Here is a 115,343-nt window from a genome sequence, read left to right as displayed (position 1 = left end):
TGCGATCGTGGTGATCGGGACGTCCCTGTCGGCCGCCCTGGAGGCCCGGCGTCGGCTCGCCGTGATCACCGTCGCCGGCGCCAGCATGGAACCGGCCTACCGCAGCGGCGACCGGGTGCTGGTGCGGCGACTCGGCCGGCGCGAGCCGGCCGGTTCGGTCACCGGTCGGGTCGTGGTCGCCACGTGGCGACCACCCTCGGGTGCGCCACCGGGAGAGCCCGCGGCGCCGCACACGCGGCCCGACGGGCGAGCCTGCGCGGCGCCCGATGCCCGCGGCCGGATGATCAAACGTGTCGTGGCCGGCCCCGGCGATCCGGTTCCCCGGGGCCTGGACCCGGCCCTCGCCGCCGAGGCCGGCCGACCCGTGCCGCCGCAACGGTTCGTCCTCCTGGGCGACAACGCCGCGTACAGCCACGACTCCCGCCACATCGGCTACCTCGAACGCGCCGACATCCTCGGGGTCGTGATCCGCGGGCTTCGACCCCGCCGCCGAACCGGCCCCGGCGGGCGGCCGGGGCCGGAAGTGCCGCCCGGGCCGTCGGTTCAGGCGGGCGGGCTCAGGATCCGTCGGGACGCAGGGCGCCGTGGGTGACCATGTCGATGGCGGCGTCGACATCCGGGGTCAGCCAGCGGTCGTCGCCGAGGGCGGGGACCCGTTCGCGGAGTCGGTGGTGGAGCGCGTCGGTGGCCTTGGCCAGGGGCAGGTCGCCCATGGTGGGTCGGGCGAGGTCGATGCCCTGGGCGGCGAGCAGGAATTGCACCGCGAGCACGATCTCGGCGCGGGAGAGGTTGTCGTCGAGGTTGCGCACCGAGGCCATGGCCATCGTGTTGTGGTCCTCCTGCCCGAACTTCTCCGGGCGCGAGAGCACTCCGGCCGGCATGGCGCGGGTCTGCATCTCGGGGATCAGGGCCGCTCCCACGGTCTGTACCTGCACCAAGCCGGAGTTGAGGCCGACCGGCGGGCCGGCGAGGTTGTCGGGGAGCCCGTAGCTCCACTTGGAGGCGATCAGGCGACCGGACAACTCGTGGGAGAGTACGGCGACATCGGTGATCTGGGCGTTGAGGGTGTCGATCGCGTGCCCGATCTGGGCGCCGTCCCAGTTGCCACCCATCACGAACTCCCAGGTGTGATCCGGGCGTTCGAACAGGAGTGGGTTGGACGTCGAGGCGTTGGCCTCGCGGGTGATGATGGTCTGGGCCTCGTCCAGTGTCTGGCGGGCGGTCGCGGTGATGTGCGGGGCGGCGCGGACCGAGACCGCGTCCTGCACGCGGGGGGACTTCTCGCCGTACCTCTCCCGGCCCTGTTCGGTCATCCACGCGCTGTCCCCGGTCAGTTCGCGCAGCCGGGCGGCCTCGTGCTCCTCGGCCGGGATGCGGCGTTCGGCGTGGGTGCGCTCGTCCAGCGAACCGGCCTCGGCGCGAGTGGCCTCCAGGAACAGGGCGAATGCGCCGCGGAATTGGTCCAGGAACCGTTCGGCCCGGTCGGCCGACGCCGTGTAGCGGGCCGTCAGCACACCGCTGCCGCTGATCAGCGGCAGCGTCTCGCCCGCCTCCAAGGGGAACTCGACCGGCAGACCGGCCTGGCGCAGGATCTCGGCCGCCCCGCGTGTGGGCCCCTCGCGCAGCCGGGCCGTGCCCGCGTCGCCGGTGAGCACGAGCCCCGCGGCGGCCATCGGCTGAAGGTCCCCGGTGCCCAGGGATCCGATCGAGGGCATCACCGGGGTCACGCCCGCGTTGACCAGCGCCAGCATGCGTTCGACCATCTCGGGCCGCACCCCCATCCGGGCCCGGGCCATCGCGTTCGCCCGCAGCACCAGGGCCAACCGGGCGACGCCGGGCGGGAGTTCCTCGCCGGTGCCGGCCGCGTGCGAGCGCAGCACCCGGCGTTGGAAGTCGCGCTGCTCGGCGTCGGTGAGGGGGCGGTCCTTGAGCGGACCCAGCGCCTGGTTCCAGCCGTACACGCGTTGGCCGCGGCTCAGCGCGAGCAACCCACCCTCGCGAGCCGCGCGCATGCGGTCGGCGGCGGCCGGCGCCAGTTGCACCGGTCCGGCGTTGCCGTGCAGCACCGCCCGCATCTGGGCCACGGTCAGGTGGTTCCCGTCGAGGGTGATTCCGGCCGCCTTCTTGCCGCCCGTGGGTGCGACCGCTTGCGCGGCGTGCCGGGGTGCGGGGCCGGCCGAGCCGGTCACCAGGGCCGAGGACACGGCGACGGCCAGGACGACTCCGGTCAAACGCCGGCGCCGCGCGGGGCCCGAGCGCCGGCGGGAGGCCGCCGCGTCGGGCCGGGATGCCGCACGGCGGAGAGAGAGGAAGACATTCACGTCATGGCCATCGACCGATCACCGGGATACTTGAATAGTCGGATGAACAGTGACATTCGAGACCGATCGCATCGCATGGGCCCGGCCGTCCGGGGTGGGTACGGACGGCCGAGGACGTCGGGCGGCGGCGCCGCCCGACATCCCGGTCGACTCAGCGGTGGGTGAACGACGGCGAGCGCTTCTCGGTGAACGCCGCCATGCCCTCCTTCTGGTCCGCCGTGGCGAACGTGGCGTGGAACAGCCGACGTTCGAAGCGCACGCCCTCGGCCAACGTGGTCTCGAAGGCGCGGTTGACGCTCTCCTTGGCCATCATCGCGATCGGGGCCGACATGCCCGCGATGGTCGCGGCCGTGGCCAGCGCCTCGGTGCGGAGGTCGGCGGCGGGGACGACGCGCGAGACCAGGCCGGCGCGTTCGGCCTCGTCCGCGTTCATCGTGCGACCGGTCAGACACAGGTCCATCGCCTTGGCCTTGCCGATCGCGCGGGTCAGCCGTTGTGAGCCGCCGATGCCCGGGATGACGCCGAGCTTGATCTCGGGCTGGCCGAAGACGGCGGTGTCGGCGGCGAGGAGGATGTCGCACAACATGGCGAGTTCGCAGCCGCCGCCGAGCGCGTAGCCGGAGACCGCGGCGATGGTGGGCTTGCGGACGTCGCCGAGTCGATCCCACGCGGAGAACCAGTCGGAGAGGTAGACGTCCATGTAGTCGTTGGGCTGCATCTCTTTGATGTCCGCGCCGGCGGCGAAGGCCTTCGCGGACCCGGTGATCACCAGAGCGCCGATGTCCGGGTCGCGGTCGAGCGTGGTCGCGGCGTCGACGACCTCGGCCATCACCTGCAGGTTGAGGGCGTTGAGCGCCTTGGGACGGTTGAGCGTGATCAGCGCGGTGCGATCGTGACGCTCGACCAGGATGGTCTCGTACTCGGTCATGCCGGGTGGTTCCCTTCGCCGGTGGCGGTGGCGGCTGCGGTGTGGTCCCTGATGGTGTGGATGACGGCGGAGAAGTCGCGCTCGGCGCCGCCGTTCTCGGCGAACGCCGCGTACATCTCGGCCGCGTGCAGGCCCAGTTCGGCGGACACGCCGCCCGCGCGGATCGCGTTGGCGGCCAGCCGCAGGTCCTTGGCCATCAGGGCTCCGGCGAAGCCGGGTCGGTAGTCGTGGTTGGCGGGACTGGCCGGTACCGGTCCCGGCACCGGGCAGTTCGTGGTCAGCGCCCAACACTGTCCGGAGGCGGCCGAGGCGACGTCGAACAACGCCTGGTGGGACAGGCCGAGGTGCTCGCCCAGCACGAACGCCTCGCTCACCGCGATCATCGTGGCGCCCAGGATCATGTTGTTGCAGATCTTCGCGGCCTGTCCGGCCCCGGGCGGACCGCAGTGCACGACGCGGCGCCCCATCGCGGTCAGCACCGGCTCGATCGCGGCGAAGTCCGCGTCGTCGGCGCCGACCATGAAGGTGAGCGTGCCGGCGACCGCGCCGACCACTCCGCCGGACACCGGCGCGTCCAGGGCGCGGCGCCCGGACGCGCGTACCGCCTCGTGCGCGGCGTGTGCGTCGGCGACGTCGATCGTCGAGCAGTCGACGAACACCGCGCCGGCGGGTGCGGCGGCCAGGAGGCCCTCCGGGCCCCGGTAGCAGTCCAGGACGTGTGCCCCGCCGGGCAACATGGTGATCACCACGTCCGCACCGGCGACGGCCTGCGCGGGCGACCCGGCGATCCGCACACCGCCGTCCCGGGCCTGCTCCAGGGCCTGTGGGGCCAGGTCGAATCCGGTGACGACGTGTCCGGCCGCGACCAGGTTGGCGGCCATCGGGCCGCCCATGTTGCCCAGCCCGACGAAGGCGATGGTGTCGGTCATCGGCCGGCCTCCGAGGTCGCGGACGCGAGTTGCAGGCTCGACGCACCCTCGGCCGGCGCCCGGAAGAAGCGGGCGACGTCCTCGGGCCGCACGGCCTCCAGCGTCGCGGGCGACCAGCGTGGCGCACGGTCCTTGTCGATCACCTGGGCGCGGATGCCCTCGACCAGGTCGGGCGCGCTCAGCGCCGCGCTCGACACCCGGTATTCCTGCTCCAACACGGCCTCCAGGGAGCCGAGTTCGCGAGCCCGGCGCAGGCTCGCCAGGGTCACCTTGAGCGCGGTGGGCGACTTGGCGCGGATCTGCTCGGCGGCCTGCTTCGCCGCCGGTTCCCCGCTGTCCTGGAGGCGATCGAGAATCTCCTCGACGGTGTCGCACGCGTAGCAGGAGTCGATCCAGGAGCGGCGCTCGGCGAGTTCGCCGGCCGGAGCCGGCTCGGTGAACCGCGCGACGACCTCCGCCGGGTCGCGCGTGGCCAGCGCCCCGATCACCGCGTCGAGCCGATGCGAGGGCACGAAGTGGTCGGCCAGGCCGCAGGCGATGGCGTCGCCGGCGCCGATCGCGGAGCTGGTCAGTGCCAGGTGCGTGCCCGACTCGCCCGGAGCCCGGGCGAGCAGGTGGGTGCCGCCGACGTCGGGAACGAACCCGATTCCGGTCTCCGGCATGGCGACCGTCGAGCGCTCGGTGACGATGCGCAGCGCGCCGTGCGCGGAGATGCCGACCCCGCCGCCCATCACGATGCCGTCCATGACGGCGATGTACGTCTTGGGGTAGCGGGCGATGCGGGCGTTGAGCCGGTACTCGTCGCGCCAGAAGTCCAGGCTCGCGGTGCCGCCGGCGACGGCGTCGGCGTGGATGGCACGGATGTCGCCGCCCGCACACAGGCCGCGCTCGCCCGCGCCGGTGATCACCACCAGCCGTACGCCGTCGTCGTGTTCCCACGCGGTGAGCGCGGCGTCGATCCGCCGAACCATGTCGTGGGTGAGCGCGTTGAGCGCCCTGGGCCGGTTCAGCACGATCCGGCCCATGGCCGCCTGCCGGTGGGTCTGTACCGGGTCCTGCTCGGTGGTGGGGGTCATCGGGCCGCTCCGATCAGTCCGCGCGCGACGATCACGCGCATGATCTCGTTGGTTCCTTCGAGAATGCGGTGCACCCGCAGGTCGCGCACGATCTTCTCGATGCCGTAGTCGGCGAGATAGCCGTACCCGCCGTGCAGTTGCAACGCGCGATCGGCCACCGAGAAGGCGGTGTCGGTGGCGAACCGCTTGGCCATCGCGGACAGTTGCGCCGCCCTGGGATCACCCTCGTCGAGCGAGGAGGCCGCGTGCCACACCAGCGTGCGGGCCGCTTCGAGTTCCGTTGCCATGTCCGCGAGTTGGAAGCGCAGGGCCTGCGCGTCGATGAGCCGCGAGCCGAACGCCGCACGGTCGGTGAGATGGCGCACGGAGGCGTCCAGTGCGGCCTGCGCGCCGCCCAGCGAGCATGCGGCGATGCCGATCCGGCCGCCGTCGAGGGCGCCCATCGCGATCCTGAACCCGTCGCCCTCGGCGCCGAGTCGGTGCGTCGCGGGCACCCGCACGCCGTCCAGGACCACCTGGCGGGTGGGCTGCGCGTGCCAGCCCATCTTGCGCTCGTTCGGCCCGAAGGACAGCCCGGCGCTGTCGTCCTCCACGACGAACGCGGAGATCCCGTCGGCGCCGTCCGCTCCGGTGCGCGCCATCACCACGTACACCGCGGAGGATCCGGCGCCGGAGATGAACTGCTTGACGCCGTGTAGGAGATAGTCGTCGCCGTCGCGGGTCGCGCGGGTGGTCAGCGCGGCGGCGTCCGAGCCGGCTCCCGGCTCGGTCAGGCAGTAGCTGGCCAGATCGTGCATCGAGCACAGACCCGGGAGCCAGCGTGCGCGCTGCGCCGGCGTGCCGTGCCGGTCGATCATCGAGGCGACCATGTTGTGGATGGAGTAGTAGGCGGCGATGGTCGGGCAACCACCGGCCAGCGCCTCGTAGATCAGTGCGGAGTCGAGTCGATTCAGCCCCGAACCGCCCCGATCCTCGCCGACGGTGATGCCGCCGAGGCCGAGATCGGCGCCCTTGCGCAGGACGTCGACGGGGAAGTGGCCGGTGCGGTCCCATTCGATCGCGTGCGGGGAGAGGTGTTCGCGGGCGAAGTCCCGGGTGGTCTCGACGATCGCGAGCTGGTCGTCGGTGAGTGCGGTCATCGGGTCAGTCCATCGTGGGGATGTCGAAGTTCGCGCTCTCGCGCGCGGTGGACGGCCAGCGCGACGTGATGGTCTTGGTCCGGGTGTAGAAGCGGATCGAGTCGGGACCGTGCTGGTTCAGGTCGCCGAATCCGGATCGCTTCCAGCCGCCGAAGGTGTGGTAGGCCACCGGCACCGGGATGGGCACGTTGACGCCGACCATGCCGGTGTTCACCCGGCGGCCGAAGTCGCGGGCGGTGTCGCCGTCCCGGGTGAAGATCGCCACGCCGTTGCCGTACTCGTGCTCGCTGGCCAGGCGCAGCGCGTCCTCGTAGGAGGCCGCGCGGACCACGGACAACACCGGGCCGAAGATCTCCTCCCGATACACCCGCATCGAGGGCGTCACGTGGTCGAACAGCGACGCGCCGACGAAGTAGCCGTCCTCGTGGCCGGGGACGTGCACGTCGCGGCCGTCGACGAGCAGCTCGGCGCCTTCGGCGACGCCGATGTCCAGGTAGCCGTGCACCCGTTCGAGTGCGTCCCGGCCGACCAGCGGGCCGAAGTCGGCGTCCGGGTCGTGGGAGGGGCCCACCCGCAGGGTGGCGATGCGCGCGACGAGCTTGTCCACCAGCGCGTCGGCGGTCTCGGCGCCGACGGGAACCGCCACCGAGATGGCCATGCAGCGCTCGCCGGCGGAGCCGTATCCGGCGCCGATCAGCGCCTCGACGACCTGGTCGAGGTCCGCGTCCGGCATCACGATCAGGTGGTTCTTGGCGCCGCCGAAGCACTGGGCGCGCTTGCCGTTCGCGGTGGCCGAGGTGTACACGTACTCGGCGATCGCGGTCGAGCCGACGAAGCCCAGGGCCTGCACGCGCGGGTCCTCCAGGAGCGTGTCCACGCTCTCCTTGCCGCCGTGGACCACGTTCAGCACGCCGGGCGGCAGTCCGGCCTCGAGGAAGAGTTCGGCCAGGCGCAGCGGCACCGAGGGGTCGCGCTCCGAGGGCTTGAGCACGAACGCGTTGCCGCATGCGATGGCCGGGGCGATCTTCCACAGCGGGATCATCGCGGGGAAGTTGAACGGGGTGATGCCGGCGACCACGCCGAGCGGCTGGCGCAGCGAGTGCACGTCGATGCCGGTGCCCGCGTTGTCGGTGAACTCGCCCTTGAGCAGGTGCGGAATACCGATGGCGAACTCCACGACCTCCAGGCCGCGTTGCAGGTCGCCGTGGGCGTCGGCGATGGTCTTGCCGTGCTCGGCCGACAACAGTCGGGCCAGCGACTCGCGTTCGGGTTCGATCAGTTGCAGGAAGCGGGCCAGGACCCGGGCGCGCCGCTGCGGGTTCCAGTCGGCCCAGGCGGGCTGGGCCCGCTCGGCGTCGTCGATCGCGGCCAGGGTGTCGGCGCGATCCGCGAGCGGAACGCGTGCCTGTACCCGCCCGGTGTTGGGGTCGTACACGTCGCCGAACGCGCCGGATGCGCCGAGGACGTGCTTGCCGCCGATGAAGTGGGAAAGCTCGCGGATCATGAACGACCTGTCTCTCGTCAGGTGCGATCCGGAGGCGGGGCATGGCCCGACCACGCAACGTCGGCGCGGGTGCGCGTGGTTGCCCGGGCGGGTCGACGTCGAAGTGGTCAGGAGAACCTGGGGAGTTCGACGTTCGCAGGATCATCCGGGGCGGGTGCGCAGGCCGGTGTCATGCGTGTTTGCTCCATCCTCGTGGACAACACGGATATACCCGCGGCCGGTATCCTGACTTCCGGATCTACGCACGATGCCCGCCTTCCCGGCCTTCGCCAGTGGCTTGGTGCTGCGGCAGCGCACTCCCCGGTCACAGTGGCGGGACCATGTCGGATTCGCACCGACTTCCCTGCACCGCGGACCTTGTTGTTGAAGACGATATAGTCGGACGTCCTAGTAAGTCCAGCCGGCCCGGTCCCGGTGACCGCGGCCGGCCGGGTGCCTCAGGGGACGGGCGGTGGCTTCCGGGCGTCGGGAAGGTTGGGTCCTGCGGGCGTCCCGGCGTTGTGCCGGCGTTCGGCGACGAGTCCGGTGACGAATTCCGTGGTGACCCGAATCCACACCGTTTCCGCGTCGTCGCCGTCGATTTCGGGGAGCAGGCGATCCAGGTGCGCCACGGCGGAGGCATCGCGGACCCGGGAGGCGTGGCCCGTCACCGTACTCGTCCAGCCGGTTTGTGCGGTGCGGTCGATGCGGTCGGCCTGGAACGCGACCACGGCGTCGAGTGCGGCCTTCGCGAGGGGCGAGTCGGTCGGAGCCCGAAACACCACGCACTCCCGGTCGAGGGCGAACGCCACCAGGTGCACGGCCGGAAGGGCGCCCTCGCTCACCACGACGCGGCCCAACCCCGCGCCCGCCATCAGGGCCAACGCCTCCTGGCGCCCGAGGGGGCGTTTCATCACGGCGTGTTCGCTCATGTCTCAACCCTCGAATCCCGCGCGGGCGCCGACACGGGGTCGAACGGCTCGTGCCGGTCGATTCCCGCATGTCGCGCCGGGCCCGACGCCCCGCGCGCTCGACCGCGCGTCCGCTCTCCCGGACCCTGACCTCAGCCTTCCGCGCGCCCGACGCCCACACCAGGGCCGACCGGCCCGGTCCCGCGGGCCCAACGGCCGGTTGCCGCCGGGACCGGGCCGACCTCGTGGGACGGGAACCTTGCGAACGCACGGAGGCGACGGCGAGTTCGCCCCGGGCGAGCCAGGAACGACGGGGCGCTGCGCGACCGGACGCAGCCCGGGGCAACCCGGCGCAGCGCGGACGCGGGCCTGAGCCCGGCCGCTTCCCCGGGCGATGGGTACGGCGGCCGGGCCGATCATGGGTGCGCACGGAGCGACGTCGATCGGGTTCGACCCCGTGGCTACGAGAGCCTGCCCGCTGCGCCGGCCCGCACGCCCGACTCTGCTCCTCGTTCGCAACGTCGGGCAGAGCCGTTCGGCCCGGTCGGTTTCGGCGAAGGTCCCTTCGTGTGCGCGCGACCGGGAGGGGACACCCCCGAGACGGAAACGGATGGGCGCACGAACGGTGCCTTGGCCACCGACGGAACCGGGCTCGGATCAGCGTTTGACATCGGCAAGTTGCTGCACGTGCGTTGCATGTGGTCGAGGGGTCTCCTACGCTCCAATCGGCTGCATGGGGACGTCGAACACAGGAGCGCGCGGCGGACCGCCGACCGGCTCGCCGTGAGGTCCGAGGGCGTACGTTCCCACGAGGACGCGCCCCGCTCGTGCCTCCGCACTCCGTCCGCGGCGTGCGTCGCGGGCCGAGTGGTCGGGCACGGATGCACACGCGACACCGGGCATCGGTGCGTCGTCGTCGGGTGTGGCCGCCCACGATGTGATCCGCGGGACGGGAGCAGGTGTGGGGCGGAAGCGAATCACCGCGGTTGCCCACCCTGCCGCGCCGCCGGCCCGATCCCGCCCGCCCATCCGGCCGCCGTGCGGCGACCGGACGCCTGCCAGGAATCCGAGGCACCGATGACCGACCTCGCATCGCTGCACGCCCACTACGCCGCGACCCCCGACGGCCGCCCCAGCCGCTACCAGGCATGGGAAGTCGGCCGCGCCGTGGGCGACTCGATCACCCCGGCCACCTGCGACCCCGAGTACCGGACCTGGATGGTCGCCCATCTGGCACGCCTGCTGGACCGAGGACGCCCCGACTCCGCGCTGCTGAGCCTGGGCTGCGGCAATGCGATGGTCGAGGCCGAGCTGGTGCGCGCGGGCCACCGGGTGCTCGCCGTGGACGCCCTGCCCGAGGCCGTCGACCTCGCCCACCGCAAAGGCGTGGACGCCGTCTGCGCGGACGTCCTGGTCTGGACGCCGCCGACCCGCGCCTGGACCGTCGTCTACGCCGACGGCCTGGCCGGCGACCTGCACCGGTACACCCGGGGTCTGGGCCCGGCCCTGGAACGCTTCCACACCTGGTCGCAGCCCGGCATCGGCAGCCTGGTCCTGTCCGACGACCCGCTGCACGTCGATCCCGACGTCCGGACCGACCCGGACGTTCCCGGCTTCTCCTGGCTGTGCGCCCTCGCCCTGGCCGACGAAGCCGAAGAGGCCGGCTTCCGGGACGCGACGACCGCGACGATCACCTACCGAGGCCCCCTGCCCGGCCCCCGCGACCGCGCGGTCGTCACGGCCCTCCACTGAGACGCGCCGGGAGTGGGCAGTGCGGGCCGGCCCGGTGCGGAGGAGCAGGCATTCCGGGTCGGCGCGCTCGTGGTGCGCGTCGCCGGTGTGCGGTGCCGGCACCGCCGGCGCGTTACCGCGTCATCGCCGCCCGGTAGGGCCGGAAGGACGCGCGCAGTTCCTCGGCGTACGACTCGGGCTCCTCGAACGCCGCGAAGTGCCCGCCGCGTGCGGGCTCGGTCACCCGCACGAGGTTCGTCGTACAGCGTCGCGCGCAACCGGGCCCGAAGGTCCTCGAGATCCGCGGCCGCGGTCCGGGACGTGAACGGTTCGGGGGCGAGGCAGAGCATCCGACATGCCACGCATGCCAGGCGCTGCCCGGTGGATCTTGGTGGGGCCGCGCCGCCGGGCATCCGCCCTTCGGGCTCCTCGCTGCGCGCGTCTCGCCGGCTGCGAACACGCCCACCGGTGGCGCAACACCGGTCCGGGGCCGAATCGGCCCGGTATCTGTGAGGTCCCTTGCTCCCGAACGAAACGGACCCCTCGTGCGAACCCGACTGCCGCACCGGCTCCCGATCCCCGAACGACGTCCACGCCGCGCCGGGGCGGCCCGAAGGCGTGCCCGCGTCGCCGCGGTGGCGGTGGCGGCGCTGCTGAGCGTGACGGCCGCCGCACCGCCGTCGGGCACCTCGGTGCGATCCGATGCCCCGGCCGGATCCGCGCAGCAGGTGCCGTCGTTCGTCAAGACGCTGACCCCCGAACTCGTCGCCATGATGCAGCGGCTGCGCGTCCCCGGCGCGATCGTGTCCATCCGTACCCCGGAGTGGGGCACCTGGACCACGACCCTGGGCACGGGCGACCTCGCCGACGGCACACCCATGCGTACCGCGGACCACATGCGGGTCGGCAGCATCACGAAGACCTTCACCGGGACGATCATCCTGCAACTCGTCCAGGCGGGACGGTTGTCGCTGGAGGACCCGGTGGCCGCGTTCCGGTCGGACGTACCCGACGGGGAACACATCACCATCCGCCAACTGCTCCAGATGACCAGCGGTCTGTACAACTACACCGAGGACCCCGACTTCAACCGCACTCTGGACGAACAGCCGCAGACCCCGTGGACTCCGGACGAGCTGCTTGCCATCGCGTTCCGGCATCCGTCGTACTTCCCGCCCGGCGGGGGATTCCACTACTCCAACACCAACACCGTGCTGCTCGGCCTGATCGCCGAGAAGCTCACCGGCCAACCGCTCGCCGAGCTGTTCCGACAGCACATCTTCCGCCCGCTCGGCATGTCCGAGAGCAGCCTGCCGAACGACTCCCGCCTGCCGCTCCCGCACGCCCACGGTTACGAGTTCATCGGGAATGTGGAGAGCCTGACCGCGCCGGTACTGACCGGCAAGGAAGCGGCCTGGGCGGATTGGTCGGCCGGCAATCCCAAGGACGTCACCGACGCGAACCCCTCGTGGGCCTGGGCGGCCGGCGCCGCGGTCTCCACCGTCGACGACCTGCTGCGCTGGGCCCCGGCGTTGGCCACCGGCACCCTGCTCAGCCCCGAGATCCAGCGCGAGCGGCTGAAGTTCGTGCCCGCGTCGGACCAACCCGGGGCGCCCACGTACGGCCTCGCCATCGCGGACTTCGCCGGCTTCCTCGGCCATGACGGCCAACTGCCCGGCTACAACAGCTTCGTAGGGTACAACCCGCAGTCCTGCGCAACCGTCGTGGTCCTGGTCAACCTCAACCAGTCGCCCGACGGCAACGCCCCGGCCAACGAACTCACCAAACTCATCCTGACGAAGGTCTTCCCCGGGTCGCCCTCGTAGCCTGCGCCCACGTGCCGCAGCCGATGGCCCGCGGCGGAGCCCGGCGGACTCCGCCGCGGGCCCGGGGCCGAACCCCCGGGGCCGAACCCGCGGGGCCGAACCCGCGGGGCCGAACCCCCGGGGCCGAACCCCCGGGGCCGAACCCCCGAAGCCCGAATCCCCGGGTCCGAAACCCCGGGGGAGCGGCGACTACCGTGCTCGTACGCACGTGCGCAGTGCGCGAGTCACCCGGGATGGGCGTTCAACGCGTGCTCGCCGGTGCGGAGTTCGCCGTCCGCGCCGAGCAGCGTGGCGCGCGTGGTCGGCGCCGCGGCGCGCCAGGTGGGGCGCAGGCCGAGGAGGAAGGCGTGTCGGTAGGCGGAGGCGATCGCCGCCGCACCCGCCTCGTCCAGTACCTCCGTGTCCATCAGGTCGAACGTCACCTCGACGACGTCGTCGGGCAGGGCGTTGATCCGCGCCACCAGATCCTTGCGCAGCCGGTGCGCGACGGACGCGTCCACGGTCCTCGGTACCACCACCCGCGCACGGCCCTGCTCCACCAGACACTCGCAGTCCCAGGTGTCGGCCACTGTCTCCCCCATCCCACGTCGAAGAACACGCCCGCAGGGGCGGGGCGTTCCGCTTCTTCGAGTCCACCGCACGCCGGGAGTCCCCGCACGGTCCGATACGCAAACGAGACGAAATCGAGGGCGTCACCGGGCCCGGCGGCGACCGGCCGGCCCACACCGGCACCTCCGACGGCCGCCGAAGCGTAGCCGGAGGCGGAGCACAGCGCCACGCGGATCGATCACGAATCCCGCTCCCGGGGTGTGAAGTCGGTCCCTGAAGCGGCCGAGTGCACACCGAGCGGTCGAATGGGGGCTCAGCCGTCACCCCGCGTCGTCACCCGGCGTCGTCCGCCGGCCACTCGTCGCCGCCCTCCCAGGCCACCCGGTCCCGATCGGTCGGGTCGAGGCCGAGCCGGGCGGCCAGATCGTCCAGCTCCCGGCGGCTGTGCAGTTGTCGGTAGGTGCCGTCGGCGAGCATCACCAGCCGGTACTCGTCACCCGGGCGATACGCCTCGACCACGAGGTCGAAACGGCCGTGCGCCTTGTCGCTCATGGTTTCCACGGTCGCGCACCCGGACCCGATCGGCCACCCCCGCCGGAGCCGCTCCGGCAGGTCCCGGGCGGCCCGTTCGCATCCTCCGCAGGGCCCGCCGGAGGGGGTCGATCGCCGCACACGCGACGCCCGGTGCCGCGCCAGCGGACGCGTGATGCCGGCCCCGATGCCATCCTGAGGAGAGTGCTCCTCGGGCGACACCGGAACACGTTCGAGCGGTGGAGGTGGCCGGGATGGGCGGAGCGGGACGAGTTGCACGACTGGTCTGCGGCCGGCGCGCCAAGTGGATCATTCTCGTGATCTGGATTCTGGTACTGGTCGTGGCCGGGCCGGCGGCGAGCAAGCTGATGGACGCGGAGAAGAACGACGCCTCCGCGTGGTTGCCCGGCAACGCCGAGTCGACCAAGGTCGTCGACCAGTCGAAGGCATTCCTGCCGCAAAACGTCACCGCGGTCGTGGTGTTCGCCCGCGCATCCGGTCTGACCCCGGCCGACGAGGCGACGATCGCCGCCGATGCCGCCCGGATGCGCACCCTCACCGACCACGGGATCGTCGGCGCCCAGGTACAGGGCCCCATCCCCGACCGCGCCGCCGCCCCGCGTGCCGCGCTGGTCCTGGTACCGATCACCTTCGGCGACAACGGCTGGAACAGCATCGCCAAGGCCGTGGACGACATCCGCGCGATCCTGGACGCCGATCCCGACACCGGGCCGGAATCCCACATCACCGGGCCGGGCGGCGTCGCCGCCGACAGCAGCGACGCGTTCGAGGGCATCGACGGAACCCTGCTGTTCGCGGCCCTGGGCGTGGTCGTGGTGATCCTGCTGTTCACCTATCGCAGCCCGACGCTGCTCCTGGTCCCGGTGTTCTGCGTGGTCGGCGCCCTGTTGGCCGCCCAGGCGGTGATCTACGTACTGGCCCGGCACGCGTCCCTGGTGGTCAACGCGCAGAGCGCGGGCATCCTGACCGTCCTGGTGTTCGGCGCCGGCACCGACTACGCGCTGCTGCTCGTCGCCCGCTACCGGGAGGAACTGCGTCGACACGAGGACCGACACGAGGCGATGGCACTGGCCCTGCACCGTGCCGGCCCCGCGGTGATCGCCAGTGCCTCCACCGTGATCATCGGCATGCTGTGCCTGCTCGCCGCCGAGATGAATTCCACCAACGGCCTCGGACCGGTCGCCGCCATCGGTGTCGCGGTGGCTCTGCTCGCGATGCTGACCCTGTTCCCGGCGGTACTGCTCATCGTCGGGCGGTGGATCTTCTGGCCCGTCATCCCGCACCTGGGCTCGCCCGAGCCGACCGAGACCGGCCTGTGGGCCCGGATCGGCCGGCGCATCGCCCGCCGACCGCGCGCCGTGTGGATCGGGACCTCGGCGATCCTGGCCGCGCTCTCCCTGGGCATGCTGGCCCTGAACTCCACCGGCCTCACCACCGCCGAGAGCTTCACCGACAAGCCGGACTCGGTGGTCGGCCAGGAGGTCCAGGCCCGCTACTTCCCGGCAGGAACCGGGCAACCACTCCAGGTGATCGCCGACGCCCGTTCGGTGGACGCGGTCCGCACATCGCTGGCGGGCGTGCCCGGGGTGGTCCCCGACAGCGTGCTGGTCCCGCCGGGGGTGCCGGCGGAGCGCGACGGGCGGTCGTACCTGGAGGCGACCCTGGTCGATCCGGCCGACAGCAGCGCGGCCCGGAACACCGTCGACGACGCCCGCTCCGCCGTGCACGCGGTGCCGCAGGCGGACGCGCTCGTGGGCGGCGGAACCGCGGCCCAGTTGGACAGCAACCGGGCCTCGGAACGCGACGAGAAGCTGCTGATCCCGGTCATCCTCGTGGTCGTGTTGATCATCCTGGGGCTGCTCCTGCGCGCCCTGGTCGCCCCGGTCGTGCTGATCGCCACCGTGGTGTTGTCCTTCACCGCGGCACTGGGCATCAGCGCGCTGGCGTTTCGGCACGTGTTCGACTTCGCCGCCGAGGACACCTCGTTCCCGCTGCTCGTCTTCGTCTTCCTGGTCGCCCTGGGCATCGACTACAACATCTTCCTGACCACCCGGGTGCGCGAGGAGAGCATCCGCGGCGACACTCGCACCGGTGCGCTGACCGGGCTCGCCGCGACCGGCGGCGTGATCACCTCGGCCGGGCTGGTCCTGGCCGGCACCTTCGCGGCCCTGGCCACCCTGCCGATCGTCGGATTCGCCGAAATCGGCTTCGCGGTGGCGCTCGGTGTGCTGCTGGACACCATGGTGGTGCGCTCGGTGGTCGTCACCGCCCTCATCCTCGACCTGCGCGAGCGGATGTGGTGGCCGAGCGCCCTGTGGCGCAGGGGCGCCCGGGCCGCGGACGCGCCGCCGAGTCACCGACGCAGCTGAGGATGTACGCCGGGCCGAGGTACGCGCCGGGCCTGCGGGTGGTCGGCGGCCCCGGGCCCGCCGACCACCCGGGGCTCACGCGGCGAAGCCGCCGTCCACGGCGACCGACGCGCCGGTGATGTACCGGCCGCCGTCACCCGCCAGGTGCGCCACGGTCGCGGCGATCTCCCACGGTTGCCCGTAGCGCCCGAGCGCCGTAAAACCCCGCTGCATCTCGGCCGAGGCTCCGTCGGCGGGGTTCATGTCGGTGTCGATCGGACCGGGGTGCACGATGTTGGCCGTGATGCCCCGCGGGCCCAACTCCCGGGCCAGCGACGTGGTCAGGCCGATCAGCGCGGTCTTGCTCATCGCGTACAGGGAGCCTCCGCCGACCGCGGCCCGCTCGGCCATGCAGCTGCCGATGTTGACGATCCGCCCGCCCTCGCCCATGTGCCGGGCGGCGGCCTGTGCCGCGACGAACGGTGCCCGCACGTTGATGCTCAGCACCCGGTCGACGTCGTCCAACGACAGGTCCTCGACCGCGCCGAGCACGCCGATCCCCGCATTGTTGACCAGGATGTCCAGCCGCCCGAACTCCGCCGCGGCCCGATCCACCGCATCGCGCACCGCGCGCGGGTCCGCGCTGTCGGCCTGCACCGCCAGGCCCCGCCGGCCCAGCGCCTCGATCCGCTCGACCACATCCGCCGCGCCCTCGGCCCCGTCCCGATAGGTCACCGCGACATCGGCCCCGTCCTCGGCCAACCGCAGCGCCACGGCCTCCCCGATGCCCCGGCTGCCACCGGTCACGAAAGCCACCTTGCCATGCAATACCGCAGTCATGTTCGCTCGTTCTCTCGATCGGATGTGCGACGGGATCGATGCTCCCGCGCCTCCGACAGGAAGTCCGGCGGCAATCGGACGTCGCGTTCACGCGGCCCGCGGGCGGCATCGGGACCGGCCCGCGGTGCGGGTCAGCGCAGGACGGCCGCCACCAGGTCGGTACCCATTGCCGTCAGGTCGGGCAGGTCGAGGGTGTATCGGATGTAGCGACCATGCCGCCGGGTCGTGAGCAGGCCCGCGCGGCGCAGCACGGCGAGGTGGCGGGAAACCTCCGGAGCCGACAACCCCCAGGCGTGGGCCGGTTCACCGGTGGTGTGCGGGCCGCGGGCCAGGGTGCGCAGCAGTCGCAGCCGTACCGGATGCGCGAGTGCCCAGGGCCCGTTCGCGCGCGGTGGCGTCGGTGGGCGGGGAGGGCGCGGCGAGGCGGTCTCGGCTGCCGCCGCACGTGGTGACCAGGGTGGCGGCCACATACGTTTCGTCGTCGATCCGGTCCACGTCGTCCAGTTCCTCGGCGAGGGTCGGCCGGGGCCACCGCCCGTCCGGCGCCGGCGTCGATCGACGACACCCGTCGACCGACACACCCGGCCCGACGGCAACCCGGCTTCCGCCCGTGGGCGGTAGACCGGACGGGGCACACCGCGGTGGCGGGTGGCCCGGGCGGGTATCGGCTCGCGGCCCGGTCGTGTGGGTGGACCGGCCGCCCCAGGAATCGACCCGCCGAGGAGCAAACCCATGGACCATCCCACCCGGCGCGGCGTGTTGACCGCCGCTGCCGCCACCGCCGTGGCACTGGCCACCGGCGCGCCTTCCGCGTCCGCCGTACGGCCGCTGCGACGGGGCCCGTCCGACGCCGGCCGGTATCCCGACGTGCTGACCGGGCATGCCGACACGCTGTGCCCCGAAGGTGCCACCTGGGACCCCGAGCGTTGCCGGTTCCTGGTCGGCTCGCTGCGCCACGGCACCGTCGTGGTCGTGCGGCCGGACGGCGGTACCGAGGTTCTGGTGGACGACCCGGACGTGCTCGTGTCGGTGGCCGGCCTGCACACCGACGCGCGCCGGGACCGGGTCCTGGTGACCGGTTCCGACCTCGGCGTGGGCGTGCGTTCCTCGCCCGCGACCCAGGGTCTGGCGGCCGGCCTCGGCGCCTACCATTCGGCCACCGGGAAGCGCCTGTTCCACGCGGACCTGGCGGCGGCGGCCGGCGACGGGAGCCCGCACTTCGTCAACGACGTGGCCGTGGACCGGCACGGGACGGCGTATGTCACGGACTCCTTCGCGCCGATCGTCTACCGCGTGGCGGTGGACGGCTCGGCCTCGGTGCTGGTCCGGGACGACCGACTGGCCGCACCGCCGGGGGGCTTCGGCCTGAACGGCATCGTCTGGCAGCAGGGTCCGGCGGGTGGACACCTGCTGATCGGCAAGTCGGACGACGGCACGTTGTGGCGCGTGCCGATCGCCGACCCCACGGCCGTTCGTCGGGTCCCGGTGACCGGAGCCGAGGAGGTGTTCGTCGGCCTCGACGGCCTGCTCGCCCGACCCGACGGCACGCTCCTGGGCGTCCGCAACCGCCTCGGCGGTGTCGGGCCCATCGACGCGCGGATCGAACTGCGCTCGCGGGACGGATGGCAGACCGCCGACCTGATCGCCGTACACCCCTCGCCCGATCCGGTTCCCACCGCTCTCACCCCGGGGCCCGACGACAGCGTGTACCAACTCTCCGGCCGGGTCGACCTCCTCCTCGCCGGTACCCCGAGCGACACCTTCGTCCTGCGCAGGATCTGAACCGAACGCCGGGCGCGCTCTCGCACATCGGCGATGCGTGGACTCCGGTGTGGTGGAGGCGGGTTCGTGCCGCCCACCGCGCCGGACGTCCCGGCGTCGGGCACCGGCCTGGCGCTCGTGGGGCCTCGCGCTCGTGGGGCTCACGTATCCGTTCGTCGAGGGTCGAGCGGGCCGGGGAGGCAGGCCCGGTCGCCGAGGAGACCGCCGGGGGCACCGCCACCGTACTCAGTCGATACGAACGTTCGTCGGTCAACGGACAGGGGCCGTTGCGTGCCCGGGGCGCCCCGGGTGCGGCGGGGCGTGACCCCGTTCGGTCCGGAATCGTGTGGATGGCTGGGCCAAGTGGTAGATACTGGGCAAATCGTCCTCGGTGTCCGGAGGGATCGAAGGGTGACGGAAGACGGTCACGGCGGGTCCGACCTCGAGCTGCCCGCGGAGTGGACGGGACCCCTGGTGCACGCCGTCTTCGACCAGAGTGCGATGGTCCTCGCGGCCGTCGACCCCGACCTTCGGATCATCGCCACCAACGCGACCGCCGAACATTTCCCGCGCACCCCGATGAGCCGAGGGGACGACATGCGGGCCGCCCTCGCCACCCTCGGCCTCGACCAGCTGGTGCCCGCCCTCGAAGCGGCGCTGTCCCCCGCGGGCCCGCTTCTGCGCAGATGGCAACCGCTCCCCGCGCGCGCCGCGAACGACGACCTCCCCCTGCACCTGGGCGTCGGCATCCTGCGCGTCGAGCGCACGCCGGGCCGCACCCTCGGCCTGCTCGTGACGATGAACGACACGACCGAGCTGGCGCGCGCCGAATCCCGCTTCGACGTGGTCCGCGAGGCCGCCGAGAGCATCGGCGCATCCCTGGACGTCGCCGAGACCGCCCGACAACTCGCCGACCTGGTCGTGCCGCGCCTGGCGGACCTGGCCGCCGTACACCTCGCCGAGTCGGTCCTGGCCGGCGAGGAGCCCGCGGTCGACCCGGCGACCGGCTACACGCCCGAGGTCCGCGCCGGGGTGGCCCAAACGGGCGAGGCATGGCCCGCGGCACTGGTCCAGGTCGGCGAACGCCTGCCCGTCCCGCCCGACATGCCGGAGATCCGGGCCATGGAGAGCGGCGCCACCCTGCTGATCCCGCACCTGGCCGTGCTCCCGGCCGACGCCGTGGGTGTCGTGCCCGACAACGCCCACAGTCTGCTGGCCGTACCGCTGTTCGCCCGCGGCCACGTGCTCGGCAGCGTGCAACTGTGGCGCACCGACCGCCGGGAACCCTTCGACGAGGGCGATGCCCGCCTGCTGGAGGAGATCGCCTCGCGCGCCGCGCTGAGCGTGGACAACGCACGTCGCTACACCCGCGAACGCAACGTCGCGCTCGCCCTGCAACGCAGCCTCCTGCCCGAGGAGGGCACCGACGAACCGGCCGCCGAGACGTTCGCGGCCTACCTGCCCACCTCCTCCTCGGCCGGGATCGGCGGCGACTGGTACGACATGATCCCGCTGTCCTCGCTGCGCCTGGCCTTCGTGCTCGGCGACGTGGCCGGGCACGGCCTCCAGGCCAGCGCGACGATGGGCCGCCTGCGTACCGCCGTTCAGGCGCTCGCCGACATGGACCTGCCCCCGGACGAACTGCTGACCCACGTGGACGACCTGGTCCAGCGTTTCCCGAGCCGGTCCGGCAGCGCCGCCGAGGTGGCCGGCGCCACGTGCCTGTACGTGGAATACGACCCCGTGACCGGCCGGTGCCGGATGGCCTCGGCCGGACATCCGCCGCCGGTGGTCCTGGGACCCGACGGGCGCGCCCGCTTCGTGGAGTTGGAGGCCGGCCCACCGCTGGGGGTCGGCGGCATGCCGTTCGAGATCGCCGAGATCGACCTGGCCCCGGGCAGCGTGCTGATCCTCTACAGCGACGGCCTGGTCTCCGGACCCGACCACGACCTCGCCGCGGGCATGCGCTGCCTTCGGGAGCGCATCGAACGCAGCGGCCTCGGCCATCGGGACCCGGGCGACGTCGGGCGGGAACTGCTCGACGCCGGGGCGGCCGGATCGCGCGACGACGACGCCACCCTGCTGCTGGCCCGGGTGCGCAAGCTGCCCGACCGGGACAGCGTGTTCTGGGAGTTGCCCGCCGACCCGGAGCACGTGGCGCGGGCCCGCGAGCTCACGACCGCGCAACTCGCCGCCTGGGACCTGGACCACCTCGTGTTCACCACCGAATTGGTCGTCAGCGAACTGGTCACCAACGCCATCCGCTACGGCGAACACGGCCCGATCACGCTGGGGCTCGTCCGCGGCCGGGACGTACTGATCTGCGAGGTCTCCGACCCCAGCAACACCCAACCGCGCCTGCGCCGCGCCCGCTCCACCGACGAGGGCGGGCGCGGTCTGTTCCTGGTCGCGCAACTCACCAGCCGCTGGGGGAGCCGCTACCAGCGGAGCGGTAAGACGATCTGGGCCGAGCAGGAGACCGCGCCGGCCGCGGACGTATGGGACCTGGGCTGACGCCGGTTCGCCCATCGTCGCTCGGGCCTTCGTGGGCCGCACCCGGCTCGTTGCACGAACACCGACCCCGGCCCGACGAGTCGCCGGGCCGGGGTCCTCGGTCGGCCTTCGGTGACCCGCCGGACACGGCCTAGGCGGAAGGTGTCGGGACGGCCGGGCGGACGGGGTGCTTGCTCATGACGGACACCCGGTTGAAGGCGTTCATGGTGATCGCGACCCAGATCACCGCGGAGATCTCGTCGTCGGACAGCACGGTCCGCGCCGCGGCGTAGGCGCTCTCCTGGGCGCCGGCGTCCGCGGGATGCGTGGTGGCCTCGGCCAGGGCCAGTGCGGCCCGTTCCCGGGAGCTGAACAGTGCGGTGTCGCGCCAGGCGGGCAGCACCGCCAGCCGTTGGGTCGTCTCGCCCGCGCGCAGGGCCGTTCGGGTGTGCAGGTCGAGGCAGAACGCGCAGGCGTTGAGCTGGGACACGCGGATGTTGATCAGCTCCACGAGCGGCCGGTCCAGGCCCGCCTCGGCGGCGACCTCCCGAACGGCCTCGGCGGTCGCGGCCAATGCCTTGTACGCCCGCGGGCTTCGCTTGTCGACGTACACCCGTCCGCCGGTGGTCGCCACTGCCACTGCCGCTTCCGTCACGTGCACTCCCTCATCGCGCGATCTCTCGTCGCTCGTCCTATCATCGATCCGGGATTTGTTGAAATTGGAACTTTATGGCGGGGAAAGGAAATGCGGATGACGGGTCAGGCCGTGGAACCCACCGTTCGAAACGTTGCCGACAGGCATCGCTACGAGATTCGGATCGACGGCGCGTTCGCCGGTCTCACGATGTACCGCGACCGGGGCGAGCAGCGCGTTTTCTACCACACCAAAATCGACGACGCCTTCTCCGGACGGGGCCTGGCCTCCGTACTGGTGCGGGAGGCGCTGAACGACGTGCGCGCCGCAGGAAAGCGGATCGTGCCGGTCTGCCCGTACGTCAAGCAATTCCTGGGCAAGCACGAGGAGTTCGCGGACATCACCGACCCGGTCACCCCGGAGATCCTGCAATGGCTCGACGAGGCAGCCAAGCAGGAGGCTGCCGGATAGCGGATGCGGAGCGGACTGCGGCGGATGCGGAGCGGACTGCCGCGGATGCGAACCAGGCTGCGGCGGATGCGGACCGGGGCTGCTCGGCGCTACTCGAGCGCTACTCGGGTGCCACGTCGGCGCTACTTCGGCGCGCGGGTGGGGCGGGACTCCTTCTTGCGCTCGACGGGCCGGCCGCCCGTGGACCTGGTGATGTCGGCGGTGGCGGCCAGGAGCCGCTTGCCGGCGCGGGCGATCTCGGCGCCGCGCAGCGGTTTGGCCATCAGCAGGGAGAGCACGACCGAGGTGCGTCCGTCGGCGTCGAACGCGGGGGCGGAGATCGTGTTCACGCTGTAGCGGGTGCGGTCGTCGAGACGTTCCGGCAGCGAGTCGATGTGGCTGAGCTCGGTGTAGAGCAGGGTGACCGCCTCCTGCTGGGACGCGGAGAGGTCCTCGCGCATCAGCCCGTACAGCGCCTCGCGCAGCCGCATCGACGCCGTGCTCTCGCGATGCACGTCGTAGCCGCGCCGGCGGATGGTCTCCAGCTCGCCGATCAGTCGATTGCGGAACTCCTCGTCGGCGCGCGGTGCACGATCGAGCCAGGCTCGGATCTCGTCCTCGCCCGACCAGGCGACCTGCACCGCGCCGTACGGCGGCACCAGGGGGATGCGCAGGCCGCTCCCGAAGGCGTCGCCGGGGGATCGTGGCCCGGCCGCGTCCACGACCGTGATCGTCTTGCCGTCGTGCACCGCGGCGGTACACGGTACGCCGAACTCCTCGGCCAGGGAGACCAGATGGTGCTGCGCGGCCCGCGCGGCCGGGAACGAGCGCTCGGCGGAGTGGCCGACCGCGATCAGCGCGGGCCCCAGCGAGTACCCGGTCGGCGTGTGCAACAGGTAGTGCGCGTCGGCCAGTCGGCGCACCACCGCATGGCAGGTCGCCTTGCTGATCCCGCTGTACCGGATGATCTCGGTGAGCGTGAACTCGCGGCCGGGATGGGCCGAGAGCAGGTCGAGCACGGCGATCACCCGGTCGGTGGGCGGCGACGCGGATCGATCGCCCGAGTCGGCGGGGGCGTGCCCGGGCGGGAGGGGCGGCTGGGGCATGGTCACGTGGCGCTCCACCAGAGGCTGAGTGCGGTGCGGCCGAGGAAGTCGTCGCGATCCGCGGGGGAGAGTCGGCGTGCGGCCCGCCGGCCCAGGGCGACCATAGCCGGATACGGCGAGCCGGCGGTCTGCGGGTGGTCCGACCCCCACACCATCCGGTCCGCGCCGAATGTCTGCGCGAGCCGGTCCACCAGGTCGGCCGGGTCGCCCTGGGCGGCCGCGAGGTTCAGCACGTGCGTGGAGACCTTGACCCGCATCGCCGGGAGGGCGGCCAGGTCGAACAGCGGAGCCGCCGCGGCGAACGGGGTGCCGCCCGTCAGGTCCACGAAGCCGCAGTGGTCGAGGGCCACCGCGACGTCCGGGTGCCGGGCGACGACCGTGCCCAGCCGGGGCAGTGCGTCGGGGAACAGCACCGGGACCACGGTCAGTCCGAGCTCGCCGGCCAGTGCCCACACCTCGTCCGCGCGCCCGTCCTCCAGCCAGCTCGGCCGGTGTCCGTGTGCGCCGAACGTCCGGACCCCGCACAGGAGTTCGCCCGCCCGGCGGGCGAGGGCGGCGAGGGCGCCGGCGGGGTCGGCGGAGTCCATGTCCACCGCGCCGACCAGGGCGAATCGGTCCCGGTCGGCCCGCACGACGTCGATCGCGTACGAGCAGTCGTAGCCGTAGGCGCCCACCGCCTGTACCACCACCGCGCGGTGCACCCCGCCCGCGCGCATCGCGGCGGCCAGTTCGCGGGCGCCGACGTCGTCCGCGTGGAACCAGGGGCTGCCGACCCCGGAAGGCGCGAGCGGAAAGCGCTCACGGTCCGCCGACGCTACGTGCACGTGGGCGTCGACCACCAGGGGTGTCCGGATAGTCGGATCAGCAGGTCGCATAGTCGAATCCTAGGAGTCCGGGCCCGCCCGGGACAATGTGGCACCGCCTGAAGACGCACGATCGGTTCGAATACTCGTACTTCATTGATGGCTATTTCGAACACGGCTAAGGTGAGGCGCGCCGTCGACCACGGCGAACAGCAGGAGAAGGAGAGCATGATGCCGCCGACCCCCGAGGACATCACCCGTGCCCTGGAGCCGCTGTCCACGGTGCTCGCCGCCGACGACTTCCGCCTGGAGGTGAGCTGCACCGGCGCCCACGACGTCACGCTTACCGTCACGGCCGGCCCCACGGCGTGCCCGACCTGCCTGGTGCCCAAGCACATCACCCGGCGGATGGCCGAACAACACCTGAACGCACTCGCCCGCGCGCAATGGCTCGTCGAGATCGCCTATCCGAGCGACGCGGGTGGGTGACCGGGGGCGACGACGCGGTGCGGTCGCGGCTCGGTTGTGTTCGGTTGTGCTCGCGCTTGCCTGTGCTCGGCTGTGGTGGGTCGGGCGGGGTCGAATGGGTCGGGCGAGGACGGTTCCGGCGGGGGCCGCGTGCGGCGCTCTCCGCAGTCGGGGTCGGGCGCGCGGGGCGGGTGTGCGGCCGCGTGGGGTGTCGCCGCTACGTGCGAGGGCTGCCTTGCCGGTCGGGGCCTGTGTTTGGGCTGTGCTTGCGTTTGCCGGTGCTTGGCGGCGGGTGGTGGGCGACGCGGAGTGGGTGTGGATTCGGGCGAGGACGGTTCGGGCGGGGGCCGCGTGTGGCGCTCTCCGCAGTCGGGTCGGGGTGCGCAGGGCGGGTGTGCGGTCGCGTGGGGTGTCGCCGCCACGTGCGAGGAGCTGCCTTGCTGGTCGGGGCCCTGGGCTCGGCTGTGCTCGTGCTCGCTCGCTAGGCGGTGCGGGGCCGTGCTCGGCCGGGGTCGGTCAGGCGAGGTCGAGTGGGTCGGTGAGGATTCGGGCGAGGACGGTTCCGGCGGCGCCGCGTACGGCGCTCTCCGCCGCCAGGGTCGAGGCGCGCAGGGCGGGGGTGCGGCCGCGTAGCGTGCCGCCTCCGGGCGCGAGGGCCGCCTCGATCGGCGGGATGAGCCACGGCGCGAGGCGGGCGTGCAGGCCGCCGAGCACGATCGTGTCCGGGTCCAGGAGGTTCACGGCCCCGACCAGGGCGACGGCCAGCCCGCGTCCGGCGGCACCCACCGCGAGCACGGCTTCGTGGTCGTGGTCGTGCAGACGCCGGATCAACTCGGCGAGTCGGGTTTCGGACCGATCGCTCGCAGCGGATACGCCCGCCGCCCCCAGCACCGCGTCGAGGCCGGCGACCCGTTCCAGGCAGCCGGTCCCGCCGCAGCGGCACGCGGGTCCGTCGGGGTCGACCACGACGTGGCCAAGTTCGCCGGCCGCGCCGTGGGCGCCGCGGAAGAGTTCGCCGTCGACCACGATGCCGGCGCCGATGCCGGTCTCGCCGGAGAGGTACAGATAGCTGCCGGCGCCGCGCCCCGCGCCGTACCAGAGTTCGCCCAGCGCGCCGAGGTTCGCCTCGTTGTCCACCGTGACGCCGAGCGCCTGGGCAGGGAGCGCGTCGGTGAGCAGCGCTGCGGCGGGTACGGCCTCCCAACCGAGGTTGGGCGCGTTGACCCGGTCCTCGACGATGACGCCGGGCAGGGCGACGGCCGTTCCGACCACGTCGAGACCGGCGGTGGCGGCCCGGTCGGTGATCCGGCGGGCCAACGCAGCCAGGGCGGCGACGGTTTCGTGCGGTTCGCGGCCCCGGTTGTCGCAGACGAGGCTCTCGCGCACACGCACCGCGCCGGTGGGGTCGAGCACGCAGGCCGCCAGGTAGTGCCCGTTGACCTCCAGGCCCAGGCCCGCGACCGGTCCCGGGGCGAGCGACAGCGGCGCCCCCGGGCGCCCACGGGTGCCTTCGCGCACCGGCAGCGCACCGGTGACCAGGCGCAGTTCCTCCAGCGTGGCCACCTGCGCGGTCACGGTGGTCTTGGTCAGCCCGGTCAACTCGGCGAGCCGGGCACGAGTGACCGGCTGATGCCGAGCGATCTCGCCGAGGACCAACACAAGATTGCGCTCACGCATGGTGCCAACGCGCGTCGGCCGAAACGGCGTACTCATGCCGACAATCCTCGCACCGCCCCTGCCCCCGCCGACCCCACCCACCTCGCCGCATCCGCCCCACCCAGCAGCCGGCCATCCTCGCCGCACTCGGCCCGCACGCACCGCACCCGCCGAACACCTCCCGCGCCGATCGCCCGACATACCAACCCGGCCGAATCCGCCGCGCAGCGTCCCGCCCCGCTCGCCGCGCCGCGTCCCGCCCCGCTCGCCGCGCCGCGTCCCGCCCCGCCCCGCTCGCCGCGCCGCGTCCCGCCCCGCTCGCCGCGCCGCGTCCCGCCCCGCTCGCCGCGCCGCGTCCCGCCCCGCCCCGCTCGCCGCGCAGCGTCCCGCCCCGCTCGCCGCGCAGCGTCCCGCCCCGCTCGCCGCGCCACGTCCCGCCCCGCTCGCCGCGCCGTGTTGTGCCCCATGCAGGCGGTTGGGCGGGTGGGGGTGGTTGACAGGGTGGGGTGGGTGGGGTTTGGTGTGAGAGTTTAGTCCAGTGGGTAGACTTATTTGGGTGGAGGGACTTTGAGCGTCTCGGTGCCGCGGCCGGGGGATCGATTCAGTTTCGGGTTGTGGACGGTCGGGTGGCAGGCGCGTGATCCGTTCGGCGATGCCACTCGGGTGCCTGTCGAGCCGGTCGAGGTCGTGCATCGGCTGGCCGAATTGGGGGCGTATGGGGTGACGTTCCACGACGACGATCTGGTCCCGTTCGGCGCCGACGAGCACGTCCGGGACAAGCGGATCGCCGCTTTTCGTGCCGCGTTGGATGCCACCGGCCTCGTGGTGCCGATGGCGACCACGAACCTGTTCACGCATCCGGTGTTCAAGGATGGTGCGTTCACCGCGAACGACCGCTCGGTACGCCGGTTCGCGCTGCGCAAGGTGATGCGCAACCTCGACCTGGCCGCGGAACTCGGCGCGCGCACCTACGTGTTCTGGGGCGGACGCGAGGGCAGCGAGTCCGACGCCGGCACCGACGTACGCGCCGCACTCGACCGCTACAAGGAGGCCGTCGACATCCTGTGCGGCTACGTCCGCGACCGCGGTTACGACCTGCGGTTCGCGCTGGAACCCAAGCCCAACGAGCCGCGTGGCGACATCTTCCTGCCCACGGTCGGCCATGCCCTCGCCTTCATCGAACGCCTGGAACACCCGGACATGGTGGGCGTGAATCCCGAGGTCGGCCACGAACAGATGGCCGGGCTGAACGTGGTGCACGGCGTGGCGCAGGCGCTGTGGGCCGGCAAGCTGTTCCACATCGATCTCAACGGCCAGCACGGACCCAAGTACGACCAGGACCTGGTCTTCGGCCACGGCGACCTCAAGAGCGCCTTCTTCCTCGTCGACCTCCTCGAACACGGCGGCTACGACGGCCCGCGCCACTTCGACTACAAGCCGCTGCGCACCGAGGACGCCGACGGCGTCTGGGCCTCGGCCGCGGCCAACATGCGCACGTACCTGCTGCTGCGCGAGCGCGCCCGCGCCTTCCGGGCGGACCCCGAGGTCCGCGAGGCCATGGCCGCCGCGGGCCTGGATCGGCTCGCGGTGCCCACGCTCGCCGCCGGCGAGACCTACGCGGATCTGGCCGGCGACGACTTCGACCCGGCCGCGGCGGCCGAACGCGGCCTGGGTTACGAGCGGTTGGACCAACTGGCCGTCGAGCACATCCTCGGAGCCCGCTGACATGCCCGCCGCCCGCACCCTCGTCGCCGGCGTCGACTCCTCCACCCAGTCCTGCAAAGTCGTCGTCTGCGACGCGGACACCGGCACGGTGGTGCGGCACGGCCGCGCCCCGCACCCGGACGGCACCGAGGTGCCCCCGCAGGCGTGGTGGCAGGCGCTCGGTCGCGCGATCGAGGACGCGGGCGGCCTGACCGACGTCGCCGCCGTGGGCATCGCCGGCCAACAACACGGCCTGGTCTGCCTGGACGAGGACGGCGAGGTGGTTCGCGACGCACTGCTGTGGAACGACACCCGCTCCGCGCCCGCCGCCGCCGACCTGGTGCGTGAACTCGGCGGCCCGAAAGCCTGGGCCGACGCCGTCGGCAGCGTCCCGGTCGCCTCGTTCACCGTGACCAAACTGCGCTGGCTCGCCGAACACGAACCCGCCCACGCGGCCCGCGTGGCCGCGGTCTGCCTGCCCCACGACTACCTCACCTGGCGGCTGACCGGCAGTCGCGACCTCGCCGACCTGGTCACCGACCGAGGCGACGCGTCGGGCACCGGCTACTGGTCGCCCGCGACCGGCGCCTACCGCGAGGACCTGCTGCGCCTGGCCTTCGGTCGCACACCCGTGCTGCCCCGGGTACTGGGACCCCGCGCCCCGGCCGGACACACCGACCGCGGCACGCCGGTCTCCGTCGGGACCGGCGACAACATGGCCGCCGCCCTGGGCCTGGGCGCGGCGGGCACGGACATCGTCGTGTCCCTGGGCACCTCCGGCACCGCGTACGCCCGCACCACCCGGGCCACCGCCGACCCGACCGGCGCCGTCGCCGGCTTCGCCGACGCCACCGGAGCGTTCCTGCCGCTGGTGTGCACCCTCAACGCGGCCCGGGTGCTCGACGCCGCCGCGCACATGCTCGGCGTGGACCACGCCCGGCTCGCCCGACTCGCCGTGTCCGCCCCGCCCGGCGCCGACGGCCTGGTGCTCGTGCCGTACCTGGACGGCGAACGCACCCCCAACCTCCCCGACGCCACCGGCGCCGTGCACGGCCTCACCGTGCGTACCGCCACCCCGGCGCACCTGGCCCGGGCCGCGGTGGAAGGCATGTTGTGCGGACTGGCGGACGCCCTCGACGCGCTGGCCGTCGCCGGCGTCGCCGGTGAGCGGGTCGTGCTCACCGGCGGTGCCGCCCGGTCCGCGGCCGTCGCCGAGATCGCCCCCGCGCTGTTCGAACGCCCGGTCGTGCTGCCCGAGGCCGCCGAGTACGTCGCCCTCGGCGCGGCTCGCCAGGCCGCCTGGGCCCTGGCCGGAGACGGCGCCCTCCCGCCGACCTGGCACCGACCGCACACCGTGCTGACCCCGGACCGCTCCGACGCCGCCGTCCGCGAACGCTACGCGGCGGCCCGCGGGCGTCACCTCGACCGGACCGAAAGTCGGCCGGGGTCGGGCGCGTTCACTTCCGCCGCGCCGCGCTGATTTCGGTCACGTGCGGTTGCGGCCGAGGAAGTCGCGGATGTGGGCGGCGATTTCGGGACCGTGGGTTTCCAGGGCGAAGTGGCCCGCGTCGAGCAGGTGGATCTCCGCGTCCGGCAGGTCGCGGGCATAGGCACGGGCACCTTCGGCGCCGAAGATCTCGTCGTTGGCTCCCCAGGTGATCAGCGTCGGGGGTCGGTGCGTGCGGAAGTACTCCTGGAACGTCGGGTAGCCGTCCAGGTTGAACTGGTAGTCCCAGAACAGTTGCAGCTGGATCTCCTTGTTGCCCGGCCGATCCAGGTAGGCCTGATCGAGGTTCCAGGCGTCCGGGTCGATGCGGTCGAGCCGGTCGGAGGGGACGCCGTGGGTGTGTTGCCACCTGGTGGCGTCGGCTTCCAACAGTTTGCGGACGTCGGATTCGTGGCCGGCGCGGTCCTTGGCGTGGGCGAACAGGACGTCCCAGAAGGGCGTGAAGCCCTCCAGGTAGGCATTGCCGCTCTGGCTGATGATCGCCGTGACGCGCTGGGGGTACGCGGAGGCGATGCGCAGGCCGATGGGGGCGCCGTAGTCGTGGATGTAGAGCGCGAAGCGGTCGAGTCCGAGTCGGTCGAGCAGGGCCAGGGTGACGTCGGTCAGTGCGTCGAAGCTGTACGCGAAGTCGTCGACGGACGGCATCGCGGATCGGCCGAAACCGATGTGGTCGGGTGCCACGAGGTGGAAGTCGTCGGCGAGTTCGCGGATCAGGTCGCGGAACATCGCGGAACTGGAGGGGAATCCGTGCAGCAACACGATGGTCGGGGCCGCCGGGTTCCCGGCTTCGCGGTAGAAGACGGGCAGACCGTTGATCTCGACGGTGTGGCTGCGCACGACGCGGGCGTCGGCGGTGGTGGTGGACTCGGTGGCGGCAGTGGCAGTGGCAGTGGTGGCGATGGGGTTCATGGCAGTGCTCCGATGTCGATGTGTCGTGGGGCGGGTCCGGTCGTCGGCATGACACCCGGCCCGCTTTTTCTAATGCGGAGGTGACTGCATGAACATTAGAGGCGAACTGCCTAATGAGTCAAGATGAGTTGAAGCATTAGAAACTTCGGGCGGGTGGGTGTGCGCTACTGCCCGCTCGGATGCTGCTTTGTCGGCGCGTCGAGGTGGGCGCTCGGCTCGGTCGGCTCAGCCTTTGCCCTCGCCGGCGGGTCCGGTGGTCGGCAGCGGCTGCTCCGCCCAGATGACCTTGCCCTCCGGGAGGTAGCGGGTGCCCCACCGCGCGGCCACCTGGGCGACCAGGAACAACCCTCGGCCTCCCTCATCCGTCGTCGCCGCGTAGCGCATGTGCGGTGCGGTACTGCCGCCGTCGGTGACCTCGCAGATCAGGCTGCGGTCGCGCAGCAGCCGTACCCTGATCGGCTCGGTGCCGTAGCGAATGGCGTTGGTGACCAACTCGCTGAGGATGAGTTCGGTCCCGAACGACAGGTCCTCCAGCTGCCATTCGTCCAGTTTCGCGGACACCGCGTCGCGCATCCCGGAGACGGCGGCCGGATCCGCGGGCACGTCCCAGTCGGCCACCCGGTCGGGCCCCAGGACGCGGGTGCGGGCGATCAGCAACGCCACGTCGTCCTTGGGGCGCGAGGGCAGGAGCGCCTCCAGGACGGCCAGACAACTCTCCTCCGGCGACCGGCCGGCGTGCGCCAGGGCCCGGCGCAGCAGGTCCATCCCGACGTCGAAGTCCCGGGTGCGGTCCTCGATCAGGCCGTCGGTGTAGAGCACGAGCGAACTGCCCTCGGCCACCTCGAATTCGGCGGTCTCGAACGGCATGCCGCCCAGTCCCAACGGCGGCCCGGCCGGCAGGTCGGGAAACTCCACGCGGCCGTCGGGGTCGACCAACGCCGGCAGCGGGTGTCCGGCCCTGGCCATGGTGCAGCGTCGGGACACCGGGTCGTAGATCGCGTACAGGCAGGTGGCACCGATGATGCCGGAGCCGACCGCGGAATCGGTCTCGTCCTGGTCGATCCTGGCGACCAGGTCGTCCACGTGATCCAGGAGTTCGTCGGGGGGCAGGTCGAGCGTGGCGAAGTTGTGCACGGCGGTGCGCAGCCGTCCCATGGTCGCGGCGGCGTGCAGACCGTGGCCGACGACGTCGCCGACGACCAGCGCCACCCGGCACCCGGAGAGCGGGATCACGTCGAACCAGTCGCCGCTGACCCCCGATTGTGCGGGCAGGTAGCGGTGCGCGACCTCCAGGGCGCTCTGCTCGGGCAGGGCGCGCGGCAGCAGGCTGCGTTGCAGGGCCACCGCGAGGGTGTGTTCGCGGGTGTAGCGGCGAGCGTTGTCGATGCTCACGCCGGCGCGGGCGACCAGTTCCTCGGCCAGGGACAGGTCCTCCTCGTCGAACGGCTCGGGCCGCTCCAGGCGCCAGAAGTTGGCCACGCCCAGCACGGCGCCCCGGGCCTGGACCGGGACCGTGATCAGCGAATGGATGCCGTACGCGACGATCTCGGCCGCTCGTTCCGGATCCTGCGCATGCCATCCGGTCGCGGTGGACAGGTCGGCGACGATCTCGGGTCGGCCGCTGCCGAGTCCGCGCGCCTGCGGGGTCGAGGAGACGAAGTCGATGAGCATGCCGCGCGGGTACAGGGGGTGGTCGTCGCGGATGCCGCGGACGGCGATCCGGCGCATCCTGGCGTCGTTTCCGGTGGGCTCGCCGCCCGCCAGGACCGGGTCGGCGACGTCGATGGTGGCGAAGTCGGCGAACCGGGGGACCGCGATCTCGGCGAGTTCCTCGACCGTGCGCACCACGTCGAGGGTGGTGCCGATGGATCCGCCGGCGTCGTACAGCAGCCTGAGTCGCCTGCCCGCCGTCTCGACCTTGCCGGCGAGGGCCGTCAGCTCCGTGGAGTCGCGGATGGTGGCGACCGTGCTCCTGGGGCCGCCGTGACGGTCCGTGGGCCGCTGGTTGACCGCCAGCAACCGGCCTCCGGCGAGGTGTACCTCGTCGGTGACCAGGCGACCGGAGGCCAACAGTTGCGCCATGCCCGGGTCGAGGTCGGGCAGGTCGGTGATCCGCCGGCCCTCGGCGCCGGGTGGCAGGTCGAGCAGCCGGGCGGCCTCGTCGTTGGCCAGCAACAGGCGGGTGTCCCCGCCGACGATGAGCACACCTTCGCGGACGGCGTGCAGCACCGAGTCGTGGTGCTCGTACATGCGGGTCATCTCGGCGGGGTCCAGGCCGTGGGTCTGGCGCCGCAACCGCCGGGTCACCAGCGCGGTTCCACCGGTGGCCACCGCGAGGCCGGCCGCGGCGGTGCCGAGGATGATCGGCAGCTGCCGGTCGAGCACGCCGTTCACGTTCTCGACCCTGAGGCCGGCGATGACCACGCCGTGCACGGTACCGGCGGCATCCATCACCGGCGCGACCGCCTGTTCCTCGTGGCCGAGCGGGCCGTGGACGCTCTCCACGAGGGTGCGGCCGGCCAGCGCCGGTTCGATGGTGGCGACGACGCGCTGCCCGATCAGTTCCGGTCTGGGGTGGGTGTAGCGGATGCCCTGGGTGTCGGTGACGACGATGAAGTCGACGTCGGCGTCCCGGCGGGCGGCCTCGGTCAGCGGTTGCAGCACGCTGCTGGGGTCGGGGGACTCCAGCGCGGCCACGAGGCCGGGGGAGTGCGCGAAGGCCTGGGCGACGGAGATCGCTCGCTGCCGGGCTTCCTGGTCGTTGTCGTACCGGGACTGGAGCACGAGTGCGAGCACCGCGCCGGCCACGAGCAGGAGCACGACGGCCACCTGCAATACGAAAACCTGCCCGGCGACGCTTCTCGGGCGCCGGTCGGACGGCGACTGAACCGATGCGCCCCGGAATCGGCCGAAACTGTCGGCCATGTCTATCGTTCTACCCCGCTCGGCCGACTCTGACCAAAGGGGACACTCGGGTGGGGCAGCCGGCGACGGCGACACGGTCGGCAACGGGGCGGTCGGCGGCGGCGACGGCCACGGTGACGCGGTCGGCGGGGTGGTGGGCGCGAGCCGCCGGGCGCGCGGCAGGATCTTCCCGACGCGGCCGGCGCGCGTCCGCGGCCGAAGCGGCGTCCGCGGCCATGCGCACGCCCGGCCGTTCCGGCCCGGGTGAGCCGAGCGCGGGTGAGCCGGGCGCGGGCGGCGCGCCGGACCTCCGTGCGACCTCCACGTGACGCGTCACCGTACGGCGACCGCGGCCCGGTCGCGGATGCGGCGGCCACTCCGGAGGTCTGGTGGACGCTGCCCGACGGCGGCACCGCCCCCGCGGCGCGAGACCCGCCTGCACGCATCACCCATGGTGGAGTACTCAGGACCGATGGTGGTGACCCGGCGCGTTCCACGGGTTGCAGGCGATCCTGTCCGCGGGACCAGGCTCGCCGACCGGCCGCATGAACCGGACTCCCGAGCCGGCCGCACGAACCAGGCTCACGAACCAGGCTCACGAACCAGGCTTGTGAGCCGGCCCCACGAGGCGTCGCGGCCCGCTCCCGTCGCACCCGCGACCAAACCCGGCTGCGACGCCTCAGGGTGCGTCCCGTCGGTCGCGATCAGGCCGGCGGCGAGCCGGGGGGCTGTGCTGTGGTCAGGGCGGCGCTTACCGCGTCGTCGGAGAGGGCCGCGACCTGGAGGTGGATGCGGGCGATGTGCTCCAGGCGGCCGGGGGTTTGCTCGTGCGTGCGCAGGTGGGTGGCCAGGGAAGCGACGGTGCGGGAGGTGAAGAGGCCGCGCACGGTCGCGGTGTCGGGGCCGAGGGTTTCGCGGAGTCGGCCGACGATGGCCGTGGCCAGGATCGAGTCGCCGCCGAGGACGAAGAAGTCGTCGTCCCGGCCGAGTTCGCGGGTGCCGGCGGGCAGCGCCTCCTGCCAGATCGACGCGATCAGGCGTTCTAGGTCGGTGCGCGGCGGCTCGGGCGGGGGTCCGGCGGGGCCGCGTGCCCATAGGAGCGCCAGCGCGCGGCGGTCGATCTTGCCGTTGGCGGTCAGCGGGAGTTCGTCGACCAGGGCGATGTGCTCGGGGATCATGTGGGCCGGCAGCGACTTCTCGGCCGCGTCGCGCAGGCGGTGGATGCTCACGTCCGGTTCCGCGGCGACGGCTGCGACCAAGGCGCCCTCGTGCACGCCGGCCACCGCGCGCCGGACCCCGGCCACGCCCGCGAGGGCGGCCTCGATCTCGCCGGGTTCGATCCGGAACCCTCGCAGTTTGACCTGGTGGTCGGCGCGGCCGAGGAACTCCAGGATGCCGTCGGGCAGTCGCCGGGCCAGGTCGCCCGTGCGGTACCAGCGGCGGCCCGCGACCTCGCGGAAGCGGTCCGCGGTGCGTGCGGGGTCGCCGCGGTAGCCGGCGGCCACGCCCTCGCCGCCGATCCACAGTTCGCCCGGCACCAGGTCGGGGCTGTCCCGGCCGACCGCGTCCACGACCCGGCAGCGGACGTTGCGCAGCGGGGTGCCGTAGGGGATCGCCTGCCAATGGGAGGGGAGTTCGGTGCCGGCGGGCACCTCGTACACGGTGGAGTGGATGGCCGTCTCGGTGGTGCCGCCGAGGGCGACGAAGCGGCAGCCGGGGGCCTGCGCGTGTAGCCGCCCCGGGAGGTCGATGGTGACCCAGTCCCCGCCGAGCAGCACGACGCGCAGCCCGGTGCCCAGGCCCGCCGAGCCGGCCGCGGCGCCGGCGGTGAGCAGCATGTCGAGCAGGGCCGGCACGCAGTTGACGACGGTGACGTGCCGCTCGCGTACCAGGTCGACCCAGCGGTCGGCCTCGCGGCGGTCCTCGTCGGCGGGCAGGACCACCGCGCCGCCGATCGAGAGCAGGCCGAAGACGTCGAACACCGACAGGTCGAAGTCGAGCGCGGACAGGCCCAGTGCGCGATCGTCCGGGCCGAGCGCGAACCGGTCGACGAGGTCGTCGATGGTGTTCATCGCGGCGCGGTGCGGGACTTCGACGCCCTTGGGCTCGCCGGTGGAGCCGGACGTGAAGAGCACGTAGGCGATGCTCTCCTCGTCGACGGGCACCGGAACGAGGTCTTCGGCGGGGTGGGCGAGGGCTTCGGTGAGCGCGAGGGTGGCGGCGAGCGGCGAGTCGCCGGTGGCGCCGTCGGCGTCCAGGGCCAGGCGGGCCCGGGCGGTGCGGTGGATGCGTTCGCGGCGTGCGGGTGGTTGTTCGACGCCGATGGGGACGTACGCGGCGCCGGCCGCGAGTACGCCCAGAGCGGCCACGATCTGATCCGGCCCCTTGGGCAGGGTGATCGCGACGGTGTCGCCGGGCGCGATGCCCCGCGTGCGCAGGGCGGCGGCCACGCGCCGTGCGCGGTCGGCGAGTTCGCCGTAGGTCAGGGTGCCGCCGTCGGTGTCCGCGAGGCCCCAGACGAGGGCGGGTGCGTGCGGTCGGGTGGCGGCGTGGGCGAAGAAGCCGTAGTGCAGGGTGCGGTGCGAGCGCGGGCCGTCGGTGGCGTTGACCCGATCGAGGACGGCCCGCTGGGCGGCGGGCAGCAGTTCGTGGATCGGCTCGCGCCAGTCGGCCTGCGCCGTGCCCAGGCGGGTGAGCAACTCGCGGTAGGCGGCGAACATCGCGTCCGCGACCCCGTCGGGGAAGGCGTCCTCGCGCACGTCCCAATTGATCAGCAGGCCGCCGCGCACCTCGGTGATCTGGGCGTCGAGCAGCACCTGCGGTCCCTGCGAGACGATCCAGGACGGTTCGCCGAACAGGCGGCGCACGTCGGGGTCGAAGAGTTCGCCCAGGCCCAGGGCGCTGGTGTACACGATCGGCGCGAGCACCTGTTCGCCGCGGGCGCGGGCGAGGTCGCGCAGCACGTGCAGGCCCGAGTGGTCGGCGTGCGCCGCGTCGCGATGCATGCGCAGCTGGAGCGCACGGGCGTGGTCGAGGAAGGAGCGCCGCTCGGACATGTCCACGTCCAGGAGCACGGAACCGGTGAAGTCGCCGACCAGACGCGGTACGTCCGGGTGCAGGTCCTCGCGGTCGAACAGCGGTACGTTCAGCAGGAATCGTGGGGTGGCGCTCCAGCCGGCCAGGACGGTGGCGAACGCGGTCGCGAAGGCCATCGCGGGGGTGATCCCGTGCGCGTGCGCGCGCGCCGACCAGTGGCCGCGCTCCTCGGGGCCCAGCCACATGTGGCGCCGGGTCACCCGGGTCAGGTCGGCCGGTAGCGGGCTGCGCAGCGGGAGTTCGGGTGCGCCGGGCAGGTCGGGCAGGCGCTCGGTCCAGTACGCGGCGGCGCGCTCGGCGGCGGCACGGCGCAGCGGGGGCCGGGCCGCGAGGTAGCCGCGGTAGTCGTAGCCCAGTTCGGCCGGCGGGTGTTCGGGGTGTGCGTACAGGTGGGCCAGGTCGGCGAGCAGCACCCGGTAGCTGAGCGCGTCGGCGGCGACCATGTCCACGTCCAGGTGCAGCCGGCTGCGGCCACCGGGCAGCAGGGTCACGCGCAGGTCGATGACGTGGCCGGATTCGATGTCGAGCATCTGGTGCGAGCATTCGTCGCGGATGCGGTCGAGGCGGTCCGCGACGGTGTCGGGGTCCGCGTCGCGCAGGTCCAGCACCCGCAGCGGCTCGCCGGGCGCGGTGGGCAGGATTTCCTGGCGGCCGTCGTCGGTGATGCGTACGCGCAGCATGGGGTGGCGGGCGATCAGGGTGCGTGCGGCGGCGTGCAGGCGGGCCGGGTCCACCGCGCCGCCGGGTTCGCTGTCGAACTCGGTGTACAGGTGCGCGGCCACGCCGCCCAGGGTCTGTGCCTCGGAGCGGCCGATCCAGTAGGCGTGTTGCATCAGTGCGAGCGGGAACGTCCGGGATTCCGGGGCGGGTTCGCTCACCGGTTCGGCTGCGGGTGCGGGGTGCGGTACGGGCGGCGGCGGTGCGGTGTCGCCGTCCAGGAGGGCGATCCACGCCGCCAGGGTCGGGACGGTGGCCAGGTCTGCGAAGGTGACTCGGGCACCACTGCGGCGCCAGCCGCCGGCCAGGCGCATCAGCCGCAGCGAGTCGAGTCCGAGCGCGATCAGGTCGTCCTCGTCGTGCAGGGACTCCGGTGCCACTTCGAGCAGTTGCGCCACGTCGCGTCGTACGTCCTCGACGGTCAGCCGCACGCTGTTCTCCTTCGATCGCGAAAGGGTCCGCGGGACGCGAGTGGGCGGTCGCCCGGGCGACTCGTTCTTGACACTCGCCTCCGGCGTCACAAATATAGGGTAGGCAAACCTAAGTCAGGCAAGGCTTTTCGACTGTTCGAGAACGCGCGGCTCCCCGGAGTCGGCGCCGAAGGGGCCGGACTTGACGAGTGCGAACCCGGCCGACGAACGCCGCCGAGAGCTGATCCGGCGACTGCTGGCCGAAGCGGGCGTGCAACCGGACGCCCCTGCCGAGAGCATCCGCCCCCGCGACCGGAGCACCCCCACACCCCTGTCCGCCGTGCAGCACAGCCTGTGGCTGCACCAGCAGGCCAACCCGGACAGCACGTCCTACAACGGCTGCCTGCTCATCCGCATCCACGGCCCGCTCGACGTCGGCGCACTGCGCGTGGCCACCCGCGAACTCCTGTGCGCCCACGAGATCCTGCGCACCACCTACCACGCCGACCCCACCGGCGTGCCGTACCAGACGATCGCCGACCCGCCCGACAACCCGCTGCCGGTCCGCGACCTGACCCGACTGCCGGCGGACGCCCGGGACACCGAGGCCGAGCGCATCGCTCGGCGCCTGGCGGCCCGCCCGTTCGACCTCGCCCGCGAACGCTCCGTGCGCTACGAACTCCTCGTCCTCGGGCCCGCGGACCACGCCCTCGTGCAGGTCGTGCATCACATCGCGTGGGACGGCGGAACGTGGGGCGTGCTCGCGCGCGACCTCGCCGCGTGCTACCGCCGCGCCGCCGGCCCGGACGGCACCCGCACCGCGCCCGCGCCCGCCGTGCAGTACGCCGACATCGCCGCATGGGCGCACGGCAGGCCCCCCGACGAGGCCGGCACGAAGTTCTGGCGGACCCGGCTGACTCCGCCGCCGCTCCCGCCCGACCTGCCCGCCGACGGTCCCAGAGCACCGGCCCCGGACGAACGCGGCGGCCGGTGCACCCGCCGACTGTCGCCGGAAATGCCCGCGCGCATCCGCGAGTTCGCCGCCGAGTGCGGCGTCACCGCGTTCACCGTCGTGCTCACCGCGTTCGCGGAACTGCTCCGCCGCCACACCGGGGCCACCGACCTGCCGATCGGCACGCTCGTGATGGACCGCTCCGACCCGCACGCCGCCGAACTGATCGGCAACTTCGGCAACACCGTCGTGCTGCGCGCCGATCTCTCCGACCACACCCGGCAACTGACCTTCCGTCAGGCCACCGTGCGGCTCGGTGACGTGTGCACCGACGCATTCGAGCACCGGAACGTGCCGTTCGACCGGGTCCTGGACGAGGTCCGACCACCGCGCAGGCCCGGCCGACCACCGCTGTTCGACGTGATGTTCGGCCTGCTCACCCGCGACCTCGGCGACCTCGACCTGCCCGGCCTGGACACCTCCTGGCGCCACGTGCACAACGGCACCACCCAGTTCGACCTGGCCCTGGAAGGCTTCCTGCGGGACGAGGACCTGCTCGTGGAGGCGACCTACCGCACACCCCTGTTCGAGCCCGACACGATCGAACGCCTGCTGGCCCACCTGGAAACCCTGCTCACCGCCGCACTCGCCCGGCCCGACACACCCCTGGCCCTGCTCGACGCGACCCCGCCGGACCAGGCGCCCGAGCAACCCGCCGACGGGATCGAGGACTTCCCCGCCGGAGGCGTCGCCGAACTCGTACAGGCCGTCATCCGCGAGCACCCCCATGCCCCGGCCGTCCGTGCCGGTGACACCGCCTGGACCTACGCCGATCTGGACGCCCGCGCCGAGCACATCGCCGCCGCCCTCACCCGCGTCCTGCACCAACGCGGCAGCGGCGGCGAACCCGTCGTCGCGCTGGCCCTGCCGCGCACCGCCGACCTGGTCGCGAGCCTGCTCGCCATCCTGCGCATCGGCGCCGCCTACCTGCCGCTCGACCGCACCCACCCGCCCGAGCGCATCGCCGCCATGCTCGCCGACGCCGCGCCCGACCTCCTGCTCTGCGGCGTCGACTACACCCCGCCCACCGACAGCACCCCCGTACTGCGCCTCGACGACCTCCCGGCCGCATTCGCCGACGCCGCCCCGGCTCGCCCGCCGATACACCCGCAGACGCCCGCCTACGTCGTCTTCACGTCCGGCTCCACCGGCCGCCCCAAGGCCGTCGTCGGCACCCAACGCGCCCTGACCAACCGCCTGCGCTGGGGCCGTACCGCGCTGCCGACCGGGCCCGGCGCGAGCCGCGTGCGCCTGGCCAAGAGCGCGCTCGCCTTCATCGACGGCAGCACCGAACTCCTGGGCGCCCTCGTCGCCGGGGACACCCTCGTCCTGGCCGACGACGCCACCGCCCGCGACGCGCTGCGCCTGACCGAACTCGCCGACCGCAGCGGCGCCGGCGTACTCACCGTCGTCCCCAGCCTGCTGGAGACCCTCCTCGACACCGCCCCGCCCGGCGCCCTGGCAAGCGTGCACACCTGGATCTGCTCCGGCGAACCCCTGCCCAGGGCCCTGGCCGACGCCGTCACCGCCCGCCGACCGCACACCACCGTGGTCAACCTGTACGGCTGCTCCGAAGCCGCCGGCGACAGCCTCGCGCACATCCACACCCCGAGCAGCCCCACCGCGTCACCGACCGTGCCGATCGGCCGGCCGATCGCCCGCACCCGCGCCCGCGTCCTGGACGCCGCGCTGCGCCCCGTGCCCATCGGCGTCCCGGGCGAGCTCTACCTCGCCGGCGACGGCCTGGCCCGCGGCTACCTCGGCCGACCCGCCGCCACCGCCGAACGCTTCGTCGCGGACCCGTACGGACCGCCGGGCTCCCGGCTCTACCGCACCGGCGACCTGGCGCGCCGACGAGCGAACGGCGAACTGGAGTTCCTGGGCCGCGCGGACCACCAGATCAAGATCCGCGGCGTGCGGATCGAACCCGGCGAGATCGAAGCCTGCCTCCTGCGGCACGCGGGGATCGCCCGCGCGCTCGTGGTCGCGATCCGCTCCGGCACCGCCCTGGGCGCCTACCTCGTCCCCACCCCGGGCACCCGCATCGACATCGACGCGGTGCGTGCCGACCTCGCCCGCACCCTGCCCGCAGCCCTGCTGCCCGACGCGTACGTCGTGCTGGACGCGTTCCCGCTCAACCCCAACGGCAAGCTCGACCGCAGCGCGCTGCCCGCCCCGCAGACGCCCATCGCGCCCAAGCGCACGCCGGCCGACGAGCGCGAACGCGAACTGTGCACGATCTTCGCCGAATTCCTCGATCTGACAGCGGACGACATCGGCCCGGACGACGACTTCTTCGCCCTCGGCGGCCATTCGCTGCTCGCGGCGCGGCTGGCGAACCGGCTGCGCCGCACCTTCGCGGTCGAACTCGCCGTGCCCGACGTGTTCCACGCACCCACACCCGCCGCACTGGCCCGCCTGGTGGACACGACCGAACCGGTGCGCCCCCGCGTGCGCGAGATCGCGGTACCGCGCCCGGCACCCGCGTCCTTCGCGCAGATCGGCCTGTGGTTCGAGGAACAGGTGCGCGGACCGTCCGCGGCCTACAACCTGCCGCTGGGCATGCGGCTGCGCGGCCGGCTCGACCCGCAGGCGCTCCGCGCGGCACTGCACGACGTGGTCGCGCGCCACGAGAGCCTGCGCACGCTGCTGGTGCCCGGCGCGGACGGTACACCCGTGCGCGAGGTGCTCACGCCCGAGGCCGCGCACGCCAGGATGCACTGCGCCGTCGTGGCGGCACACACCCGATCGCCCGAGCGGGTCCGTGCCGAGGTGGCCGCCCTCGCGGAGCGGCCCTTCGACATCGGCGTCGATCCACCCTTCCGGGCCGCGCTGTTCGTCGGCGCGCCCGACGAGGAGAGTGTCCTGGCCCTGGTGTTGCACCACAGCGCGGCCGACCGCTGGTCGTTCGGACCGCTGCTGGCCGACCTCTCCGCCGCCTACGTCGCGCGCTCGGCCGGGACGGAGCCGCCGCCGCGTCCCGAACCGGTCACCGGACACGGCGCGTACGCGGCCTGGCAGCGCGCGATCCTGGGCACGCGGGACACGCCCACCGATCTGACCCGCCGCCAACTCGACCACTGGGCAGCAGCGTTGCGCGACGCGCCGGAGGAACTGGCGCTGCCCGCCGACCGCTCGCGACCCGCCGAGCGCGGCCACCGCGGCGCGAGCGCCGAACACACCCTGCCCGCCGACCTCGCCGACGCCCTGCGCGACCTCGCGCACGCCACCGGCACGAGCGTGTTCACCACGCTGCACGCTGCCGTCGTCGCCCTCCTGCACCACCTCGGCGCGGGCGAGGACATCCTGCTCGGCGCACCCGTCGCCGGCCGCACCGACGAGGATCTCGACGGCGTGGTCGGCCTGTTCGTCAACACCGTCGTGCTGCGCACGCACGTCGGCGGCGACCCGACCTTCGCCGAACTGCTCGACCGCACCCGAAACGCCGACCTGGCCGCCTTCGCGCACGCCGACGTGCCCTTCGACTGGGTCGTGGACCGACTGCGGCCCACCCGCACCCTGTCCCGACACCCGCTGATCCAGGCCACCCTGACCCATCACCGCGCCGAGGAGATCGACCTCGCGCTGCCCGACACGCACGCCGAACCCTTCGCACCGAGCACGGGCGCGGCGATGTTCGATCTCGACCTGCGGTTCGTGGAATCGGCCGGCGACGAGATCCGGATCCACGCCGGCTACGCATGCGACCTGTTCGAACACGCCACGGTCGTCGCGCTTTTGCAGCGGCTGCACCGATTGCTCGCGCACGTGCTCGCCGACCCGCACACGCCGTTGAGCGGCCTGGACCTGCTCACCGACGCCGAACGCCGGCTGCTCGTGCACGAGGTCAACGCCACCGCACACGAGGTGCCCACCACCACCGTGATCGAACGCTTCACCTCCCGGGCCCACCGCACCCCGCACGCACCGGCCCTGATCGCCGCCGACGGCACGATGACCACGTACGGCCGGCTGGCCGCCCGCGTCGAGGCGAACGCCCGGCGGCTGATCGGCGCCGGTGCCGGTCCCGACACCCTGGTCGCCGTCGCGCTGCCGCGCTCGCCCGACCTGGTGGTCGCCCTCCTGGCGGTGCTCGCGAGCGGCGCGGCCTACGTACCGCTCGACGCCGACGACCCGCCCGCACGCCTGGCCGAGACGATCGCCGACGCCCGGCCCACACTCGTGCTCACCGACACCGCGCATGCGCAACGACCCTGGGGACGGCCGGTCGTCGTGATCGGCGACGCCCCGCCCGGATCCGACGCGGCCGAGCGCCCGATGCCGCCGCCGCAGGCCGCGCACCCCGCGTACGTGCTGTACACCTCCGGCTCGACCGGCCGGCCCAAGGGCGTGCTCGTCTCCCACGGTGCGTTGGCGAACCAACTGGCCTGGGTGCAGGGCGAGTACGAGCTCACCGCCGCCGACCGCGTGCTGCACAAGGCGCCGATCGGGTTCGACGTGTCGTTGTGGGAGCTGTTCTGGCCGCTGTGCGAGGGCGCCACCGTCGTCCTGGCCGCACCCGACGGACACCGCGACCCGGCCCACCTCGCCACACTCGTGCACACCCACGCGGTCACCGTGGCGCACTTCGTCCCGCCGATGCTGGACGCGGTGCTCGACGCCGTCGAAGCCGCGTCCGCCCCGCGCATCACGTCGTTGCGACTGCTCCTGTGCGGCGGCGAGGCGCTGCCGCCGGCCACCGCCCGCCGCAGCGCCCGGGTGCTCGGCCGGACGCCGCACAACACCTACGGGCCGACCGAGGCCACCATCACCGCCACCGCGTGGAACCCCGCAGGCGCCCTCGACGTGGACGCCGTGCCGATCGGACGGCCGGTGTGGAACACCGGTGCCCTCGTCCTCGACGCCCGGCTGCGCCCCACCCCGATCGCACTGCCGGGCGAGCTCTACCTGACCGGCGCGCAACTCGCCGAGGGATACCTGCACCGCCCCGGACTGACCGCCGAACGCTTCGTCGCCGACCCGTACGGACCCGCCGGCAGCCGGATGTATCGCACCGGAGACCTGGTGCGCCGGCGCGCCGACGGCACGCTCGTCCACCTCGGCCGGACCGACCACCAGGTCAAACTGCGCGGCGTGCGCATCGAGTCGGGCGAGATCGAGGCGCACCTGACCGCTCGGGCCGATCTGGCCGCTGCCGTGGTCGGCGCCCGTCCCGGGCCGACCGGTGCGCCGATCCTGGTCGCCCACGTGGTGCCCGCGGCGGCGGCCGAGGTGGATCCCGAGGCGCTGCGCGGCGAACTGGCCGATCGTCTGCCCGAGCACCTGGTCCCGGCCGCGATCGTGGTCCTGCCCGCGCTGCCGCTGCTGCCCAACGGCAAACTCGACCGCGCCGCGCTGCCCGACCCCGACATCGCATCGCACACCCCGGACACCGCGCCGAGCGACGGCGCACAGGCCGAACTCGCCCGGATCTTCGCCGAGGTGCTGCGGGTGGAGCGGGTCGGCATGCGGGACGGGTTCTTCGCGCTGGGCGGCGACAGCATCGGGGCCACGCTCGTGGCCGGCAAGGCCCGATCGATCGGGCTGCGGTTCACCGTCAAGGACGTCTTCCGACACCAGAGTGTGAGCGCGCTCGCCCGCGTCGCCCGACGCGAGGAGCCGCAGGCGGCGCCCCCCGCGCCGGTGGTGCTCGCCGATCCGCCGCTGTCGCACGTGTTCCGCGACGGCGGGACCGGGCCGAACGGCCACCACGTGTGCGCGGTCCGCCCGGTCCCGGCCGGCCGGGACCGCCTCCTGACCGAGACCGTCGCCGAACTCGGGCGCCGATACCCGGCGTTGCGGTTGCGAATCGAGACGGTCGGCAAGCGGCTGTGGCGCACCACCTCGGTCGCCGAGGCGAACCCGAGGGTGCGCGTCGCGGCCGGCACGCCGGAGGGTACGGCCGAGGAACTCGGGCGGGCCATGGCCGGGTTGGACGTCACCGGCGGACCGACCCTGGCGGTGACCCTGACGCCCGGGCGGCTGCTGGTGGTGGCGCACGCGCTCGTGTTGGACGCTGCGGCGGTCCAACGGGTCGCGGACGAACTGGCCGCCGCGCTGGGGCAGGAGCGACCGTGGACACCGGACCCGCCCGCCGAGGTGTCCGACCCGGAGCGGGTCGAGGCCGCACCGGTCGATGCGGACGAGACGACGTGGGCCGAGGAACTGCGCGACGCGGTGCCGGCCCCGGCGGTACGCGGCACGGCTTCGGGCCGCACGCTGTTCCTGGCGACCGTCCTCGCCACCGGACCCGGCCACGGCAACGGCGAGGCCGGTGCCTCGATCGAGGCCGTCCGAGCCGCCGCCGGCGAGGCGTTCCTGGCCGCCCTGCACGCACGCACCCCCGACGTCGACCGGCTGCTGATCGACCGGATCGTGGACCCACATCGGCACCGCGCGCCCGAATCGGCACCCCCGGTGGGCTCGTTCGCCTACGCCTACCCGCTCGCCGTCACCCGGGGAGGACCCGCGCCGGACCTGGCCGCCGCCGACCTGCGCGGCGCCGGCTACACCCGGGTGCGCTACGCGAGCCGATCCGGCGCCCGGGTGCTGGGCCGGGTCGCCCGCGCGGAGATCGTGCTGCGGGACGCGCCCGGCCACGGGTGGGCCGACGACGTGCCCTCGGCGGTGAGTACGCGCTGGCCCCTGGACGCGGCGATCGCCGTGGCGGCAGGGGAGCACGGCCCCCGATGCCGGCTCACCCTGTGCGCCGGACCGACCGTCGACGCGGACGACGCCCGCCGCCTGCTCGCCACCTGGGCCGCGGCGACGCGCGCCCGCATCCCGGGCGCGAGGACCAGCACCGTCAGCGAGACGACCACACCGAACACGGATCCGGGGCGGACGACGTGAGCGACCTCAACCCTTCGAACGACCACCCGACCCCCACCCCCGTAGGACTGTGGCGGCGCGAGGCGTTCGAGCACGCGCCGCCCACCGTGCGTGCGATGGTCGCCCCGCCCGAGGTCACCGCCGACATGGCACACCTGCGTGCGACCGAGGTACTGGCCCGACATTCCTGCCTGCGCACCGACGAGCCCACGGCGTGGTGCGGCACCTTCACCGTCGGTGCGGATGCCCGGCGCTCCACCGCCCGAGTGGCCCGCGTGGCCGCGACACCCGCCACCGCGTGGGTGGATCGCGGCCCGACCCGGCCGGGACTCCTGGTCGTCGCACTGCCCGGAGGCATCGCCGACGGAACCTCGTGGCGCATCCTCGCCGACGAACTGCGTGCGGGACTGCGCGGCGCACCGATGGGACCCGAGCCGGCGACCACCGCGGACTACGCCGCCGCCGTCGCCCTGGACGCCGCCGACCCGCACCTGCTCGACCGCGCCACCCGCTGGTTCACCCTGATGGACCGGGTGGACGAGCTGGACGCATCCGCGCCGTGGGCCTCCGGCGAACCCGGCATCCCCGACACGCCTCCGGTCGCCGTCGCCGAAATCCTCGAACTCCCCACCGACGCGGCCGCGTTGACCTCGCACACGCCACTGCGCACGATCCTGGCCGCGACCGCGGCCGAGGTGCTGGGGGAACTCGCCCCCGGACCGCTGTACCTGGACGTCGCGGAGGACGACCGCGACCGACACGGCGGGCGCTTCGCGCACACCGTCGGCGACCTGCGACGCGTCTTCCCCGCGCTGCTGGAAGCCGGGCCGGGGGACCCCGACGCGCTGCCCGCCGACCCGCGCAGCGCGGCCGACTTCGGCATCGCGCTCTACCTCGCGGAGCAGACCTCGGGCGCCCTCGCCGACGCGCCCGAGGCCGGCGTCCTCCTGGCCTACGGACACACCGACCTCGGCGACGACCCCCTGCTCGCGCACGACCGCGACAGCGACGGGCATTCCTTCTCGCGCTATCCGCTGCGCCTGGACCTGTGGGTCGACCACTCGCCCACCGGGGCCGGGCGACGAATCGCGCTGCGGGTGGTCGCCGACCCCAAGACGCTGCCCGAACTCGACGTCGCGGCCCTGCTCCGGGCTTGGCGGGCCGCCCTGCTCCCGGCCCTTCGCGACGTCGTCCCGCCCCCGAGCGAGGTGCACGCCCACGGCGACGAGGCCGCGCTCGACCGCGCGATCGGCGGCGCGGGCGTGGCCGAGGTGTTGCCGCTGTCCCCGTTGCAGGAGGGCCTGCTCTTCCACCTCATGCTCGACGGCGCGGCCCGCGACATCTACGTACAGCAGGCCGTGCTGTTCCTGGCCGGCCCCGTGCACATCGACCGGCTCGCGGAAGCGGCGCGCCGGGTTTTGGAGAAGTACCCGAACCTGCGCGCCGGCTTCGTCGGCACCGAGGACGGACCCGTGCAGGTGGTGCCGGAACGCTTCACCGTGCCGTTCGCCTACGCCGACCTCACCGGAGCCGGAGAAGGGGGCCGCGACGGTGAAGCCGCCGACGTCGAGGCCGCGTTCGAGGCGTTCGCCGACGCCCAACGTGCGATCCCGTTCGACCCGGCCCGCCCGCCGCTGATCCGCTTCGCCCTGGCCCGCACCTCCGCGGACGGCCACCGACTCCTGCTCACCTCACAGGTGGCCCTGCTCGACGGCTGGTCCGGCGGGCTCGCGCTGACCTCGCTCCTGGAGTTCTACACCGACACCGAGGCCGAAGCCGCGCGACCCACCACCCCGTTCCGGGACTTCCTGCGCTGGTTGGGCACCCGCGACCACGACGCCGCCCGCGACGCGTGGTCCGCCTACCTGGGCGACGTCACCGAACCCACTCTCCTGGCCGGCCCGCGCCCGCCCGGCGACGACGCCACCCCGGCCTCGGCCGGGGAGATCCACCGCGAGGTGCCCGCCGCCCTCGCCGCCCGCCTGGCGGCCCGTGCCCGCGAGGCAGGCGTCACCGTCGGCACGCTCTACGAAAGCGCCTGGGGCCTGCTGCTGGGCCGGCTCACCGGACGCGACGACACCGTCTTCGGCGCACTCGTCTCCGGCCGGCACCCCGACGTCGAGGGCATCGAGACGACGGTCGGCGTGCTGTTCAACACGGTCCCGGTACGCGTGCGCCTCGCGCCGCACGAGCCGATCGCCGACCTGTGGCGGCGCACCCAGGACGACAAGACGGACCTGCACGACCATCCGTACCTGGGCCTGAGCGAACTCCAGGCGATGGTGGGCGCCGGCCCGCTCTTCGACACCTTCTTCGTGTTCCAGAACCTGCCCCTGCCGGACAAGAACCGCGGGTTCGGCCCCGACGCGGCCCTGCGCGTGCTCGGCCACGGGGTCCGCGACGCCACCCACTACCCGGTGTCCGTGGTGATCACCCCCGGCGAGGTGACCCGGCTGCGCGCGATGTACCACGACGACGCCTTCGGCCGGGCCGAGGTCGAAGTGCTCACCGAACGCTACCTGCGGATCCTGGAAGCCTTCGCCGACGACCCCACCCGCGCCTGCGCCCGCATCGACGTACTCGCGCCGGCCGAACGCCACCGGGTGGTCGACACCTGGAACAGCACGAGCCACCCGGTACCGGAACTGACCGTGGCCGATCTGCTGGAGGAGCGGGCGGCGTTGGTTCCGGATGTGGTCGCGGTGGTGCAGGATCCGGATGGTGCGGCGCCGTTGGTGTGGACGTATCGGGAGTTGAACGAGCGGTCGAACCGGATCGCCCGGTTGTTGCGGGTGCGTGGGGCGGGTCCGGAGCGGGTGGTGGGTCTGGCGTTGCCGCGCACCGCGGACATGGTGGCCGCCCTGTTCGCCGTGCTCAAGACCGGCGCCGCCTACCTGCCCATCGAACGCGACCTGCCCGCGGACCGCACGGCCTGGATGCTCGACGACACCGCACCGGTGTGCGTCCTGACCGCCGGCGCCACGGTCGGCGGTAACGCCGTCGATCTCGACGGTGCGTCGGTGCGGGTGGAGTTGGCGTGCCTGTCGGGTGCGGACTTGACGGACGCGGAGCGGCCGGATTTCGTGCGGGGGGATGCGCGGCGTCTTGAGCATCCGGCGTATGTGATCTATACGTCGGGTTCGACGGGGCGGCCCAAGGGTGTGGTGACGCCCTATCGGGGGCTGACGAATATGCAGGTGAATCACCGTCGGGAGATCTTCGATCCGGTGGTGGCCGCGGCGGGGCGGCGGTTGCGGGTGGCGCATACGGTGTCGTTCGCGTTCGACATGTCGTGGGAGGAGTTGTTGTGGCTGGTCGAGGGGCACGAAGTGCACGTGTGCGACGAGGAGTTGCGCCGTGACGCGCATGCGCTGACCCGATACGTGGACCGCCACCGGATCGACGTCGTCAACGTCACCCCCACCTACGCCCAGCACCTCCTGGAGGAAGGTCTCCTCGACTCGGATCCCCCCGCCGGACGCCACCGACCCGCGCTCGTCCTGCTCGGCGGCGAGGCCGTCTCCGACGGCGTCTGGGCCGCGCTGCGCGACACCGAGGGTGTGTTGGGCTACAACCTGTACGGGCCCACCGAATACACCATCAACACCCTCGGCGCGGGCACCGAGGACAGCGCCACACCCGCGATCGGCCGGCCGATCCTCAACACCGCCACCCACATCCTCGACGCCAACCTGCAACCGGTGCTGGTGGGTGTGCCCGGCGAGCTGTACATCACCGGCATCGGGCTCGCCCGCGGCTACCTCAACGGCCCCGGACAAACCGCGGCCCGCTTCGTCGCCAACCCGTTCGGGCCGCCCGGCTCCCGGCTCTACCGCACCGGCGACCTGGCCCGGCGCCGCCCGGACGGCATCATCGACTACCTCGGCCGCACCGACGACCAGATCAAGATCCGCGGCCACCGGATCGAACCCGGGGAAATCCAAAGCGTGTTGGACGCCCACCCGCAGGTGGCCCGCAGCGCGGTCGTACCCACCACCGGCCCGGACGGCGCCGTACAGCTCACCGCCTACCTCGTCCCCGAGACCGCCGGCACCGGCGATGCCCACGCCGACGCCGAACACCTCGCCCAGTGGCGGCAGATCTACGCCGACGAATACACCGCCATCGACACGGCCGTGTTCACCGAGGACTTCGCCGGCTGGGACAGCAGCTACGACGGCGCACCGATCCCGCTCGCGGACATGCGCGAATGGCGGGCCGAGACCGTACGCCGCATCACCGAACTGCGCCCGTCCCGAATCCTGGAGATCGGTGTCGGCACCGGGTTGCTCTTGGGCGAACTGGCCCGCGCGAGCGAGAGCTACTGGGCCACCGACTTCGCCGCACCGGTCGTCGACAAGCTGCGCGCGGACCTGGCCCGCGACCCCGAACTCGCCGCCAAGGTCGAACTGCGCACCGCCCCGGCACACGAACTCGGCGACCTGCCCGAGGCGTTCTTCGACACGGTCGTGATCAACTCGGTCGCCCAGTACTTCCCCAGCCTGGACTACCTCACCGACGTCCTGCGCCGAGCCCTCGACCTGGTCCGCCCCGGCGGAGCGGTCTTCCTCGGCGACATCCGCAACCTACGACTCGCCCGCACCTTCCACAGCGCGATCCGACTCGGCCAGGCGACCCCGGACACCGACGACGCCACCGTGCGCGCCGCGATCGAACGTGCCGTCCTGTTGGAGAAGGAACTCCTGGTCGACCCGGACTACTTCGCCGGTCTGACCGACCTGCTGCCCGACCTCGCCGGCGTCGACCTGCGGATCAAACGCGGACACCTGCACAACGAACTGACCCGACACCGCTACGACGCCGTCCTGCGCCGCGCCGGCGGCGCCCGCGCCACGGACCTCACCGACGTACCGATCCTGGCGTGGAACGCCGGCACCGGAACCGACCCGATCGTGCGCCGACTGACCACGGATCGCCCCGAGGCGCTGCGCCTGCGCGGCGTGCCCAACGCCCGCCTCGCCGGCGAACTCGCCGCCGAGCGCGTCCTGGCGAACGGCGGCAGCACAGCCGAAGCCCGGTTGGCCCGCACCGAGGCCGAGCAGGCCGGCGACGCGGCGGTCGAACCCGAGGCGCTGCACACGCTCGGCGCCGAACTCGGCTACACCGTCGCCGCGACCTGGTCGGCCGGCGGCCCCGCCGCCTTCGACGCCGTGTTCACCGCCGGCGACGCGGCCGAGCACGGCGTGCTGGGGACGTACATGCCCACCGGAGCCGGTCGCGCCGACCCCTCCGGCTACGCCAACCACCCGGCCGCCGCGCGCGAGGCGGGCACCCTCGTCCCCAGACTCCGCGCCTACCTGCGCGAACGGCTGCCCGAATACATGGTGCCCGCGGGATTCGTCCCGCTCGACCGCCTCCCGCTCACCGTCAACGGCAAACTCGACCGCCGCGCACTGCCCGCGCCCGATGCCGGCGCCGGCCGCACGACCACCCGCCCACCGGCCGGCGCCGCCGAACTCGCGCTGAGCGCCCTGTTCGCCGACGTGCTCGGCGTCGCCGACATCGGCGCCGAGGACAACTTCTTCGACCTCGGCGGCCACTCCCTGCTCGCCGCCAGACTCGCCGCCAAGGCCCGCGGCGCGCTCGGCGTCGAGATCGCCATCCGCGACGTCTTCACCGCCCCCACCACCGCCGCACTGGCCGCACTGCTCGCCGAACGCGCCGGAACACACGCACCCGACGCCGAGCCGCTGCGCCCGGCCGTCACGCGCCGAGAGCGTCCCGACCGGGTGCCGCTGTCGTTCGCCCAGCGGCGGCTGTGGCTGCTCGGCCAGTTCGAGACGGCGAGCGCGGCCTACCACGAACCGATCGCGGTCCGGCTGCGCGGAAACCTGGACCGGGAAGCTCTCCGCGCGGCCGTACAGGATGTGACCGACCGCCACGAGACGCTGCGCACGGTGTGCGTCGCGGCGCAGGGGGAGTTCGAGAGCGGCACGGACGTGTACCAGCACATCCTGGAGCCGGAACGCGCCCGGGCCGCCGTCGAGTTCGTCGACCTTGCCGCCGAGCCGGTGGGGCGGGCTGAGGAGAGCCTGGCCGGGCTCGTCGCCGAGGCCACCCGACGCCCGTTCGACCTGGCCACGGAACTGCCGCTGCGGACCACGGTCTTCCGGGTCGGCCCCGACGAACACGTGCTGCTCGCGGTGTTCCACCACATCGCGATCGACGAATGGTCCATCCGGCCGTTCGCACAGGACCTCGCCGCGGCCTACACCGCACGCGCCGCCGGACACGCGCCCGCGTGGGAGCCGCTGCCGCTGCAATACGCCGACTACACCCTGTGGCAGCGCGACCTGCTCGGCGACCCGGCCGACCCCGCCGGCCGCTATGCCCGTCAACTCGCCTACTGGAAAACGGCCCTGGCCGGGCTGCCGGAGGAACCGGGGCTGCCCACCGACCGCCCGCGCCCCACGGTGGCCGGCTACCGCGGCGGCACCGTCGAGCGGCTGATCCCGGCCGAACTCGCGAACCGGGTGCGCGCCGTCGCCTCGGCTGCCGGCGCGAGTGCGTTCATGCTCTATCAGGCGGCGGTCGCGGCCCTGCTGCACCGGCTCGGCGCGGGCACGGACATCGCGCTGGGCAGCCCGGTGGCCGGACGCGACGACGAGGCATTGGGCGAGCTGATCGGATTCTTCGTCAACACCGTGGTGATCCGCGCGGACGTGACCGGAAACCCGACCTTCGCGGAACTGCTGGCCCGGGTGCGGGACACCGACCTCGACGCCTTCGCCCACCAGGACCTGCCGTTCGAGCGACTCGTGGAGGAGCTCAACCCGGCCCGCTCGCTCGGCCGCAACCCGCTGTTCCAGGTGATGGTCGGCTACCAGAACCAGGGCGTGGGCGAGCTCCGTTTCGGCGACATCACACCGGTCGGCGCACGATTCACTCCGCCGACCGCCAAGTTCGACCTCGACTTCGTCTTCCGCGAGACCGATCTCGCGGCCGTGCCCGACGGCGCGGTCGAGTTGGGCATCGAGTATGCGGCGGACCTGTTCGACCACGGCACCGCCGAGGACTTCGCCGAGCGCCTGGTGCGCCTGCTCGCCGCCGTCACCGACGACCCGCACCGCCGCGTGGGCGCCTACGAGCTGCTGTCGGCGGCGGAGCGCTCGCGCATCGTGCACGAGTGGAACGCGACCGAACTGCCCATTCCCGACGCCACCGTGGCCGATCTACTGGAGGAGCGGGCGGCGTTGGTTCCGGATGTGGTCGCGGTGGTGCAGGATCCGGATGGTGCGGCGCCGTTGGTGTGGACGTATCGGGAGTTGAACGAGCGGTCGAACCGCATTGCCCGGTTGTTGCGGGTGCGTGGGGCGGGTCCGGAGCGGGTGGTGGGTCTGGCGTTGCCGCGCACCGCGGACATGGTGGCCGCCCTGTTCGCCGTGCTCAAGACCGGCGCCGCCTATCTGCCGCTGGAGCGCGATCTGCCGCACGAGCGCATCGCGTGGATGGTCGAGGAGACCCGGCCGGTCTGCGTGCTGACCGCCGGTGCCGACACCGTGCCCGGTAACGCCGTCGATCTTGACGATGCGTCGGTGCGGGCGGAGTTGGCGGGCCTGTCGGGTGCGGACCTGACGGACGCGGAGCGTCCGGATTTCGTGCGGGGGGATGCGCGGCGCTTGGAGCATCCGGCGTATGTGATCTATACGTCGGGTTCGACGGGGCGGCCCAAGGGTGTGGTGACGCCCTATCGGGGGCTGACGAATATGCAGGTGAATCACCGTCGGGAGATCTTCGATCCGGTGGTGGCCGCGGCGGGGCGGCGGTTGCGGGTGGCGCATACGGTGTCGTTCGCGTTCGACATGTCGTGGGAGGAGTTGTTGTGGCTGGTCGAGGGGCACGAAGTGCACGTGTGCGACGAGGAGTTGCGCCGTGACGCGCATGCGCTGACCCGATACGTGGACCGCCACCGGATCGACGTCGTCAACGTCACCCCCACCTACGCGCAACACCTGCTCGACCTCGGCCTGGTCGACGGCGACCCGGCGCAGGGCCGGCATCGGCCGTGTCTGGTGCTGCTCGGCGGCGAGGCGGTGTCGGACGCGGTGTGGAACCGGTTGCGGGACACCGAGGGTGTGTTGGGCTACAACCTGTACGGGCCCACCGAATACACCATCAACACCCTCGGCGCGGGCACCGAGGACAGCGCCACCCCGGCGATCGGCCGGCCGATCCTCAACACCGCCACCCACATCCTCGACGCCAACCTGCAACCGGTGCCGGTGGGTGTGCCGGGGGAGTTGTACGTCACCGGGATCGGCCTCGCCCGCGGCTACCTCGACAGCCCGGCGCCGACCGCGGCGCGGTTCGTCGCCAACCCGTTCGGGCCGCCCGGTTCCCGGCTCTACCGCACCGGCGACCTGGCTCGGCGCCGCCCGGACGGCATCATCGACTACCTCGGCCGCACCGACGACCAGATCAAGATCCGCGGCCACCGGATCGAACCGGCCGAGATCCAGGGTGTGTTGGATGCGCACCCCGACGTACTGCGGTCCGCGGTCGTGCCGAGCGCGGACGGGTCGCGGTTGACCGCCTACGTGGTCGGCGGAGCCCAACCGCAGGCGCTGCGCACGTGGGCCGCGGCCCGGCTGCCGGACTACATGGTGCCGAGCGCGTTCGTGCCGCTGGAGGTGCTGCCGCTGACCGTCAACGGAAAACTGGATCGGGCCGCGCTGCCCGAGCCGGACTTCGCCGCCGCGGTCACCGACCGAGGCCCCCGGGACACGGTCGAGGCCGTGCTGTGCCGGGTCTTCGCCGAGGTGCTGGGTCTGCCCCGGGTGGGCATCGACGACAACTTCTTCACCCTCGGCGGACATTCGCTGCTCGCGGTCCGCCTGGTCGGCGCGATCCGGGCCGCCGACCCGGTACGCGACGCCGACACCGTCACCGTCGCCGCGGTGCTGACCGCGCCGACGGTCGCCGACCTCGCGGAGCGGCTGCGCGCCGGCGGCGACGCGGACGACCCGACCGCGCCTGTCGCAATGCTGCGTGCCGGCGGCGAACTCCCTCCGCTGTTCTGCGTGCACGCCGGCTTCGGGTTCGCCTGGCCCTACACGACACTGCTTTCGCACGTGGAGGCCGAGCGGCCGATGTACGGCCTCCAGTCCGCGATGTTGTCCGGCGCCCCGGCGCCGGCCCGCTTCGAGGACGTGGTCGCCGAGCACCTGCGCAGCATGCGCACGGTTCGGCCGCACGGCCCCTACTCGCTCCTGGGTTGGTCCTTCGGTGGCGAACTCGCGTACGCGCTGGCCGCCGAGTTGCAGCGCGCGGGCGAGCCGGTGGACCTGCTGGTGCTGATCGACGCGGAGCCGCCCGTGCCGCGATCGAGCGCCGACGCGGCTGCTGCGGGCAACGGGTTCGGCGAGGAGGCCGCGCGGGCGCAGCTGTCGCGGGCGACCCCGGGCGGGGTGGACCCGGCCGGCGCGCTGGGCGAGGAGTTGGTGGCGGCACTGCTGCGCACGCGGGTCGCCTACGAACACCTCGTGCCCGCCGACCCCTACCCGGCCTTTCGCGGCGACGTGTTGTGCGTGGCCGCGCGCGAGAACGCCGAGCGCACCGGCCGCCGGGCCTGGGCGGCGCACGTTCTCGGCGTGGTCGACGAGCACGTCGTCGACCACGCGCACGACGATCTGCTGACCTCGGCCGCGGTGGACCAGTGGGGTCCGCACGTACGCCGACGGTTGGACGCAGCACACCGAGAGAGGCTCTGATCCATCATGCGAACATTCGCAGCGCCGGCCTTCGCCCGCCGGCACACCGCCCGCCGCCCCGGCCCCGGCCGGTTCGCCGCGGCCGGGATAGCCGTGGCCCTCGTGTTGGGCCTGGCGGCCTGTGGCGACGGCGACGACAAGAAGGACTCCTCCGGCAGCGGTCCCGCCCCGGCGCCGGCCTCTCCCGGGGCGGGCGGAGCGGCGCCGACGTACCCGATCACCATCACGCACAAGCTTGGCACGACCACGATCAAGAAGGCGCCGAAGCGCATCGTCGCGCTGGGCGAGGGCGATCAGGACGCCGCGCTCGCGCTCGCGACCAAGCTGGCCGGCATGGTCGAGACGACCCCGCCGGACGGGGTGGCTCCGTGGGCCAAGCCCAAGCTGGGCGGGGACAAGCCGCAGATCATCACGATGGGCGAGAACGGCGCGCCGCTGGAGAAGGTGCTTGCGCTCCAACCCGATCTGATCCTGGCGAACACCGACTACTGGGTCGAGCAGGAGTACGACAAGCTCAGCAAGATCGCGCCGACCACGGCGTTCGAGACCGGTCCCTCGCAGGACAGTTGGCAGCAGGTGACCCGGCAGGTGGGCAAGGCGCTGGGCAAGTCCACCGAGGCCGAGAAACTGGTGATCGACCTGGAGGCCAAGGTCGCCGGGGTGGCCAAGCGCCATCCGGCGATCGCCGGCAAGTCGTTCGCGCTGACCAATGCGCAGAACGCGGGCACGGTAGCGGTGCTCAAGGATCGCTCCGACACGTCGGTGAAGCTGCTCGCCGGGTTCGGGATGACCTTCCCGGACAACCTCGCGGGACTGCCGGGAGCAGGATTCGCGGCCGAGTTGAGCATGGAGCGGCTGGACGTGCTCGAAGTGGGCGTGTTGCTGAGCAACTACAACGGCGACGACGTGCTGCGCAAGGCGATCGAGGGCAATCCGCAGTTCGCGAAACTGAACGTGGTCAAGCGCGGCTCGTACGTGCCGCTGGACTCCAACGACTTCTGGGCCCTGCGCGCACCCACCCCGCTGGCGGTGGAGTACGTGGTCGACAAGATCATGCCGCGAGTGGATGTCGCGGCGCAGGCCGCGAAGAGCTGAGCGCGGCGGACGTACCCGCGGATGGGGGTGCCGTCACCGGTCGGTGTGCGGCAGGCGGACGACGGCCGTTCCGCGGTCGAGATCCACGGTCGTGCGGTTCGGGAGCGCCCCGTCGTCGGGCCGAGTGATCGCCGGTAGTCGCGCGATGTGCCTGGGGGCCTCAACCACGCTGCGGCGCAACGGAGTTGGGGCCCCCACGCCGAGATGTCGGTCGGGTCGGAGCACGGCGATGGTGGTGCCGGCGATTCGGCCCGGCATGCCGGTGCCGGCACGCCGAGCCACGGCACCGGACGACGCGACCTCATCCACCAAGATCCACCGGACACGGCCCAACCGCTCGGCAGCGTGCGCAACACCGGTGCTCTTCGCTCAGTTCTCGGTGGCGGCGACGAGGGACCGCGGTCGCATGTCGGTCCAATGGTTCTCGATGTGTTCCAGGCATTGCGCTCGGGACGCGGGACCGTGCTCGGTGCGCCAGCCGTCGGGCGGGTCGAGGAACGCGGGCCACAGCGAGTACTGGCCCTCGTCGTTGAGCAGGGCCAGGAACGTCCCGGAGTCGTCGTCGAAGGGGTTCGTCACGGCGGATCAGCCTTTCGTGGTCGTCGTGTTCGTCGTCGGCGGGCCGGCGGGGGAGTCGGTGGGGGATCGGTCGGCGGTGGGGACCGGGTCGGGCGCCCCCGGCGTCCCGGCCGGGACGGCTGTCGGTGTCTCGTCCGCGATCGGCGCGGACGTCGGTCCGGTGGCGCGCAGGGCGGGCAGCGCGCCGGCGACCGCGAGGACCGCGGCGACACACGCGACGCCGCCCGCCACGAGGGTGGTGCCCGGGCCGAGCAGTCGGGCGACGCCGCCGGAGAGCGCGTTGCCGGTGGCCGGGCCCGCGGTGGCCTGGGCCAGCCACAGGCTGCCCACCCGGCCCTGGAGCCGGTCGGGCGTGTGCTGCTGGAGGAGTGCGCGGCGCAGGATCTCGGAGATCGTGTCGGCGCCGCCCGCGAGGGCCAGCAGGAGCAGGCCGAGCCACAGGTGCCGGCTCAGGCCGAACGCGGCGATCGCCGCGCCCCAGAGCGCGGCCACCACGATCAGGGTCACCCCGGGGCGCCGGACCCGTCCGATCCAGCCGCTCGCCAGCGCGCCCAGGAAGGCGCCCACGGCGGGGGCGGTGTAGAGCAGGCCGACTGCGGTGGGCCCGCCGTCGAACACCTCGTTGCCCATCTCCGGGAACAGCGCGTACGGCATCGCGAGGACGACGGCGGCCAGGTCGACGAACATGAGTCCGCGGATGACCCGGTTCGCGCGTACGTGCCGCAGGCCGTCCAGGATGGCCCGCACCGGGTGTCGGGCGGCGGCGTGATCGGTGTCGGCGTCCTCCTCGTCGGGCCGGGGGCGCAGGTGCGGCAGCCGCCACAGCAGGGCCGCGCCGAGCAGGAATCCGGCCGCGTCGATCAGGTAGCACACCGCGACACCCGGGCCGGCGGCGATCAGGCCCGCCAGGCTGGGACCCACCATCGCGCCGAACTGGGTGGTCAGGGTGAGCAACGCCCCTGCCGCGGCCAGGTGTTCGCGTCCGGCGAGGGCGGGGGTGACGGCCATCAGTGCGGGCGCGCCCAGGCCGCCGGCGATGCCTGCGGCGATGGCGGCGAGGTAGACGAACCACAGTTGCGGCTCGGGGGCGAGGGCGTTGCCGGCCAGGGCCAGGACCACGACGGCGGAGCCGGCCCGGGTGGCGAGGATCAGTCGGCGCCGGTCGGTGCGGTCGGCCAGGACGCCGCCCGCCAGCAGGCCCACGCACAGGCTGACGCCGATCACGAGGTTGACCAGCCCCACGTGCAGCGAGGAGTTGCCGAGGTCGTACACCTGGATGCTCGCGGCGACCGAGGTCAACGCGGTGCCGAGCATGGACAGGGCGGTCGCGGTGAACAGCAGTCGGAAGTCGCGGTTGGCCCGCAGCGGTGTGACGTCCACCGCGATCTCGCCCAGACGCACGGATCAGCCCTGTCGGGAGGAGGTCACCGGGCCGGGCGTGGTGGAGGTCCCCGTCATGGCTCGGGGCGCGGTATCGGCCTCGGGGGTGGGGTCCGGGCCGGTGTGGTCGTTGATCGAGGCGAGGATCTCGCCGGCGCGGACCGCGATGTTGGACAGGAGCGTGGAACCGAGGCCATGGGTGTGCTCGGTCCCGCCTTGCAGGTAGATCCCGGCGTCGAGCGGGGGTTCGGTGACCACCCGGTAGTCGCGGCCCAGCCGGGGGCGCCCGTACTCGTCGCGTGCGCAGGCGTCGGCGGTGTCGCCCAGGAGCGCGAGCCCGTCGCCCGGGCGGTAGCCGGTCGCGTACACGACCACGTCGGCGCGCAGCGTCTCGGTCTTGCCGGTGGGCAGGAACTCGACGTCCACGTGGGCGGCTTCGGGATCCTCGCGGACCTCGACGACCCGGGTGGCGTGGCGGATGTGCAGGCGCTGCCGGCCCTGGACGCGCTCCTCGTACACGCGCCGGTACAACTCCTCGATCAGATCGCCGTCCACCACCGAGTAGTTCGTGTTGCGGTGGTATTCCGTCAGTCGGCGTTTGACCTGTTCGGGCGCCTCGAAGTAGTGGTCCACGGCCCCGGGATCGAAGATGCGGTTGGCGAACGGGCTGTCGTCGGCGGGGGAGTAGCCGTAGCGGCTGAAGACGGCGTGCACCTGCGCGTCGGGGAAGCGCCGGTGGAGGTAGTCCGCGGTCTCGGCGGCGCTTTGGCCGGCCCCGACCACCACCGCGGTACGCACGTCGGCCGGGTCGAGGGCGGCGACGTTGGGCACGAGGCGGGAGTTGTGCCACACCCGAGCGGTGACGCGGACGCCATCGGGCAGGTGCGGGGTCAGGCCCGGGGCGAGGACGACGTTGCGGGCGCGGTGTACGACGGGGTCGTTCGCGACGGCGACGTCGAAGGCGGTGATCCTGCCGTCGGTGACGACGGGTTCGATCGCGAGGACCTCGGCGCCGTAGCGCACCTGGTGGGCCACCCGGGCCGCGGCCCATTCGAGGTAGCCGTGGAACTCGGCCCGGAGCGGGAAGAACACCTTGTGGTTGACGAAGTCGACCAGGCGGTCGATCGAGTGCAGGTAGGCGACGAAGCTGAAGTCGCTGGTCGGATTGCGCATCGTGGCCAGGTCCTTGAGGAACGAGACCTGCATCGTCGCGCCGTCGACGAGCATGCCGCGGTGCCAGCCGAAGGCCGGCTGTTTCTCCAGGAACAGGGCGTCCATCCGGTGGTCCGGGGCGGCGAGTGCGTTGTGCTCCTCGATCGCGACGGCGAGCGCCAGGTTCGAAGGCCCGAATCCGACCCCCACGAGGTCGTGAACGGTCTTTCCGTCGTGCCGAGATGAGGTCAATGCACGCGTCCCTTCCGGGGGGTGGCCTCGAAGGGCACACAGAGCACTTACGGCCTTCCGTAGGCGAGGCTAACCTAACTCCGTCGGGTGTGACCAGAGGTCGGAGCCGGTGTTCCGGCTTCCCCGACCTGCCCGGGTGCCGAATCGCGGAGGCTGCGGGGTCCGACCGGGTCGAGGGTGAACTCCTGCTGCCGGACCGCGCTTTGGGGTGCGGTCCCCGACACGGGCGGGCTCGCGGCCTGCGTTCGGCGCGGCTCCCGGGCTCGGTTCCGCCGGACACGCCCTAGCGACGGCCGCCGAGAGGGATGACCAAGGGGGTTCCGGCGATGGGGCATTCGATCACTGCGGCGCGCAGGTCGAAGACCTCCCGTACCAGGTCGGGGGTGACGACCTCGGCGGGTGGTCCGGCGGCGACCACGCGGCCGTCGCGCATGGCGATCAGGTGGTCGGCGTACCGGCACGCGTGGTTGAGCTCGTGGATGACCATCACCACCGTGCGACCCTCGGCCCGCCCCAGCTCGGCCACCAGTTCCAACACATCGACCTGGTAGGCCAGATCGAGGTAGGTGGTGGGTTCGTCGAGCAGCAGCACCGGAGTGTCCTGGGCCAATGCCATGGCGATCCATACCCGTTGGCGCTGGCCGCCGGAGAGTTCGTCGATGGCTCGTCCGGCCAGGGTGTCCACGCCGGTGGCCGACAGTGCGGCGTCGACCACGGCGTCGTCGGCGGAGGACCACTGCCGCCACCAGCGCTGGTAGGGCGTACGACCGCGGGCGACCAGGTCGCGCACGGTGATGCCCTCGGGGGCGGTCGGCGACTGCGGGAGCAGCGCGAGTCGTTGGGCGAAGTCCCGTCCGGACAAGCGGGCGACGCTCTCGCCGTCGAGGAGGACGGTGCCCTGACGCGGTTTCAGCAATCGGGCCAACGCCCGGAGCGCGGTGGATTTTCCGCACGCGTTCGGGCCGACCAGGGCGGTCACCCGGCCGGCGGGGATGTCGAGGTCCAGGTCCCGGGCGACCACGCGCTCGCCGTAGCCGAGGGTGAGCGTTTCGGCGCTCATCCCGGGAGCGGGTGCGCGGGATGTCGCCGGGGTGGTGGGGGAGCCGGGGGTGGTGGACGGGTGCGGCAGAGTCGACACGGGGCCGGACTCCGGGGCCCGGGCTTCGTCTTGCGTCGCCGACTCGCGGTGTTGCCTCATGTGCTCCGCATGTTCGGTCGGTTCGGTCCGTTTGAGCTGTTCGGTCCGTTCGGTTTGTTCGGTTCGTTCGGTCGAGCGGGCCGAGTCGCTCGGTTTCGTCGGCCGGGTCGGTGTGGCCGGTGCGATCGGTGGCGTCGGCCGGGCCGGGGCGGTCGGTTCGGTCGGCTCCGGGCCGTCCGGGTGCCCCGTCGGCCTGGTCTGCTCTGGCGCGGAACCCACGTCAGCCTCCCTTTCCGGCCCGGTTGTTCCGGGCGAGCAACCACAGCAGGTACGGCGCCCCGACGGCGCCGGTGACGATGCCGACGGGGAGTTCGGTGGGAAACGCGGTCCGTGCGACCACGTCCGCCAGGACCACCAGGGCCGCGCCGACCAGGCCGCTGACGACCATGGGCAGCCCGGGGGTACCGGCCAACCTGCGGGCGATCTGCGGGGCGGCGAGCGCGACGAAGACCACCGGCCCCGCGCACGCGGTCGCCGCCGCCGTCAACGCGGTGGCCAGCACGAGCAGGGCGATCCGCGAGCGGGTGACCGGCATTCCCAGGCTCGCGGCGGTGTCGTCGTCGAACTGGAGCATGCGATACGGCCGCGCGAGCGCGATGGTGGCCGGCACCAGCACGACGAGCGCATAGCCGAGCCAGCGCACATGGGTGTACTCGCGTCCGTCCAGGCTGCCGGTCAGCCACGAGGTGGCCCGGGTCGCGGCGTCGATGTCGACGCGCGCGAGCATCCAGCGGGTGGACGCGGCCAGCATGCCGTTGACCGCGATGCCGACGAGGACGAAGCCGTAGCCGGAGATGGTGCCACCGCGAAACGCCAGCAGGTAGATGGCCGCGGCCGTCGCGAGCGCGCCGATCAGCGCGCCGAGCGGGACCGCGCCGTAGGTCGTCGACTGCGTCGTGCTCACGCCGCCCAGCAGGATCGCCAGGACGGCGCCGGCACCGGCACCGGCGGTGATGCCGATCAGGTCCGGCCCGGCGAGCGGATTGCGGGTCACCGCCTGGAAGACCGCCCCGGCCATCCCCAGCGCGAGCCCGACCAGCATCCCCACCAGGGCGCGCGGTAGCCGGAGTTCGTGCACCACCAACTCGGCATCGGCCGGTCCGGCCCAGAACAGGCCGGTGACCACGTCACGCCATCCGAGCGGGTAGTCGCCCAACGCGAGCGATGCGATCAGCCCACCGAAGACCACCGCGAGCAGGGCTACGACCGCGACGAGCGTGCGCGGGTGCACGGCGATCCCGAGCGGGCCGCGCTCCCACCGCACGACGTGCGGTACGCGCCGGTCGGTTTCGATCCGGGCGGTCTTCATCCGGAGTGCTCCCCGATTCTTCCGCGCCGGACCAGATGGATGAGGAAGGGCGCCCCGAGGAAGGCGGTGACCACGCCGACCTCCACCTCCGTCGGACGCGCGATCACGCGCCCGATCACGTCGGCGAGCAGCAGCAACACCGCGCCGGCCAGCCCCGAACACGGCACCAACCAGCGGGCGTCGGGCCCGGTGGACGCCCGCAGCACGTGCGGGACCACCAGGCCGACGAACACGATCGGTCCGGCGGCGGCGACCGCCGTGCCGGTCAGCAGGACCACCGCGAGCGCGCCCAGGGCCCGGGTGGTGCCCGCTCGGGTGCCGAGCGTGGTGGCGAGTTCGTCGCCCAGGGCCAACGCGTTGAGCCGGCCGGTCAGGCCGAGCGCGAGGCACACGCCGACCACGACGAACGGCACCAGGAACAGTGTGGTTTCGCTGTCCCGGCCGGCGAGCGAACCGACCGCCCAGGACCGGTAGCGACCGAGCGAACCGGGGTCGCTCAGCACGAGTGCGCTGGTGCCGGCCTCCAGCAGGGCGCTGACCGCCGCCCCGGCGAGCGCGAGCTTGGCGGGCGTCGCGCCGCCCACGCCCGCGCCGCCCACGAGATAGGCGATCGCGCCCGCGATCGCCGCGCCCGCGAAGGCGAACCACAGGTAGCCGTGCGATCCGGTCAATCCGAGCAACCCCACGCTCGCCGCGACCGCGAAGGCCGCACCCGCGCTGACTCCGATCAGTCCGGGATCGGCCAGCGGGTTGCGGGTCACGTCCTGGGCGACCGCACCCGCCACGCCGAGCGCGACGCCGACCAGGAGCCCCAGGAGCGTACGGGGAACCCGCAGGTCGCGGATCAGCCCGGCGTCACCCGCGCGTTCGCCGCCGAGCATGGCGAACACCTCGCCGGGCGCGACGTTGCGGGTGCCGATGGCCAGGGATGCGAACAGTGCGCCGAGCAACAGCACGGCCAGGATCACGAGCAGCGCGAGCCGACGCGAACGGCCGGACCCGGCCCGGGCGTCGGGCGCGGCGCCGACGACGGACGGAGCATCGGGGGAATCGACCCGGAGAGACACTCCAGTAAGGTAAGGCATGCCTGACCAACTTGCCCAGTGTGCCCGGTCACGGCGGCAGCCCGCCGGGCGTCATACCCGGGGCGGCCCGCTCGACGGGCCGGTCCGGGATGTTCCGGCCGCCGAACTCGTGTGCGGAGTGCGGGGATTCGCTCGCCTCGGGGCTCGGCGGCGTCGCGCGGCTCGACCAGGTGGGCGGGCGGGTCGCCCGATCGCACGCGGGCCACCCGCCGGCCGACCCACTCGTCCGCCCACCCGACCCCGCGCATCCAGCAGACGATCCGGCCACGACGACCCGGAGCAATCGGGTCCGCAACGACGAAGGAGCCAGCCCCCATGGCGCGAGACGACGAGGCCACCGACCGCCGCGGACGCACCGGGCGTTCGCCGATCCGCACCTGTCTGGCCACGGTCGTGCGCTCGGTCGAGGTGACGCCCAGAATGTTGCGACTGACGCTCGGCGGGGACGGGTTGCGCGGATTCGAGGGCGGCAGACAAGCCGACGAACGGGTCAAACTGTTCTTTCCGCCGAAGGGCGAGCCGATCCCGGTGCTGCCCGAATTCGGCCCGGACGGCCCTGTGTACCCGGCCGGCGCCACCCCGCCGCACGCACGCAACTACACCGTGCGACGATTCGACCCGACCGGCCCCGAACTCGACGTCGACTTCGTGATCCACGGCAGCGGCCGAGCCGTCGAATGGGCCCGGGAGGCCCGACCCGGTGCCGTACTGGGCATCGCCGGCCCCGCACTCGGGGAGCTCCCGCCCGCCGACGCCGGGCAGTTGCTGATCGCCGGCGACGAGACGGCACTGCCGGCCGTGGCCTCGATCCTGGAACGCCTCGCCCCCGGCACCCGCGCACACGTCTTCGTCGAGGTCGCCGACCGGCACGAGGAACAGCCCCCGCCACCGACGTGCGCATCCACTGGCTGCACCGCGACGGGGCGACCGGCCCCGACGAGGACCGACTGGCCGACGCGGTCTGCGCATTTCCCTGGCCCGACGGCACCGTGCACGCCTGGGTCGCCGGCGAGGCACTCACCGTCCGCACCATTCGCCGCTACCTGCGCAACGAACGCGGCCTGAGCCGGCGCACCCTGCACGCCGCCGGTTACTGGCGCCGCGGGAAAACGGTGGAGGAGTGGCTGGCGGAACCGGAGGACACGGACTGCTGAGGGCGGCCGGCCCCGGCCCGAAAACGACTCCGACCCAGGGGGTCAGGAAAACCGCGCGGTCGAGGCGTTACTCGTGTGACGCCAACGTGTGGAGGCTCGAGGTGACGCTGGTGGACGAGGCCGCGCCGCCGGCCACGGTCCGCGCGTGGACCACGCGGGAGGGCGAAGCCGTGCTGCGCGTACCGGCCGACCCGAGCGGAAAGCCGCTGCGCGTGCGCTTCGCGGGCGACGGCTACTACGGTCCGGCGGACACGACCGTGGGCCGAGGCCCGGGGCCGGGTCGCCCCGCCGCGCCGCGTGGGCGGCTCGGCGGGGCGCGAGTTCCGGTCGGCGGGTGCGCGCGGGGTCAGTGGGTCAGCAGTTCCACCGCCTTGTCGGTGGCCGGGTCGCGACCGGTCGAGATGTCCTCGGGGGTCGTCGGTATCCGGTGGTCCGCCGGAACGCCGATGCCCGAAATGATCTCGCGGTTGCCGCCCAGGATGTGGGTGGACGGCATGCCGATGACGGTGTTGTTGTCGTCGAGCAGATAGCCGTGCGCGTCCCCGGACGCCATGCCTCCCGTGCGGTCGCCGACGAGCGTGCCGATGCCGAAGTCCTTGACGGCGGAGGCGAACGCATCGCCCGCGGAGACGGTTTGGCCGTCCGTGAGCGTGACGAGCGGCAGATTCAGCAGCGGCACCGTGTCGTCGGTGCGGTAGGTGGGTTTGCAACGGTCCTTGACATCGCAGCTGTGGCCCCACACCTTGCCATGTACGAACGCGCCCAGCAGCGTGCCGACTTCGGCCGGATCGCCGCCGTGGTTGCCGCGCAGGTCGAGGATCACCCCGTTGACCGAGCCGGCCCGGCGGAAGTCGGCGATGGCCTGGAGAACCCGTCCGGCGATGCCGGGGGAGAACCCGGCCATCCGGACCTTGACGATGCCGCCCGGGAGCAGCGTCGCCTCCGGCCCGCCGCCCGGCCCCGGCCCACCTCCCGGTGCGGGACCACCCCCGGGTGCGGGACCACCACCGGGCGCGGGACCACCACCGGGTGCCGGACCGCCCCCGGGTGCCGGATCACCTCCGGTGGCGGGGTCGCCGCCGGGCGCCGGGCCGCCCCCGGGGCCGAGCTGCGCCGGTGTCATCTCCACCGTCCGGGTCCCGCCGTCGGCCGGCCGCCGAACGGTCAGTCGCACCGGAGCGGTCTGCGTGCGCAGCGGATACAACAGCGCGAAGATGCCGCCGTTGAGGACCCCGTTCGAGAACGCCGGTACGCCGTCCACCGCCACGACGAGGTCGCCCGGCCTGAGCCCGGCCAGTGCCGCCGGCGTTCCCGGTGTGACATCGTCCAGGTACACCGGCTCGGTGACGCCTTCGGTGGCGGTCGGGTTGTGCCCGCCGACCGGGAAGGTGCGGAACCCGAACCCGAACGACGCCTCCGATCCCCCGGGCGGCGCGAACAGCGTGCCGACGGCGGCATGATCGTCGTGCAAGGCCGCGACCATGCCGCGCACCGACGCGGTGAACAGCGCCTGGCGCAGCTCGGCGTCGTCCGCAAGAGTGTCCAGGATCTCCTGGTACCGCCGGGCGAACGCCCGCCAGTCCCGGGTCCGTTGCCCCGTCAACGCGGGCAGGACGGCATTCGCCCGATCCGAACCGCGCCGCCGCAGCTCCTTGGTGAAGGCGCCGAACGCGCCGACCAACAGGGTCCGCGAGTCCAGGATCGGCCCGCTGTAGGAGTTGTCGAAAATGCAGTGGTACGCCTGCTCCAGAGTGGTGAGAGTGGCCGCCCCGGGTGTCGGCGGGTGCTCCGGCGGCTTGTTGTCGTCCAACTGCACGCACGCGGGCGGCCGGTCGCGGTTCTTGCTCGCGCCACCGTCGGACGCGTTCGCGCCGGTGACCCCGATATTCACGGCCAGAGCCGTCACGACGACCACCGCGGCCCCCGCGCCGATCCTGCGGGACGCCGTGCCCGGTCGCCCGGTGCGGCGCGGGCGAGCACGCCGATCGCGGCCCGGTGCGACAGCCCCGGTGGTCGGTTTCTCCTCGGACATCCGTACTCCCGTTCAGACGATTCACGAGTGGGTGGAGGCGACGCGCCGAACCGGCGGGCCACAGTCACCAGTTCTACGGACGCACCGGTTGCGGGGCCGTGGCGCGCACTGTCACCTCCGTGCAACCCGCGGCCGGGCATCATGGGCGGTGGCGACCTCATCCGCGAAGGGACCATCGTGCGTGTGCTCGTGATCGACGACGACGAGGAACTTGCCGAGACGATCGCGCTCGGGTTGCGGCGCGAACACATGGCGGTCGACGTGGCCTTCGACGGCGCCGCCGGACTGGAACGCGCTCTGGTGACCACCTACGACGTGATCGTGCTCGACCGGGATCTGCCGCTCCTGCACGGCGACGACGTGTGCGCGGCCCTGATCGCGGCCGAACGCGGCAGCCGGGTCCTGATGCTGACCGCCGCCGGCTCGACCGAGGACCTGGTCGACGGCCTCGGCCGAGGCGCCGACGACTACCTCGGCAAACCCTTCGCCTTCGCCGAACTCATCGCCCGAATCCGGGCGTTGCTGCGCCGCGCCCATCCGGCGGTGCCGCCGGTGCTGGTCGGCGGCGGCGTCGTCCTCGACCCGGCCCGCCGACACGCGTCGCGCGGTGGGCGCAGCCTCGACCTGGGTCCCAAGGAGTTCGCGGTCCTGGAACTGTTGTTGGCCGCGCGGGGCCGGGTGGTGTCCGCCGAGGAACTGCTCGAACGCGTCTGGGACGAAGCGGCCGATCCGTTCACCACCGCCGTCAAGGTCACGGTCAGCCGGCTGCGCCGCAAACTCGGCGAACCGCGGATCATCCACACGGTCGCGCAGGCGGGCTACCGGGTCCGGGAGGACCCGTCGTGACCCGCCCGGCGTCGCCGCCACGCCGCCGGCAATCGGTGCGACTGCGGCTGACCGTCCTGTACGGGACACTCTTCCTGGTCTCCGGGATCGCCCTCCTGGCCATCACCTATCTGCTCGTGGCGCACGAATCGGGCCAAGCGCCGTTCTCCGAGCGGACCGTCCGCGGCGGAGACCACGCATCGCCCGGCGCCGGCCCGCCCCCGGCCGAGGGCGGGCTGCAACAGCGGGTCGACGCGCGCTCCACCGACCTGCTGCACCAACTCCTCACCCAGTCCGGCATCGCGGTGGCGATCATGACCGTGGTGTCGGTCGGACTCGGCTGGTTCACGGCCGGTCGCGTGCTGCGTCCACTGCGCACCATCATCGTCACCACGCGCGACATCTCGGCCGGCAGCCTGGACCGCCGCCTCGCGCTCCGCGGTCCCGACGACGAGCTCAAGGAACTCGGCGACACCATCGACGACTTGCTGTCCCGCCTCGAAGCCGCGTTCAGCGCACAGCGCTCCTTCGCGGCCAATGCCTCGCACGAACTGCGCACGCCGCTGACCCGAGCCCGCACCCTCGTCGAAGTCGGCCTCGCCGACCCACAACCGACCGTCGAATCACTGCGCCGGGTGTGCGAACGGGTCCTGATCGCCGGTCGCCACCAGGAACGCCTGATCGAAGCGCTGCTGACCCTCGCCCGCGGCGAACGGGGCGTCGAACGCTGGGAGCGCCTCGAACTCGACCGCATCACCCGCGACGCGCTTCGCAGCGCCGCGGTCCCCGACGGGGCGGCCACACCGACCCCGCGCCCGCGCATCCGCTCCCGGGTCGAGGCAGCGCCCATGTGGGGAGACGGTCGTCTGGTCGAACGGCTCGTGGCAAACCTGGTGGACAACGCCGTACGGCACAACGTGCCCGGCGGCGGCATCGAGGTGGCGACGTCGAGCACGCCTGCCGGCGGCGCGACGCTGACCGTGGCCAACACCGGCCCGATCATCCGTTCCGACGAGATCCCGGGCCTGCTGCGGCCGTTCCGGCGCCTCGGCCGCGACCGCACCGCCGCCCGCGACGGGCACGGCCTGGGCCTGGCCATCGTGCACGCCATCGTGACCTGCCACGGCGCCGAACTCGCCGTGACCCCTCGCCCCGAGGGTGGACTCACGGTGCGCGTGACATTTCCACCGGATCGTCCCGTCCCCCACGTGACGACCGAGAGCCCGGCCGCACACGGCATCCCGGTGGCCTGAGCGCGTGCAGCCGGACGGGGGCGGCCGTACGGCCGGTCCACGAATCGGGCGAACGGCGAGTGGACCAGGAGCACGCCGACCCGGGCCGGAGCGAAGGGGCGCTCCGGAAGAGCTTGCCTGTCGGCGTGGTGTCTTCCCAGGTGAGAGAACGTACAGCCGGCTTGCGCCGGACCCGCGGCGGCGGCTTCCCGGCCCCGGGTACTTGTCGTATCCGACGGAAGGGGTACCGGAGTCCTGGGTCTTTCGGACGAGGCGCACGGTGCGGTGCATTGCCTAGCGTCGGAGTCATGAAATCGGATGATTTTCCCCCACCCCATGGCCTCGAGACCCGGACGGCCGGGTACCGGCCCGGGCCGGGATCGCACCCGGCCCGCCGCCCGATGCCGGTCCTGCCGCCGTGGGGTACGACCACCACCGCGCCCGCGTGGACCACCACCCCCTCCGCGCCGCCGACGACCGGCGCCGCATCGCGTGGTGACCCGGTGTGTAGCCTGGCGCGCTCCGCGTACACATTGGACAGCACCGTGCCGGGCGGCTCCGGGGCGGATCTGCAGGCGTTCGACACGATGGTCCGCGGTGCGGACGTGGTCGGCGTGGGCGCGGCCACGTACGGTTCGAGCGAGTTGTGCACCGTCAAGCATCGGCTGTTCCGGCACCTGGTCGAAGGCCAGGGGTTCCGGAGCTTCGTCTTCGGGGCCTCCTGGGATGCCGGAGTCCGCCTGGACGCGTGGGTGCTGCGCGGCACCGGCCACCTGCGGACGATCATGGACGAGGAATTCCGAGCCGGCAGCGGCCAGTGGAACACCACCGAGACACGGGACCTGTTCCGGTGGATGCGCACCTGGAACGTGCGCCACCCGGAAAGCCCGGTCCGGGTGGCCGGGAACGGCGCCGACCACGCCGACTCCGCGCTGTCCGGTCCCACCGACGAAGCCGCGCTGCGCCACCGCGACCGGGGGCCGGCCGACACCACCCTGTGGTGGCAGCGCCACACCGGCACCAAGGTCTTCCTGTCCGCGCACAACAGCCAGGTCGCCGCCGGCCCCGCGCTGCTCGACCGGCGGCCCGCGACCCTGGGCCGATTCCTGCGCGAACAGCTCGGCTCCCGCTACGTCAACGTCGGATTCACCTTCGGCCAGGGGTCGTTCAACGCCATCGACGCGAACGCCCCCGGCACGCCCTGGCGTCGGTTCGACGTCGGCCCGGCGATGGCGCACGGCAGCGAGGACGTCCTGGAGCGGGTCTCCCGGCGCGATTGGTACCTCGACACCCGCACCGTGGCCGCCGGCACCGCCCGCGACTGGCTCGCCGCCGCCCGCCCCACCCGCACCATCGGCGCGTTCTGGCCCTGCGGCGAATACGAGAACACCCGCCTGCTCCCGACCCACGACATCATCATCCACCTGCACCACATCGGCCCGACCCACCGCCGCTGACCCTCGCGGTGAACGCGTCGGCGTGGTCGCGGGCGAAGTCCGCGATGCTGCGCGGCCGTCGGCCGGTGACGTCCTCGACATCGGTGGTGGTGAAATCTCCCCAGCCGGATGCGTAGGCCCGTGCGTACTCGGTCAGCATTCCCACGATCCAGGCCGGCACGCCGAACCCGAGGAGATGCGCCTCGCGTTCGTCGTCCGCGGTCGGGATGTAGCGGACGGGTGTGCCGAGTACCCGCTCGAATTGTCGCGCCACGTCGGCGAAGCCGATCGAGTGCGGCCCGGTGGGGGTGTAGATGCTCTCGTGGTGGTGGTTCGGGCCGTCGGTGAGTACCTTCGCGGCGAGTGCGGCGATGTCGCGTGCGTCGACCATGCCGAGGCGACCGTCCGCGGTGTTGAGCCGGAACGTGCCCTCGGTTGCGATGTCGTCGGCCTCGGCGAGCAGGTTCTGCATGAACCAGTGCGGGCGCAGGATGGTCCAGCCGAGTCCGGACCGTCGGACTTCGTGATCGGACAGCGCGTGCAGGCGTCCGCCGCGGGTCGGGGCGTCGTGGGCCGCGTCGACCGCCGACAGGCGCACCACACGCTCGACGTTCGCCTGGCGAGCCGCCCAGATGGCGTTCATGTTGTTCTCGGCTGCCCGTGGGCCGTTGGGGACCACCATCCAGAGGTCGTGGACACCTTCGAAGGTCGGGGGCAGGGAGCGTGGTTCGTCGAGGTCGCCGATGCGGACGTCGATGCCGCGCGCCCGCAGCGGTTCCGCCTTCGACGGGTCGCGGATCAGTGCCCGCAGCCGGAACCCGCAGTCATCGAGGGCCTCGATCAAGGCGCCGGACACGGTTCCGGTGGCTCCGGTGATCAGCAGGGTGCGGTCCAAGGTTCTGCGTCCTTCGTGGGGTGAGGAGTTGTCGTCGATCAGCGAACTGCGGTGCGGTTCCTGCGGATCAGGGCGCGTGCGGCGTCGGGGGTGAGTTGGGCGGCGGCGATCGACGCGAGGGCGAGTGCGAACCCGACACCCTGGAGCGGGGTGAGGGACTGATCCAGCACCAGCCAACCCAGGGCCGCGGCCACCGCCGGTGACAGCAGCGTGAGGAACGAGACGGCCGTGACCGGGAGTCGGCCCAGTCCCTGGAACCACAACGAATGCGCGAGCGCCGTGGCGACGAGGGCCAGCCAGGCGTATCCGCCGAGCGCGGTGGCGTCCGGTGCCGGCGGCAGTCCCTCGACGGCGAGCGCGACGGGGACGAGCAACAGACCGCCCGCGGTGAGCTGCCAGCCCGCGAAGGCCGGCGCCCCGACGCCCGGCGGACGCCCCCAGCGCTTGGTCAGCACGAGCCCGAGTGCCATCGAGGCGGCGCCGCCGAGGCCGGCCAGGATGCCGATCAGGTCGAACGAGACCCGGCCGCGGAGCACGATCAGGCCGACCCCGACCACGCCGGCCAAGCCCCAGCCGAGCTGCCATCGAGTGGGGCGTACATCCAGCAGCACGAGGGCGATTCCGGCGACCAGGAGGGGCTGTACGGCGCTGAGCGTGCCCGCGACACCGCCGGGGAGCCGGTAGGCCGCGACGAACAGCAAGGCGAACAGCGCTCCGATGTTCAGCGCGCCCAGCACGGCCGAGCGCCACCACCAGTCCCCGCGCGGCAGCGTCCGGGAGATCAGGAGCAGGAGCAGTCCCGCCGGAAGCGCTCGGATCACGCCGGCCCCCAGGGGAACGCCCGGAGGCAGGTATTCGGTGGTCACCAGGTAGGTGGTGCCCCAGGTCACCGGCGCCACGGCGGCAAGACCGGTGAACCCCCACATGTGCGCCGAATTCCCGGCGGCGCCGGTGGTGCCGGCGGCGCCGGTGACCTCATGAGTTTGGGCCATCGCCCGTCCTTTCAACGTTGAACTGTTCAACGTTGGCGACGGTAGTGCTGCTGTTAGCATCAGGTCAAACAGTTCAACGTTGAGGAGTGCCGTGCGGGACAACGTCGACTGGCGCCTGGATCAGTGGAGAGTCGAGCGACCCGACATCGACCCCGCGCCGATGGGCGTGGTCGGCCGGATCCAGCGCGCCTCCCGCATCCTGGACCGCGAACTGCACCACAACTTCGGCACCCACGGCCTGCAACTGTGGGAGTTCGACGTACTGGGCACGCTGCGCCGGGCCGGGCACCCCTTCCGGCTGACCACGGGCGCTCTCGTCGAGGCGTCCATGGTCACGTCCGGGGCGATCACCAACCGCATCGATCGCCTGGTAGCCAGAGGACTGGTGACCCGCGAGACCGATCCCACCAACCGACGCTGCGTCCTGGTCACGCTGACCGATCAGGGCCGCGAACTCGTCGACGAAATCCTCGTCGACCACGTCGACCGCGAAAAGGAACTCCTGACGCCGTTGAGCCCCACCGAGCAGGAACAGTTGGCCGGGCTCCTGCGCAAACTCCTGATCGGCCTCGGCGACGGAGCATCCGACCGGACGTAGGCCCCCGTCAAGAGCGTGCCGGCACGCGGATGGGATCCAGCCGACATCCGCGAACTCCCGTGCAACCCGGGGTGATCCTGCGGCGTGTCCATCCCCGAACGGGAGCCCACGCGCTCCGACGTGCCATCGGTTTCCGGAGTTGGAAGTTCATGCGTTCGTTTCGGCAATCCGCCATCAAGACCGTGCTCGGCCTCTCCTGCGCCGCACTGATTTCCCTGACCGCGGCGTGCAACGACGACGACTCGAAGGACAACGCCGCGGCCACGGCCCCCGCGGCCGCACCGTCCACCCAGACGACGCCCTCGGCTCAGGGCACGGCCGGCGCCGCGGGTGGATCGGCCGCCGTGCCGCCCACCGGAGGCACCAGGACGGGTACGTCCTCCGCTACCGGCGGCGGCACGGGCGACACCGGGGGCGCGGGCGGGAGCGCCCGGCAGTGCAGGGACAACGACCTGACCTATTCGGTCACCACCGAGAGTGTGGCGGGCGGCTACTTCCTGGTGAAGGCGACCGCGAACAGCGGCGTCACCTGCGTGCTGCCGGAGACGCACCCGGTCGTCACGTTCGGCTCCAAGGCGCAGGCGTCGCCCGCCGAACACTCGGTCGGCCCGAAGCTCACCCTGAGCGGCGGTTCGTCCGCCTACGCGGGGATCAACCCGAAGACGACGAACGACAACAACGAGATCCTGTTCGACTCCTTCCACATCGGCCTGACCGAAGGTGGCGCCGGGGTGAAGTTGACCCCGAGGGGCGGCGACACCGGCGTCGACAAGCCGATCGTCACCAACTGGCACACCGACAAGGCCGAGGCTGCGCCGGGCGACGGCGGCGGCCACTGACCCGACCCACGCCCGCATCCCGCGACACCCGGCGGCCCGCTCCGATACCCGGAACGGGCCGCCGGGTCGCCGGATGCAACGTCGGCGGATCGGCGTGATCAGCGCGCGAGCGGGCGTCCCGGGTCGATCCTCGCGTGATCGAACGCACGACTTCTCGGCGGTCGACCACGTTGCCCCGGGCGGGGCCACCGGCGGCGGCCCATGCGCATCGGGGAATCCTGGTTCCTGATCCGCTCCAGCCGCGCCGTCTCGTCCCGGTCGCCTCCGGAGCCGTACGGGCCGGTGAGCGGGACGGGATGGCGAAGCGGGTCGGACAGCGCGACGAGGAAGGGCAACTCCTCGTCCCGGCTGTCGGGTTCCTCGAACTCCATGCTCCAGCCCTTCACCACCAGAACCGGCCCCGACTGCCGACACCGGCCATAGTCGATCAGGCCGGACAGGTCTTCGATGGTGGGCACTCCCTTCGCGTCCGAGGGCAGACGCCCCCGGCGATACGCCTGCCGCTCACGAGCGGAAGCGCCCTCGTACTCCGGCACCTTCACGCTCCAGTAGGCGTGAATCGCCTGCCACAGCACCGATTCGGGTGCGGTGACCAGGCCGTCGGTCCAGTGCCGGCCACCGCCCACCTCGAAGTTCAGGAAGCCGCCGTCCCAACTGTTCGGCTTGATCTCGGCGATGCCACGGGCGCCGGAATCGTCGAACCCGAGCAGATGGTGCGGGACGTCGATGTAGAGGGCGAGGCCCTTGTCGACCGCGGCGCGCCCGAACGTGCGCCGCCCGACGGCGAGATGCCCTTCGAGCCGGTGAGCCAGGCTCGGACAGCCGGCCACCGCCTTCTCGTAGCCGGCGACCGTATCCGAACGCCCGGTCCGTTCGCCGTACAACTGAATGATCACGCGTGACTCCCCACCTCAGCGCGATAACCGACAGAAGTCAGCCAATCACTTTCAGCAAAGGCCCCACAGGTAGGTTTTGCGCCAAGCTCCGTGCTTCACCAGGTGATTCGGCCACGCATGGCCGGATGTCGATCCATCGACCGGCCCCGGGCTCACCCGATCACGTGTGCGGTACGGGCGTTGCCGGCATCGATCATTCGAATTCCTGGAGGCGTTGCAGCAGCGGTTCGGTCGCCGGACCGGTGTCCACGGCGGGGCCGGAGTCGGGGGTTGTCGAACTCGGCCGGGGCCAGGCGTCGAGCGCGTAGAGGATGTCGAAGTCGCAGAGGTCCATCCAGCCGATGGGGTGGCCGGGCTCGTGTTCGGCGTCGCCGAGCAGGACGGCCGCGGTGCCTTCGTGCGGGCGCAGGTCGACGGCATGGCGCACGGCAAGCACCCGGACCAGACCCGGAGAGAAGTCCGCCGTGGGTGTGAAGTCCCCGCGCAGGCGCCAGGTTTGCCCGGTCTCGGCGATCAGCCAGGGCGAATGGTCGGCGAGCCGCTCGCACGCCACGCGAGTGGCGGCCGCGCGGCTGAGGAGGTCGTCGGTCATGAAGGCGTCGATCCACGCGTTGACGAGGGCCCCGGCGGCCCGGCCGCCGAGGATCTGGTCGATGTGCTTGTCGTCGGGGTTCACGGAACTCTCCTGGGTCGACGGCCTTCGGGGAAGGCGCGGTGCGGACGGCGGTCGTGTGTGCGGGTGGACGGCGGATCCATGAACGTTGCGGCCGGCGGCGCCCGTTCGTCCGCCGATCGGCACCCGAACCGGCACAACACGAAGGACGACGAGACCCATACCGGCGAGGAATGTGATCCTGACGACGGCACGACACAGTGCGGCGATGGCCGCCTTGTGCGGGTCGCGGTCCGGGGGGGTGCGTGGGTGCCGGGTAAGTCGGCCCCTCAGCGAATACGAGTCCCGGATCCGTCCGGTTGCCTGTGCGGCGCTTCTTCTTTTCCCGGGGCCTGCTCGCCGCCGCGCTCAGCGTTCGGCCATGCGCGAGAGCCTGGCACCGGTCGCGGCAAGATCGGTAGCGGCGCACCGACGGCGCACACGAGCCTCCCGCAGCAATCGGGGAGCGCACCGGGGGAGGCGCCGACCGCGGGCGGCTTCGACCCGAATGAAAAATGTTCCATCCGGTAACCGAAAGGTTCGATCCTGCTACTCTTCGGCGCAGAATACGGAAGAGTTCCGGGGGAGGATTCCGATGGTCGAGGCAATGTCCGCGGACGGCAATAGCGAGACGGTGACGCTCGGTCCCGGTTGTTTCTGGTCCTTTGATGCGGTGGCGCGTCGGACCCCCGGGATCGCCTCGAGCGTCGCGGGTTACGCCGGGGACAGCGGTCCGCCGCCCGACTACGAGGCGTACGTACGCCACGGGCTCAACCCGCAGAAATTCGTCGAGGCAGTACAACTGACGTTCCGGCCGGACGAGATCTCCTTCGAAGAAGTATTGATCTTCTTCTTCCGGAGTCATGATCCGACCACGCCGAACCAGAGCGGCGCCGATCACGGCTCCATCTACCATTCGACGATCTTCTATGCCGACGAGGAACAACGGGCGCGTTCCGAGAAAGTCATGGATTCGGTACGGCGGCAACTCGGCCGGGATATCGTGACCGATCTGCGGCCGTACGGGCAGTTCATCGAGGCGGAATCCGACCAGCAGGACTTCTACAACAAGCACCGTTTCGAGCCGTACTGCCGAGCGGTCATCGAACCGAGACTCCGCACGCTGGGGCTCGAAGCCGACTGAGCCCGAACCGGCCGCCGCGGCCGAGGATGCCGGCGGCGGCCCGTTCCCGATCGCCGGGTTCGGTCGCCGGTTCGCCGGTCGCCGGTCGAGGCCCTTGCGACGCCTTGCCGTGGCTCAGTACCATGTCACATCCTACAAAGGAGTCGTCATGTCCACGAGGACGTCGAGATGAGCCCCGAACCCGTGATCATCGACACCGTCGACTACCACACCGCCGGCGAACCCTTCCGGATCGTCTCCCGTGGGCTGCCGGTCATCGCCGGCGACACCGTCGCCGAACGCCGCGCGATCGCCCTCGGCACGGGCGGTACCGCCACCGCCCCGCGTCCGGGTCCGCTCGACGACATCCGCCGACTGCTCACCCACGAACCGCGCGGACACAGCGGCATGTACGGGGGCTTCGTCGTACCCGCGGACGACAACGAGGCACACCTGGGAGTGCTCTTCTGGCACAAGGACGGCTACTCCACCGCCTGCGGCCACGGCACCATCGCACTCGGCGCGTGGGCCGTGGACTCGGGGCTGGTCGCGGCGCCCGCGGACGGTCCGGCACGGGTGTACATCGACGTCCCCTCCGGCCGGGTCACCGCCATCGTGCACCGCCGCGCCGGCCGTACCGGCTCGGTGACCTTCCGCAACGTGCCCACGGCCGTCGCGGCCAGGAAGATCCCGGTGGCCACCTCCCGCGGCGTCGTGCACGTGGACCTCGCCCACTCCGGCGCGTGCTACGCCTCCGTCTCCGCGACCTCGCTCGGCCTCGTCGTCAGCCCGGACCGACTCCCCGAAATCACCGCGATCGGCCGGGAGATCCGCGCCGCGCTCGCGGACGAACCCGCCACCCGGCACCCCGACGACCCGCGACTCTCCGGCGTCTACGGCGTGATCCTGTACGAGGAACTCCCCGCCGGCCCGGCAGGTCCCCACCAGCGCAACGTCACCGTGTTCGCGGACGGACAGATCGACCGATCCCCCTGCGGCTCGGGAACCTCCGCCCGACTCGCCCTGCTGGCGGACAGCGGACTGATCGGACCGAACGACGAACTGCGCCATGAATCCATCATCGGCACGGTCTTCACCGGCCGGGTCGTCGCCACCCGCCCCGCCGGGGTGATCACCGAGGTCACCGGCACGGCCCATCGCACCGGCGAACACCGCTTCATCCTCGATGCCGAGGACACCCTCAAAACGGGATTCCTCCTGTGACGGCGGAGCAACTCCCCACGATCGCGGTCGCGTTGACGCCGATCGAGGCCGTCGGGACGATCGAGCAGACGCTGCTCACCGGGCTGGATCCCGAAGGCGCCCCACCCCGGTCGAGCGTCGCCGTACCCGCCGGCGAACTCCTGCTGATGCCCGCGGCCGGAGCGTCGCACGTGGGCGTCAAGATCGCCGGAGTGGCCGCCGGCAACCCGGCCAGGGGCCTGCCCCGGATCACCGGCAGCTACCTGCTGCTGGACGGACCCACCCTCCGGCCGCTGGCCCTGTTCGACGGCGCCGCGCTCACCGCCCTGCGCACCCCCGCCGTCACCGCCGTCGCCATGCGTCGCCTCGCCGTTCCGGACGCCGCGCACCTGGTCCTGTTCGGCACCGGACCGCAGGCGTACGGGCACCTGGCCGCGATGCTCGCCATCCGTCCGCTGACCCGGCTCACCGTGGTCGCCCGCAGCCCCGCTCCGGCCCGGGCACTGGTCGAGCACGCCCGCTCCCTGGGCCTCGCGGCGACGACCGGGACGCCGGACGCCGTGGCCGACGCCGACGTCGTGGTGTGCGCCACCACGGCCCGCACCCCGCTGTTCGACGGCACCCTGGTGCCCGCCCACGCGGCCGTGGCGGCGGTCGGCTCGCACGAACCGACCGCGCGGGAAGTGGACACCGCGCTGGTACGTCGCTCCGCCGTGTACGTCGAGGCCCGCACCGCGGCAGCCCGGGAGGCCGGCGACCTGCTCGTCGCCGGGTGGGACGAGACCTTCGAGGGGGGCTCCGGGCCGACCAACCTCGCGGAACTGGTGCACGAAAGCGCGGGCGTTCCCGCCGGCCGGCCACGCCTGTTCAAGAGCGTGGGCATGTCCTGGCAGGACCTGGCCGTCGCGGTCGAGCTCTATCGCCGCAGCGAGGTCGACGCCGACTCGCCGACGGCTCCGGCGCAGCGCTTGTCGATGCCGGGCCGAGTCGATTCGGTCGCCCCGGCCGGCCACTGAACCCGCGGTGTCCGGATGGGCGGGCTCCCTCAGCGTCCCGGCGCGTCCGCGTCCGCGTCGCAAGCGGGTTGCCCCGCGGCAGGCCCGGGTCCGGGGTCGGGTGTGCCGGGAGGCGGTGTCGGCCCGTGGACCGCCGGCGGCGCGGCCGGCTGCGGAACGACGGTTTCCGGTGCCGAAGGCCCCGGGACGGCGCCGAAGTTGCGGGCCCGGCCGGTGTACGTGGCGATGGCCTGCCACAGGTCGCGGCGGTCGACGTCGGGCCAGCGGGTGTCGCTGAAGTGCAGTTCGGCGTATGCGGCGTGCCAGGGCAGCAGGTTCGAGGTGCGTTGTTCGCCGCCGGTGCGCCACAGCAGGTCGACGTCCGGCAGGTCGGGCAGGGCCAGGTGGGCGGCGAACGTGCGCTCGGAGATGTGCGCCGGGTCGATCCGGCCCGCGGCGGCGGCTCGGGCCAAGGAGGCGGCGGCCCGGGTGAGTTCGATCCGGCCGCCGTAGTTGATGCACAGGGTCAGGGTCAGGCCGGTGCGGTTGCCGGTGACGTGTTCCAGGCGGACCAGCTTTTCCAGGATGTCCTGCGGCAACCCTTCGGTGGAACCGGCCCAGCGGGCGCGGATGTCGTGGTCGAGGACGGTCTCCTCGACCATGTTCTCGCGCACGAGCGCGAGCAGGCCGTCGATCTCCTCGGGTCGGCGGCGCCAGTTCTCGGTGGAGAAGGCGTAGAGCGTCAGGTGGCGCAGGCCGACCTCCAAGGCGCCGTGGACGACGTCCTGCATCGATTCCCCACCCGCGCGATGGCCCTCCGTGCGGGGGAGGCCCCGGTCGGTGGCCCAGCGGCCGTTGCCGTCCATCACGACGGCCACGTGCCCCGGGAGTCGGTGCGCGGGCCAGGCCGGCGGGCGGGCGCCGGAGGGATGCGGCCGGGCGGGCGCGGGAGTGTCGGAGCGGGGGGTCGGCAGCAGGCCGGCCAGGGTCGGCGGACGCGCGGTCGTGCCGTCGCGTCCGGACCGGGCGGGGGCGATCGGGGTGAGGAACGTCCACGCGACGTGGGCCTTCAGCCGGGCCGGGACGAAGATGCGCCAGGTCGCCGGGCGGGGCAGGCGGGGCCTGCGGCGCAGCAGGTCGATCCCGGCGCGTTCGATGCGATCCAGGCGCAGCCGGCCGATGTCGGACACCGCGCGGGCCACCACCGCGAGCGCGGGCGGCAGTTCGCGGAACAGGTCGGGTTGGGCGAGCCCGAGCCGGGCCCGTGCGGCCAGCCGGCCGATCAGGGCCTCGACGGGTGCGACCGGTGTGCCGCTCGGGTGGCGGCTCCGGGGCGCGTCCCGTGCGGCGCTCGCGAGATCCGCTGCGGTGAGGGCATGTTCGTCGAGCACCTCCATGGGCAGCGTGATCCGGCCCTGGGCGAGATCCTCGGCGAGGTCTTCGAGGTTGTCGATGATGGCGAGCGCGTCCACCCACTGCCGGGCGGCTTCCAGGTAGCGCAGCCGCAGCGGCAGATACAGGCCCGCGGCGGCCAACAGCGCCGCGCCCTGGGCGAAGAAGGAGGTGTTGACGGCCTGGGAATAGGCGCTCCATGCCTGCCAGGTGGGGTGGGTACGGCCGTCGATGTCCGCACGGGTCGCGGCGAAGGCCGCGGAGAGGCCGTCGGTCGGCAGGTCCCAGGTGCGCATCGTGTGTACCAGGGCCCGGCGTACCGGGTCGGTGCCCGCGCCGTCGCGCAGGTCGTCGTGGAACGCGGTGGTCCAGGCGTCGAACAGCGCCTTCCGCCCGCCGGGATCACCCGTGTCGGCGATGTCGTCCAGCACGCGGCCGGTCGCGTAGATCGCCCACAGCGCCGGTCGTAACGCCGGTGGCATCAGCTGCGCCGTTCGGTACTCCGTACCGCCCGCCCTGCGGATCGCGGTGCGGCACGCCTCGTAGGCTTCGACGAGATGCGGGTCGTCGATCGCGGCCGCGCGGTAGACGGAGCGGGGACGCGGCATGGGACTCCTCGGCCGGACGTGACGGGATCCGCCGGGCGGCGGGCATCTTGGCGCGGGACGGCACACTCCTCGGGGAGACCACGCGGATCCCACCCGGAGCCGGGCAACACCCCTGCCACGACGCGGCGTTGGCGCGTGGCCCGGACACGGGAAGAGACAACCGGCCGGCGGCGCGCGGTGTCACGCGAATGGCTCGAAAATGCCTCGTAGGAGTGACGCGGAGTGGGCCGAACGGGTGACGGTCGGGGGTGTAAGGCTCCCGCCGACGGCCCAGATGCGTCCGGGACGTGGTTCGTCGCCGGGTCGGGTCAGGGTCGCCGGGGGTGGACAGGACGCACTCTGTGCCGCGCCATCGCGGACCGCCTTCGGGGGCGGACCGGGCCGCGACGCCGCGGACCGCCTCGCCCGGCGCAGCCGTTCGCCGGGCGAGGCGGTCCGATGTACCTGGGCCGCCTACGGGTGGTCGGTCAGAAGGGGCGACCACCCGCACGCGGCGTTTCGAGTCCGTTGATCCGGATGACGTGGTAGCCGCTCGCGATGACCACGAACGGGTGTGCGACCGTGGCGGGCTCGGCGCTCAGGCGCAGGGCGCCTTCGGTGCCGACGTCCAGGACCGGGCCGTTGTCGATGATGGCGCTCCAGGTGCGGGGCAGGATTTCGCCGTCGATGGGCCAGTCGAAGAGGTCGAGTGCGACCTCGACCTCGGTGTCGTGGCCGGGGATCGTGAGGTGTCCCTTGGCGTGGTGGATCTCCATCGTCCGAGTCTGCGTCGCTCCGCCCGATTCCGCCGGTCAGGCTTGCGCCGAGTTGCGATCGACGGACGAGAGCGGTGGGGCGATGTCTTCCAGGGAACGGCCTTCGGCGTTGATGGCGAGGAATGCGGCGACGATGCCTGCGCCGAGCATGAGGCTGGCGCCGATGCAGAAGGCGAGGACGGTGTCGGCGACGTCGCCGGACTTGGTCAGGTCGGAAAAGACCAGGGGGCCGGAGATGCCGCCCGCCGCGGTGCCGACGGCGTAGAACAGCGCGATGGCCGAGGCGCGGGCCTCCATCGGGAAGATCTCGGAGACGGTCAGGTAGGCGCTGCTGGCGCCGGTGGAGGCGAGGAACAGTACGACGCACCAACACGCGGTCAACGTGGTCGCGTTCAGGTGGCCCGCGCCGAACAGCCAGGCGGTGGCGAAGAGGGCGACGGCGCTGCCGATGTAGGTCGAGGTGATCATCACGCGTCGACCGATCGAGTCGAACAGCGGGCCGAGCAGCAGCGGGCCGAGCAGGTTGCCGACGGCGATGACGGCGAAGTAGTACCCGGTGCGGTTGCTCGGCACGTCGTAGAAGGTCTCCAGGATCGACGCGAAACCGAAGGTGATGGCGTTGTAGAGGAAGGCCTGTCCGATGAACAACGACAGGCTCAGGACCGAACGGCGCGGATGTTCGCGCACGACGCTGCGGGCGATGGCGCCCAGGCCGGTGGCCTTGCTCGGGTCGATGGTCAGTTCGCCGTGCGGTTCGGGCAGCGTACGGCGGTCGCCGGTGCCTTTCGCGGTTTCGGCCACCACCTCCCGCTCGACGTCGGCGACCAGTTTTTCGGCCTCGTCGCCGCGGCCGTGCAGGTAGAGCCAGCGCGGGGATTCGGGGACGTGCCTGCGGACCAGCAGGATGACCAGACCGAGCACGACGCCGAGGGCGAAGGTCAGCCGCCAGCCGAGATCGGCGGGGAAGAACGCGGTATTGAGCATCAGCACGGACAGCAGGGCGCCGCCGGCGGCCCCGGCCCAGTAGGTGCCGTTGACGGCCAGGTCGACCCGGCCTCGGTAGCGGGCCGGCATCAGTTCGTCGATGGCGGAATTGATCGCCGCGTACTCGCCGCCGATGCCCAGGCCGGTGAGGAAGCGGAACAGGAAGAACATCCAGGCCTGGACGGACAGTGCGGTCAGCGCGGTGCCGGCGAGGTAGACGGCGAGGGTGACCATGAACAACTTCTTGCGCCCGAACCGGTCCGTCAGCCATGCGAAGAGCAGTGCGCCCACACACGCCCCCGCGACGTACAGCGCGGCGCCGGGCCCGGTGACCTGAGCCGCCGTGATGTCGAGGCCGCTGTCCGGCTCGGACAGCCGGCCGGCGACGTTGCCGACCACGGTCACTTCGAGACCGTCGAGGATCCAGACGGTGCCGAGACCGATCAGGATCCGCCAGTGCCACGGTGACCACGGCAATCGGTCCAGGCGAGCCGGGACGTCGGTGCTGAAGGTCGTGGGCTCGGCCGGTGTGTTGCTGCCTGGGGTCGTCGCGGTGGGCATGGCGGGGGTCCTCCGATCAGGTCGCTTTCCCGGCTGCCCGAGCAACGGCTCGGGAAACCCCTTTCCTGATCGGTACGTTGCCGCCGCGCCGGCCGAATCGTACGGTCGGGTTCGTCAGCGGTGACCGGGCTGACGGTCGGTGACGGGCCGTCGGGGTGCGGGGGCGGCCGTGGCGCCTGTGCCGAGCTGTGCGGGGGCGGCGGCAGGTGTGGTCCGGGGGCGGGACCAGCGGCGCATGATCGGGAGTTCGTAGTAGCGGTACACCGCCAGGGACACGGCGATGGAGAGCGTGGTCAGGGCCGTGATGATCGCGATGCCGGGCAGCGCGGCGAAGGTCCGTTCCACGCCGAGCATGTGGCGCACGGTCAGCATGAGCGGGTAATGGGTCAGGTAGAGGGCGAAGGATGCCTCGCCCAGGGCGATGAGGTACGGGTGGTGCATCAGGCGGGCGCGGCCGCGGAGGTCGGCCAGGGTGAGGGCGGCGATGATCAGGGCGAGTGGGGCGGCCATGGCCATGCCCAGGGTGTACTGGGCGGGCAGGCACGGCAGGAGCACCAAGACGGCCACCGCGGGGGCGGCGACCTGCACCCGGTTCAGGTGCGGCCAACGGCCGGTCCGCACCAGGCGGGCGGTGAGGATCCCCAGGGCGAATTCCGACAGCCGCACCGGTGGGCAGAGGTAGACGAACCACATGCTGTTCGCGTTGATGGGCAGCCAGTCGTACAGCGGCGGCCCCGGCACGAGGGTGGCGACCAGCGGCATCAGGAGCGTCGCCGCGGCGAGCGCCGCCCAGCAACTGCCCAGCCGTCGCCCGGGGATCCTCGACACCGCGGCCAGGAGAGTGGGGAAGACGGCGTAGAAGAAGGCTTCACAGGAGATCGACCAGCTCGGGGCGTTGAAGCTGAAGAAGAAGTCCGGGTCCGGGATCCAGCTCTGCAGCAGGAACAGGTCCGCCACCGCGGCGCCGGTACTGTCGCCGTCGGCGAGCACGGTGGCCGGTGTGGCGACGATGACGCCGAAGAAGGCGACGGCCAGGGCCCAGGCGAGGACGTGGTTGGGGGCGATCTTCCAGAAGCGCCGGCGCCAGAACGCCCGATGTGTTTCTCCCGGCGCGTGGGCCCAGGTCAGGACGAATCCGGAGAGCACGAAGAAGCCGCTGACCGCGCCGGTGGCGATCGGTTCCAGCAGTGCCGGCGGGCTGTCCGGTCCGATGTCGAAGATGCCCGAGATGAGGGTGAGATGACACAGCACCACGGCGAGGGCGAGGACGAACCGCAGGCTGGTCAGCGACGGAAGACGGGCGGGGAGGACCTGGTCGGACACGGGCTGATCTCCTTGGCCGGGGATGGCCGGCGCTTCGGGGAGGCGTAACGGGGGGTGCGCCTGCGCACCTCGGGCCGGCGGAGCGCGCCGGGGCCCAGCGCGGCCGGGCCCACCGGGGAGAACGCGCGAAGGCGACGGTGCCGGGCGGCTTCCGGCGATCGTCAGCGGACGTCGCCCCGTCCGGCCGGGTCGGTGGTGTGCACGGGCAGGCTGTGCAGGTGCCGCAGACCGCCGCGATGCCAGGACAGCTCGGCCGGGTCGGCGGCCGGGGTGAGTTGCGGCAGGCGGGTGAACAGTCGGGTCAGCGCGATGCGGGTCTGGGCGCGGCCCCGGGCGGCGCCGAGGCAGTAGTGCGCGCCGTGCCCGAAGGAGAGGTGGCCGCGGGGTGTGGGGCGGGCGGGGCAGACCTCGGTGGGCTGCGGCCAGCGCCGCGCGTCGAGGTTGGCGTGCAGGAAGGACGCCACCACCACGTCGCCGGCCTCGATGCGGGTGCCGTCCAGGACCAGCGGCTCGCGGGCCATGCGCCAGGCGCTGTGGTGGAACGGTGCGGACAGGCGCAGCAGTTCCTCCACCACCGCGTCGGTGCGCGCGGCGTCGCCGGACCGGAGCGCGGCCCGTACCTCGGGTCGCTGCATGGCGATCAGGGCGGCGGTGGGGATGACGGTGGTGAGCGACTCCACCATGCCGACGAGCAACAGTCCCACCATCGCGGCGGTCTGCGGGCCGGTCAGACGTCCTTCGTCGCGGGCGGTCAGCAGCGCCCGGGCGGCATTGTCCCGCCGTGTCCTGCGGGCGGTGGCCACGATCTGCACGACCCGCAGGACGAAGGTCTGGTTCGCGGCCCGGCCCTGCGGGGTGTCGGGGTGGTCGGCCAGGCCCGCGGCCGTGGTGGCGCGCACGACGGCCGTCGCCCGCTCCGGGGTGAGCCCGAGCATGGCGGCGACGCCCGCGGCGGCCAGTGGCACCGCGAGGTCGGCGACCAGGTCGGCCTGCGGCCGCTGGGCCAGGGCCTCGACCAAGTCCGCGGTACGGGCTTCCAGTTCGGCCTCGTCGAGCCCGGCTCCGGTGGCCTGGAAGTAGGGGCTGACGATCCGGCGCATCCGGCGGTGCTCGGCGCCGTCGCGCGCCAGGAGTTGGGGCTGGGTGGACAGGAAGCTCTCGGGGTAGCGGGCGTGCGGCAGCCCGTGCGGCGTTCCGGTGGGGAGGGTGCCCACCATGGTCATGTCGTTGACCAGCCGCGGGTCGGTGAGCATGGCCTGGACGGCCGCGTGCCCCGTCACCGCCCATGCCGGCAGCCCACCGGCCAGACGCACCGCCAGCACACCGGGCCGGGCCGCCTGCGCCGGGTACCGCTCGGCGAAGTCCTGCGCGGGCACCGCCGGGCAGTACAGCGACGGGGCATGCGACCAGGGCGCAGACAACGACTCTTGCAAGATCATGGATCTCCGAACCATCGGGAGATGGCGGCCCGACGGGCCGCCACCGACGGGTCGAAGCGTATGAGCGGGGTTTTTGGGAACGAAATTGATAAGTCGTACAAGTAGCCCAGGTGGTGGGTCCGCGACCCGTGCCGACCGGGCTTGCCCGGAGCACTCGTTCCGGGCTCGCCCGTGCCGCTCGGCGTGGACCCGGTGTCCGGGGCCGGTTCGGCTACTCGGTGTCCGTCGCGTTCCGGCTGCCGCCGGCCTGGTCGTTGTCCTTGAGGGTGCCCCAGCCGTGCCAGCGGTCGATCCGGACCCAGGCGCTGACTCGACCCCGCTCCCGCTGCGGGTACTCCTGGTCGGTGTAGTGACGGGCCAGTCGGTCGATGTCGACCATGTCCTTGTCGTCGCGGATCTCGTCGATGTGGCCGATGATGCTGAGGTGGGTGTACCAGTTCCCGGTGTCGAGCACGGTGAGGGAGACGCGGGGATCGTTGCGGATGTGGTTCAGCCGTTTGCGTCCCTCGTCCATGTTGAGCAGGATGCGTCCCTCGTCCCACAGGTACCAGGTCGCCGTGGAGACGGGCTGCCCGTCGGCCCGGAGCGTCGTCACGACTGCGGGATTGGGCTGTCGCAACATCGCGATCGCCTTTTCGGGCAGCGGCGGCTTCGACATGTGTCCTCCTCGTCGGTGTCCGGCCGCGGTGGGTTCTTCACGGCAGTTCGCCGCACCGGACCGCAGCAAAGACACTACCTGCGGGTCATGGGATTCCGGGGGTGCCGCACGCGGGATCGGGATCAGCTCGCGACGACGTTGCCGTTGGCGTCGAAGACGACCGTCGACCAGTGCTTGTCCCACTTGTCGTCGAGATAGCGGGGCACCTTGCCCTCGGGATAGCGCACCCAGCCCGGGTCCGGCGCCCGGCCGTCGGGCACGCACGCCCGGCCGGTGCTGCTGCCGACGGCCTTGACCGGATATTCGCCGGAACTGCAGACGCGCTCACGCATCGAGCACCCGGCCGTCATGACGCACGCGAGCGCCGTCATCCCGACGAGGGGGACGACGACGCGGAGGCCGCGGCTCGCGACGACGGCGCTCGGCACTCGGCGGGGTGTGCTCACGATCCACACGATCCGCCCACTCCCTTCCGTCGTTCGGTCGTTCCGTCGACGCCTGCCCCCCGGGCGTCGCGCACACACCTTCCGATGCGGGGTCATGCCGGCGTCGAGCCGGGTCGCGACCACTCCCTTGCCGCCGGTGGCCACGGCGAGGATGCGGCGCGTGTCGCAGCGAACGATCACGGTGGAAAGACCGGGGCGGCCTGCGATCGTCGCCCTGCACGAAGATCCACCGCCGCATCCGTACGCGTCGCCGACGCCCGACCGGGACCGCCTTCGAGGTGACCGGGGCCGTTCGGCTGGACAGGTATCCGGGTATGGCTCCCTCTCAGCGGTATCTCGACGACATGTCGGCCGAACTCGACGCGATGGTGGCTCTGTTGGGCGACATGGTGACCTGTGAATCCCCGTCCGAGGACCCTGCGGCCCTGGACCGGTGCGCGGAACTGCTCGCCACGGTCGGCGCGCGGTTTCTCGGACGCGAACCCGAGCGGGTCGTCCTGGGCGGCGTCACGAACCTGGTCTGGCGTCCGCGGGGGAGCGGCCCGTTGCTGCTCGGGCACTACGACACCGTGTGGCCGATGGGTACCCTCGCCGAATTGCCCTTCTCGACGCGGGACGGTGTCGCACGCGGCCCGGGCGTGTTCGACATGAAGGCCGGCATCGTGCAGATGTTGTACGCGGCCCGGATCTCCATCGCGCGTGATCGCGTCGGACTGCTCCTGACCGGCGACGAGGAGACCGGATCGATCAACTCCCGTGCCCTGGTCGAGGAACTCGCCGCCAAGTCCGGCGCCGTGCTGGTGGGCGAACCGAGCGGGGACGGGGGCGCGGTCAAGGTCGCCCGCAAGGGCGTGGCCCGTTTCCGGGTGGCGGTTCGCGGCCGGGCCGCGCACGCCGGCCTCGAACCGGAACTCGGCGTGAACGCGACCGTGGAACTCGCCCACCAGGTACTCGCGATGTTGTCGGCGGAGCGCATCGACCTGGGCACCACGGTCACCCCCACCGTCGCCACGTCCGGATCCACCATCAACACCGTGCCCGAGACGGCGACGCTCGACATCGACGTTCGCGGCTGGAGTCGGGCCGAACTCGACCGTGTCGCACGGCACATGCACGGTCTGCGGGCCACCCTGCCGCAGGCCGAGCTGTCCGTGACCGGCGGCGTCAATCGTTACCCGCTCGAAGAGGCGATGTCTGCCGAACTGCTCGCCCACGTACGGGCCGCGGCCCGCGAGATCGGCATCCCCGAACCGGAGTCGGTCCGTTCCGGCGGCGGCTCGGACGGCAACCTCACCGCCGCGATCGGCGTGCCCACCCTCTGCGGAATGGGTGCCGTGGGAGGCCATCCGCACGCCCGCAACGAATTCGTCGACATCACGACCATGCCCGCCCGCACGGCACTTCTGGCGGCGACGCTGGACCGACTCGGCGGCGAGGAGTAGCCCGGCCACGCCCGCGCGTCGGTCCGCCGGCTCCGTCGGGAGCGCCGCGCCGGTCCGGCCGGCCCCACGGGGGGAGGGTCGGCCGGATCCGGCGCGGGTCCGTCGTCGCGGGCCGGGAGAGCCGGCGTGTCCGCGACGACGGGACACGTCCGGTACGGACCGGACGTGGGTCGGGTGGTTCAGCGGGTGCCCGGCCGACGCGGCTCGTTTCGCTCGGAGTTCGTGAGCACGTCGGTGGATCCTCTCGGTGTCGGGCTGATCCCATGGTCCCAGGCATCGCTTCCGGCGCGCGTCGCCCTGCGGGCTGAGCGAGGGCGTCGGCCGGTCGGCCGACTCGGGCTACCGCAGGAGGAGACGAAACCGGTCGTGCCCGGCGCAGACCGGTACGCGAGTACCGGGACCCCTCCGTCCTCGCCCGGTCGCGAGAGCAGGCGGCAGCGGGGAACGCCCTGCGGCAGACGGGCCGAAGGGTCCGTGTGGTGCTCGCATCGGGGGGTAGTCGTTCCTGGCCACCGGTCCGCGCACCGGGGCGGGTCGGGCCGATCGTCGAGGTCCGCGAACCTGCCCGCGGTGAACGAGCGGCGGGCGGGAAGGCGTCGTTCGCCTCGACGGGTGGCGTCATGGGGATCGTGGAGCGGGGGGTGACCGGGCGTGGGAGTCGGAACTCACGAGAATGCGGCGGGGGACGAGGTCGACGCCGACCCGGCACGGCGCGCGGGCGGTCGTGACGACGATGCGGGGACCCGCCTGACGGTGCTGGTGGCACTCGCGGCCAATCTCGTCATCGCGGTCGGGAAGGCGGTCGCGGGTCTCGTCGCCGGAGCGCCGGCCCTGCTGTCGGAGGCGGCGCACTCGGTGGCGGACACCCTCAACGAGGCATTCCTGCTCGCCTCGCTCAACCGGAGCCGGCGCACACCGGATGCCCAGCATCCCTTCGGGTACGGCAAGGACCGCTACTTCTGGTCGCTGCTGGCGGCCGTCGGCATCTTCGTGCTCGGCGGCGGCTTCTCCTTCTTCCAGGCGTGGGAGGCGCTGCGGGAGAAGGGCGAACCGGATGGCGCCGGCTATCTCGCGGGCCTGGCCGTGCTGTTCGTGGCGCTGTGCGCGGAGGGCGGGTCGCTGGTGCGCGCCGTGCTCCAGGTACGCCGGCAGGCTCGGGAGTCGGGCGTCTCCGTGATGCGCGCAATCCGGGACGTGGACGACCCCGCCCTGCGCACCGTCCTGGCCGAGGACGCCACGGCCGTGCTGGGTGTACTGCTCGCGATGGGTGGGCTCGGTCTGCACATGGCGACCGGCGACGCGGTCTGGGAGGCGGCGGCGTCGTTGTGCATCGGCCTGCTGCTGGTGCTCATCGCCTACCGGCTCGGCCGCGAGGCGCGCGGCGAGCTGATTGGCGAAGCCGCGGACGTGGCACTGCAACGCGACATCCTGAAGTACCTGGACGCGCAGGCGGAGATCGATGTGGTGACCCAACTGCTGACCATGCGGCTGGGCCTGCACTCCACGCTGCTCGCGGCACGCATCGACCTGGCCGACGGTCTGGACAGCGAGGCCGTCGAGGTGATGTCGGTACGGCTCAAGCGCTCCATCGGCGAACGATGGCCACATGTGGACCAGGTCTTCCTGGACGTGACGCGGGCCGGCGCCGGGGAGCGGCGGGAGGCGCACCGGTACCGCGCGTCGTTGGACGAGGCCGCGGCGGACCGCGAGCCGCGGTCGATCGAGTGACCACGGTCGGCCGCGTGCGGCACCCCGCGATCGCGGCGCCGGTCGGCCGGCACGTACGGTCCGCCCATCGATGCGTGCTGCTGCCCAGGGCGAACCGCCGGTAGGCGTCGGAGGCCGGTGTCGTACCTCGGTGCCGAATGGCGGTGTCGAGCCGGGCGGCGGCGTCGGGCCGGCCCGAACGGCGGTGTCCCGACATCGGGCGCATCCGGGATGTCCTCGCCGAGGCGGCGCGCGGGAACGGTGCGATGGGTCACGCTCCCGCGCCTCCTCGAATCCGGTCCCGGGACAACGCGCCGGGCGGGTGCGGCGAACCGCGTTGCCGGTGTGTTCCGGCGAGTGTCGGGAAATCGTCTCCCCCACACGCGAAACCGCCGACGGAAGGCACACCATGGGCGAGCAGGACGGCCGACGCGAGAGCGCGGACGAGCGCGCGGATCGGCGCTGGAACGAACTGCTCCAGGAGGTCCGCGTCGTACAGACCGGCGCGCAGGTGCTGTTCGGATTCCTGCTGAGCGTCGTCTTCACGCCGAAGTTCGACACGCTGAGCGACTTCGACAACGGCCTCTACGTGGCCGCCGTCGTGCTCGGCGCGGCCTCGATGGGTGTTCTGGTGTCCATGGTTTCGCTGCACCGCGCAGTCGCCGGACACCACCTCAAACCCCGACTGGTGCACGTGGCGAACAACCTCCTCACGGTGGGCGTGGGGCTGTTGGCGTGCACCATCGGCTGCTCGTTGTTGTTGCTGCTGCGGGTGGCCACCGACACGGTGACCGCCGCGGTGCTCACTACGTCGGCCGCGGTGTGGTTCCTCTGTTGGTGGCTCGTCCTGCCCTTGGTTCTTCGGCTGCGCGTACCGGGGTCGCGAACAGGGAGGTGAAGCCCCGCGACTGCCCGGTGACGGAGAGCCGGTTCGCGGCCGCAACACCCGCGACGGTCGGGGTGCTCAGGACGTCGTCTCCTCCCGGGCTGCCCCGTGGCTCGGGCTTCCGCCGGTGTCGTCCCCGGCCGCACGAGGTGCCGGCGGGAACGCCAGCGGGTTGAACAGGTGTGCGGTGTCGGTGACTTCGAGCAGGCGGCGGAATTTGTCGCCGGGCACGAGACCGAGTCGGGTCCCGATCTCCAGGGCCCTGGCACGCGCATACAGCAGGGCGTGCAGACCGGTGCTGTCGCAGAAGGTGATGCTGCGCATGTCCACGTCCACCCTGGGTGCACCCGAGTCGAGCGCGGTGTCGAGGGCGCGGCGCAGCGGTGGCCCGGTGTCGATGTCGAGTTCACCGCCGATCCGCAACAGGACCCCGTCGTCGACGACGGTCACCCGAATGCGCAGGTGCTGCGGCGTGGCTTCGCGATGGCGGGTCCGGGGGCGGCCCGGCGGGTGAAGCGACTGGCGGGTGGCGGGGCGACGTGGGGCGGCCATGGCGGGCTTCCCTCCCTGGCATGTCGGGCGGGGTCCTCGATCGTTCGGGGGTGACATGTGCTTTCGCAGGATTCGGTGGCCGGTGGTTCCGGCCTGCGGTGTGTCCAGCATCGGCCGTCGCCGAACGTGCGTCAAGTAATTCATGAACTGCAATTCGTGTATCGAGTTACCGGAACGTTCGCGCCTATGATGGTGCGCATGAGCGATGCGGAGCAGTCCAGGCCGTCGTGGACGTTCTTCACCAATCACGCCCGTGTGCTCTCGGTGATCGCCCGTGATCCCGAGGTGCGGGTACGCGACATCGCGGCTGCGTGTCTGCTGACCGAGCGCGCGGTGCAGGCGATCCTGGCGGACCTGGAGGACGGCGGGTATCTGACCCGGCAGCGCAGCGGGCGGCGCAACATCTACCGAGTCGTGCCCGGAACCGAGGTGCGACATCCGGCCGACCGGGGACGGGCCGTCGCCGATGCCCTCGACCTGCCCGAACAGACGCCTGTGGGCGGGACGGACGTGGACGCGGACCTGCTTCGGGCCAACGCGGGCGACCGGGAGTTCGGGCGGCGCGAGCGCTCGGATTCCGGCGGCTGACCGACGACCTCGCACCGGCGTCGGTCTGCGCCTTCCCCGACCGTTGCGCTCCGTCCGTTCCGCATGCCCGGTCGGGCATCGGGTAGCGGCTCGGTGTTCGAGCGTGGGAGCGCGGTTCGAGCATCGGACCGCGCGAGAAGCGAGGTGAGTGCCATGCCGAGGGGATCCAGCCCCAAGCGGGAACGCCAGTACGAGCACATCAAGGAAAGTGCGAAGAATCGCGGCGAAAGCACCAAGCGCGCCGAGGAGATCGCGGCCCGCACGGTGAACAAGGAACGCGCCCGCGCCGGCGAGGCCGAGACGGCGAGTCGGACCTCCCTCCAGGACATGTCCTCGTCCCGGCGCGGCGGTCTGCGCTCGCACAGCGGCGCCCAGGGCCCCACCTACGACCAGCTCTACGCCGACGCCAAACGTCGTGGCATCAAGGGCCGTTCGTCGATGAACAAGAAACAACTGGAGCAGGCCCTCGGTCGCTGAGCACGCCCACCTCGGCTGCCCGATCTCGGCGGCCGATCGGGGCCCGTGTCGGGAACGGCAGGCAGGCGTCCGGGTCCCGCCACCCGTCCTGCCGGCGGACCTGCCCGTCTGTTGTGCCCTGACGCGGAGCCCGGCTGTCGTTCACACTCCGACCGGCTCCAGGCCGTTTTCGCGCGGGGCGGGTTGCTTGCTTGTACAAGCAGTATGTAGGTTGTGGGCCATGTCGGACTTCACGCCGACCGGCGGGGTCGAGGCGGAGCCTGCCGGTGATGACGAGGACGACCGCTGGTGTATGGCGGTGCGTCTGTTGGGTCGGATCGAACAGCGCTTGGACCGGGCCCTGCAACAGGCCCATGGCCTACAGCTCTCGGAGTATCGGGCGCTGTGTGCGCTGAGCCGGGAGGACAGCGGGGGAAGCCTGCGCATGGGGGAGTTGGCCGAGCGCATCGGCCTGAAGGTCAGCTCGGTCACCCGACTCGTCGGGCGACTGGAGGCCCAGGGCATGGCCGAACGAACCTCCGTCGGGGGTGAGGACGGCCGAGGGGTGCGAGCCACCGTCAGTACGGCCGGGCACCTCCGCTACGAGCAGGCGACGGCCACCTACCGGGCCGCACTCGGCGCGGAGTTGCACGCAGCCCGCGAGAACGTCCACCTGGCCGAACTCGCCGGCTGGGTCCGCGGCATCTGACCCTTCGCCGATGCCGACAGGCCGGGCTCGCCGGCCGACGCCTGTGCGATGCGCCCCGCCCCGCCCGGAACAAAGGACCAGGACCGATGACCGACGCAGCCATGCACTACGACCGACTCCTCGCCGAGCAGTACACCTGGATGCTCGGCGGCGACATCGAAGCCCTCGCCGCCGAACAGGGCGCGCTGCTCCGCGACCTCGGCGTGGTCCCCGGGCCGACCCCGGGGGTGGCCGTGGACCTGGGCTGCGGCCCCGGCCAACAGACGCTCGCCCTGGCCCGCGCCGGCTTCGCGTCGGTGATCGCCGTCGACGGCAGCACGGCCCTGCTGGCCGAACTCGCCCGGCACGTCCGGGGGTTCGGCGGAATCGAGTCGGTCCATGCCGACATACGCGGCGTACTTCCCCGGGTCGCCCGGCCCGGGACCGTGGACGTCGTGGTGTGCATGGGTGACACCCTTCCCCACCTGCCGAGCAGGGCCGACGTGACGGCGTTGCTCGCCGACACCGCCCGCGCGCTCGCCCCGGGAGGCCGGTTCGTGGCCACCTACCGCGACCAGTCCCGACCGCTGCACGGGACCGACCGGTTCATCCCCGTACGCAGCGACCGGGACCGCGTGTTCACGTGCTTCCTGGAGTACGTCGACGAGGACACCGTCATGGTCCACGACCTCGTGCACACCCGGGCCGGGGACTCCTGGAACCTGCAAGCCGGCAGCTATCCCAAGCTGCGCATCGCCCCGGACTGGCTGAGCGAACAGTGCCGCCGGGCCGGACTCGACGTTCGCGACGACACGACGGGCCCGAGGGGCATCCGGATCCTGCACGCCGTCAAGGGCTGACCGGCGGCCTCCGGGCCCCGGCACAGGGCCGCGGCCCACGTCCCGATGCGTCGCGAACGGCCCCCTGCCCCCCCGAGGCACTGCGAGAACCAATTCCGCCGACAATGCGACGATTCCGAGGCCCGCACCGGGCAGATCGTAGGGCCGACCATGACGGACACGACCGATCCGACCAGAAGAGGCGACCTGTTCGTCGGCGTCGCCGGCAACCGTCGGTTCGAGGGCCCCACCACGGGCGACGAGCGCGCCATCCTGATCGACGTCCTGGCCGCCCAGCGCTCGACGCTGGAACTGAAGTGCTCCGGTCTGGGAACGGAACTGGCCCGGCGGTCGGTCGAGCCCTCCACACTGTCCCTGCTCGGTATCGTGCGGCACCTCGCCGACGTGGAGCGCCGCTGGTTCCGGCAGGTCCTGGCCGGGCAGGACGCACCGGCCCACTTCTCCTCCCGCGCCGACCCCGACGGCGACTTCGACGGCGCGGTGCCGGATGCGGCAGTCGTCGAGCAGGCATGGCAGGCATGGCGTACGGAGGTCGCCTTCGCCGAGCGCTTCACGATCGAGGCACCCGACCTCGACGTGGCGGGCGACGACGGGTGGCGAGGGACGGTGTCGTTGCGCTGGGTGCTGATTCACATGGTCGAGGAGTACGCCCGGCACAACGGCCACGCCGATCTGCTGCGCGAACGCATCGACGGCGCCATCGGCCTGTGACCCGCCTCCTCGGGCCCGCCGCGATCGCTCCCGCCGGGACCGCTCCCGGTTCGACGGCGATGCCGCGACCGGCGTCGACGCGGGTCGGCGGGGCGGGTCGTGGTGCGACCTCCGTCACGTGTGCCCGCGTTCGAGGGGAGATCGTGACACAACTGATCTGACGGGTCGTCAGTTAGGTTGGCGGCCCCTGGATCCGGGAGCCGTCACATGGCAACCGCCGTACCTTCGTCCGGCCTTCGTTCCCGCCTGATCGTGCCCACCCTGGCCTTCGGCGGCACGCTCATGGCACTCATGCAGACGGTGATCGTGCCGCTGCTGCCCGCGCTGCCCGGCGATACCGGCTCCTCGCCGGGCACGGTGAGTTGGATGCTGACCGCGACGCTGCTGTCCGGTGCGGTGCTCAACCCCGTACTGGGCCGTGCCGGCGACATGTACGGCAAGCGCCGCATCCTGGTCGGCGCTCTCGCGGTGATGACGGTCGGATCGGCCCTGTGCGCGATGACGACCGACATCGGCGTGCTGATCACCGCGCGTGCCCTGCAGGGCACGGCCGCCGCCGTCGTGCCGCTGGCCACCGGCATCCTGCGGGACGAACTGCCGCCGCACCGGGTCGGCTCGGCGGTCGCGCTGATGAGCTCGACGGTGGGAATCGGCGCCGCCGCCGGGCTGCCGCTGGCCTCGATCGTGGTGCAGCACGCCGACTGGCACGTGTTGTTCCGGGTGACGACCGGCCTGGGTGTGCTCGGCGTGGCGCTCTCGTGGTGGGTGGTGCCGCGCTCGGCGACGCGTACCCCGGGTCGTTTCGACGTCGTGGGGGCCCTGCTGCTCACCGCCGGCCTGGTGGGGGTGCTGCTCGCGGTGTCCAAGGGCGGCGAATGGGGCTGGACGAGCCCGCTCGTGCTGGGGGTGGGTGTGGCCGGCGTCCTGGTCCTGCCGGTATGGGGATGGCATCAGCTGCGGGTGCGCGAACCGCTCGTGGACCTGCGTCTCGCGGCCCGGCGTACGGTCCTGCTGCCGCACCTGGCGGCTCTGGTGACCGGATTCGCCTTCTATGCGAACTGGCTTGCCACCGTGCAGTTGGTGCAGGCCCCCGAGGAGACCGGGTACGGCCTGGGGGCGTCCGCGTTGGTGGCGAGCCTGTGCCTGCTGCCCGGCGGGTTGACGATGGTGGCGATGTCGCCGGTGTCGGCTCGGCTGTCCGCGGCGCGCGGCGCCCGGTCGACGCTGGTGGCGGGGGCGCTGGTGATCGCGGGGGCGTACGTCGTGCGGGTGTTCACCAGCGAGCAGATGTGGACGATCGCGACCGGGGCGACGTTGTGCTCGGTGGGGACCGGCCTGGTGTACTCGGCGCTGCCGACTCTGGTGATCCAGGCGGTGCCCTCGGAACAGACGGCGGCGGCGACGGGCTTGAACGTGCTCATGCGCACGATCGGCCAGGCGCTGTGCAGCACCGTGGTCGCCGTCGTGTTGACGACGGTGACGGCGACCCTGCCGGCCGGCGCGGGGGGTGGCACGTACGCCTCGCTCGACGCCTACCGCATCGTCTTCGCGCTCGCCGCCGCGGCGGCGCTGGCCGCGGCGGTCACCGCGGCGGCGATCCCGCGCACCGCGATCCACCCCGCCGGGGTCGAGGCGCGTGGCCCGCTCCGCCGCGCATCCCGGGCAGGCTCCTGACACCCGACGCCCGACGCCCGACACCCAACACCCAACACCCGATGCCGGTGTGCCGGCGTCCCGGCCCGGCAGCCGCCCCCCGGAGTGAACCGAGGCCGTCGCGCGCGCCCGGCACACGCGAGACGGTGTGCGTGCGGGTGCGCGGCCCACGGGTGGGACGGCGAACGGGCCGACGGGCGGGGGCCGTTACCAGGGTGCGTGCGCGTGGCTGCGGGGCCTCGTTACCGGGGTGCGTGCGGGTGGCCGCAGCGGAACAGGGGGTCGCGGGTGTCGAAGGGGACGTCCTCGCGGGACTCCTCGACGGCCCGCATCGACGAGGGCAGGTCGAAGGGCAGGGTTCCGGGAGTGGGGCTGTTGCCGAAGACGGCGTCCAGGACCAGGTCGTCGTCGGCGCCGAAGTCGGCCAGGAGGGCGGCGGCGCAGCCGGCGAGTTCGGTGAGGATCGCGGCGCGGTCGAGGAAGACGTCGACGGTGGTGGGTACGGTCGCGCACAGCTTGCGCAGCCGTTCGAGTTCGGCGGCGGGGAACTCCAGGGAACCGGCGTGGAAGTGGCGTTCCAGGAGGCCCTCGCGGGGTTCGTAGGGGGCGTCGATTCGGATGACGGCCAGGTCCGCGTCCCCGGGGTGCTCGACCACCGTGCCGTAGCGGGCCGCGACTTCGGGGTCGATGTTCTCGACGTACAGGCGGCGCCCGGGAGTTGCCGCGAACGCATCCCCGGTGAGGCGGACCAGGGAGCGCTGTTGTACGCGGCGGCCGAGTTCGGTGCGAGTGGGGTGCCCCACCACCTGTTCGGCGACCTCGGGATCGACGTAGGGGTCGTCGAACAGGCCGAGTCGGAACTTGTCGCGCAGGATCCGCCGTGCCGATGCGTCGATGCGGCTCTCGTCGACGGCGCCGGAGCGCACCGCGTCGACGATCAAGTCGGATCGGGTCTCGCCGCCGAACTGATCGACGCCGGCGTGCAGCATCATCGCGGCCTGTTCGGCGAGGGAGAGGTGTTCCACGCCCCAATTGCGCGCCGGCAGGGCGACGACGCCGGGGATCTCCATGCCGGTGAGCACGTTGAAGTCGCTGCACACCACGCCGTCGAAGCCGTACCGTTCGCGCAGCAGGCCGGTGAGCACGTCGCGGTTGAACGAGGAGCCCACTTCGGCGAGCGCGGTGCCGACGGGGATCGAGTAGCACGTCATGACCTGGGCGGTGCCGACCTCGAACGCGGCCTCGAAGGGCTTGAGGTGGTAGTCGAGGTTGCCGCCCGGATAGACGGTGCGAGTGCCGTAGGCGAAGTGCGGGTCCTCGCCGTTCTCCTGGGGTCCGCCGCCGGGGAAGTGCTTGGTCATGCAGGCGACGCTGTCGGCGCCCAGGCGTTCGCCCTGGAAGCCGCGGATGTAGGCGGCCAGGATGCGTGCGGCGCGGTCCGCGTCCTCGCCGAAGGTGCCGCCGGTGCGCGGCTTGCGGGGTTCGGTGGCCAGGTCGGCCATCGGGTGGATCGCGACGCGGACGCCGACGGCGCGCAGTTCGGCGGCCATAGCGGCGGCGTATTCCTCGACGAGTGCGGGGTCGTCGGTGGCCGCGAGGCCGATCGGTTCCGGGCCGCGGCTGAAGGCGCCGCCGGTGAACGCGGTGGCCGGGTTCTCGGTGAAGCCGTGCCGGGGGTCGGAGGCGAGGGTGACGGGGATGCCCAGGCGGGTGGCGGCGGCCAGGTCCTGCACGTGGTTGTTCCACCGGGCCATTTCGACCGGTGCGGGCATGGCGGTCAACCCGAAGGTGTTGATGCCGCGTTCGGCGATCAGCTCGGCCCCGGAGGGCCTGCGGGTGCCGTCGCCGGGGATCATCCGGGCGCAGCACATCAGTCCGGCCTTCTCCTCCAGGGTCATTCGACCCAGCAGGTCGGCGACGCGTTCGTCGATGGGGAGGCGGGGGTCCTCGTACGGCTCCATGGTTCCGTTGTGATTCAGGTCGCGAAAGCGGGTGCCGTCGTGGTGGCGCAGCGTCCGGGGCATGGCGGATCACTCCTCGTGGTGGGTGGCCGGTGTGGGCGACGGTGCGTTGTTCGCCGACGGCGCGCATCGAGGGTCGCGGCCGCGCACAGCCGGGTCCGCCGGTGCGCCCGGCGCGTCGGCGTCGGCGTGGACCGGCCCCCGGACAAGTGGCACAACTGCCAGGTGACAGTAGTGCAAACGTTTGCGGTGGGGAAGGTTGTAATCCGGGATTCCGGCGGGGATTCCGGCCGGGACCCGGCCCGCACCGGGTCCTGAGCCGGCCGCGGTCACAGCTTGGTAACGTCCGGTTCATATGGCCGGTAATACAATTTCACATGTCACATCATGCCTGCATGAGAAAAGTCATAGCCCTGTTCTCGGCAGCCGTGGCACTCGTCGCCCTCAGCGGAGCCTCCGTCGGCGCCGCACCCGATTCCGCCGGCCCCGAGGACACCGGGCAGGGAAAACTCGTCTGGAGCTCCTGTAACGACGCCACCACGCCCGCGCTGCAGTGCGCGATGCTCGACGTGCCGGTGGACTACGCGAACCCGCACGGCCCCAAGATCAAGATCGCGGTGAACCGGCTTCCCGCCACCGCGCCCAGGAACAGGCAACAGGGTCCGATCCTGCTCAACCCCGGCGGTCCCGGGAACTCCGGGCTGTGGATGCCCGCCTTCATCTCCGGCCAGATCCCGCAGGACGTCGCCTCGACCTACGACTGGATCGGCTTCGACCCGCGCGGCACCAACAGCAGCGAACCCCATGTGGTCTGCGACGCCGAGTACTTCCACGGACCGCGGCCCGACTACCAGATAAGCCAGGGCACTTCCAAGGCGTGGCTGTCGAAGGCGGCCGGGTACGCCGCCGATTGCGCGGCCGACTGGTCCTGGCTGATGCCGCACATGACCACCGTCGACAGCGCACGGGACATGGACAGCATCCGGCGGGCGCTCGGAGCCCCGAAGATCAACTTCTACGGCGGTTCCTGGGGCACCTCGCTGGGCTCGACATACGGTCAGCTCTTCCCCTCGCGCGTGCGGCGCATGGTGCTGGACAGCATCGTCGGCCCGACCATCCCCTGGTACGACCACAACATCCTCCAGGACAAGGAACACCAGCGCCGCTTCGACGCCTTCGCCGACTGGACGGCCAAGGCCGACTCGGTCTACCACCTGGGCACGGACGCAGCCGCCGTCAGGAAGGCGTACGACCAGGTCGAGGCCGCCCTGCGGACCGAACCGGTGGACGCCGCCCCGGCCCCCGGCAAGATCGGCCCCGCCGAGTTCGAGGACACCTTCTACGGCGGCGGCTACAACTTCCTGCGCTGGCCCAGGATGGCCACCGTGCTCTCGGCCTACGTCACGCGACACGACACCCGGCCGTTGAACATCGCGTACAACCGCTACGCGGCGCCGGGCACCGACGACGCCAGTTTCCCGGCGTACAACGCGGCGCAGTGCAACGAGAACGCCTGGCCACGCGATTGGGAGTTCTGGAAGAAGGACCAGGCCAGGGTCAACGCCACCGCGCCCTTCTACACCTACAACAACATGTGGTACAACGCGGCCTGCATGTTCTGGCCGGGCCAGGGCAACCCGGCGGGCCGGATGAAGATCACCGGCAAGGGCCTGCCACCCGTCCTGCTCTTCCAGGCCACCGAGGACGCCGCCACGCCGTACGAGGGCGGACTGGCCATGCGTGAGGCCCTGCCCGGTTCCAAGCTGGTCGTCCAGACCGGCGGCAGCTTCCACGAGATCCTGTTCCACGGCAACGCCTGCCTGGACGACACGTTCACCGCGTACCTGCGCGACGGCAGCCTCCCCAGGGGCGGTGGCCGCATCGCCAAGACGTGCGCCCCCCAGGCCGATCCCACCCCCGTCTACGTGACCCCGACGCTCACCGCCAGGACCGCCGGCGCGGCCGCTCCGCTCCCGCCCACCGACCCCGAGGCCGTCCGCGGCGTGCTCCGGTAGTCGGGCCCGTCGATCCGTCGACTTGGCTCGACTCGGCTCGACTCGGCTCGATTCGGCGGCCGTCGGCTCTCGGCCGACGGCCGCCGCAGGCGGCCGGCCCCGCCGAGCAGGACCGAGGGCGCTCCCTGTCACAGGGATGCGGTGGCCGGCAACGGATGGTTTCAGCCGGCACGGGGGGCGCGGAATGCACGCTTCCAGGGGGCCGGAAGCGACTTCCGCGGTGCTGTGGCGACATTTCGCCCCCGGCGATCGCGGCGCCGCGAATGCACTACGGAGTAGGCCAGGCACTGTGTGTCGTGGCCGACCGACCTCCTGCGATCGACGCCGGTCGCCCGGCCGTTCGCGGCGTGGGGTCGATGCCTCGGGGGTGCCGTCGAATGGCGTGGATTCGGCTCCTCAAGTCGTGATCATCAATGCGACGATCTGGTGATCGACGGGGCTTCCGCGCCGGCGCGGCGGCGTTTCCCACGACCGGAAGGGGCCACGTTCGTGGACTCGCTGGATCTGAAGACCGTGCGCACCAGCCTCGAAGGGGCGGTGTTGCAGGTGCGGTTGGCCCGGCCGGAGGTTGGCAACGCGCTCGACGAGCAGATGTTGGACGACCTTCTGGCGGTGCTCTCGTACCTGCGTGCGCGCACCGACGTGCGCGTGCTCGTGCTGTCGGGGGAGGGCGATTCCTTCTGCCTGGGCGGTGACCGCGGCGAGTTGCTGCGGCTGGCCGCCGAGGACCCCGGCGGACCGGCCGTGCGCCGGATCGGCGACAAGGCACGGTCGGTGTGCGAGGGGTTTGCCGCGGCCGATCCGGTCACCATCGCCCGGGTGCACGGCCAGGTGGTCGGGGCCGGGTTGGCCCTGGCGATCTTCTGCGACCTGCGGGTGGGCGACACCGGGACACGGTTTCGGATGCCGGAGTTGGCCCTGGGACTGCCGACCGCGTGGGGTGGTGCGATGGCCCGGCTGATCGGTGAGGTCGGTGCCGCCCGGATCCGCGAACTCGTGCTGACCGCCGACGCGTTCGACGCCCACACGGCGCACCGGTTGTCGATCCTGCACCAGGTCGTGCCGGCCGAGGAACTCGACGGCGCGGTGAGTCGCTGGGTCAAGCCGGTGATCCGTAGGCCCGTCGCGGCACTGCACGCGTCGAAGACGCTGATGAACGCCTACAGCCGGGGCGACCGGTTCGGTGATCTGTCCATGCTCGACGGGCACTTCCTGTCCGCGTTCCTGGGCGCCGGGACCGCGCGCTGACGCCGGCGAGGGCCGGTCGCGTCGGTGTGGCGCGACCGGCCCCCGCCGGCTGATTGCTCAGCGCACGCTCACCGGCATCAGGGTGATCCGGCGAAAGGCCAGTCGGGGCTCCCAGGTGGGCGGTGCCACCACCCGCAGCGCCGGGAGGCGACGCAGGACGGTTTCCAGCAGGACACCGGCCTCCAGGCGGGCCAGGCCGGCCCCGATGCAGTAGTGGATGCCGCCGCCGAAGGAGATGTGCCGGGCCCGGCGGGAGACGTCGAAGGTGCCGGCGTCGGGCGTCAGGGCGGGGTCGTGATTGGCCGCGCCCAGCATCGTGTGCACGACCTCGCCGCGGGCGACGGGCACGCCGGCCAGAAGCAGATCCCTGCTCGCGTGGCGGGTGGTCACGTGGATCGGCGGGTCGTAGCGGAAGACCTCCTCGACGGCATCGGCCAGGGCCGCCGGGTGCGCACGCAGCCACGCCCGCTGCGCCGGGTGCCGGTCGAAGGTCCAGATCATCGTGGACAGCAGCGTGGAGGTGGTCTCCAGGGACGCGATGACCACGAACATGGCCAGCGAATAGACGTTCTCGTCCGCGAGTTCGCGATCGGGTTCCAGGGCGTCCCAGGCGCGCAGCCACCCGGAGATCACGTCGTCGCCGGGGTCGGCGCGGCGGCGCGCGATCAGCGTGGTGAAGTACTCGCGCAACCCCCGGATGGCGTCGTCCGCCGCCAGGAGTTGCCGTTTGGTGGGCAACAACTCCTGCGCGTACGCCTGCGCGTGGGTGAGCGCGCGGAGCAGGTCGAAGTCCTCCGGCGGCAGGCCGAGCCAGTGTCCGACGGTGGCCACCGGCAATTGCTCGCCGACGAGTTCGGCGAAGTCCGCGTCGGCGTCCCCGGCCTGCTCGATCAGGGTGTCGAGCAGGGTGTCCGCCACTTGTTGCACTGTCGGGCGCAGCGCTTCGAGGGTGCCGCGATCGAAGATGTTGTTCACGGACCTGCGGATGCGGGTGTGCTCCGGCGGATTGAGTGCCACCAGGGTCTGTTCGAGTTCGCGGGACGACGGCGTCGACCAGCGCGAGCCCTCCGTCTGTTGCGCCCGCCACGCCCGGTCCAGGGCGAGCCAGTCGGGGCTGCGCAGGACCTCGTCGCAGGCACGGTGACCGGTCACCAGGAAGCCGCCCCAGGGCGCGGGCACCACCTCGCCCATCTCGCGTAGACTCGCGTACAGCGGCAGGGGATCCGCCTGGCCGGCCACGGAGCGCAGCCGGGACAACAGGGCGACGACACTTCGGCTGTCGATGACGGTGGTGGGCGCTGAAGACTGCACGACGGCTCCTTCTGACTCGACACGAGGTCGGCTGACGACGACTCGGCACAGCGTTGATCGATCGGCCGCCCCGGGTGTGGGCGACCGACGGTGAAGGGTGTCTGCGGTTGTCGGGCGGGGCGTTCGGCGCGCACGTCGAACGCCCCGCCCGTGGGCACCGGCGACGGGCCGGAAAGACGTGCGTCTCCCGGGCCACGGCCGGTCCCGGCGGTGGGTGCGGCCCGCCCGGCGCGGCGGGTCAGGGTGCGGCTATTGGCCTCGCCACCAGTTCAGGAACGAGCTCCACACCCCGCCCTTGCGTGCGCCGGGGTCCGGCCGCTCGGGAGTGGCGGGGCGTGCGGGCGTCGGATCGGCGGGCCGGGTCGCACTGCGCGGCGCGACGGGGGTGAAGCGGGCCGGCAGCGCGGTGAGCGCCCGGTTGAAGGGGCCCGGTCGCCAGTTCAACTCCGATACCGGGACCGCGAGTTCGAGGTCGGGCAGGCGGTTGAGCAGCTTTTCGATCGCGGCGGTGGCGATCAGCCAGGCGGAATCCTTGGCCGGGCAGGCGTGCGGACCCGCGCTCCAGGCCAGGTGGGAGCGGTTGTTGGGCCTGCGGCCGTTCGCGAACAGCGCGGGGTCGCTGTTGGTGGCGGCGAAGCTGATCACCACCGGGGTGCCCCGGCGGAGCGGGACGCCGGCCAGATCGACGTCGCGCACCGGGTAGTGCACCGCGTAGTTGGCCATCGGCGGGTCGGTCCACAACACTTCGTCGAGTGCGTCCTCCACCGATGCCCCGCCGCCGAACAGGCTGACCGAGAAGCGCTCGTCGGAAAGGATCAGCCGCAATCCGTTGGCGATCAGGTTGCGTTGCGGTTCGGTACCGGCGCTCATGAGCATGACGAGTTGATGGATCATCTCCTCGTCGGTGAGCCGGTTGGGGTGTGCCATCAGCCACGAGGTGACGTCGGCGCCGGGCTGTTCGCGCTTGAGCGCGACGAGTTCGACGAGAGCGCCGGTGAGCATCCGGTTGGCCGCCTCCGCGTCCCCGACGGCGTCGAAGATGCCGGCGATGCCCGCGACCAGGCGGTCGCCCAACTCGGGAGGGCTGCCGAAGAGTTCGCTGAACACCAGGAGCGGCAGGGTCTTGGCGTAGGAATTCAGCAGATCGACGGTGCCGGCGCCGGACCACTGGTCGACCAGGTAGTCCGAACTGCGTTCGACGAAGCGGCGCAACTGGTACGGGTCGATCCGGTCCAGGCTGTCGGTGACGGCCTGGCGCAGCCGCAGGTGCTCGGCGCCGTCGGAGAACAGGGCGTTGGGGCGGTGCATCATCATGGGCACGACCGGGCTGTCGGCGGGGACCGTACCGTCCGCCAGCGCGAGCCAACGTCGGGGATCCTTGGCGAACAACTCGGGGGAGTGCAGGACGCGCAGCGCGGCGGCGTGATCGGTGACCAGCATCGCGTCCACCCCGGGCGCCAGTTCCACCGGCGCGGCCACGCCTTGGCGGCGCAGATGTTCGTACACGGCGCGCGGGTCGGCCGAGAACGCCTTGTCGTGCAGGGGGATCGCTCCGCCGGCGCGGTGTACCGGGCAGCCCGGGGGCGGTGTGGGGTGATCGCCGGACGAGGGTGCCGGACGGTCGAGTGGGCCAGTGTTCACGCGAGTTCCTTGGATGCCCGGAGCTGGAGGTAGCGGACGAGGGCCATCAGGGCCTCGGTCGAGGAGGCGCGGTCGCGGGCGTCGCAGGTGACCAACGGGGTCTCCGGCAACAGGTCGAGCGCGGCGCGCAGCTTCTCCGGGGGATGTTCGAGGGCGCCGTCGAACCGGTTGACGGCGACGGCGTAGGGCACGTCGTACTCCTCCAACAGGCCGATGACGTCGAATGATTGGTCGAAGCGCTGAGGGTCGATCAGGACGATGGCGCCGAGGGCGCCGAGGGTCATGTCCTTCCACACCTGGGCGAAGCGCTGCTGCCCGGGCGTACCGAAGAGGTAGAGCACGAGTCGGTCGCTGAGGGTGAGTCGGCCGAAGTCCAGCGCGACCGTGGTGGTGGTCTTGCGACCCGCGCCCGTCAGGTCGTCGACGTGCGCGCCGGCCTGCGTCATCGTCTCCTCGGTGCTGAGGGGACGGATCTCCGACATCGTGCCGACGAAGGTGGTCTTGCCGACGGCGAAGTGCCCGACCACCAGGATCTTCGCCGCGACCTTGACGGAGTCGGCCAGGTAGACGTCGGTGGCGGCGCCGTTAGAGACGGGCGAGCCCATCGAGCACCTCCTGTAGAAGTTGGGCCTTGGGAAGCTCGGCGGCGGGGATGGGTCGGCGGGTGGCCACCAGGCCGGTGTCCATGAGGTCGGACAGCAGCACCTTGACCACGCCGATGGGCAGCTTCAGGTGTCCGGCGACCTCGGCGACCGAGAGGATCCCGCCGCGGCACAGGGCGAGCAGGCGGGTGCTCTCGGGATCGAGGATGTGGGGGGACTCGTCGCCGGGCAACGCGATCACCAGGCTGACCAGGTCCAGACCCTCGCGGGTCGGGTGGCCGCGGCCGCGGGTGATGACGTAGGGGCGCACTAAGTCGGGGGCGTCGGATTTCGCCGTGTGATCGTTGGTCATACCGAATGATCCGCATTCCGTCGGGGCGGGCTGGTCAATTCCTTTCCGAGTTGGCGAACCAGCTGCTGCATGCGGAACGTGATGATCTCCATGTCCACGTTCTGCGTGGCCGATACAGCCAGATAGGCGCCGGGGCCGGCCGCCACCAGGAAGATGAACCCGTCGCCGAACTCGACGAGCGTCTGGCGCCACGGCGTCTCGGAATCGCCGATGAACTCCGCCGTGCTCCGACTGATCGATTGCAGTCCGGACAGCGCCGCAGCCTGACGATCGGCCTCGTCCCGAGATATCCCGTCGGAATGCGCGCGCAATATTCCGTCCGCGGACAACAGGATGGCGTGTCGCGCCTCCGGGACCTTGAGGGCGTCGTTGAGAATCCAGGCCAGGTCGTTGTTCATCGGTTTTCTTGCCCTTTGTCGTCTGTCTCGGGAACGCGGCCGGAGCGGGTTCCGCGCAGGAACGCACCCATCAGCCCCGCGGTCTCCGCGTCCGATCGGTCGGGGGCGTCCGTCGGCGCCGGTTGGTGCGTGCGGTCGACCGGCAGCGGGGCCCGGCGGCGGCGCTGCGGCAGTTCTCCGTCCAGGGCGGCGGTTCCTTCGTCGGCGACGGGAGCGGTGGTTGCGGGCGCGACGGGCCGGGATTCCGCGGACGCGGTCGCGGCACGGGGGGCGCGGGTGACGCGGCGCTGCGCGGGGACCGGGGCGGGGTCCGCGTCGACGGCGGTGGTGAGCAGTTCGGAGGGGAGCATCACCACCGCGCGCATGCCTCCGTAGGGCGAGCGGGTGTCCACCGAGACGGTGAAGCCGTACTGGGCGGCGAGCATGCCGATGACGGGGAAGCCGAACTGCGGCGGGTGGCCCAGGCGGGTGATGCCGACCGGCTCGGTGGCGCCCAGGTAGCGGGCCGCGCTTTGCCGGGCCTCCTCGTGCATGCCCACGCCCGCGTCGTCGACCATGATGCACACCCCGTTGGGCACGGTCTGGAAGTTGATCTCGACGGTGGTGTGCGGCGGGGAGTAACTGGCGGCATTGTCGAGGAGTTCGGCCACCGCGAGGGCGACCGGCTCGACCGCCCGGCCGATGACGGCGACGTTGGACTGCATCCGGATCTCCACGCGGAGGTAGTCGCGGATGCGGCCCTTAGCGCCGCGCATGACGTCGTACAGCGGCGCCGCGGCGCGTTGGCGTCCGGTCCAGCCGCCGCAGAGCGCGGCGATGACCTGGGCGCGGCGGCCGAATTGCGAGTTCATGTGGTCGATCGCCAGGAGATCCTGGAGCAGTTGCGCGTCGACATAGTTGTTCTGCATGTCGGAGATCGCCAACTGCTGTTCACCGGCCAGCGCCTGGAGCGTGCGCATGGCGGCCTTCAGCGCGTTCTTGGCCGAGTGGTCGGCGCGATCGCGGGCGTCCTCGACGGCGGTGGTGAACATCTCCACGACCGTCTCGATGTTGTGCGCGTACGGCGTGGCGCGTAGTTCCTCGTGGCGGAGAAGCGATCCCTCGAGTCGTTCCCCGGTCTCGACCAGGGCCGGCAGCAGCACCCGGACGACATTGTCGAGTTCGTCGTCGCGCATGCGCACGTCCTCGGCCAGCAGGCGATTCCTCTCCCTCAGGTCCTTGACGGTTATTCGGCTGCGGACCACATAAACGGCCGCAGCACAGGTGCCGGCCACCCCGTACCAGAGTGCGGGGTCCTGTACAAAGTTCATTCCCACGGTCCTCGTCGCGCAATCAGGCGGGCAACGGCGCGCGCAGCGAGTCGATTTCGGCGTCGTCCGGGTGCGCGAGGCACGTCGCCCGGTCTCCGTCCGGCGCATCGCGGAAAGCGCGACCCGCCCGCTGCACGTATCACTCTCCGCTGCTCTCTCGTCGATGGGGCGTAGCGAGTGTAGTGGCGTCGACTTCCCCGTTCCGGGTGGCGCCGACACTTCTTCTTTCGCGTCGACTACAGCTGGGCGACCATTCCCGGGATCGAGTTATATGTCCGGTATATCGAGTGATGGTGCCCGAATTCGATGCGCCGGGTGTCCGGGGCGCGTATTCGAAAATACGACCGGACGAATGTGGGAAATGGCTTGAATGCATGGGTCATTCGGAGCATTGCGACCATTGCGACCGCCTGCGCGCGGGCGCGTCGCGAAGGGCGCGGCGGCGCGGGCTCCCGCCCACCGGGCGCCGACGGCCCGGGTCGAGAGGCAGGGCAAGAAGGCGTTGTGAGGATGTTCACGCATTGGCGGCCTGACCGACACAACTTCTCGACGTGGGACGGAGGTTCGAGGCATTGGATCTTGGCCGAGGCCGCGGGGGCCGAGGTGCCGCCTCGGGCCGCCCAGAAGGTTGTTGACCGGGCCCAGCGGCGGGATCAGCGGGAAACGCTCGCCGACCAGGCCGCGGGTGCCGCCGTGCTCATCGGCCCTGCCGACCCCGCCCGCGCGCGGGGGCGGGGTCGGCGTGGCTCGACCGGTCCCCGGCCGGGTCGGACCGGGGCGATTCGCCGGCGGTCCTCCTCGTTGCGGTCTCGCTGCGGTAGGGGCAGGCGAGTTGGGCCAGGATCGCCGGCGCCACCAGATCCACGGGCCCCTTCAACGCGTCCGCCAGACCGTGGTCGCGGGGGAACACCAACTCCGCCGCGACGTTGTCCTGCACGATCCGGGCGAGGTTGTCCAGGGCGACGTGGACGGGGTCGGCGGGCGGCTGGGCGGTCTGTAGGTCGATCAGGTGCGAGTCGGCCGTCGCGGGGTCCATGAAGCGCTTGACGATGATCGAATTCTGGTTCGGGGCGGACGTGGTCCAGATCGACAGCACGACGACGTACAGGCCGGGCCAGTCCGCCGCGCCGACCTTGTCCCGCCAGCGCGTCATGAGCGCTTCGACGCCCTCGATCTGGGCCCGCGCCGCATGTTCGATGTTGGTCGGGATGTCGTCGGTCAACCGGCTCGTGTAGTTCTCGAACGACGCCATGTCGAAGGAGCGCCGCCGTACCGACTCTTCGACGAAGCCGAGCGACGCGTCGAGGATCCGGGTGCTCGATGCCTCGAGTTCCGAGGGCATCTCTGCGTCGCCGAGTTGCCGGCGGGCGCTGGTCAAGGTGCCGGCGAAGGACTGGAGTGGAGCGACCCAGTCGGTCGTCCCGGGTCCTTTGAACGCCACCATGTCCACGTCGTGCCGGTCCAGGCGCTCGGAGCCGGGGAGTTCCGGGATCCGACGGCCGAGGTACGGCGCGATGATCGAGTAGATGCCGAGCGGCGCGTGGGCGATCGACTTGGCGAGTTCGAAGATGTCGGACACCGGGTGCAGGGACTCCTGCCCGCCGTTGTGGATCAGGGTGTACCGGCCGCCCCGGTGGTCGTTCCGGACGATGACGACCGGGCTGAGATGCTTGATCAGTTCGGCCCGGAGCGCGTCGTAGTGCATCTGCGTGTCGGCGTCGATCGCGAAGATCGCATTGCGGGCGCGGAGTTGCCGCGCCGGGTCCGTCCCCGGATCGGTCGCAACCGTTTCCACCGTTGCGGCTCGACCGCCGCCGCCCAGGAACGTCACGGCACCGACGCCGCCGACGAATTGCCGCCGTGTGGTCAACGTCCACCCCACCCCGTGCGGGACACCTCGGATTACTCCTGTTCGCCCCGCTCGTCCTCGCTGTGCGCGTAGAGCTTGAGCACCGGGACGCCCACCTTGTGGCGGGCCCGGCTTGCCCAGTCCCGGTGGAAGAACTCCTCGACCAGGTGCGGGGCGGTCAACACGATCACCTCGTCGGCGCCGACCTGGTCCACGACGGATCGCAGGAGATCCAGCGGGTGGCCGTCGACAACCTGGCCGACGGCCTCGGAGCCGGCCTCGCGCAGCAGGCGGAGCGTGTGTTCGAGCGCGAGGGCAGCGGGGCGGCGGGCCTCCTCGCCCTCGGGCTCGTCGCCCTCGTGGACCGCTTCTTCCAACTCGCCGAGGGCGACATCGTCGATGGTGCGAAGGAGTCGGTCCTCCGCGCCTCGCGGGTTCATCAGGACGACGAACGAGATCTGCTCGTCATGGAGGGTCGTGACGAAGTCGACATCTGTCACGGACAACGGTTGCTCGACCATCAGGACGCTCGTGATCACGGCGGACCTTCCCTCGGCGCACCCGAACCGGCGCGGACGGGGAGCAACGATAGCGACACCGATCGCTCTTGATCCCGACCTTCGGCAAGGTCGGGACCGGCGCGTCGTCGTTCCTGTGGTGCGTCGTGCGCTCGGGTATGGCCTCGATCTCCGCCGGGAACCCGCGAGGGTGTGTGCACGGACGTCCCGCCGACTTCCCGGCACGCTACGCACGCTGCCTCCTCGCCGGCGAGTTGCCGCACGGCGGGGCCGGTCCGTGAACCGCGACCTCGCCACTCGAACGGCGGAACGGCCCGGGTGCGCCGGGGTGCACGTGGTCAGAGGGGCCGGAGCCGGGTGTGCAGGAGGCAGAATTCGTTGCCCTCCGGGTCGGCCAGGACGTGCCAGTTCTCCGCGCCGGTCTGGCCGACGTCGACGGGTCGGGCGCCGAGCGCGAGCAGCCGCTCCAACTCGGCGTCCTGGTCGCGATCGGTGGCGTTGACGTCGATGTGCAGTCGGAGCTTCCCGGGCCTGGGATCGCTGCTGGGGCTGAGGACGAGGATGGGCTGCGGGCCGCCGAAGCCGGCGTCGGCCGGCCCGATCGCGATGCTTCCGTCGTCCTCCCGGCCGAGTTCGACGTAGCCGAGGACCTCGCTCCAGAATGCCGCGAGCCGGTCGGGCTCGGCGGCGTCGATGACCAGCTCACTGATGCGGCATGCCATGCCCGTCAGTTTACGGGGACACCCGAGAGCCGATCGTCGGCCGCGTTCCGGTGGGCGAGGTGCCACGCGATCGCGTTGCCCCCCGGGTCACTCCTCGGATTTCGCCTCGGCTTCGTCCGCGTCGAGGAGGCGGGTGAGGAGTTCGGTGAGCTGCCCCAGGTCTTCGGCCGGGAGGGTGTCGATGGCCGGGGGCGGGCGCAGCAGGATGGCGTCGGCGGTCGCGATGGCGTCGTGCCCGGCGGCCGTGAGCGTGACCAGCTTGCGGCGGCGGTTGTCGGGGTGCGGTCGGCGTTCGACGAGGCCGTGGGCTTCGAGCTTGTCGACGATGAGGGTGGCGTAGGGGGCGTCGAGGCGGTTGGCGCCCGCGAGTTGGCTGAGGGTCTGCGGCCCGTCGCGGAGCTGGAAGAGGATTTTGCCGCGGCCGCCGCCGAGGCGGAACCCGAGCGCGTCGGCGAGTTCGCGCCGGCGGCTGTGGGCTTCGACGAACCGGTGCATGAGGGCCCAGGCTTCCCGGGCGGGCTCGGCCGATCGTTTGGAAGTGGCTGCCATCGGTGGTCTCTCCCGCGTCCCTCACGCTGCGCGGTCCGAGCCGCCGCGTCATGTGCCGGCGTGCTGTGGTGCCGCGTTCACCACGCTACCGTGCGGCCGAGGTGGTCGACGTAGGGTGGGCCGGGTGCGCCCTGTAGGGCGTCGAGGGTCTCGACGATGTTCGACTGATCCGGTCAGGCCGCGGCGCGCATGGTCGAGCGGGAACGGGCATGCCGTCCTCCCGCAGTTCGGTCTTGTTGCCCGGGGCCGGAATCGGCTGGTCGGGCGGTCAGGGCGTCTCGCGAGGTGGTCGGTCGTCGAGTTTGGCCAGGATGACGCCGCCGATGATCAGGAGGCCGCCGGTCGTTTGGGAGGGGGTTGGTGTCTCGTTGATCAGCAGCCAGGCGAAGATCACACTGGCGACGACTTCCAGCAGGGCGACGAACGAGGCCGTGCGTGAGCCGAGTCGGCGGCCGGCCGCGGTTCCCGTCGTGTAGGCCAAGGCGGCGGTGACCAGGCCGAGCAAGAGCACGGGCAGCCACCAGGGCACGTCACCGGTCGTGTAACCGGCCGGTTCGAGGCCGGCGTGCATCGGCAACAGCCCGAGCATCGCGAGGGCGGCGAGGGTGAGCGTTCCGACCGCGAGCCCGGCACCGGTCAGGGCGGCGGGCGGCAGGCCGGTGTCGGTGTCCGCCGCGATGAGGAAGTACGCCGTCAGCCCCACCATCGCCGCGAGCGCCCAGGCCACCCCCGACCAGGCCAGGTCGGCGCCGGAGATCAGGTCGACGGCCAGAATCAGGCCAACGGCCGCCAGGCCGGCCCCGGCCATGGTGTACGGCCGCGGGCGCTGACCCCGACGCGCCCACAACCACACCACGACGGCGGCCGGAGCCGTGTACTCGATGAGCAGCGCCGGCGCGACGTCCATGGCGGCGACCGCGGAGAAGAAGCAGAACTGCGCCCCGGCCAGGCCCAGTACGCCGTACACCAGCACGGTGCGGGCCTGCGCGCGCAGTTGCCGCCAACGCCCGCGCAGGGACGCGGCCGCGAACGGCGCCACGACGAGCGCGCCGATGCCGACCCGGGCCAGGACGATCGCTCCCGGACTCCAGCCGGTGGAGAGCAGTCCGCGCGCCAACGACCCGGACATGCCGAAGGCCGTCGCCGAGACGAGGGCGAGGAGGAGGCCGCCGCCGACGTCGCCGGTGGAGGTGCGGACAAGCGGTGGGTCATCGGCAACATGGGTCATAGACCATGACGGTAAGAGGGCTGGATGTAAGATGTCAAAATGATTTTTGGTCATGACACCGAGTCCGCCCTGCAGGCAGCCGTGGCGCTGGCCAACAGCGCGGTGGGGTCGGACACCCTCACCACCGTCCGGGAGGTGGACGCGTGGTACGCCGAGCACCGCTACACCGGCCGCCGGGACCGCGACGCCGCCGAACTCGCGAGCCTGCGAGCGCTGCGGCCGGTCCTGCGCGACCTGTTGACCGCCGACCGCGAAGGCGCCGCGGGCCTGGTGAACACGATGCTCGCCGAGGCCCACGCCCTCCCGCAGCTCGTCCGTCACGACGACCAGGACTGGCACCTGCACGCGGTGTCCTCGGACGCGCCGCTGGCCACCCGCGTCGTCGTGGAGACCGCGATGGCGATGACCGACGTGGTGCGCGTCGACGAGCTGTCCCGCCTGTCCCTGTGCGCGGACCAGGGCTGCCGGGGCATCGTCCTGGACCTCACCCGCAACCGCTCCCGCCGCTACTGCAGCACCGCCTGCGCCAACCGCAACGCGGTGGCCGCCTACCGCGCCCGTCTCGGTGCCCGTCAGCCCTCGGACGGGCGCTCCAACCAGGGCGCGTGACGGGAAACGCCGCGGTGTCCGCCGTGCGGCGTGTCGTCCGCGCGGGCCTTGATCCGAAGCTCTGAATGCTGATTCACTGCTTGCATGGCCTACCGCAAGACGCCCGCCGAGCAGGACCGCCTGGCCGCGGCCCGCGAACACCTGGTCGAACAGGCTGCCACCGTGGTCGCCGACGTCGGCTGGGCCAACGCCTCGGTGGCCGCGGTGGCGGCCGCGGCGGGCATGTCGGCCGGCTCCGTGTACCAGCACTTCCCGTCCAAGGCCGCCCTGGCGGTCGAGGTCTTCCGCCGGGCCTCCGGGCGCGAAGTCGAGGTCTTGGGCAAGGTCCTGCACGACGGGGACGGCGACGCCGCACACCGGCTCGCGCAGGGCGTCGCGGTGTTCGCCCGCCGCGCCCTGGAGCGGCCCGGCCTGGCCTACGCCCTGCTCGCCGCGCCCGCCGAACCCGCCGTGGGCGAGCAGCGGCTGGAGTTCCGCCGCCGCTACCGGGAACTGTTCGCCCAGGTGGTCCGGGAGGGCATGGCCACCGGGCTGATGCCGGCCCAGGACCCGGAGATCACCGCCGCCGCGCTCACCGGCGCGATCGGCGAGGTCCTGGTCGACCCCCTGGCCGCACCCGCCCGGGAGGTCGAGGACCTCGTCGCCGCACTGATCGCCATGTCGCTGCGCTGCGCGGGCGCCCGCGTCGACGCGCGTTCCGTCCCTCCAGGAGGCTCCCGATGACCGTGCCGACAACACCCCCGCCGCACAGCAACCCGACCGCCCGCACCCACGAGGTCACCAACCAGCCCCCGCCGCTGGTGGGGCACGACGTCGCCGACGACGCGGTGCTGCTGGAGGGCATCCGACGCGAGGGCGCCGACTGGTACGAGAGCGACCTGCACCGCGTCGGACGGCTCGCCGGCAGCGCGGAGGTCCAGGCGTGGGCGGAGCAGGCCAACCGCTGCGAGCCGGTCCTGCACACCCACGACCGCTACGGCAACCGCATCGACGAGGTCGAATTCCATCCCGCCTACCACCGATTGCTGGACGTCGCGGTCCGCGAGGGACTGACCGGAGCCCCCTGGGCCGACCCCCGCCCGGGCGCGCACGTGGCCCGCGCCGCCGGTTTCATGGTGTGGACCACCCCCGAGGCCGGACACGGCTGCCCCGTCTCGATGACCTACGCCGTCGTCCCGGCGCTCCGCGCCGCACCCGAACTCGCCGCGGTGTACGAGCCGTTGCTCACCAGTCGCAGCTACGACCCCGGGCTGCGCGCGCCCGCGTCCAAACGCGGCCTGCTCGCGGGCATGGGGATGACCGAGAAGCAGGGCGGCACCGACGTACGCGCCAACACCACGACCGCCACCGAACACGCCGACGGCACCTGGCGGTTGCGCGGCCACAAGTGGTTCACCAGCGCCCCGATGAACGACCTGTTCCTGGTCCTCGCCCAGACGCCCGGCGGCCTGTCCTGCTTCCTGGTACCGCGCGTGCTGCCCGACGGCAGCCGCAACACGTTCCGCATCCAGCGCCTGAAGGACAAGCTCGGCAACCGCAGCAACGCCAGCAGCGAGCCCGAGTTCGACGACACCGTCGCCTGGCCGGTGGGCGCCGAGGGCCGCGGCGTACGCACCATCATCGACATGGTCACCATGACCCGGCTCGACTGCATCCTCGGCTCCGCGTCCGGCATTCGCGCCGCCCTCGCGCAGGCCGCCCATCACGTGCGGCACCGCTCGGTGTTCGGCCGCACACTGATCGACCAGCCGCTGATGCGCAATGTGATCGCCGACCTCGGTGTGGAGTCGGAGGCCGCGAGCACGCTCGCCCTGCGCGTCGCCGGCGCCGTCGACCGGGCACAGCGCGGCGACGACCACGAACGCGCCTTCCTGCGGACGGCCACCGCGGTGGCCAAGTACTGGGTGTGCAAGCGCCAACCCGTGGCCGTCGTCGAGGCACTGGAATGCCTGGGCGGCAACGGATACGTCGAAGCCTCGGGACTGCCGCGGCTGTACCGCGACGCGCCGCTCAACGGCATCTGGGAGGGCTCCGGCAACGTCCAGGCCCTCGACGTCCTGCGCGCCCTCCGGCGCGAACCCGAGTCGCCGGCCGCCTTCGCCGCCGAAATCGACGCCGCCTCCGGCGCGGACGCCCGCCTGGACACCGCCTGGCGCACACTCCGCGACGACCTGGTGCCGACCCCGGACATCGAGCTGCGGGCCCGCAGCCTGGTCGAACGGATGGCCCTCGTCCTCCAGGGCTCCCTGCTGGTGCGGCACGCCCCGACCGCGGTCGCCGACGCGTTCTGCGCCTCCCGACTGGCCCCCGACCGCGGCCTGGCGTTCGGCACTCTGCCCGGCGGGCTCGACCTGGGACCCATCCTGGACCGACTGCCGGGACGGATGGACTGACGCGCGACGCGCAACCACCGCTGCCGGCCGGGCGCGCCGACCGTGGGATTTCGACGGAACCGCGCCGCCCTCGACGGGGAGGATCGGCGTGGATGAATCATGGTGCCGGATCCGGGTAGGCCGTTGGGCGAGCGACCCGAGGGAGTGAACGCGATGACCATCCCCATGCCGGTGGACCCGGACACCCGCCCGCCGCGCCCGTCGCCCCTGCCGGATCCCGACCCGGTACCCGTGCCGGTGCCGGAGCCACCCCCGGGACCGGTACCGCCCAACCCCGAGCCGGAACCGGAGCCCGAGCCGCAGCCCGTGTAGCCGCAGCCCGTGTAGAAGCCCGGACAGGTGTTCGGCCCCGGGAGGGCGGCCGAGGGCCGGCCGGGTGTCCACCCCGCGAGGGCGGGGGTCGGCGTCAGTCCGGCGCGATCCGGCTGCGCTCGGCGTGGCCGTGCTTCTCGCGGGTCTCGACGAGTTCCTTGAAGCGCAGCAGGTCCGCCCTGACCCGGGTGTCCGTGAAGGGCGGTACGCCGTCCTCGGGTTCGGCGAGCCCTTCGGGTTCGACCTCGGTGACGACGTTCACCGTGGTGTGGGCCGCGTCGACCGCCCGGAACGTCACGACGGCGTGCTGCCGGGGCTCGTCCGAGACCGTGCGCCAGGACACCCGTTCGTCCGGCAGCTCCTCGACGGTCTCGGTGCCGAACTCGCGGGTCGCGCCTCCGGTGTACGTCTTCCAGTAGTGGTGGTGGGCGTCGAGCCGAACCACCTCCTCGACCCCGTCCATGAACCGCGGGAAATCCTCGAACCGGGTCCACTGGAGATATGCCGTGTGCAGCGGGACGTCCACTTCGACGGACTCGGTCACGACGGCCATACCGTTCACCTCCCACGGTCGGACGGACCGGATAACTGCCGCGTGCCCGACGGCTGCGCACCCAAACGAAGTCGAGCGCTCCGGCGCCTACCCCTCGAACGCCTCGAACCGGTGAACCGCTACGCTCCGCACACCCTTGGGCACATGCGTGTTGCCGGCCGCCCGGACGCATGCTTCGGGTGACCCCACGACTTCACCGTGTGTGGCTCGACGCGAGCGCGCCCTCGGCGACGCGGGGCGGCCTCCCTCCGTGCCGGGAGACCGCCCTTCGTGCATGTCGGTCGGGTCGGCTACCAGCAGCCGGCCGCGAAGGACA

General features: G+C 72.3%; 86 protein-coding genes, 4 pseudogenes and 1 riboswitch (2 of these 91 running past the window's edge). Of the genes and pseudogenes, 37 read left to right on the top strand and 53 right to left on the bottom strand.

From position 1 onward, the window contains the following. Positions 1–592 carry the 3' portion of a S26 family signal peptidase gene (locus ACZOOI_RS33760; protein ID WP_465283361.1) on the top strand. It extends 32 nt beyond the left edge of the window, so only the last 592 of its 624 coding nucleotides appear in the window; its start codon lies beyond the left edge, outside the window; it ends in the stop codon at positions 590–592. Here ACZOOI_RS33760 and ACZOOI_RS33755 read toward each other — a convergent pair. The 7 genes from ACZOOI_RS33755 to ACZOOI_RS33725 form a co-directional block, all read right to left on the bottom strand. Then, positions 558–2,231, bottom strand: a complete 1,674-nt coding sequence (locus tag ACZOOI_RS33755) for an HAL/PAL/TAL family ammonia-lyase (protein ID WP_465283360.1) — start codon at positions 2,229–2,231, stop codon at positions 558–560. The two genes, ACZOOI_RS33760 and ACZOOI_RS33755, sit on opposite strands and share 35 nt — an antisense overlap. A gap of 241 nt (positions 2,232–2,472) precedes the next feature. Further along, entirely contained in the window at positions 2,473–3,249 is a 777-nt protein-coding gene (locus ACZOOI_RS33750) for an enoyl-CoA hydratase (protein WP_465283359.1), read from the bottom strand. Then, positions 3,246–4,178: a 3-hydroxyisobutyrate dehydrogenase gene (gene mmsB / locus ACZOOI_RS33745; protein WP_465283358.1), complete on the bottom strand. Its 933-nt coding sequence runs from the start codon at positions 4,176–4,178 to the stop codon at positions 3,246–3,248. Before mmsB ends, ACZOOI_RS33750 begins: the two co-directional genes overlap by 4 nt. Beyond that, positions 4,175–5,254, bottom strand: a complete 1,080-nt coding sequence (locus ACZOOI_RS33740) for an enoyl-CoA hydratase/isomerase family protein (protein WP_465283357.1) — start codon at positions 5,252–5,254, stop codon at positions 4,175–4,177. Before ACZOOI_RS33740 ends, mmsB begins: the two co-directional genes overlap by 4 nt. Next, entirely contained in the window at positions 5,251–6,393 is a 1,143-nt protein-coding gene (locus ACZOOI_RS33735) for an acyl-CoA dehydrogenase family protein (RefSeq protein ID WP_465283356.1), read from the bottom strand. Before ACZOOI_RS33735 ends, ACZOOI_RS33740 begins: the two co-directional genes overlap by 4 nt. A gap of 4 nt (positions 6,394–6,397) precedes the next feature. Next, the gene (locus ACZOOI_RS33730; protein ID WP_465283355.1) at positions 6,398–7,897 is read right to left on the bottom strand and encodes a CoA-acylating methylmalonate-semialdehyde dehydrogenase; all 1,500 of its coding nucleotides are present in this window, start codon (positions 7,895–7,897) and stop codon (positions 6,398–6,400) included. A gap of 198 nt (positions 7,898–8,095) precedes the next feature. Continuing rightward, a riboswitch (cobalamin riboswitch) is annotated at positions 8,096–8,265 on the bottom strand. A gap of 69 nt (positions 8,266–8,334) precedes the next feature. Beyond that, a complete protein-coding gene (locus ACZOOI_RS33725) occupies positions 8,335–8,808 on the bottom strand; it encodes a pyridoxamine 5'-phosphate oxidase family protein (RefSeq protein ID WP_465283354.1) in 474 nt (157 codons plus the stop codon). Between the two features lie 1,056 nt (positions 8,809–9,864). Here ACZOOI_RS33725 and ACZOOI_RS33720 point away from each other — a divergent pair. After that, positions 9,865–10,539, top strand: coding sequence for a class I SAM-dependent methyltransferase (locus tag ACZOOI_RS33720; RefSeq protein WP_465283353.1), 675 nt, complete (start codon positions 9,865–9,867; stop codon positions 10,537–10,539). A 112-nt stretch (positions 10,540–10,651) separates the two neighbouring features. Here the strand turns inward: ACZOOI_RS33720 and ACZOOI_RS33715 are convergent. Further along, a pseudogene (locus ACZOOI_RS33715) lies at positions 10,652–10,780 on the bottom strand (epoxide hydrolase); the annotation flags it as partial. A gap of 283 nt (positions 10,781–11,063) precedes the next feature. Here ACZOOI_RS33715 and ACZOOI_RS33710 point away from each other — a divergent pair. Beyond that, positions 11,064–12,344, top strand: a complete 1,281-nt coding sequence (locus tag ACZOOI_RS33710; protein ID WP_465283352.1) for a serine hydrolase domain-containing protein — start codon at positions 11,064–11,066, stop codon at positions 12,342–12,344. 224 nt (positions 12,345–12,568) lie between these two features. Here ACZOOI_RS33710 and ACZOOI_RS33705 read toward each other — a convergent pair whose 3' ends face one another. Further along, positions 12,569–12,925 (bottom strand): hypothetical protein, encoded by a 357-nt coding sequence (locus ACZOOI_RS33705; RefSeq protein WP_465283351.1) that lies wholly within the window; start codon positions 12,923–12,925, stop codon positions 12,569–12,571. Positions 12,926–13,226: 301 nt separating this feature from the next. Continuing rightward, positions 13,227–13,445, bottom strand: coding sequence for a hypothetical protein (locus tag ACZOOI_RS33700; protein ID WP_465283350.1), 219 nt, complete (start codon positions 13,443–13,445; stop codon positions 13,227–13,229). Positions 13,446–13,678: 233 nt separating this feature from the next. On the opposite strand from ACZOOI_RS33700, the gene ACZOOI_RS33695 reads away from it, so the two are divergent. Next, complete coding sequence (locus ACZOOI_RS33695) at positions 13,679–15,814, top strand: MMPL family transporter (RefSeq protein WP_465283349.1); 2,136 nt, start codon at positions 13,679–13,681, stop codon at positions 15,812–15,814. A 75-nt stretch (positions 15,815–15,889) separates the two neighbouring features. Here the strand turns inward: ACZOOI_RS33695 and ACZOOI_RS33690 are convergent, their stop codons facing one another. From ACZOOI_RS33690 to ACZOOI_RS33680, 3 genes and pseudogenes are all read right to left on the bottom strand, one after another. After that, entirely contained in the window at positions 15,890–16,633 is a 744-nt protein-coding gene (locus tag ACZOOI_RS33690) for an SDR family NAD(P)-dependent oxidoreductase (protein WP_465283348.1), read from the bottom strand. A 131-nt stretch (positions 16,634–16,764) separates the two neighbouring features. Next, positions 16,765–17,094: pseudogene (locus ACZOOI_RS33685) on the bottom strand (ArsR/SmtB family transcription factor); the annotation flags it as partial. Continuing rightward, positions 17,060–17,374, bottom strand: a pseudogene (locus ACZOOI_RS33680) (DUF5937 family protein); the annotation flags it as partial. The pseudogenes ACZOOI_RS33685 and ACZOOI_RS33680, both read right to left, overlap by 35 nt. Here ACZOOI_RS33680 and ACZOOI_RS33675 point away from each other — a divergent pair. After that, positions 17,366–18,415, top strand: a complete 1,050-nt coding sequence (locus tag ACZOOI_RS33675; protein WP_465283347.1) for a twin-arginine translocation signal domain-containing protein — start codon at positions 17,366–17,368, stop codon at positions 18,413–18,415. The pseudogene ACZOOI_RS33680 and the gene ACZOOI_RS33675 overlap by 9 nt on opposite strands. Positions 18,416–18,805: 390 nt before the next feature. Beyond that, a complete protein-coding gene (locus ACZOOI_RS33670; protein WP_465283346.1) occupies positions 18,806–20,908 on the top strand; it encodes an ATP-binding SpoIIE family protein phosphatase in 2,103 nt (700 codons plus the stop codon). 130 nt (positions 20,909–21,038) lie between these two features. Here the strand turns inward: ACZOOI_RS33670 and ACZOOI_RS33665 are convergent, their stop codons facing one another. Next, positions 21,039–21,542: a carboxymuconolactone decarboxylase family protein gene (locus ACZOOI_RS33665; protein WP_465283345.1), complete on the bottom strand. Its 504-nt coding sequence runs from the start codon at positions 21,540–21,542 to the stop codon at positions 21,039–21,041. 96 nt (positions 21,543–21,638) lie between these two features. Here ACZOOI_RS33665 and ACZOOI_RS33660 point away from each other — a divergent pair, with 96 nt between their 5' ends. Beyond that, positions 21,639–21,992, top strand: coding sequence for a GNAT family N-acetyltransferase (locus ACZOOI_RS33660; RefSeq protein ID WP_465283344.1), 354 nt, complete (start codon positions 21,639–21,641; stop codon positions 21,990–21,992). 122 nt (positions 21,993–22,114) lie between these two features. On the opposite strand, the gene ACZOOI_RS33655 is transcribed toward ACZOOI_RS33660, so the two are convergent. Then, positions 22,115–23,077 carry an IclR family transcriptional regulator gene (locus ACZOOI_RS33655; RefSeq protein ID WP_465284207.1) on the bottom strand — a complete coding sequence of 321 codons (963 nt, stop codon included), beginning with the start codon at positions 23,075–23,077 and terminating at the stop codon, positions 22,115–22,117. A gap of 2 nt (positions 23,078–23,079) precedes the next feature. Beyond that, a complete protein-coding gene (locus ACZOOI_RS33650) occupies positions 23,080–23,952 on the bottom strand; it encodes an amidohydrolase family protein (protein WP_465283343.1) in 873 nt (290 codons plus the stop codon). Between the two features lie 111 nt (positions 23,953–24,063). Here ACZOOI_RS33650 and ACZOOI_RS33645 point away from each other — a divergent pair, with 111 nt between their 5' ends. Beyond that, on the top strand, positions 24,064–24,369 hold the full coding sequence (locus ACZOOI_RS33645; protein ID WP_465283342.1) for a hypothetical protein: 306 nt from the start codon (positions 24,064–24,066) through the stop codon (positions 24,367–24,369). A gap of 495 nt (positions 24,370–24,864) precedes the next feature. Here ACZOOI_RS33645 and ACZOOI_RS33640 read toward each other — a convergent pair whose 3' ends face one another. Beyond that, positions 24,865–26,061, bottom strand: a complete 1,197-nt coding sequence (locus ACZOOI_RS33640; RefSeq protein WP_465283341.1) for an ROK family transcriptional regulator — start codon at positions 26,059–26,061, stop codon at positions 24,865–24,867. 522 nt (positions 26,062–26,583) lie between these two features. Here ACZOOI_RS33640 and xylA point away from each other — a divergent pair. Next, positions 26,584–27,729 carry a xylose isomerase gene (gene xylA, locus ACZOOI_RS33635; RefSeq protein ID WP_465284206.1) on the top strand — a complete coding sequence of 382 codons (1,146 nt, stop codon included), beginning with the start codon at positions 26,584–26,586 and terminating at the stop codon, positions 27,727–27,729. Between the two features lies 1 nt (position 27,730). Beyond that, the gene (xylB, locus tag ACZOOI_RS33630; protein WP_465283340.1) at positions 27,731–29,188 is read left to right on the top strand and encodes a xylulokinase; all 1,458 of its coding nucleotides are present in this window, start codon (positions 27,731–27,733) and stop codon (positions 29,186–29,188) included. Positions 29,189–29,194: 6 nt separating this feature from the next. Here the strand turns inward: xylB and ACZOOI_RS33625 are convergent, their stop codons facing one another. From ACZOOI_RS33625 to ACZOOI_RS33615, 3 genes are all read right to left on the bottom strand, one after another. Continuing rightward, on the bottom strand, positions 29,195–30,124 hold the full coding sequence (locus tag ACZOOI_RS33625; protein ID WP_465283339.1) for an alpha/beta fold hydrolase: 930 nt from the start codon (positions 30,122–30,124) through the stop codon (positions 29,195–29,197). Positions 30,125–30,349: 225 nt separating this feature from the next. Beyond that, positions 30,350–33,049 carry a SpoIIE family protein phosphatase gene (locus ACZOOI_RS33620; RefSeq protein ID WP_465283338.1) on the bottom strand — a complete coding sequence of 900 codons (2,700 nt, stop codon included), beginning with the start codon at positions 33,047–33,049 and terminating at the stop codon, positions 30,350–30,352. Between the two features lie 683 nt (positions 33,050–33,732). After that, entirely contained in the window at positions 33,733–37,272 is a 3,540-nt protein-coding gene (locus ACZOOI_RS33615; protein ID WP_465283337.1) for an amino acid adenylation domain-containing protein, read from the bottom strand. A gap of 181 nt (positions 37,273–37,453) precedes the next feature. Here ACZOOI_RS33615 and ACZOOI_RS33610 point away from each other — a divergent pair, with 181 nt between their 5' ends. From ACZOOI_RS33610 to ACZOOI_RS33600, 3 genes are read left to right on the top strand one after another with little or no spacing between them, the layout of a single operon-like run. Then, on the top strand, positions 37,454–45,115 hold the full coding sequence (locus ACZOOI_RS33610; protein WP_465283336.1) for an amino acid adenylation domain-containing protein: 7,662 nt from the start codon (positions 37,454–37,456) through the stop codon (positions 45,113–45,115). Next, positions 45,112–54,825: an amino acid adenylation domain-containing protein gene (locus ACZOOI_RS33605; protein ID WP_465283335.1), complete on the top strand. Its 9,714-nt coding sequence runs from the start codon at positions 45,112–45,114 to the stop codon at positions 54,823–54,825. Before ACZOOI_RS33610 ends, ACZOOI_RS33605 begins: the two co-directional genes overlap by 4 nt. 6 nt (positions 54,826–54,831) lie before the next feature. Further along, complete coding sequence (locus tag ACZOOI_RS33600) at positions 54,832–55,920, top strand: ABC transporter substrate-binding protein (RefSeq protein ID WP_465283334.1); 1,089 nt, start codon at positions 54,832–54,834, stop codon at positions 55,918–55,920. Positions 55,921–56,289: 369 nt separating this feature from the next. Here ACZOOI_RS33600 and ACZOOI_RS33595 read toward each other — a convergent pair whose 3' ends face one another. The 6 genes from ACZOOI_RS33595 to ACZOOI_RS33570 all read right to left on the bottom strand — a co-directional run bounded on the left by ACZOOI_RS33595 (position 56,290) and on the right by ACZOOI_RS33570 (position 62,758). Next, positions 56,290–56,499, bottom strand: a complete 210-nt coding sequence (locus ACZOOI_RS33595; protein ID WP_391583519.1) for an MbtH family protein — start codon at positions 56,497–56,499, stop codon at positions 56,290–56,292. A 6-nt stretch (positions 56,500–56,505) separates the two neighbouring features. Next, on the bottom strand, positions 56,506–57,900 hold the full coding sequence (gene entS / locus ACZOOI_RS33590) for an enterobactin transporter EntS (protein ID WP_465283333.1): 1,395 nt from the start codon (positions 57,898–57,900) through the stop codon (positions 56,506–56,508). Between the two features lie 3 nt (positions 57,901–57,903). Continuing rightward, complete coding sequence (locus tag ACZOOI_RS33585; protein ID WP_465283332.1) at positions 57,904–59,283, bottom strand: lysine N(6)-hydroxylase/L-ornithine N(5)-oxygenase family protein; 1,380 nt, start codon at positions 59,281–59,283, stop codon at positions 57,904–57,906. A gap of 283 nt (positions 59,284–59,566) precedes the next feature. Then, positions 59,567–60,343, bottom strand: coding sequence for an ABC transporter ATP-binding protein (locus tag ACZOOI_RS33580; RefSeq protein WP_465283331.1), 777 nt, complete (start codon positions 60,341–60,343; stop codon positions 59,567–59,569). 358 nt (positions 60,344–60,701) lie between these two features. After that, positions 60,702–61,790: a FecCD family ABC transporter permease gene (locus tag ACZOOI_RS33575; RefSeq protein ID WP_465283330.1), complete on the bottom strand. Its 1,089-nt coding sequence runs from the start codon at positions 61,788–61,790 to the stop codon at positions 60,702–60,704. Beyond that, positions 61,787–62,758 (bottom strand): FecCD family ABC transporter permease, encoded by a 972-nt coding sequence (locus ACZOOI_RS33570; protein ID WP_465284205.1) that lies wholly within the window; start codon positions 62,756–62,758, stop codon positions 61,787–61,789. The genes ACZOOI_RS33575 and ACZOOI_RS33570 overlap by 4 nt, the downstream gene beginning before the upstream one ends. Before the next feature lie 432 nt (positions 62,759–63,190). On the opposite strand from ACZOOI_RS33570, the pseudogene ACZOOI_RS33565 reads away from it, so the two are divergent. Continuing rightward, positions 63,191–64,029, top strand: a pseudogene (locus ACZOOI_RS33565) (siderophore-interacting protein). A gap of 346 nt (positions 64,030–64,375) precedes the next feature. Here the strand turns inward: ACZOOI_RS33565 and ACZOOI_RS33560 are convergent. Further along, positions 64,376–65,935, bottom strand: coding sequence for a S41 family peptidase (locus ACZOOI_RS33560; protein ID WP_465283329.1), 1,560 nt, complete (start codon positions 65,933–65,935; stop codon positions 64,376–64,378). Between the two features lie 303 nt (positions 65,936–66,238). On the opposite strand from ACZOOI_RS33560, the gene ACZOOI_RS33555 reads away from it, so the two are divergent. The 3 genes from ACZOOI_RS33555 (at position 66,239) to ACZOOI_RS33545 (ending at position 69,575) form a co-directional block, all read left to right on the top strand. Beyond that, positions 66,239–66,907 (top strand): response regulator transcription factor, encoded by a 669-nt coding sequence (locus ACZOOI_RS33555; RefSeq protein WP_465283328.1) that lies wholly within the window; start codon positions 66,239–66,241, stop codon positions 66,905–66,907. Then, the gene (locus ACZOOI_RS33550) at positions 66,904–68,139 is read left to right on the top strand and encodes a sensor histidine kinase (protein WP_465283327.1); all 1,236 of its coding nucleotides are present in this window, start codon (positions 66,904–66,906) and stop codon (positions 68,137–68,139) included. The genes ACZOOI_RS33555 and ACZOOI_RS33550 overlap by 4 nt, the downstream gene beginning before the upstream one ends. A 287-nt stretch (positions 68,140–68,426) precedes the next feature. Then, on the top strand, positions 68,427–69,575 hold the full coding sequence (locus ACZOOI_RS33545) for an erythromycin esterase family protein (RefSeq protein WP_465283326.1): 1,149 nt from the start codon (positions 68,427–68,429) through the stop codon (positions 69,573–69,575). Here the strand turns inward: ACZOOI_RS33545 and ACZOOI_RS33540 are convergent. Together ACZOOI_RS33540 and ACZOOI_RS33535 are read right to left on the bottom strand one after the other, a co-directional pair. Beyond that, positions 69,535–70,449 (bottom strand): SDR family oxidoreductase, encoded by a 915-nt coding sequence (locus ACZOOI_RS33540; RefSeq protein ID WP_465283325.1) that lies wholly within the window; start codon positions 70,447–70,449, stop codon positions 69,535–69,537. The genes ACZOOI_RS33545 and ACZOOI_RS33540 overlap by 41 nt on opposite strands. A 38-nt stretch (positions 70,450–70,487) precedes the next feature. Beyond that, a complete protein-coding gene (locus tag ACZOOI_RS33535) occupies positions 70,488–71,441 on the bottom strand; it encodes an EamA family transporter (RefSeq protein ID WP_465283324.1) in 954 nt (317 codons plus the stop codon). 91 nt (positions 71,442–71,532) lie between these two features. Between ACZOOI_RS33535 and ACZOOI_RS33530 the strand changes: the two genes are divergently transcribed. Then, positions 71,533–72,039: a MarR family winged helix-turn-helix transcriptional regulator gene (locus tag ACZOOI_RS33530; protein WP_465283323.1), complete on the top strand. Its 507-nt coding sequence runs from the start codon at positions 71,533–71,535 to the stop codon at positions 72,037–72,039. A 149-nt stretch (positions 72,040–72,188) separates the two neighbouring features. Continuing rightward, the gene (locus ACZOOI_RS33525) at positions 72,189–72,878 is read left to right on the top strand and encodes a DUF4232 domain-containing protein (protein WP_465283322.1); all 690 of its coding nucleotides are present in this window, start codon (positions 72,189–72,191) and stop codon (positions 72,876–72,878) included. A gap of 98 nt (positions 72,879–72,976) precedes the next feature. On the opposite strand, the gene ACZOOI_RS33520 is transcribed toward ACZOOI_RS33525, so the two are convergent. Next, a complete protein-coding gene (locus tag ACZOOI_RS33520; RefSeq protein WP_465283321.1) occupies positions 72,977–73,774 on the bottom strand; it encodes a hypothetical protein in 798 nt (265 codons plus the stop codon). 193 nt (positions 73,775–73,967) lie between these two features. After that, positions 73,968–74,450 (bottom strand): hypothetical protein, encoded by a 483-nt coding sequence (locus tag ACZOOI_RS33515; RefSeq protein ID WP_465283320.1) that lies wholly within the window; start codon positions 74,448–74,450, stop codon positions 73,968–73,970. Between the two features lie 571 nt (positions 74,451–75,021). Between ACZOOI_RS33515 and msrA the strand changes: the two genes are divergently transcribed. From msrA to ACZOOI_RS33500, 3 genes are all read left to right on the top strand, one after another. Further along, positions 75,022–75,570: a peptide-methionine (S)-S-oxide reductase MsrA gene (gene msrA, locus ACZOOI_RS33510; RefSeq protein ID WP_465283319.1), complete on the top strand. Its 549-nt coding sequence runs from the start codon at positions 75,022–75,024 to the stop codon at positions 75,568–75,570. Between the two features lie 168 nt (positions 75,571–75,738). Next, on the top strand, positions 75,739–76,773 hold the full coding sequence (locus ACZOOI_RS33505) for a proline racemase family protein (RefSeq protein ID WP_465283318.1): 1,035 nt from the start codon (positions 75,739–75,741) through the stop codon (positions 76,771–76,773). After that, entirely contained in the window at positions 76,770–77,768 is a 999-nt protein-coding gene (locus ACZOOI_RS33500; RefSeq protein ID WP_465283317.1) for an ornithine cyclodeaminase family protein, read from the top strand. Before ACZOOI_RS33505 ends, ACZOOI_RS33500 begins: the two co-directional genes overlap by 4 nt. A gap of 29 nt (positions 77,769–77,797) precedes the next feature. Here ACZOOI_RS33500 and uppS read toward each other — a convergent pair whose 3' ends face one another. The 7 genes from uppS to ACZOOI_RS33465 all read right to left on the bottom strand — a co-directional run bounded on the left by uppS (position 77,798) and on the right by ACZOOI_RS33465 (position 85,913). Further along, on the bottom strand, positions 77,798–79,747 hold the full coding sequence (gene uppS, locus ACZOOI_RS33495; protein WP_465283316.1) for a polyprenyl diphosphate synthase: 1,950 nt from the start codon (positions 79,745–79,747) through the stop codon (positions 77,798–77,800). Positions 79,748–80,214: 467 nt separating this feature from the next. Then, positions 80,215–80,502: a hypothetical protein gene (locus ACZOOI_RS33490; protein ID WP_465283315.1), complete on the bottom strand. Its 288-nt coding sequence runs from the start codon at positions 80,500–80,502 to the stop codon at positions 80,215–80,217. Positions 80,503–80,538: 36 nt separating this feature from the next. After that, on the bottom strand, positions 80,539–82,047 hold the full coding sequence (locus tag ACZOOI_RS33485; RefSeq protein ID WP_465283314.1) for an MFS transporter: 1,509 nt from the start codon (positions 82,045–82,047) through the stop codon (positions 80,539–80,541). 114 nt (positions 82,048–82,161) lie between these two features. Further along, positions 82,162–83,370 carry an acyltransferase family protein gene (locus tag ACZOOI_RS33480; RefSeq protein ID WP_465283313.1) on the bottom strand — a complete coding sequence of 403 codons (1,209 nt, stop codon included), beginning with the start codon at positions 83,368–83,370 and terminating at the stop codon, positions 82,162–82,164. A 161-nt stretch (positions 83,371–83,531) separates the two neighbouring features. Beyond that, positions 83,532–84,809 carry a cytochrome P450 gene (locus ACZOOI_RS33475; protein WP_465283312.1) on the bottom strand — a complete coding sequence of 426 codons (1,278 nt, stop codon included), beginning with the start codon at positions 84,807–84,809 and terminating at the stop codon, positions 83,532–83,534. 211 nt (positions 84,810–85,020) lie between these two features. Further along, positions 85,021–85,467 (bottom strand): PPOX class F420-dependent oxidoreductase, encoded by a 447-nt coding sequence (locus ACZOOI_RS33470; protein WP_465283311.1) that lies wholly within the window; start codon positions 85,465–85,467, stop codon positions 85,021–85,023. A 122-nt stretch (positions 85,468–85,589) separates the two neighbouring features. Next, positions 85,590–85,913 carry an SCO0607 family lipoprotein gene (locus ACZOOI_RS33465; protein WP_465283310.1) on the bottom strand — a complete coding sequence of 108 codons (324 nt, stop codon included), beginning with the start codon at positions 85,911–85,913 and terminating at the stop codon, positions 85,590–85,592. A gap of 314 nt (positions 85,914–86,227) precedes the next feature. Here ACZOOI_RS33465 and ACZOOI_RS33460 point away from each other — a divergent pair, with 314 nt between their 5' ends. The 3 genes from ACZOOI_RS33460 (at position 86,228) to ACZOOI_RS33450 (ending at position 89,960) form a co-directional block, all read left to right on the top strand. After that, positions 86,228–87,355: a M20 family metallopeptidase gene (locus ACZOOI_RS33460; RefSeq protein WP_465283309.1), complete on the top strand. Its 1,128-nt coding sequence runs from the start codon at positions 86,228–86,230 to the stop codon at positions 87,353–87,355. 651 nt (positions 87,356–88,006) lie between these two features. Next, positions 88,007–89,083: a cation diffusion facilitator family transporter gene (locus ACZOOI_RS33455; protein ID WP_465283308.1), complete on the top strand. Its 1,077-nt coding sequence runs from the start codon at positions 88,007–88,009 to the stop codon at positions 89,081–89,083. A gap of 388 nt (positions 89,084–89,471) precedes the next feature. Then, entirely contained in the window at positions 89,472–89,960 is a 489-nt protein-coding gene (locus tag ACZOOI_RS33450) for a DUF6328 family protein (protein WP_465283307.1), read from the top strand. A 66-nt stretch (positions 89,961–90,026) separates the two neighbouring features. On the opposite strand, the gene ACZOOI_RS33445 is transcribed toward ACZOOI_RS33450, so the two are convergent. Next, positions 90,027–90,500, bottom strand: a complete 474-nt coding sequence (locus tag ACZOOI_RS33445) for an STAS domain-containing protein (protein WP_465283306.1) — start codon at positions 90,498–90,500, stop codon at positions 90,027–90,029. Between the two features lie 198 nt (positions 90,501–90,698). Between ACZOOI_RS33445 and ACZOOI_RS33440 the strand changes: the two genes are divergently transcribed. From ACZOOI_RS33440 to ACZOOI_RS33415, 6 genes are all read left to right on the top strand, one after another. After that, the gene (locus tag ACZOOI_RS33440; RefSeq protein ID WP_465283305.1) at positions 90,699–91,088 is read left to right on the top strand and encodes a helix-turn-helix transcriptional regulator; all 390 of its coding nucleotides are present in this window, start codon (positions 90,699–90,701) and stop codon (positions 91,086–91,088) included. 153 nt (positions 91,089–91,241) lie between these two features. Next, positions 91,242–91,565, top strand: coding sequence for a plasmid stabilization protein (locus ACZOOI_RS33435; protein WP_396008978.1), 324 nt, complete (start codon positions 91,242–91,244; stop codon positions 91,563–91,565). Between the two features lie 220 nt (positions 91,566–91,785). After that, positions 91,786–92,253 carry a MarR family winged helix-turn-helix transcriptional regulator gene (locus tag ACZOOI_RS33430; RefSeq protein ID WP_465283304.1) on the top strand — a complete coding sequence of 156 codons (468 nt, stop codon included), beginning with the start codon at positions 91,786–91,788 and terminating at the stop codon, positions 92,251–92,253. Between the two features lie 86 nt (positions 92,254–92,339). Further along, on the top strand, positions 92,340–93,092 hold the full coding sequence (locus ACZOOI_RS33425; protein WP_465283303.1) for a class I SAM-dependent methyltransferase: 753 nt from the start codon (positions 92,340–92,342) through the stop codon (positions 93,090–93,092). A 150-nt stretch (positions 93,093–93,242) separates the two neighbouring features. Beyond that, positions 93,243–93,803, top strand: a complete 561-nt coding sequence (locus ACZOOI_RS33420; RefSeq protein WP_465283302.1) for a DinB family protein — start codon at positions 93,243–93,245, stop codon at positions 93,801–93,803. Positions 93,804–94,010: 207 nt separating this feature from the next. Continuing rightward, the gene (locus ACZOOI_RS33415) at positions 94,011–95,477 is read left to right on the top strand and encodes an MFS transporter (RefSeq protein ID WP_465283301.1); all 1,467 of its coding nucleotides are present in this window, start codon (positions 94,011–94,013) and stop codon (positions 95,475–95,477) included. 221 nt (positions 95,478–95,698) lie between these two features. Here the strand turns inward: ACZOOI_RS33415 and ACZOOI_RS33410 are convergent, their stop codons facing one another. Continuing rightward, positions 95,699–97,480, bottom strand: a complete 1,782-nt coding sequence (locus ACZOOI_RS33410) for a glycoside hydrolase family 3 protein (protein ID WP_465283300.1) — start codon at positions 97,478–97,480, stop codon at positions 95,699–95,701. A gap of 332 nt (positions 97,481–97,812) precedes the next feature. Between ACZOOI_RS33410 and ACZOOI_RS33405 the strand changes: the two genes are divergently transcribed. Next, positions 97,813–99,432: an alpha/beta hydrolase gene (locus tag ACZOOI_RS33405; RefSeq protein WP_465283299.1), complete on the top strand. Its 1,620-nt coding sequence runs from the start codon at positions 97,813–97,815 to the stop codon at positions 99,430–99,432. 489 nt (positions 99,433–99,921) lie between these two features. Then, positions 99,922–100,680 carry an enoyl-CoA hydratase/isomerase family protein gene (locus tag ACZOOI_RS33400; RefSeq protein ID WP_391583479.1) on the top strand — a complete coding sequence of 253 codons (759 nt, stop codon included), beginning with the start codon at positions 99,922–99,924 and terminating at the stop codon, positions 100,678–100,680. A gap of 57 nt (positions 100,681–100,737) precedes the next feature. Here the strand turns inward: ACZOOI_RS33400 and ACZOOI_RS33395 are convergent, their stop codons facing one another. The 11 genes from ACZOOI_RS33395 to ACZOOI_RS33345 all read right to left on the bottom strand — a co-directional run bounded on the left by ACZOOI_RS33395 (position 100,738) and on the right by ACZOOI_RS33345 (position 111,160). Continuing rightward, positions 100,738–101,991 carry a cytochrome P450 gene (locus ACZOOI_RS33395; RefSeq protein WP_465283298.1) on the bottom strand — a complete coding sequence of 418 codons (1,254 nt, stop codon included), beginning with the start codon at positions 101,989–101,991 and terminating at the stop codon, positions 100,738–100,740. A 249-nt stretch (positions 101,992–102,240) separates the two neighbouring features. Next, on the bottom strand, positions 102,241–103,470 hold the full coding sequence (locus ACZOOI_RS33390) for a cytochrome P450 (protein ID WP_465284204.1): 1,230 nt from the start codon (positions 103,468–103,470) through the stop codon (positions 102,241–102,243). Between the two features lie 158 nt (positions 103,471–103,628). After that, positions 103,629–104,237: a GTP-binding protein gene (locus ACZOOI_RS33385; protein WP_465283297.1), complete on the bottom strand. Its 609-nt coding sequence runs from the start codon at positions 104,235–104,237 to the stop codon at positions 103,629–103,631. After that, positions 104,218–104,586 (bottom strand): DUF742 domain-containing protein, encoded by a 369-nt coding sequence (locus ACZOOI_RS33380; protein ID WP_465283296.1) that lies wholly within the window; start codon positions 104,584–104,586, stop codon positions 104,218–104,220. The genes ACZOOI_RS33385 and ACZOOI_RS33380 overlap by 20 nt, the downstream gene beginning before the upstream one ends. Next, entirely contained in the window at positions 104,583–104,984 is a 402-nt protein-coding gene (locus ACZOOI_RS33375; RefSeq protein WP_355535719.1) for a roadblock/LC7 domain-containing protein, read from the bottom strand. The genes ACZOOI_RS33380 and ACZOOI_RS33375 overlap by 4 nt, the downstream gene beginning before the upstream one ends. Further along, entirely contained in the window at positions 104,981–106,294 is a 1,314-nt protein-coding gene (locus ACZOOI_RS33370; RefSeq protein ID WP_465283295.1) for an ATP-binding protein, read from the bottom strand. The genes ACZOOI_RS33375 and ACZOOI_RS33370 overlap by 4 nt, the downstream gene beginning before the upstream one ends. Before the next feature lie 697 nt (positions 106,295–106,991). After that, positions 106,992–108,164 (bottom strand): hypothetical protein, encoded by a 1,173-nt coding sequence (locus ACZOOI_RS33365; RefSeq protein WP_465283294.1) that lies wholly within the window; start codon positions 108,162–108,164, stop codon positions 106,992–106,994. A gap of 32 nt (positions 108,165–108,196) precedes the next feature. Then, entirely contained in the window at positions 108,197–108,682 is a 486-nt protein-coding gene (locus ACZOOI_RS33360; protein ID WP_465283293.1) for an indole-3-glycerol phosphate synthase, read from the bottom strand. Positions 108,683–108,999: 317 nt separating this feature from the next. Next, positions 109,000–109,383, bottom strand: a complete 384-nt coding sequence (locus ACZOOI_RS33355; RefSeq protein ID WP_465283292.1) for a VOC family protein — start codon at positions 109,381–109,383, stop codon at positions 109,000–109,002. An 87-nt stretch (positions 109,384–109,470) separates the two neighbouring features. Continuing rightward, on the bottom strand, positions 109,471–109,932 hold the full coding sequence (locus tag ACZOOI_RS33350; protein ID WP_465283291.1) for a MarR family winged helix-turn-helix transcriptional regulator: 462 nt from the start codon (positions 109,930–109,932) through the stop codon (positions 109,471–109,473). Between the two features lie 268 nt (positions 109,933–110,200). Beyond that, a complete protein-coding gene (locus ACZOOI_RS33345) occupies positions 110,201–111,160 on the bottom strand; it encodes an EamA family transporter (RefSeq protein WP_465283290.1) in 960 nt (319 codons plus the stop codon). A gap of 39 nt (positions 111,161–111,199) precedes the next feature. Between ACZOOI_RS33345 and ACZOOI_RS33340 the strand changes: the two genes are divergently transcribed. From ACZOOI_RS33340 to ACZOOI_RS33325, 4 genes are all read left to right on the top strand, one after another. After that, positions 111,200–111,769: a CGNR zinc finger domain-containing protein gene (locus ACZOOI_RS33340; protein WP_465283289.1), complete on the top strand. Its 570-nt coding sequence runs from the start codon at positions 111,200–111,202 to the stop codon at positions 111,767–111,769. 84 nt (positions 111,770–111,853) lie between these two features. After that, positions 111,854–112,492 (top strand): TetR family transcriptional regulator, encoded by a 639-nt coding sequence (locus tag ACZOOI_RS33335; protein ID WP_465283288.1) that lies wholly within the window; start codon positions 111,854–111,856, stop codon positions 112,490–112,492. Further along, positions 112,489–114,162 (top strand): acyl-CoA dehydrogenase family protein, encoded by a 1,674-nt coding sequence (locus ACZOOI_RS33330; protein WP_465283287.1) that lies wholly within the window; start codon positions 112,489–112,491, stop codon positions 114,160–114,162. The genes ACZOOI_RS33335 and ACZOOI_RS33330 overlap by 4 nt, the downstream gene beginning before the upstream one ends. Positions 114,163–114,315: 153 nt before the next feature. Continuing rightward, positions 114,316–114,474, top strand: coding sequence for a hypothetical protein (locus ACZOOI_RS33325; protein WP_465283286.1), 159 nt, complete (start codon positions 114,316–114,318; stop codon positions 114,472–114,474). A gap of 94 nt (positions 114,475–114,568) precedes the next feature. On the opposite strand, the gene ACZOOI_RS33320 is transcribed toward ACZOOI_RS33325, so the two are convergent. After that, the gene (locus tag ACZOOI_RS33320; RefSeq protein WP_465283285.1) at positions 114,569–115,027 is read right to left on the bottom strand and encodes an SRPBCC family protein; all 459 of its coding nucleotides are present in this window, start codon (positions 115,025–115,027) and stop codon (positions 114,569–114,571) included. 290 nt (positions 115,028–115,317) lie between these two features. After that, on the bottom strand, positions 115,318–115,343 hold the 3' end of the coding sequence (locus ACZOOI_RS33315; RefSeq protein WP_396008996.1) for a hypothetical protein. It continues 187 nt past the right edge of the window; 26 of the gene's 213 nt are visible here — the last part of the coding sequence; its start codon lies off the right edge, out of view; its stop codon occupies positions 115,318–115,320.

This window comes from Embleya sp. L77 (genome assembly GCF_055557415.1).
This window is presented reverse-complemented; position numbering and strand designations above follow the sequence as displayed.

Bases quoted from the DNA above. Each gene is read 5' to 3' on its own strand.
- ACZOOI_RS33750 (WP_465283359.1), bottom strand. From the start codon at position 3,249: ATGACCGAGTACGAGACCATCCTGGTCGAGCGTCACGATCGCACCGCG.
- mmsB (WP_465283358.1), bottom strand. From the start codon at position 4,178: ATGACCGACACCATCGCCTTCGTCGGGCTGGGCAACATGGGCGGCCCG.
- ACZOOI_RS33740 (WP_465283357.1), bottom strand. From the start codon at position 5,254: ATGACCCCCACCACCGAGCAGGACCCGGTACAGACCCACCGGCAGGCG.
- ACZOOI_RS33735 (WP_465283356.1), bottom strand. From the start codon at position 6,393: ATGACCGCACTCACCGACGACCAGCTCGCGATCGTCGAGACCACCCGG.
- ACZOOI_RS33730 (WP_465283355.1), bottom strand. From the start codon at position 7,897: ATGATCCGCGAGCTTTCCCACTTCATCGGCGGCAAGCACGTCCTCGGC.
- ACZOOI_RS33725 (WP_465283354.1), bottom strand. From the start codon at position 8,808: ATGAGCGAACACGCCGTGATGAAACGCCCCCTCGGGCGCCAGGAGGCG.
- ACZOOI_RS33720 (WP_465283353.1), top strand. From the start codon at position 9,865: ATGACCGACCTCGCATCGCTGCACGCCCACTACGCCGCGACCCCCGAC.
- ACZOOI_RS33705 (WP_465283351.1), bottom strand. From the start codon at position 12,925: ATGGGGGAGACAGTGGCCGACACCTGGGACTGCGAGTGTCTGGTGGAG.
- ACZOOI_RS33700 (WP_465283350.1), bottom strand. From the start codon at position 13,445: ATGAGCGACAAGGCGCACGGCCGTTTCGACCTCGTGGTCGAGGCGTAT.
- ACZOOI_RS33695 (WP_465283349.1), top strand. From the start codon at position 13,679: ATGGGCGGAGCGGGACGAGTTGCACGACTGGTCTGCGGCCGGCGCGCC.
- ACZOOI_RS33690 (WP_465283348.1), bottom strand. From the start codon at position 16,633: ATGACTGCGGTATTGCATGGCAAGGTGGCTTTCGTGACCGGTGGCAGC.
- ACZOOI_RS33675 (WP_465283347.1), top strand. From the start codon at position 17,366: ATGGACCATCCCACCCGGCGCGGCGTGTTGACCGCCGCTGCCGCCACC.
- ACZOOI_RS33660 (WP_465283344.1), top strand. From the start codon at position 21,639: ATGACGGGTCAGGCCGTGGAACCCACCGTTCGAAACGTTGCCGACAGG.
- ACZOOI_RS33655 (WP_465284207.1), bottom strand. From the start codon at position 23,077: ATGCCCCAGCCGCCCCTCCCGCCCGGGCACGCCCCCGCCGACTCGGGC.
- ACZOOI_RS33650 (WP_465283343.1), bottom strand. From the start codon at position 23,952: ATGCGACCTGCTGATCCGACTATCCGGACACCCCTGGTGGTCGACGCC.
- ACZOOI_RS33640 (WP_465283341.1), bottom strand. From the start codon at position 26,061: ATGAGTACGCCGTTTCGGCCGACGCGCGTTGGCACCATGCGTGAGCGC.
- xylB (WP_465283340.1), top strand. From the start codon at position 27,731: ATGCCCGCCGCCCGCACCCTCGTCGCCGGCGTCGACTCCTCCACCCAG.
- ACZOOI_RS33625 (WP_465283339.1), bottom strand. From the start codon at position 30,124: ATGAACCCCATCGCCACCACTGCCACTGCCACTGCCGCCACCGAGTCC.
- ACZOOI_RS33620 (WP_465283338.1), bottom strand. From the start codon at position 33,049: ATGGCCGACAGTTTCGGCCGATTCCGGGGCGCATCGGTTCAGTCGCCG.
- ACZOOI_RS33600 (WP_465283334.1), top strand. From the start codon at position 54,832: ATGCGAACATTCGCAGCGCCGGCCTTCGCCCGCCGGCACACCGCCCGC.
- ACZOOI_RS33580 (WP_465283331.1), bottom strand. From the start codon at position 60,343: ATGAGCGCCGAAACGCTCACCCTCGGCTACGGCGAGCGCGTGGTCGCC.
- ACZOOI_RS33575 (WP_465283330.1), bottom strand. From the start codon at position 61,790: ATGAAGACCGCCCGGATCGAAACCGACCGGCGCGTACCGCACGTCGTG.
- ACZOOI_RS33545 (WP_465283326.1), top strand. From the start codon at position 68,427: ATGAAATCGGATGATTTTCCCCCACCCCATGGCCTCGAGACCCGGACG.
- ACZOOI_RS33535 (WP_465283324.1), bottom strand. From the start codon at position 71,441: ATGGCCCAAACTCATGAGGTCACCGGCGCCGCCGGCACCACCGGCGCC.
- ACZOOI_RS33525 (WP_465283322.1), top strand. From the start codon at position 72,189: ATGCGTTCGTTTCGGCAATCCGCCATCAAGACCGTGCTCGGCCTCTCC.
- msrA (WP_465283319.1), top strand. From the start codon at position 75,022: ATGGTCGAGGCAATGTCCGCGGACGGCAATAGCGAGACGGTGACGCTC.
- ACZOOI_RS33505 (WP_465283318.1), top strand. From the start codon at position 75,739: ATGAGCCCCGAACCCGTGATCATCGACACCGTCGACTACCACACCGCC.
- uppS (WP_465283316.1), bottom strand. From the start codon at position 79,747: ATGCCGCGTCCCCGCTCCGTCTACCGCGCGGCCGCGATCGACGACCCG.
- ACZOOI_RS33490 (WP_465283315.1), bottom strand. From the start codon at position 80,502: ATGGAGATCCACCACGCCAAGGGACACCTCACGATCCCCGGCCACGAC.
- ACZOOI_RS33485 (WP_465283314.1), bottom strand. From the start codon at position 82,047: ATGCCCACCGCGACGACCCCAGGCAGCAACACACCGGCCGAGCCCACG.
- ACZOOI_RS33475 (WP_465283312.1), bottom strand. From the start codon at position 84,809: ATGATCTTGCAAGAGTCGTTGTCTGCGCCCTGGTCGCATGCCCCGTCG.
- ACZOOI_RS33470 (WP_465283311.1), bottom strand. From the start codon at position 85,467: ATGTCGAAGCCGCCGCTGCCCGAAAAGGCGATCGCGATGTTGCGACAG.
- ACZOOI_RS33460 (WP_465283309.1), top strand. From the start codon at position 86,228: ATGGCTCCCTCTCAGCGGTATCTCGACGACATGTCGGCCGAACTCGAC.
- ACZOOI_RS33450 (WP_465283307.1), top strand. From the start codon at position 89,472: ATGGGCGAGCAGGACGGCCGACGCGAGAGCGCGGACGAGCGCGCGGAT.
- ACZOOI_RS33445 (WP_465283306.1), bottom strand. From the start codon at position 90,500: ATGGCCGCCCCACGTCGCCCCGCCACCCGCCAGTCGCTTCACCCGCCG.
- ACZOOI_RS33440 (WP_465283305.1), top strand. From the start codon at position 90,699: ATGAGCGATGCGGAGCAGTCCAGGCCGTCGTGGACGTTCTTCACCAAT.
- ACZOOI_RS33435 (WP_396008978.1), top strand. From the start codon at position 91,242: ATGCCGAGGGGATCCAGCCCCAAGCGGGAACGCCAGTACGAGCACATC.
- ACZOOI_RS33430 (WP_465283304.1), top strand. From the start codon at position 91,786: ATGTCGGACTTCACGCCGACCGGCGGGGTCGAGGCGGAGCCTGCCGGT.
- ACZOOI_RS33425 (WP_465283303.1), top strand. From the start codon at position 92,340: ATGACCGACGCAGCCATGCACTACGACCGACTCCTCGCCGAGCAGTAC.
- ACZOOI_RS33420 (WP_465283302.1), top strand. From the start codon at position 93,243: ATGACGGACACGACCGATCCGACCAGAAGAGGCGACCTGTTCGTCGGC.
- ACZOOI_RS33415 (WP_465283301.1), top strand. From the start codon at position 94,011: ATGGCAACCGCCGTACCTTCGTCCGGCCTTCGTTCCCGCCTGATCGTG.
- ACZOOI_RS33410 (WP_465283300.1), bottom strand. From the start codon at position 97,480: ATGCCCCGGACGCTGCGCCACCACGACGGCACCCGCTTTCGCGACCTG.
- ACZOOI_RS33405 (WP_465283299.1), top strand. From the start codon at position 97,813: ATGAGAAAAGTCATAGCCCTGTTCTCGGCAGCCGTGGCACTCGTCGCC.
- ACZOOI_RS33385 (WP_465283297.1), bottom strand. From the start codon at position 104,237: ATGGGCTCGCCCGTCTCTAACGGCGCCGCCACCGACGTCTACCTGGCC.
- ACZOOI_RS33380 (WP_465283296.1), bottom strand. From the start codon at position 104,586: ATGACCAACGATCACACGGCGAAATCCGACGCCCCCGACTTAGTGCGC.
- ACZOOI_RS33375 (WP_355535719.1), bottom strand. From the start codon at position 104,984: ATGAACAACGACCTGGCCTGGATTCTCAACGACGCCCTCAAGGTCCCG.
- ACZOOI_RS33370 (WP_465283295.1), bottom strand. From the start codon at position 106,294: ATGAACTTTGTACAGGACCCCGCACTCTGGTACGGGGTGGCCGGCACC.
- ACZOOI_RS33355 (WP_465283292.1), bottom strand. From the start codon at position 109,383: ATGGCATGCCGCATCAGTGAGCTGGTCATCGACGCCGCCGAGCCCGAC.
- ACZOOI_RS33350 (WP_465283291.1), bottom strand. From the start codon at position 109,932: ATGGCAGCCACTTCCAAACGATCGGCCGAGCCCGCCCGGGAAGCCTGG.
- ACZOOI_RS33345 (WP_465283290.1), bottom strand. From the start codon at position 111,160: ATGACCCATGTTGCCGATGACCCACCGCTTGTCCGCACCTCCACCGGC.
- ACZOOI_RS33340 (WP_465283289.1), top strand. From the start codon at position 111,200: ATGATTTTTGGTCATGACACCGAGTCCGCCCTGCAGGCAGCCGTGGCG.
- ACZOOI_RS33335 (WP_465283288.1), top strand. From the start codon at position 111,854: ATGGCCTACCGCAAGACGCCCGCCGAGCAGGACCGCCTGGCCGCGGCC.
- ACZOOI_RS33330 (WP_465283287.1), top strand. From the start codon at position 112,489: ATGACCGTGCCGACAACACCCCCGCCGCACAGCAACCCGACCGCCCGC.
- ACZOOI_RS33325 (WP_465283286.1), top strand. From the start codon at position 114,316: ATGACCATCCCCATGCCGGTGGACCCGGACACCCGCCCGCCGCGCCCG.
- ACZOOI_RS33320 (WP_465283285.1), bottom strand. From the start codon at position 115,027: ATGGCCGTCGTGACCGAGTCCGTCGAAGTGGACGTCCCGCTGCACACG.